The organism is Stenotrophomonas sp. YIM B06876 (genome assembly GCF_030711595.1).
Lineage (GTDB): Bacteria > Pseudomonadota > Gammaproteobacteria > Xanthomonadales > Xanthomonadaceae > Stenotrophomonas.
In genome coordinates this window covers 1-113,883 of the sequence record NZ_JAUJUJ010000002.1, presented here as the reverse complement: position 1 = coordinate 113,883, position 113,883 = coordinate 1, and the positions used below count along the sequence as shown (strand labels likewise).

98 protein-coding genes and 1 other RNA gene (1 of these 99 only partly in view) are annotated in these 113,883 nt (G+C 66.9%); 50 read left to right on the top strand and 49 right to left on the bottom strand.

The features are described 5' to 3' along the window. The 3 genes in view from QZH66_RS01650 to QZH66_RS01640 are tightly spaced (at most 20 nt apart) and all read right to left on the bottom strand, a layout consistent with a single transcriptional unit that may run on beyond the window. A protein-coding gene (locus tag QZH66_RS01650) for a methyltransferase (RefSeq protein WP_305804308.1) crosses the window boundary here: on the bottom strand, positions 1-633 show its 5' portion. 39 nt of this gene lie to the left of the window's left edge; the window shows 633 of its 672 coding nt (coding positions 1-633); it begins with the start codon at positions 631-633; the stop codon falls past the left edge of the window. Between the two features lie 20 nt (positions 634-653). Beyond that, entirely contained in the window at positions 654-1,316 is a 663-nt protein-coding gene (locus tag QZH66_RS01645) for an SGNH/GDSL hydrolase family protein (RefSeq protein WP_305804204.1), read from the bottom strand. Positions 1,317-1,322: 6 nt separating this feature from the next. Continuing rightward, on the bottom strand, positions 1,323-2,597 hold the full coding sequence (locus tag QZH66_RS01640) for a pyridoxal phosphate-dependent aminotransferase (RefSeq protein ID WP_305804203.1): 1,275 nt from the start codon (positions 2,595-2,597) through the stop codon (positions 1,323-1,325). 159 nt (positions 2,598-2,756) lie between these two features. On the opposite strand from QZH66_RS01640, the gene rsgA reads away from it, so the two are divergent. Further along, on the top strand, positions 2,757-3,854 hold the full coding sequence (gene rsgA / locus QZH66_RS01635) for a ribosome small subunit-dependent GTPase A (RefSeq protein WP_305804202.1): 1,098 nt from the start codon (positions 2,757-2,759) through the stop codon (positions 3,852-3,854). 49 nt (positions 3,855-3,903) lie between these two features. Then, positions 3,904-5,154: a flavohemoglobin expression-modulating QEGLA motif protein gene (locus QZH66_RS01630; RefSeq protein ID WP_305804201.1), complete on the top strand. Its 1,251-nt coding sequence runs from the start codon at positions 3,904-3,906 to the stop codon at positions 5,152-5,154. A gap of 55 nt (positions 5,155-5,209) precedes the next feature. Here the strand turns inward: QZH66_RS01630 and QZH66_RS01625 are convergent, their stop codons facing one another. Together QZH66_RS01625 and gltS are read right to left on the bottom strand one after the other, a co-directional pair. Next, positions 5,210-6,445 (bottom strand): FAD-dependent oxidoreductase, encoded by a 1,236-nt coding sequence (locus tag QZH66_RS01625; protein WP_305804200.1) that lies wholly within the window; start codon positions 6,443-6,445, stop codon positions 5,210-5,212. 170 nt (positions 6,446-6,615) lie between these two features. Then, positions 6,616-7,818: a sodium/glutamate symporter gene (gene gltS / locus QZH66_RS01620; RefSeq protein ID WP_305804199.1), complete on the bottom strand. Its 1,203-nt coding sequence runs from the start codon at positions 7,816-7,818 to the stop codon at positions 6,616-6,618. 389 nt (positions 7,819-8,207) lie between these two features. Here gltS and QZH66_RS01615 point away from each other — a divergent pair, with 389 nt between their 5' ends. The 5 genes from QZH66_RS01615 (at position 8,208) to QZH66_RS01595 (ending at position 13,773) form a co-directional block, all read left to right on the top strand. Further along, on the top strand, positions 8,208-10,499 hold the full coding sequence (locus QZH66_RS01615; protein ID WP_305804198.1) for an NADP-dependent malic enzyme: 2,292 nt from the start codon (positions 8,208-8,210) through the stop codon (positions 10,497-10,499). A 218-nt stretch (positions 10,500-10,717) separates the two neighbouring features. Next, on the top strand, positions 10,718-10,849 hold the full coding sequence (locus QZH66_RS01610) for a hypothetical protein (RefSeq protein ID WP_305804197.1): 132 nt from the start codon (positions 10,718-10,720) through the stop codon (positions 10,847-10,849). Between the two features lie 302 nt (positions 10,850-11,151). Next, on the top strand, positions 11,152-11,349 hold the full coding sequence (locus QZH66_RS01605; protein ID WP_305804196.1) for a zinc-finger domain-containing protein: 198 nt from the start codon (positions 11,152-11,154) through the stop codon (positions 11,347-11,349). Positions 11,350-11,357: 8 nt separating this feature from the next. Further along, complete coding sequence (locus QZH66_RS01600; RefSeq protein ID WP_305804195.1) at positions 11,358-12,470, top strand: glycosyltransferase; 1,113 nt, start codon at positions 11,358-11,360, stop codon at positions 12,468-12,470. Continuing rightward, complete coding sequence (locus tag QZH66_RS01595) at positions 12,451-13,773, top strand: O-antigen ligase family protein (protein ID WP_305804194.1); 1,323 nt, start codon at positions 12,451-12,453, stop codon at positions 13,771-13,773. The genes QZH66_RS01600 and QZH66_RS01595 overlap by 20 nt, the downstream gene beginning before the upstream one ends. Positions 13,774-13,977: 204 nt before the next feature. Here QZH66_RS01595 and QZH66_RS01590 read toward each other — a convergent pair whose 3' ends face one another. After that, entirely contained in the window at positions 13,978-14,898 is a 921-nt protein-coding gene (locus tag QZH66_RS01590) for an LpxL/LpxP family Kdo(2)-lipid IV(A) lauroyl/palmitoleoyl acyltransferase (protein WP_305804193.1), read from the bottom strand. Between the two features lie 84 nt (positions 14,899-14,982). On the opposite strand from QZH66_RS01590, the gene waaA reads away from it, so the two are divergent. Further along, positions 14,983-16,278 (top strand): lipid IV(A) 3-deoxy-D-manno-octulosonic acid transferase, encoded by a 1,296-nt coding sequence (waaA, locus tag QZH66_RS01585; RefSeq protein WP_305804192.1) that lies wholly within the window; start codon positions 14,983-14,985, stop codon positions 16,276-16,278. A 67-nt stretch (positions 16,279-16,345) separates the two neighbouring features. Here waaA and QZH66_RS01580 read toward each other — a convergent pair whose 3' ends face one another. The 3 genes from QZH66_RS01580 to QZH66_RS01570 all read right to left on the bottom strand — a co-directional run bounded on the left by QZH66_RS01580 (position 16,346) and on the right by QZH66_RS01570 (position 19,164). Next, on the bottom strand, positions 16,346-17,704 hold the full coding sequence (locus QZH66_RS01580) for a TolC family outer membrane protein (RefSeq protein ID WP_305804191.1): 1,359 nt from the start codon (positions 17,702-17,704) through the stop codon (positions 16,346-16,348). 17 nt (positions 17,705-17,721) lie between these two features. Further along, positions 17,722-18,369: a protein-L-isoaspartate O-methyltransferase gene (locus QZH66_RS01575; protein ID WP_305804190.1), complete on the bottom strand. Its 648-nt coding sequence runs from the start codon at positions 18,367-18,369 to the stop codon at positions 17,722-17,724. A gap of 135 nt (positions 18,370-18,504) precedes the next feature. Then, positions 18,505-19,164 (bottom strand): TetR/AcrR family transcriptional regulator, encoded by a 660-nt coding sequence (locus tag QZH66_RS01570; RefSeq protein WP_305804189.1) that lies wholly within the window; start codon positions 19,162-19,164, stop codon positions 18,505-18,507. 116 nt (positions 19,165-19,280) lie between these two features. On the opposite strand from QZH66_RS01570, the gene QZH66_RS01565 reads away from it, so the two are divergent. Together QZH66_RS01565 and QZH66_RS01560 are read left to right on the top strand one after the other, a co-directional pair. Beyond that, positions 19,281-20,399, top strand: coding sequence for an efflux RND transporter periplasmic adaptor subunit (locus tag QZH66_RS01565; RefSeq protein WP_305804188.1), 1,119 nt, complete (start codon positions 19,281-19,283; stop codon positions 20,397-20,399). 3 nt (positions 20,400-20,402) lie between these two features. Continuing rightward, entirely contained in the window at positions 20,403-23,576 is a 3,174-nt protein-coding gene (locus QZH66_RS01560; RefSeq protein ID WP_305804187.1) for an efflux RND transporter permease subunit, read from the top strand. Between the two features lie 159 nt (positions 23,577-23,735). Here QZH66_RS01560 and gdhA read toward each other — a convergent pair whose 3' ends face one another. The 9 genes from gdhA to ilvC all read right to left on the bottom strand — a co-directional run bounded on the left by gdhA (position 23,736) and on the right by ilvC (position 34,215). Beyond that, on the bottom strand, positions 23,736-25,079 hold the full coding sequence (gdhA, locus tag QZH66_RS01555; RefSeq protein ID WP_305804186.1) for an NADP-specific glutamate dehydrogenase: 1,344 nt from the start codon (positions 25,077-25,079) through the stop codon (positions 23,736-23,738). Between the two features lie 104 nt (positions 25,080-25,183). After that, complete coding sequence (leuB, locus tag QZH66_RS01550; protein WP_305804185.1) at positions 25,184-26,281, bottom strand: 3-isopropylmalate dehydrogenase; 1,098 nt, start codon at positions 26,279-26,281, stop codon at positions 25,184-25,186. Next, positions 26,271-26,849, bottom strand: coding sequence for a 3-isopropylmalate dehydratase small subunit (leuD, locus tag QZH66_RS01545; protein WP_305804184.1), 579 nt, complete (start codon positions 26,847-26,849; stop codon positions 26,271-26,273). Before leuD ends, leuB begins: the two co-directional genes overlap by 11 nt. Positions 26,850-27,015: 166 nt before the next feature. Continuing rightward, entirely contained in the window at positions 27,016-28,434 is a 1,419-nt protein-coding gene (leuC, locus tag QZH66_RS01540; RefSeq protein ID WP_305804183.1) for a 3-isopropylmalate dehydratase large subunit, read from the bottom strand. A 30-nt stretch (positions 28,435-28,464) separates the two neighbouring features. Next, a complete protein-coding gene (locus tag QZH66_RS01535) occupies positions 28,465-29,982 on the bottom strand; it encodes a 2-isopropylmalate synthase (protein WP_305804182.1) in 1,518 nt (505 codons plus the stop codon). Positions 29,983-30,008: 26 nt separating this feature from the next. Further along, positions 30,009-31,106 carry a threonine dehydratase gene (locus QZH66_RS01530; RefSeq protein ID WP_305804181.1) on the bottom strand — a complete coding sequence of 366 codons (1,098 nt, stop codon included), beginning with the start codon at positions 31,104-31,106 and terminating at the stop codon, positions 30,009-30,011. A gap of 138 nt (positions 31,107-31,244) precedes the next feature. After that, positions 31,245-31,496 carry an ACT domain-containing protein gene (locus QZH66_RS01525; protein ID WP_305804180.1) on the bottom strand — a complete coding sequence of 84 codons (252 nt, stop codon included), beginning with the start codon at positions 31,494-31,496 and terminating at the stop codon, positions 31,245-31,247. After that, positions 31,480-33,201 carry an acetolactate synthase 2 catalytic subunit gene (gene ilvG, locus QZH66_RS01520; RefSeq protein WP_305804179.1) on the bottom strand — a complete coding sequence of 574 codons (1,722 nt, stop codon included), beginning with the start codon at positions 33,199-33,201 and terminating at the stop codon, positions 31,480-31,482. Before ilvG ends, QZH66_RS01525 begins: the two co-directional genes overlap by 17 nt. A 39-nt stretch (positions 33,202-33,240) precedes the next feature. Beyond that, positions 33,241-34,215: a ketol-acid reductoisomerase gene (ilvC, locus tag QZH66_RS01515; RefSeq protein ID WP_305804178.1), complete on the bottom strand. Its 975-nt coding sequence runs from the start codon at positions 34,213-34,215 to the stop codon at positions 33,241-33,243. Positions 34,216-34,950: 735 nt separating this feature from the next. Between ilvC and ggt the strand changes: the two genes are divergently transcribed. After that, a complete protein-coding gene (gene ggt, locus QZH66_RS01510; RefSeq protein ID WP_305804177.1) occupies positions 34,951-36,654 on the top strand; it encodes a gamma-glutamyltransferase in 1,704 nt (567 codons plus the stop codon). Positions 36,655-36,751: 97 nt separating this feature from the next. On the opposite strand, the gene QZH66_RS01505 is transcribed toward ggt, so the two are convergent. Then, positions 36,752-38,329 (bottom strand): BCCT family transporter, encoded by a 1,578-nt coding sequence (locus tag QZH66_RS01505; protein WP_305804176.1) that lies wholly within the window; start codon positions 38,327-38,329, stop codon positions 36,752-36,754. A gap of 316 nt (positions 38,330-38,645) precedes the next feature. Here QZH66_RS01505 and QZH66_RS01500 point away from each other — a divergent pair, with 316 nt between their 5' ends. From QZH66_RS01500 to QZH66_RS01480, 5 genes are all read left to right on the top strand, one after another. Beyond that, positions 38,646-39,230, top strand: a complete 585-nt coding sequence (locus QZH66_RS01500; RefSeq protein WP_305804175.1) for a DUF4136 domain-containing protein — start codon at positions 38,646-38,648, stop codon at positions 39,228-39,230. Between the two features lie 37 nt (positions 39,231-39,267). Continuing rightward, positions 39,268-39,945 (top strand): ion channel, encoded by a 678-nt coding sequence (locus QZH66_RS01495; protein ID WP_305804174.1) that lies wholly within the window; start codon positions 39,268-39,270, stop codon positions 39,943-39,945. 252 nt (positions 39,946-40,197) lie between these two features. Next, a complete protein-coding gene (locus tag QZH66_RS01490) occupies positions 40,198-42,513 on the top strand; it encodes a winged helix-turn-helix domain-containing protein (RefSeq protein ID WP_305804173.1) in 2,316 nt (771 codons plus the stop codon). Between the two features lie 115 nt (positions 42,514-42,628). Then, complete coding sequence (locus QZH66_RS01485) at positions 42,629-43,525, top strand: helix-turn-helix transcriptional regulator (protein WP_305804171.1); 897 nt, start codon at positions 42,629-42,631, stop codon at positions 43,523-43,525. Positions 43,526-43,576: 51 nt separating this feature from the next. After that, complete coding sequence (locus QZH66_RS01480; RefSeq protein ID WP_305804170.1) at positions 43,577-46,453, top strand: TonB-dependent receptor; 2,877 nt, start codon at positions 43,577-43,579, stop codon at positions 46,451-46,453. 295 nt (positions 46,454-46,748) lie between these two features. On the opposite strand, the gene QZH66_RS01475 is transcribed toward QZH66_RS01480, so the two are convergent. From QZH66_RS01475 to QZH66_RS01465, 3 genes are all read right to left on the bottom strand, one after another. Continuing rightward, positions 46,749-47,864: an HDOD domain-containing protein gene (locus QZH66_RS01475; RefSeq protein ID WP_305804169.1), complete on the bottom strand. Its 1,116-nt coding sequence runs from the start codon at positions 47,862-47,864 to the stop codon at positions 46,749-46,751. Positions 47,865-48,026: 162 nt separating this feature from the next. After that, on the bottom strand, positions 48,027-48,563 hold the full coding sequence (gene ppa, locus QZH66_RS01470; protein WP_305804168.1) for an inorganic diphosphatase: 537 nt from the start codon (positions 48,561-48,563) through the stop codon (positions 48,027-48,029). Positions 48,564-48,792: 229 nt separating this feature from the next. Further along, complete coding sequence (locus QZH66_RS01465) at positions 48,793-50,820, bottom strand: sodium-translocating pyrophosphatase (RefSeq protein ID WP_305804167.1); 2,028 nt, start codon at positions 50,818-50,820, stop codon at positions 48,793-48,795. A gap of 296 nt (positions 50,821-51,116) precedes the next feature. Here QZH66_RS01465 and QZH66_RS01460 point away from each other — a divergent pair, with 296 nt between their 5' ends. Next, positions 51,117-51,587: a hypothetical protein gene (locus QZH66_RS01460; protein WP_305804166.1), complete on the top strand. Its 471-nt coding sequence runs from the start codon at positions 51,117-51,119 to the stop codon at positions 51,585-51,587. Between the two features lie 108 nt (positions 51,588-51,695). On the opposite strand, the gene QZH66_RS01455 is transcribed toward QZH66_RS01460, so the two are convergent. After that, positions 51,696-52,952 (bottom strand): 6-phosphofructokinase, encoded by a 1,257-nt coding sequence (locus tag QZH66_RS01455; protein WP_305804165.1) that lies wholly within the window; start codon positions 52,950-52,952, stop codon positions 51,696-51,698. A gap of 139 nt (positions 52,953-53,091) precedes the next feature. Here QZH66_RS01455 and QZH66_RS01450 point away from each other — a divergent pair, with 139 nt between their 5' ends. The 3 genes from QZH66_RS01450 (at position 53,092) to QZH66_RS01440 (ending at position 56,166) form a co-directional block, all read left to right on the top strand. Further along, a complete protein-coding gene (locus tag QZH66_RS01450; RefSeq protein WP_305804164.1) occupies positions 53,092-53,655 on the top strand; it encodes an adenylate kinase in 564 nt (187 codons plus the stop codon). 329 nt (positions 53,656-53,984) lie between these two features. Continuing rightward, complete coding sequence (gene mpl / locus QZH66_RS01445) at positions 53,985-55,421, top strand: UDP-N-acetylmuramate:L-alanyl-gamma-D-glutamyl-meso-diaminopimelate ligase (RefSeq protein WP_305804163.1); 1,437 nt, start codon at positions 53,985-53,987, stop codon at positions 55,419-55,421. Between the two features lie 151 nt (positions 55,422-55,572). Further along, positions 55,573-56,166 carry an LON peptidase substrate-binding domain-containing protein gene (locus tag QZH66_RS01440; protein WP_305804162.1) on the top strand — a complete coding sequence of 198 codons (594 nt, stop codon included), beginning with the start codon at positions 55,573-55,575 and terminating at the stop codon, positions 56,164-56,166. Positions 56,167-56,170: 4 nt separating this feature from the next. Here QZH66_RS01440 and QZH66_RS01435 read toward each other — a convergent pair whose 3' ends face one another. Next, the gene (locus QZH66_RS01435) at positions 56,171-58,186 is read right to left on the bottom strand and encodes a bifunctional DedA family/phosphatase PAP2 family protein (RefSeq protein ID WP_305804161.1); all 2,016 of its coding nucleotides are present in this window, start codon (positions 58,184-58,186) and stop codon (positions 56,171-56,173) included. Positions 58,187-58,284: 98 nt separating this feature from the next. Between QZH66_RS01435 and QZH66_RS01430 the strand changes: the two genes are divergently transcribed. After that, the gene (locus QZH66_RS01430) at positions 58,285-58,947 is read left to right on the top strand and encodes a serine/threonine protein kinase (RefSeq protein WP_305804160.1); all 663 of its coding nucleotides are present in this window, start codon (positions 58,285-58,287) and stop codon (positions 58,945-58,947) included. A gap of 81 nt (positions 58,948-59,028) precedes the next feature. Here QZH66_RS01430 and QZH66_RS01425 read toward each other — a convergent pair whose 3' ends face one another. Continuing rightward, entirely contained in the window at positions 59,029-59,490 is a 462-nt protein-coding gene (locus QZH66_RS01425) for a hypothetical protein (RefSeq protein WP_305804159.1), read from the bottom strand. Between QZH66_RS01425 and QZH66_RS01420 the strand changes: the two genes are divergently transcribed. Next, the gene (locus QZH66_RS01420; RefSeq protein WP_305804158.1) at positions 59,477-59,731 is read left to right on the top strand and encodes a hypothetical protein; all 255 of its coding nucleotides are present in this window, start codon (positions 59,477-59,479) and stop codon (positions 59,729-59,731) included. The two genes, QZH66_RS01425 and QZH66_RS01420, sit on opposite strands and share 14 nt — an antisense overlap. A gap of 136 nt (positions 59,732-59,867) precedes the next feature. Then, the gene (locus tag QZH66_RS01415; protein ID WP_305804157.1) at positions 59,868-60,686 is read left to right on the top strand and encodes an NAD(P)-dependent oxidoreductase; all 819 of its coding nucleotides are present in this window, start codon (positions 59,868-59,870) and stop codon (positions 60,684-60,686) included. Positions 60,687-60,689: 3 nt separating this feature from the next. Here QZH66_RS01415 and QZH66_RS01410 read toward each other — a convergent pair whose 3' ends face one another. Further along, positions 60,690-61,559 carry an ion transporter gene (locus QZH66_RS01410; RefSeq protein WP_305804156.1) on the bottom strand — a complete coding sequence of 290 codons (870 nt, stop codon included), beginning with the start codon at positions 61,557-61,559 and terminating at the stop codon, positions 60,690-60,692. Positions 61,560-61,626: 67 nt separating this feature from the next. Here QZH66_RS01410 and QZH66_RS01405 point away from each other — a divergent pair, with 67 nt between their 5' ends. Next, positions 61,627-62,856 carry an acetylornithine transaminase gene (locus QZH66_RS01405; protein WP_305804307.1) on the top strand — a complete coding sequence of 410 codons (1,230 nt, stop codon included), beginning with the start codon at positions 61,627-61,629 and terminating at the stop codon, positions 62,854-62,856. Continuing rightward, positions 62,856-63,278, top strand: a complete 423-nt coding sequence (locus tag QZH66_RS01400) for an HIT family protein (RefSeq protein ID WP_305804155.1) — start codon at positions 62,856-62,858, stop codon at positions 63,276-63,278. The genes QZH66_RS01405 and QZH66_RS01400 overlap by 1 nt, the downstream gene beginning before the upstream one ends. A gap of 27 nt (positions 63,279-63,305) precedes the next feature. On the opposite strand, the gene QZH66_RS01395 is transcribed toward QZH66_RS01400, so the two are convergent. Beyond that, on the bottom strand, positions 63,306-63,902 hold the full coding sequence (locus tag QZH66_RS01395; RefSeq protein ID WP_305804154.1) for an HAD-IA family hydrolase: 597 nt from the start codon (positions 63,900-63,902) through the stop codon (positions 63,306-63,308). A gap of 139 nt (positions 63,903-64,041) precedes the next feature. On the opposite strand from QZH66_RS01395, the gene azu reads away from it, so the two are divergent. After that, positions 64,042-64,494, top strand: a complete 453-nt coding sequence (gene azu, locus QZH66_RS01390; protein WP_305804153.1) for an azurin — start codon at positions 64,042-64,044, stop codon at positions 64,492-64,494. Positions 64,495-64,737: 243 nt separating this feature from the next. On the opposite strand, the gene hemL is transcribed toward azu, so the two are convergent. Further along, positions 64,738-66,030: a glutamate-1-semialdehyde 2,1-aminomutase gene (gene hemL / locus QZH66_RS01385; protein ID WP_305804152.1), complete on the bottom strand. Its 1,293-nt coding sequence runs from the start codon at positions 66,028-66,030 to the stop codon at positions 64,738-64,740. Between the two features lie 83 nt (positions 66,031-66,113). After that, entirely contained in the window at positions 66,114-66,764 is a 651-nt protein-coding gene (gene thiE, locus QZH66_RS01380) for a thiamine phosphate synthase (RefSeq protein ID WP_305804151.1), read from the bottom strand. Positions 66,765-66,833: 69 nt separating this feature from the next. On the opposite strand from thiE, the gene QZH66_RS01375 reads away from it, so the two are divergent. Next, positions 66,834-67,025 (top strand): rubredoxin, encoded by a 192-nt coding sequence (locus QZH66_RS01375; RefSeq protein WP_345783818.1) that lies wholly within the window; start codon positions 66,834-66,836, stop codon positions 67,023-67,025. A gap of 100 nt (positions 67,026-67,125) precedes the next feature. Here the strand turns inward: QZH66_RS01375 and QZH66_RS01370 are convergent, their stop codons facing one another. From QZH66_RS01370 to QZH66_RS01355, 4 genes are all read right to left on the bottom strand, one after another. Beyond that, a complete protein-coding gene (locus QZH66_RS01370) occupies positions 67,126-67,974 on the bottom strand; it encodes a SirB1 family protein (protein WP_305804149.1) in 849 nt (282 codons plus the stop codon). A 98-nt stretch (positions 67,975-68,072) separates the two neighbouring features. Beyond that, positions 68,073-68,519: a DUF192 domain-containing protein gene (locus QZH66_RS01365; protein WP_305804148.1), complete on the bottom strand. Its 447-nt coding sequence runs from the start codon at positions 68,517-68,519 to the stop codon at positions 68,073-68,075. Positions 68,520-68,574: 55 nt separating this feature from the next. Next, positions 68,575-71,547 (bottom strand): DEAD/DEAH box helicase family protein, encoded by a 2,973-nt coding sequence (locus tag QZH66_RS01360; protein ID WP_305804147.1) that lies wholly within the window; start codon positions 71,545-71,547, stop codon positions 68,575-68,577. Further along, positions 71,544-73,481, bottom strand: a complete 1,938-nt coding sequence (locus QZH66_RS01355; RefSeq protein ID WP_305804146.1) for a DNA methyltransferase — start codon at positions 73,479-73,481, stop codon at positions 71,544-71,546. Before QZH66_RS01355 ends, QZH66_RS01360 begins: the two co-directional genes overlap by 4 nt. 24 nt (positions 73,482-73,505) lie before the next feature. Here QZH66_RS01355 and QZH66_RS01350 point away from each other — a divergent pair, with 24 nt between their 5' ends. Further along, entirely contained in the window at positions 73,506-73,985 is a 480-nt protein-coding gene (locus QZH66_RS01350) for a helix-turn-helix domain-containing protein (RefSeq protein WP_305804145.1), read from the top strand. A 185-nt stretch (positions 73,986-74,170) separates the two neighbouring features. On the opposite strand, the gene rpiA is transcribed toward QZH66_RS01350, so the two are convergent. The 7 genes from rpiA to QZH66_RS01315 all read right to left on the bottom strand — a co-directional run bounded on the left by rpiA (position 74,171) and on the right by QZH66_RS01315 (position 79,193). Then, positions 74,171-74,818, bottom strand: coding sequence for a ribose-5-phosphate isomerase RpiA (rpiA, locus tag QZH66_RS01345; protein ID WP_305804144.1), 648 nt, complete (start codon positions 74,816-74,818; stop codon positions 74,171-74,173). A gap of 111 nt (positions 74,819-74,929) precedes the next feature. Then, entirely contained in the window at positions 74,930-75,415 is a 486-nt protein-coding gene (locus tag QZH66_RS01340; RefSeq protein ID WP_305804143.1) for an EVE domain-containing protein, read from the bottom strand. Next, complete coding sequence (locus QZH66_RS01335) at positions 75,412-75,999, bottom strand: 5-formyltetrahydrofolate cyclo-ligase (RefSeq protein WP_305804142.1); 588 nt, start codon at positions 75,997-75,999, stop codon at positions 75,412-75,414. Before QZH66_RS01335 ends, QZH66_RS01340 begins: the two co-directional genes overlap by 4 nt. Positions 76,000-76,126: 127 nt before the next feature. After that, positions 76,127-76,311, bottom strand: a non-coding RNA gene (gene ssrS / locus QZH66_RS01330) — 6S RNA. Between the two features lie 87 nt (positions 76,312-76,398). Next, a complete protein-coding gene (locus QZH66_RS01325; protein WP_305804141.1) occupies positions 76,399-76,698 on the bottom strand; it encodes a cell division protein ZapA in 300 nt (99 codons plus the stop codon). Beyond that, complete coding sequence (locus tag QZH66_RS01320; RefSeq protein ID WP_305804140.1) at positions 76,695-76,916, bottom strand: TIGR02449 family protein; 222 nt, start codon at positions 76,914-76,916, stop codon at positions 76,695-76,697. The genes QZH66_RS01325 and QZH66_RS01320 overlap by 4 nt, the downstream gene beginning before the upstream one ends. A gap of 33 nt (positions 76,917-76,949) precedes the next feature. Beyond that, a complete protein-coding gene (locus QZH66_RS01315; RefSeq protein WP_305804139.1) occupies positions 76,950-79,193 on the bottom strand; it encodes an EAL domain-containing protein in 2,244 nt (747 codons plus the stop codon). A 158-nt stretch (positions 79,194-79,351) separates the two neighbouring features. Between QZH66_RS01315 and QZH66_RS01310 the strand changes: the two genes are divergently transcribed. Together QZH66_RS01310 and QZH66_RS01305 are read left to right on the top strand one after the other, a co-directional pair. After that, positions 79,352-79,897, top strand: a complete 546-nt coding sequence (locus tag QZH66_RS01310; RefSeq protein ID WP_305804138.1) for a YecA family protein — start codon at positions 79,352-79,354, stop codon at positions 79,895-79,897. A gap of 10 nt (positions 79,898-79,907) precedes the next feature. Beyond that, positions 79,908-81,236, top strand: a complete 1,329-nt coding sequence (locus tag QZH66_RS01305) for an aminopeptidase P N-terminal domain-containing protein (RefSeq protein WP_305804137.1) — start codon at positions 79,908-79,910, stop codon at positions 81,234-81,236. Between the two features lie 126 nt (positions 81,237-81,362). Here the strand turns inward: QZH66_RS01305 and pepQ are convergent, their stop codons facing one another. From pepQ to rph, 7 genes are all read right to left on the bottom strand, one after another. Continuing rightward, positions 81,363-82,691 carry a Xaa-Pro dipeptidase gene (gene pepQ / locus QZH66_RS01300; RefSeq protein WP_305804136.1) on the bottom strand — a complete coding sequence of 443 codons (1,329 nt, stop codon included), beginning with the start codon at positions 82,689-82,691 and terminating at the stop codon, positions 81,363-81,365. 82 nt (positions 82,692-82,773) lie between these two features. After that, positions 82,774-83,121, bottom strand: coding sequence for a PilZ domain-containing protein (locus QZH66_RS01295; protein WP_305804135.1), 348 nt, complete (start codon positions 83,119-83,121; stop codon positions 82,774-82,776). Next, positions 83,118-85,643, bottom strand: a complete 2,526-nt coding sequence (locus QZH66_RS01290) for a DUF1631 domain-containing protein (protein WP_305804134.1) — start codon at positions 85,641-85,643, stop codon at positions 83,118-83,120. Before QZH66_RS01290 ends, QZH66_RS01295 begins: the two co-directional genes overlap by 4 nt. An 89-nt stretch (positions 85,644-85,732) precedes the next feature. Continuing rightward, positions 85,733-86,944, bottom strand: a complete 1,212-nt coding sequence (gene hemW / locus QZH66_RS01285) for a radical SAM family heme chaperone HemW (RefSeq protein WP_305804133.1) — start codon at positions 86,942-86,944, stop codon at positions 85,733-85,735. A 9-nt stretch (positions 86,945-86,953) separates the two neighbouring features. After that, positions 86,954-87,553 carry an RdgB/HAM1 family non-canonical purine NTP pyrophosphatase gene (gene rdgB / locus QZH66_RS01280; protein ID WP_305804132.1) on the bottom strand — a complete coding sequence of 200 codons (600 nt, stop codon included), beginning with the start codon at positions 87,551-87,553 and terminating at the stop codon, positions 86,954-86,956. Continuing rightward, positions 87,550-87,939, bottom strand: a complete 390-nt coding sequence (locus tag QZH66_RS01275; protein ID WP_305804131.1) for a VOC family protein — start codon at positions 87,937-87,939, stop codon at positions 87,550-87,552. Before QZH66_RS01275 ends, rdgB begins: the two co-directional genes overlap by 4 nt. Beyond that, a complete protein-coding gene (rph, locus tag QZH66_RS01270) occupies positions 87,936-88,664 on the bottom strand; it encodes a ribonuclease PH (protein ID WP_305804130.1) in 729 nt (242 codons plus the stop codon). Before rph ends, QZH66_RS01275 begins: the two co-directional genes overlap by 4 nt. Positions 88,665-88,773: 109 nt before the next feature. Here rph and QZH66_RS01265 point away from each other — a divergent pair, with 109 nt between their 5' ends. The 9 genes from QZH66_RS01265 (at position 88,774) to QZH66_RS01225 (ending at position 98,843) form a co-directional block, all read left to right on the top strand. After that, positions 88,774-89,634, top strand: coding sequence for a YicC/YloC family endoribonuclease (locus QZH66_RS01265; protein WP_305804129.1), 861 nt, complete (start codon positions 88,774-88,776; stop codon positions 89,632-89,634). 78 nt (positions 89,635-89,712) lie between these two features. After that, entirely contained in the window at positions 89,713-90,345 is a 633-nt protein-coding gene (gene gmk / locus QZH66_RS01260) for a guanylate kinase (RefSeq protein WP_305804128.1), read from the top strand. Positions 90,346-90,457: 112 nt separating this feature from the next. Continuing rightward, the gene (gene rpoZ / locus QZH66_RS01255; RefSeq protein ID WP_305804127.1) at positions 90,458-90,757 is read left to right on the top strand and encodes a DNA-directed RNA polymerase subunit omega; all 300 of its coding nucleotides are present in this window, start codon (positions 90,458-90,460) and stop codon (positions 90,755-90,757) included. Between the two features lie 106 nt (positions 90,758-90,863). After that, on the top strand, positions 90,864-93,023 hold the full coding sequence (locus QZH66_RS01250; protein ID WP_305804126.1) for a bifunctional (p)ppGpp synthetase/guanosine-3',5'-bis(diphosphate) 3'-pyrophosphohydrolase: 2,160 nt from the start codon (positions 90,864-90,866) through the stop codon (positions 93,021-93,023). A gap of 217 nt (positions 93,024-93,240) precedes the next feature. Then, positions 93,241-93,624, top strand: a complete 384-nt coding sequence (locus QZH66_RS01245) for a RidA family protein (protein ID WP_305804125.1) — start codon at positions 93,241-93,243, stop codon at positions 93,622-93,624. Positions 93,625-93,846: 222 nt separating this feature from the next. Beyond that, positions 93,847-95,952, top strand: a complete 2,106-nt coding sequence (gene recG / locus QZH66_RS01240) for an ATP-dependent DNA helicase RecG (RefSeq protein ID WP_305804124.1) — start codon at positions 93,847-93,849, stop codon at positions 95,950-95,952. A 72-nt stretch (positions 95,953-96,024) separates the two neighbouring features. Continuing rightward, positions 96,025-96,963, top strand: a complete 939-nt coding sequence (locus QZH66_RS01235; RefSeq protein WP_305804123.1) for a nucleoside hydrolase — start codon at positions 96,025-96,027, stop codon at positions 96,961-96,963. Between the two features lie 85 nt (positions 96,964-97,048). Next, complete coding sequence (locus tag QZH66_RS01230) at positions 97,049-97,291, top strand: type B 50S ribosomal protein L31 (protein ID WP_305804122.1); 243 nt, start codon at positions 97,049-97,051, stop codon at positions 97,289-97,291. A 274-nt stretch (positions 97,292-97,565) separates the two neighbouring features. Further along, positions 97,566-98,843: a citrate synthase gene (locus QZH66_RS01225; RefSeq protein WP_305804121.1), complete on the top strand. Its 1,278-nt coding sequence runs from the start codon at positions 97,566-97,568 to the stop codon at positions 98,841-98,843. Between the two features lie 236 nt (positions 98,844-99,079). Here QZH66_RS01225 and QZH66_RS01220 read toward each other — a convergent pair whose 3' ends face one another. Beyond that, complete coding sequence (locus tag QZH66_RS01220; RefSeq protein ID WP_305804120.1) at positions 99,080-99,694, bottom strand: hypothetical protein; 615 nt, start codon at positions 99,692-99,694, stop codon at positions 99,080-99,082. 102 nt (positions 99,695-99,796) lie between these two features. Beyond that, positions 99,797-102,220 (bottom strand): penicillin-binding protein 1A, encoded by a 2,424-nt coding sequence (locus tag QZH66_RS01215; RefSeq protein WP_305804119.1) that lies wholly within the window; start codon positions 102,218-102,220, stop codon positions 99,797-99,799. A gap of 217 nt (positions 102,221-102,437) precedes the next feature. Here QZH66_RS01215 and QZH66_RS01210 point away from each other — a divergent pair, with 217 nt between their 5' ends. The 11 genes from QZH66_RS01210 to QZH66_RS01160 all read left to right on the top strand — a co-directional run. Beyond that, complete coding sequence (locus tag QZH66_RS01210) at positions 102,438-103,496, top strand: pilus assembly protein PilM (protein ID WP_345783820.1); 1,059 nt, start codon at positions 102,438-102,440, stop codon at positions 103,494-103,496. Next, a complete protein-coding gene (locus tag QZH66_RS01205; protein WP_305804118.1) occupies positions 103,496-104,239 on the top strand; it encodes a PilN domain-containing protein in 744 nt (247 codons plus the stop codon). Before QZH66_RS01210 ends, QZH66_RS01205 begins: the two co-directional genes overlap by 1 nt. Continuing rightward, on the top strand, positions 104,236-104,916 hold the full coding sequence (gene pilO / locus QZH66_RS01200; protein ID WP_305804117.1) for a type 4a pilus biogenesis protein PilO: 681 nt from the start codon (positions 104,236-104,238) through the stop codon (positions 104,914-104,916). The genes QZH66_RS01205 and pilO overlap by 4 nt, the downstream gene beginning before the upstream one ends. Then, positions 104,913-105,443, top strand: a complete 531-nt coding sequence (locus QZH66_RS01195; protein ID WP_305804116.1) for a pilus assembly protein PilP — start codon at positions 104,913-104,915, stop codon at positions 105,441-105,443. The genes pilO and QZH66_RS01195 overlap by 4 nt, the downstream gene beginning before the upstream one ends. A 19-nt stretch (positions 105,444-105,462) precedes the next feature. Continuing rightward, the gene (locus QZH66_RS01190; protein WP_305804115.1) at positions 105,463-107,352 is read left to right on the top strand and encodes a type IV pilus secretin PilQ family protein; all 1,890 of its coding nucleotides are present in this window, start codon (positions 105,463-105,465) and stop codon (positions 107,350-107,352) included. A 116-nt stretch (positions 107,353-107,468) separates the two neighbouring features. Then, positions 107,469-108,488 carry a MoxR family ATPase gene (locus tag QZH66_RS01185; RefSeq protein WP_305804114.1) on the top strand — a complete coding sequence of 340 codons (1,020 nt, stop codon included), beginning with the start codon at positions 107,469-107,471 and terminating at the stop codon, positions 108,486-108,488. A gap of 95 nt (positions 108,489-108,583) precedes the next feature. Next, on the top strand, positions 108,584-109,510 hold the full coding sequence (locus QZH66_RS01180) for a DUF58 domain-containing protein (RefSeq protein ID WP_305804113.1): 927 nt from the start codon (positions 108,584-108,586) through the stop codon (positions 109,508-109,510). Continuing rightward, a complete protein-coding gene (locus QZH66_RS01175) occupies positions 109,507-109,962 on the top strand; it encodes a DUF4381 domain-containing protein (protein ID WP_305804112.1) in 456 nt (151 codons plus the stop codon). Before QZH66_RS01180 ends, QZH66_RS01175 begins: the two co-directional genes overlap by 4 nt. Next, positions 109,959-110,966, top strand: coding sequence for a VWA domain-containing protein (locus QZH66_RS01170; RefSeq protein WP_305804111.1), 1,008 nt, complete (start codon positions 109,959-109,961; stop codon positions 110,964-110,966). Before QZH66_RS01175 ends, QZH66_RS01170 begins: the two co-directional genes overlap by 4 nt. After that, positions 110,963-112,717 carry a VWA domain-containing protein gene (locus QZH66_RS01165; protein WP_305804110.1) on the top strand — a complete coding sequence of 585 codons (1,755 nt, stop codon included), beginning with the start codon at positions 110,963-110,965 and terminating at the stop codon, positions 112,715-112,717. The genes QZH66_RS01170 and QZH66_RS01165 overlap by 4 nt, the downstream gene beginning before the upstream one ends. Then, positions 112,714-113,883, top strand: a 1,170-nt coding sequence (locus QZH66_RS01160; protein WP_305804109.1) for a BatD family protein, incomplete at its 3' end; no start/stop codon positions are given. The genes QZH66_RS01165 and QZH66_RS01160, both read left to right, overlap by 4 nt.

Genomic DNA, 113,883 nt, shown 5'->3' with positions numbered 1-113,883 from the left:
GGTGTTGCCGTACAGCGGGGCGAGACCGGTGCTCAGGCCGGCGCCGTGCAGCTGTTCACGCAGTTCGGCGGCGCGTGGATAGTGCCGTGGCTGTGGGCCCATCCAGCCGACCAGGTGCGCCAGCAGATCGGTGAGGCGGGTGGTGCGGTCGCGCGCGCTGCGGTCGGCCAAGGGGGTGCGGATCACCAGCCGCCCGCCCGCCGGCAGCATCGCCATCACCCCGGCCAGCAGCTGGCGCTGGGCCTGGGCGGGCAGATAGTGCAGCACGTCCAGCAACGCGACGCTGCCGCGGTGTTCGGGCAACCCGGCGGCCAGATCATGCGCAGTGAAAGCCACGCCGTGCAGACCGGCGCGGCGGCTGGCACGGGTGGCGCTCTCCAGTTTGCCGGGGTCGATATCCACCCCGTGGTAGGGCTGTTGCTGGTTGTCGCCGCGCAAGGTGTGGGCCAGCAGCCCCAGGCCACAGCCCAGATCCAGCAGCGGGTGCAGGTCGCCGCGAAGCGCGTCCAGCACCCCCGGATACAACGGGTCACTGGCCAGCTTGCCGCGGGTATAGAAGTAGTTGCGGCGGTTGCCCAGCCGCGTTTGCGGCAGGAACGCGCGCGCGATCGCCCGGGCCTGGGCGGTGTCCAGCACGCGCGGGTTCACCGCGTTCAGGGCGCCGCCGTGGCAGCTGCCGTCAGCAAGTGCCGGGCCGGCGCCAACGCGGCCCGGGTCCAGCGCGCATACATCGCGGCAGACGGATGCAGGCCGTCCTCCACCAGCATTTCCGCTTCACTGCCGCGGTCGCGGCTGATGCCGGTGATATCGACGAAGGCGACGTGCCGCTGCTCGCAGCAGGCGCGGGCGGTGGCGTTGAACGCATCCAGCTCGCTGGCGATGGTGGCGGCAGCGCGCGCCTGCGCGGCGGCAAACGGGGTCACCCCCCAATCCGGGATCGACAGCACCAGCACCCGCCGCGGATTGCCGCCGGCCAGGGCGATCGCGCGTTGCAGCAGCAGTTCGAACTGTTCGCGGTAGTCGTCCAGTGCGCGGCCGCGGTACTGGTTGTTGACCCCGATCAGCAGGCTGACCAGATCAAACGGCCCCTGCGGTGCTCCGGCCTCGATACCGGCCAGCAGTTCGTCGGTGGTCCAGCCGGTGGTGGCGATGATCTGCGGATCGGCCAGGCCGATGCCACGGTTACGCAGGGCCGAGGCCAGTTGTACCGGCCAGCGGCCGCTGCCGGTGACGCCCTCGCCAATCGTGTAGGAATCACCCAGTGCCAGATAGCGCAGCACCGGTGGCGGAGGAAGGGCGTTGTCAGGCAGGGTCATGGGCGCTCAGGCCACCGCGCTGCGCGAGGTGATCGGCACCACTTTGGTGTTCGCCTCGGCGCGCCGGGCCAGCACCCGCTCGATGCGGCCGAACACCTCGGCCATCACTTCCGGCTCGGGCAGCAGGGTGACGCGGAAGTGGTGGCGGTAGGGCACGTTGAAGCTGGCACCGGGCACCACCAGCACCCCTTCCTCGTTCATCAGTTCCAGCGCGAAATCGTGGTCGTCGAAACCGCGGGCCGCCGCACCGACCACCGCCGGGAACGCGTACAGCGCGCCGGCCGGGGCCACCAGCGCCAGATGCTCGCTGGCGTTGCAGGCGTCGATCACTGCGCGCCGGGTTTCATACAGGCGTCCACCGGGTGCGCACAGCGGCGAGATCGTGTCCGGCCCGTTCACCGCCGCGTCGATGGCGTACTGGCCGGGCACGTTGGCGCACAGCCGCAGCGCGCTGAGCAGGTCCAGCGCCGCACGGAATTCGCCCAGCCGTCCGGCCGCGCCGGACAGCAGCGCCCAGCCCACGCGCCAGCCGCAGGCACGGTGCACCTTGCTCAGGCCGCTGAAGGTCAGGCACGGATGCGCGCCGGCCAGCGGCGCGACCGGCTGGAACACCGCATCGTCGTACAGGATCTGGTCGTAGATCTCATCGACCAGCAGCAGCAGGTTGTGCCTGGCGGCGATGGCGACGATGCGTTCAAGCAACTCGCGCGGATAGCTGGCGCCGCTGGGGTTGTTCGGATTGATCAGCACGATGGCGCGGGTGCGCGAGGACACCAGTGCCTCGATCTCGACCGGATCGGGCTGGAAGCCGTTTTCCGGGGCGCAGCGGTAATACACCGGGCGGCCGTCGTTGAGGATGGTGGCCGCCGACCACAGCGGGTAGTCGGGCGAAGGCACCAGCACTTCATCGCCGGGATTGAGCAGGGCGCGCAATGACAGATCGATCAGTTCGGACACGCCATTGCCGATGAATACCCGCTCCGGATGCGCATCCGGTGCGCCGCGCCGGGCGTAGGCGGCCGCGATCGCTTCGCGTGCCACCGGCAGGCCCTGCTGGTGGGTATAGGGATCGGTGCGGCCCATGTCGTCGGCGATCGCGCGCTGCAGGTGCTCGGGCGCGCGGAAGCCGAAGTTGCCGGGGTTGCCGATGTTGAGCTTGATCAGGCTGCGGCCCTGCGCCTCCAGCTCCCGCGCCCGCCGCGCCAGTTCGCCCCGGATCTCGTAGCGGACTTCAGACAGGCGCTCGCGGGTGGCGAGCGGCTTCAGCGGCGGAGTCGACATTGCAGGGCCATCCGGAGGCATGGAAGCTGGATGTTAGCGGAATTGCTGCGCTGCGGGGCCAGCCGGCGGCGCGAGTAAATGCAGTCACCGCAGGGCCTGCGGGGGCAGCCCGCAGCGGCCGCTGCGGACGTACGGGCCGCCACCCTCTAGAATTGGCCGATGACCGATTCCCCCGATTTCACCGCACTGCGCACCATCGGCTGGCCATGGCCCGGAACTCCCGAAGAGCCGGCGTGGCGGCAGGCCTTCGCCGACCATCCCCATGCGCGTCCGGCCCGGGTGATCGAACAGCACCGCACCGGCTACATCGTCGCCGACGCCCCCGAGGCGGCGATCAAGACCGAATCGCCGCCGGAATGGCAGCGCCCGCGGTTCCCCAGCCACGAGCGTGCGGCGGTCGGCGACTGGGTGCTGCTGGAGGGCATCAAGATCGTCGCGTTGCTGCCGCGGCGTACCGCGATCAAGCGCGGCGCGGCCGGCGAGCATTACCACCAGCAGGTGATCGCGGCCAATATCGATACGGTGTTCATCGTCTGCGGGCTGGATGCGGACTTCAATCCGCGCCGGATCGAGCGGTACCTGATGCTGGTCGGCGGCGGTGGCGCCGCGCCGGTGGTGGTGCTGACCAAGGCCGACCAGACCGAATACAGCGCCGATGCGCTGGCGGTGCTGGAAGAACTGGCGGCGCAGGACATCCCGTTGCTGGCGATCAACGGCAAGGACCCGGCCAGCGCCGCAGGCTTGCTGCCCTGGCTGGGTGCCGGGCGCACGGTGGTGCTGGTCGGCTCGTCCGGGGCTGGCAAGTCGACCTTGACCAACACCCTGCTCGGCTACGAGCGGATGAAGACGGCCGATGTCCGCGAGAATGATTCGCGTGGCCGCCACACCACCACCCACCGCGCATTGATCCCGCTGCCTGCCGGGGCCTGCCTGATCGATACCCCGGGCATGCGCGAACTCAAGCCCACCGGTGAGGAAGTGCTTGGCGAGGGCGGGTTTGCCGATGTCGAGGCGCTGGCCGCGCAGTGCCGCTTCCGCGACTGCGCGCACGAGCAGGAGCCGGGCTGCATGGTGCAGGCGGCAATCGGGCGCGGCGATCTGGAGGAAAGCCGGCTGCTGAACTATCTGAAGCTGCGCGAGGAAGTGGCGGCCGCGGCGGCCAAGCTGGCGGTGCGCCAGGCGCAGCAGGCCCAGGAACGCAAGCACGTCGGCCGCGGCGCGCAGTGGCGTCCGGGTGGCAAGGGCGGGCGCCGCTGAGGCCGGGCCTGACCATGGCCGCGCCTGTAGTGGTTGCCGGGAGCCTGCGGTGACGCGTGCCGCCGCCGGTGATCCGGCCATCGCCCACCATGCCGCGCTGGATGCGCGGCTGGTCGACGCGGTGCGCGGCCTGCGCCTGCTGACGCTGACCAGCTGGCCGGCCTCGACCCAGGCGCCGTTTCTGCGCAGCGTGGCGCGCGGCAATCCACAGCTGCCGCAGGTGGCCTATCCGAAGCATGATTTCAGCGATGCGCGGCGCGCGCTGGCGGCCATCGCCCGGGCGGCCGATCCGGCGCATCCGTTGGGCGTGTATCTGCGCGAGTCGGTGCACAGCTGGGATCTGGCGGCCGGCCTGCTGGAATCGCTGGGCACGCGCGCGGTGGATGGCTATTCGGCGCAGCTGTTCGGCAGCCCGCAACAGCCGATGCCGGGCAACGGCCCCAGTGCACGCGAGGCGGCCGGTCACTTCATCCAGATCGCGCAGGAGCTGGACCACGAATTGCTGGCGCCGGAAGAGCAGGTACCGGTGTCGGCCGCCGCCTTGCAGCTGCAGTTGCAGGGCGATCTGGACGAGTTCTTCGACGCGCGCGTGATCCGCGTGGAACTGGACCCGCAGCTGATTGCCAAGGCCGCCGCAGGCGCCACCCGTCTGCGTCTGCGCACCAGCGCCCGCTTCAGTGCCTACGATCGCGCCCAGCTGTTCCAGCACGAGGCACTGGTGCATTCGCTGACCTCGCTCAACGGCCGCGAGCAGACGCTGCTGCCCAGCCTGGCGCTGGCCTCGCCGCGCATCACCGCGACCCAGGAAGGGCTGGCGACATTTGCCGAACAGATCACCGGCAGCATCGATATCCAGCGGCTCAAGCGCATCAGCCTGCGCATCGAGGCGATTGCGATGGCGCGCGCGGGCGCCGATTTCATCGAGGTATTCAACTATTTCGACCAGGCCGGGCAGATTCCTGAAGAGAGTTTTTCCTCGGCCCAGCGCGTGTTCCGTGGGGTGCCGGTGACCGGTGGCGGCGCCTTCACCAAGGACACCGTGTATCTGCGCGGGCTGGTGTCGGTGCATACGTTCTTCCGGCAGATGTTGCGCGACGAGCAACTGCAGACCTGCCGCTGGCTGTTCGCCGGCAAGATGACGCTGGATGATGCGCAGGCGCTGGCGCCCTTGTTCGAAGCCGGCGTGCTGGCGCCACCGCGCTGGCTGCCACCGTGGGTCAGCCGCGCCAACGGCCTTGCCGGCGCCCTGGCGTTCTCGCTGTTCGCCAACCGCATCCGCATGGACCAGATATTGCGCTGACCCGCGCGTGCCGTCCTGCACGCGGGTGCGACAGGCGTGCGCGCCGGCGCGGCAGCTAGGGCGAGGCGGTCGCCAGTGCCAGGGCGCGCTCGCCGCTGCCCATCGCCAATGTCCAGCCGAGCATGCCGTGGCCGATATTGCAGACCAGGCCATCGGCCACGCGCGCGATCACCGGCGCCGACCACGGCGTCACCGGACGCAGCCCGGCCCAGCGGCTTTCGATGCGCGCGTAGTCCACCGCGTCGGGCAGGGACTGGCGCGCGGCCGCAATCAGGTTGGCCATGCGCGCCGGGTCCGGCTGCGGGTCCCAATGGTTGAGGTCGGCCAGCCCGGCCACGCGCATGCGCCCGCCCAGCCGGCAGAACACCAGCTTGCGCGAGGTGTCGGTGAGGCTGGCGCTGGGTGCATCGGTGCCGCACGGCGCGGTGAACGAATAGCCTTTCACCGCCATCAGCGGAATCCGCACGCCGAGCGGGCGCAGCAGCGCGGCGCTGTCGATGCCGGCGCACAGCACCAGCCGCCGGGTGCATACCGCTTCACCGGCACGCGGCTGCAATTGCCAGCCCTCGCCGTGGCGCTGCAACTGCTGCAGATCGAAGCCGAAACGCGCATGCACGGCATAGTCGCGGCGCAGGATGTCCAGCAGCGCGGTACTGAAGCGGAACGGATCGCCGGCTTCTTCCTGCGGCGAATACACCGCCCCGGCGAGGTCCGCCGCCTGCCCCAACGCCGGTTCCACGGCGCGCGCTTGATCGGCATCGAGCAGGCGCTGCTCCACGCCATACGGGCGCTTGAGCGCGATCATCGCCGCCGCGCCCTGCAGGCTCGCGGCGTCATGGTAGAGGTGCAGCTTGCCGCTGGCGGCGTGGTCGAACTCGATGGGATGGCGCTGCAGCAGCGCCTGCATCGCGCTGCGCGATTCCAGGGCCAGTTCCAGCGTGGCCAGGGTGTTGGCGCGCAGGCGCGGTGCGGTGGCCTGGCGCAGGAATGCCAGACCCCAGCGCCAGAACTCCGGGTCGGCCGACCAGCGGGTATTGAAGGTGCCGGCGCGGCCCAGCAGCATGCCGGGCAACTGCTTCCACAGCCCCGGTCCGGCCATGGCATCGGTGTAGGCGTAGCTGAGCTGGGCCCCGTTGGCGAAGGACGTGCCCAGCGCCGGCCCGGCGGCGCGGTCCAGCAGCAGCACCGACATGCCGCGGCGTGCGGCGGCATAGGCGGTGGCGATGCCGACGACCCCGGCGCCGAGGATGGTGAGATCGACCGGGGCGAGGGGGGCGTCGGGACAGGACATGCAGGGTCCAAAAGGGGAAAGGGCGGCGCGGGCGCCGGTGGCCGTGGCCGCCGTGGGGCGGTGACCGGCGGCCGCCGCCAGCGTGTTGCAGTGCGGAATGCTCGCGCGCGGCGGCGCCGGAGTCCATCGTGTGGGCTGCCGCGGTTCACCGCAGAACCGCGGCACCGCCTTCAGGCCGGCCAGAAATTGAGGAAGCCGGTGATGATCAGGGCGTTGATGAAGTCGATGAAGAACGCGCCCACCAGCGGCGCCACCAGGAACGCACGTGGCGCCATGCCGTAGCGCTGCACCAGCCGCCGCATCACTGCCATCGCATTGGCGGTGGTGCCGAGCATGAAGCCGATGAAGCCGCCGCCCATGACCGCCGCGTCGTAGTCGCGGCCCATGAGGTAGAAGATCGGCACCGCGAACAGCGCCACCGCCGCCACCTGGATGACCAGGTTGACCAGCAGCGGAATGCCCATGCCGGCCAATTCCCACAGCTTGAGGTCCATCAGCGCCACCGCCAGGAACAGCGCCAGGCAGATATTGCCGATCAGGTCGGTGGTGGGTACCGACAGCTTGATCAGGCCGGTGTAGTCGTCGACGTTGCGGATCACCGCGCCGACCAGCATCGCGCCGATATAGGCCGGCAGGGTCAGCCCGAGGGCGCCGAAACCCTGGCTCACCCACGCCCCCACCCACATCGCCCCCAGCAGCACCACGATGCTCTTGAGTGAATCGAATTCGCGCGCCGATTCGTTCGGAAAGCGGACGATGATCGATTCGTCCGGCGGCGCCTCGCCGTCGCCGCCACCGGCCGGCGTGCGGACCTTGAGCCGCTGCAGCAGCACGGTGATCACCGGCCCGCCAAACACGCCGCCGCAGATGATCCCTGCCATGGCCGCGGTGATGGCCAGGGTTTCGGCACCGTGCAGCCCGGCTTTTTCAAACAGCGGCGCGAACGCCATGCCCGTGGCCGGTCCGCCGGTCAGCGTGGCCGACCCGGCCAGCACGCCAAACATCGGATGCAGTCCGAACGTCTTGGCCACCCCGATGCCAATCAGGTTCTGCAATACCGCAAACAGCGAGGCGATGATCAGGAATGTCAGTACCTGCCGACCACTGATGCGCAGCAGGCGGACGCTGGCGTTGATGCCCAAAGTGGTGAAGAAGGCGATCATCAGCGGCACCTTCAGGCTGGTATCGAGCTCGAACAGGGTGGTGTCGCGGCTATGGGCCCACCACACCAGCAGCGCCACCAGCAGGCCGCCGACCACCGGTTCGGGCAGGTTGTAGCGGCGCAACACCGGAATCATCCGGCACAGCGCATAACCGGCGAACAGGGTCAGGCCACCGAACGCGACGGTCTGCACGGCATCAAGCTGGATCATCAATCTTCACCTGGAAACTTTCAGGGGCGGACTATGCCCGTTCCGGTCGGGCCAACGCAAAAGCCGATAGTCAGGAGGCTGCCTCCGTGCACAGGCGCGCGCGGCGATCGGAGCGGACCCGGGCGACAGCGGGCGCCGGGGCGGTACGGCCCCGGCGGGCCGGCCTCAAGCCGCCTCCAACCGATGCTGAACAGCAGGCGCCCGGGCAAAACGTGCCGACCATCGACGGCGACTGGCTGCGAGGCGTGGCGTGAAGGCGTTTCCGTGGATTGCTGCAAAGCAGCACCATGGCGGTTGGCCGGTGTCTCCCTCGCCGCGGCGGACAGGAAGCGGTCAATGTCCTCGCCAAGTGGCTAGAATCGACGGCTCAGTCACTGCAAGCCCCGTCGATGTCCAAAGAAGATTTCAAACAGGCCGCCCTCGATTACCACCGTCTGGCCCCGCAAGGAAAGATCCGGGTCGCGGCGACCAAGCCGATGCTGACCCAGCGCGACCTGTCGCTGGCGTACTCGCCCGGCGTGGCCCATGCCTGTGAAGCGATCGTGGCCGATCCGGCCCAGGCCAGCGAGTTGACCGCGCGCGGCAACCTGGTCGCGGTGATCAGCAACGGCACCGCGGTGCTGGGGCTGGGCAATATCGGCCCACTGGCGAGCAAGCCGGTGATGGAAGGCAAGGGCGTGCTGTTCCAGAAGTTCGCCGGCATCGATGTGTTCGATATCGAAATCGACGAGAACGATCCGGACAAGCTGATCGACATCATCGCCTCGCTGGAACCGACCTTCGGCGGCATCAACCTGGAGGACATCAAGGCGCCGGAGTGTTTCGTCATCGAGCGCAAGCTGCGCGAGCGGATGAACATCCCGGTGTTCCATGACGACCAGCACGGCACCTCGATCATTGTCGGCGCGGCGATCCTCAACGCGCTGGAAATCACCGGCAAGAAGATCGAAGAAGTGAAGCTGGCCACTACCGGCATGGGCGCGGCGGGTATTTCCTGCGTCAACATGCTGGTGCAGCTGGGGCTGAAGCCGGAGAACATCCTGGCCTTCGACCGCGACGGGGTGATCCACAGCGGCCGTACCGACCTGGATCCGGACAAGGCGCGTTACGCCCGCGATACCGACAAGCGCACGCTGGCCGAGATTGTCGAGGGGGCGGACATTTTCCTGGGGCTGTCGGCGGGCGGCATCCTCAAGCCGGAAATGGTCGCCACCATGGCGCCGGACCCGGTCATCTTCGCGCTGGCCAACCCGTATCCGGAGATCCTGCCTGAAGAAGCCCTGGCCGTGCGCCCGGACGTGATCATGGCCACCGGGCGCTCGGACTACCCGAACCAGGTCAACAACGCGCTGTGCTTCCCGTACCTGTTCCGCGGTGCGCTGGATGTGGGCGCGACCGGCATCAACGAGGAGATGAAGATCGCCTGCGTGCGCGCGATTGCCGCGCTGGCGCGCAAGGAGGCCTCCGATCTGGGCGCCGCCTATGGTGGCGAAGCGCCGAGCTTCGGCCGCGACTACCTGATTCCCCGTCCGTTCGACCGGCGCCTGCTGGTGGAACTGTCCGCCGCGGTGGCGCAGGCGGCGATGGATTCGGGCGTGGCCACGCGGCCGATCGCCGACATGTGCGCCTATCGCGAGAAGCTGGCGCAGTTCGTCTACCGCACCAGCCTGTTCATGAAGCCGGTGTACGACCAGGCCAAGGCCGACAAGCAGCGCGTGGTCTATGCCGAGGGCGAGGAAGAGGTGGTGCTGCGCGCGGTGCAGAACGTGATCGACGAGGGCGTGGCCTTCCCGATCCTGATCGGCCGCCCGGACGTGATCGAAGCGCGGATCCAGCGCCTGGGCCTGCGCATGAAAGCGGACGTGGATTTCGAAATCACCAACATCAACGACGATCCGCGTTTCAACGACTACTGGCAGTACTACCACGACAAGACCGGGCGCAAGGGCGTGACCGTGGCCGCCGCCAAGAACCTGATGCGCTCGCGGCCGACCCTGATCGCGGCGGTGATGGTGGCACGTGGCGAAGCCGACGCGATGCTGTCCGGGGTGGTTGGCCGCTTCCACAAGAAGCTGGGCTATGTGCGCAGCGTGATCCCGCTGGAACCGCGGGTCAGCTCGACCTCGGCGATGACCGGGGTGATCAACGCCCATGGCGTGTTCTTCTTCGTCGACACCCATGTGCAGGAAGACCCCAGCGCCGAGCAGATCTGCGAGGCCACGCTGCAGGCGGCATTCCGCATGAAGCTGTTCGGGATCGAGCCGAAGATCGCGCTGCTGTCCCATTCCAACTTCGGCAGCCACGAGTCCAGGGACGCGCTGAAAATGCGCCAGGTGCGCGAACTGCTGCTCAAGCGCAATCCCCGTCTGAACGTGGACGGCGAAATGCAGGGCGACACCGCCTGGGACCAGGCGCTGCGCGAGAAGCTGCTGCCCAACAGCACGCTCAAGGGCCGCGCCAACCTGTTCGTGCTGCCGAATCTGGAAGCGGCCAATATCGCCTACAACCTGGTGCGCGTGTTCACCGACGGCGTGGCGATCGGCCCGATCCTGATGGGCACCTCCAAGCCGGTGCACATCCTCACCAGCAGCGCCAGCTCGCGCCGGGTGCTGAACATGACCGCGATCGCCGCGGTCGATGCACAGATCCGCAAGCAGATGGAGGCCGAGCGCAACGGCTGAGCGTGATCCGCACGCTGCCCATTGTGTGAAAGGAAGCCGGCGCCGCGCCGGCTTCCGTGTTTCCGGGCAGCTGCAGGCCGGCGCTCGCGCGGCGGGGGCATTGTCGAGCACGCCCGGCGGTTGCCGCGGGCCGGGGGAACCGCGGCCGGGGTGCCGGTGCACCGCCGTGCGGCAGTGCTGTGCAGGCGCTTGCGCAAGGTCGGGCCGGCTGGCGGTCGGTGCTTCTCCAGTTCGAGATCGACCGCGATGCCGCTTACCAGGCCTTGACCGCGGCGCAGGTCAACGCGGCGATCCGCAAATACCTCAAGCCAAAAGGCCTGCGTGTGTTCGTGGCGGGCGACTTCAAGTAACGGGCCACGGGGCGGCCGGCTGCCGCTCCTGCCGTCCAACCCTGGCGCCCGGTCATGGGTCGGGGGATCATTCCCTGCGCTGCCGGCCGCTGCGAGGGGCACCACACATCGGCATTCCCGGCCCGCCGCAGGGCCGGGAGCGGGCGGTAGCGCTGCGCGCAAAGGCCGTCGTGCTTCCGGGCTGCCAGCTGCCGTGTGCTTCCATTCCCGAATCCCTGTTTCTGCGCTCCGGGACACGGCGACGCTTCATAGGGCCGGCGCTGCTAGAATTGCCGCCTCGCAATCTTGTGTCGTCCAAAGCCATGAGCCATACCGCCACCGCACCCGCCAGCGCCGAGAAGCGTTACACCGTGCACCGCAGCGAGCTGCCGCTGAGCTGCCCGACGCCGGAAATGGCGCTGTGGAACTCGCATCCGCGCGTATACCTGCCGATCGAAGACGAGCCCAACGGCGAGGCCGCGTGCCCGTATTGCGGTTCGGTATTCGTGCTGGCCGACTGATCACGACGATGCGCCGCCTGACCGTGGTGCAGTTGCTGCCGGCGCTGCACTCCGGCGGAGTTGAACGGTCGACCCTGGAGATCGCCCAGGCGCTGGTCGCGGCCGGGCATCGCGCGATCGTGGTGTCCGCCGGCGGGCGTCTGGTCGAACCGCTGCTGGACAGTGGCGCCGAACATCTCACCCTGGATATCGGCCGCAAATCGCCGCTGACGCTGCGTCATGCCGGCGGTCTGCGCCGGCTGTTCGCCGAGGTCGGTGCCGATATCGTGCATGCGCGTTCGCGCTTGCCGGCCTGGCTGGGCTGGTATGCGCTGCGCGGTCTGCCGGCCGCGGGCCGCCCGCGCTGGGTGACCACGATGCACGGGCTCAATTCGCCCGGCCGCTACAGCGCGATCATGGCCAGTGGCGAGCGCGTGATCTGTGTATCGCAGACGGTGCGCGACTACCTGTTGGCGAACTATCCCGGCACCGATCCGGCGCTGCTGCGGGTGATCCCGCGCGGCGTGGATGTCGCCCAGTTCCCGCGGGTTGCGCGCAACGACCGGCGCCCGCGGCTGGCGCTGGCCGCCCAGCATCCGCAACTGGGCGGCGAGGGTCCGCTGCTGCTGCTGCCGGGCCGCGGCACCCGTCTGAAAGGCCACCACCGCTCCCTGCGGCTGCTGGCGGCGCTGCGTGCACGCGGCATTCCGGCGACGCTGTGGATGCCGGGCACCCGCGAGCCGGGTCGCGAAAGCTATGCCGGTGAACTGGAGCGGTTGGCGGCCTCGCTGCAGGTGGCCGATGCGCTGGTGATGAGCCCGCCGACCTCGCGCATCGCCCAGGCCTACGCCGCCAGCGATCTGGTGCTGCAGCTGTCGGAACAGCCCGAGGCGTTCGGACGCACGGTGCTGGAAGCCTTGGCGGTGGGCCGCCCGGTGCTGGGCTGGAACCATGGCGGGGTTGGCGAGCTGCTGGCCCAGCTGCAGCCTGGCGGCGCGGTGGCGCGGTTCGACGAGCCGGCGCTGCTGGCGCGCGCACTCGAGCTGCTTGCCACGCCGCCGGCGTTGCCGGCACGAATTCCGTTCACCCTGCAGGCCATGCAGCGCGACACCTTGAAAATCTATGACGAACTCGTCGGCTGACGTCGTTGCCGCTGCGCCGCCCCGGGGGCCGGGGCGCTGGGCGCCGCTGTGGGTCATCGCCTTCGTGGCGTTGTGGCCGGCGCCGGGTCTCGCCGAAACGGTACTGGCACTGGGCGCGCTGTTGACGGTGGCGCGGCTGCTGCAGCTGCGCTTGCGCGGCGGCATCGCGCCGCTGCTGAGCATTCCGGCATGGGCGCTGACCACGGTGCTGTTTCTGGCGTACTGGCTGCCGCAACTGTTCTCTGCCGTGGACGCGATCGATGCCGACGCCGCCTGGTTCAAGGTGGCGGCGGGGCTGCGCTATCTGCCTTTCATGTGGCTGGTGGCAATCGCGGTGGCCACCGGGCCGCGGCGTCGGCTCACGTTTGCCGGCCTGGCGGTCATCGCCGCGGTGTGGGTGGTCGATGGCCTGGTGCAGGCCGTGGCCGGCACCAGTGCGCTGTTCTGGTCGCTGGACCAGCTCAAATGGCTGATCAACGGCCACGCCCTGTGCACACCGGACGAGGTGGCGGCGGTGGACCGTCTCAGTGGCGTGTTCGGGCCGTGCAATCTGAAATTCGGCCAGGTGCTGGCCAGCCTGTCGCCATTCCTGCTGTTCGCGCTGGCGCGGCGCTGGGGGATGCCGGGCTGGCTGCTCGGTGCGGTGGCCACGGGCGTGGTGATGGTGCTGGCCGGTTCGCGCGCGGCGTGGATCACCTACGCGCTGGTGCTGCTGTTTTCCGGATGGCGCCTGCTCGGTGGCCGGCGCCTGTTGCTGGTGATGGCCATCGGGCTGGCGGGCGCCGTGGCGCTGGGCCTGGGTTCGGCGCAGGTGCGTGAGCGGCTGGCGCGGACCACGCTGGCCTTCAGCGGGGAGGCGGCCGGGGTCGATGCGGCGTTGTCCGGGCGCAGCCAGATCTGGAGCGCGGCGCTGTGCATGGTGCGCCAGCACCCGGTCAATGGTGTCGGCACGCGCGGCTTCCGCGAGGCCTACCCGGCCTGCGATCCGGACCCGGCGCGCACCGCGGCCTGGGGCGAGGGTCCGGCGCTGCATGCGCACCAGATCGTGCTGGAAATCCTTGCGGAAACCGGCGTGCTCGGCCTGCTGTTGTGGCTGGCCGGGGCGGCATTGGCCTGGCGCGCGTGGCGCTATGCGCCGGCCGATGCGCGGGCACGGGCACGTCCGGCGGCGCTGGCGCTGGCGGTGACGGTATTCCCGTTCAATACCCATTTGGCGTTCTATTCCGCGTTCTGGGGCGGGCTGACGCTGATGCTGGCCGCGCTGTATGCCGGCAGCCTGCTGGCGCGCGATGACGGGTGCTAGCCGGACGCCCCTGCACGGCCGCGCACCGGTGCGGCGCTATCCGCGCCCGGCTTGCCGCTTGCGCCGCCCGGGAACAGATGCAGGGGTGCGGACAGGGGGCGATAACCTGCAGCGAGAGAAGAGCGGCCGCGCAGTCGAGCGCAGCCGGCCGTTACCGGTTGCCGGCCATGGGCGCCCGGGAGGGGGCGCCGCGGACCGGCAAGGTCATTGGTAATAGGTGCTGCGTCCGCCGGGTTGGCGTTTGAAGCGGCGATGGATCCACAGGTACTGGCCGGGCGCCTCGCGCACCATGTCTTCGATGGCGGCGTTGACCGCGGCGGTGTCGGCGGCCACGTCATCGGAGGGGAAGTCCGGCAACGGCGGGGCGATCTTCAGCAGGTAGCGGCCGCCTTCGCGGCGATGGAAGAAGGGCACCACCGCACAGCCGGTGAGCCGCGCCAGCTGATGGGTGGCGGTGATGGTGGCGGCGGCGTGGCCGAAGAACGGCACGAACACCGTGTCCTTGCCGCGCATGTCCTGGTCCGGCGCGTACCAGAGGAATCCACCCTTCTTCAGATGGCGCACCGTGGCGCGGAGGTCCTCGTTGGCGAACATCGCCGTGGCGTAACGCAATCGGCCACGTTTGACCGCCCACTCGAACACCGGGTTGCGATGCTTGCGGTACATGCCGGCCAGCGGCACGTGGTCGCACAGCAGGCGCCCGCATATTTCCAGGGTCATGAAGTGGCCGGACACCAGCAGCACGCCGCGGCCTTCGGCCTGCAACCGGGTCAGGTGTTCCAGGCCCTCGATCCGGGTCTGCGGGCGGATCGTGTCGATGCTGCCCCACCAGGCGCGGGCGAATTCAAACAGTCCTATGCCAAGTGCATCGAAGCTGTCGCGCAGCAGTCGCGCACGCCAGGCGGCGTCTTGTTCCGGGAAGCACAATTCCAGATTCACTTCGGCGGCGCGGCGGCGGGTGCCGGCCAAATGCAGTGCGAGCCAGCCAACGCCACGGCCCAGCGCGCGTTGCAGCATCCATGGCAGACGGGCGATCAATACCGCGATCGCCATCGCCGCGAACATCGGCCAATGCCGGGGTTGCCGCAGTGAGGGACGGGTGGCATGGCTGGGGGATTCGGACATGCCCCGATTCTAAGGGATGCACGCCGGCTGCTGTTTGCGTGCGCACGGCATGCGTTCGCCGGGCGGCTCCCGTATCCTTCGCCGATGCGGAAAGATCCTGTTGAGATGCTCCTGCGCGGGCTGTATTCGCTCGTGCTCTACCTGTTGTTGCCGGTGACCGTCTATCACCTGATCTGGCGCGGTTTCCGGGTGCGTGAATATTTCAAGCGCTGGGATGAGCGCTATGCCTCCTACCCGGGAAGCGGTGGCCATCCGCGGGTGTGGCTGCACGCGGTGTCGGTGGGCGAGGTCAATGCCGCCGCGCCGCTGGTCAACGCCTTGCGCGCGCAGCGCCCGGATATCCGCTGGATCATCACCACCATCACCCCGACCGGCTCCGAGCGTGTCCGCGCGCTGTGGGGCGAGGCGATCGACCACGTCTATCTGCCTTACGACGTTCCTGGCAGCGTCGGCCGTTTTCTTGAACATTTCCGTCCCAGCCTGGCGCTGATCCTGGAAACCGAGCTGTGGCCGAACATGCTGTTCGGTTGCCGTGATCGCCGGATTCCGGTGTACATCCTCAATGCGCGCCTGTCGGCGCGTTCATTGCGCGGCTATCGCGTGCTGCGGCCGCTGATCGGCCGCGCATTGCGCACGGTCACCTGTGTGGCGGCGCAGTCGCAGGACGACGCTGCGCGCTTCATCCAGCTGGGCGCGCGTGCGGAGCAGGTGCGGGCCCTGGGCAACCTGAAATTCGACATCACCCCGCCCGATACCACACAGCTGCTGCAGGCCTTCCGCGCCCATGTGCCGGCGACGCGCCCGGTATGGATTGCCGCCAGCACCCACGACGGCGAGGAAGCGGCGGTGGTCGAGATCCACCGGCAAGTGCGCCGGGAGCATCCCGATGCGTTGTTGCTGTGGGCACCGCGCCATCCCGAGCGCTTCCTCAAGGTGGAAGCGCTGGCGCGCGAGCAGGGCTGGACGGTGGCGACGCGCCGTGAACAGCAGTGGCCGGCCGATGCCAGTGAAGTGTTTGTCATCGATACCCTGGGCGAGCTGATGGCGTTCTACGCCTGCGCCCAGGTCGCCTTCGTCGGCGGCAGTCTGCAGCCGATCGGCGGCCACAACCTGCTGGAGCCGGCGGCGATGGGCACGGCGACGGTCACCGGGCCCCACCTGCACAACTTCGCCGAAATTTCGCGGCGGATGGACGAGGCCGGGGCGCTGGCGATCTGCGCCGACGCCGTCGCGGTGGCGACTGAAGTCAGGCGCCTGCTGGGCGATCCGCACGCGCGGGCGCAGCGGGTGGACGCCGGGCGCGCGCTGGTAACCGATGGCCGCGGTGCGCTGCTGCGGACGCTGGCGTTGATCGGTCCGCAGCTGCCGCCTTCGCGCTAGTGTCCGTAAACGAAAAAGGCGGGCATCAAGCCCGCCTTTTCAGTACCCGTGATGGCAGACGCCGCAGTCAGCGGAAGCTGCCCGGCTGCAGCTTGGCTTCCGCATCCTCGGTCAGCAGGCGGTTGATGTCCTGGACCTCGGCGATATCCAGCGCGCCGATCGCCTGGCTCAGCTGCAGGCGGCTCTGCAGGAAGCTGTAGCGCGCCTGGGCGTAGTTGAGCTTGGCGGCGAACAGGGTCTTCTGGTTCTGCACCAGATCCAGCACCGTGCGCGTACCCACTTCCAGGCCGACCAGCGACGCGTCATAGGCACTCTGCGCCGAGGTCACCGCCGAGCGCCGCGCTTCCACTTCGCTGATGCCGGCCACCAGGCCCTGGTAGGCGTTGCGGGTATTGCGGTCCAGGGCGCGCTTCTGCTGCTCGTAGCTGTCCTGGCTGATGTCGCGCTGGGCCAGTGCCTGGCGCACGCCGGACTGGGTGGCGCCGCCGGAAAAGATCGGCACGTTCAGGGTCAGACCGATCGAATTGGAGGTGGCATCAGGGGTCTGCGAGCCGGCACCGATGCTGTTGCCCCAGGTCGCGCTCTTGCCGACGCTGGCACCCAGCGACAAGGTCGGGTAGTGGCCGCCGCGGGCGGCGGAGACGCCGGCCTCGGCCGCGCTGACCTGCAGTTGCTGCGCCTTCAATGCCGGATTCTGGGTGATGGCATCGGCCACCAGCTGGTCCACGTTGCTGCGGTTGGCCGGCAGTTCGGGGCGGAAATCCTCCGGCAGCGACCGCAGGTTGCGCACCGGCTGGCCGGTCAGTTCGGTCAAGGCCTGGTAGGCGTCCTCGAGCGTGTTGCGGGCCAGGATGGTGTCGGCGCGGGCCTGGTCGTACTGGGCACGGGCTTCATAGACGTCGGTGATCGGGGCCAGGCCGACTTCCAGGCGCTTGTCGGCGTAGTCGAACTGCTTCTTGGCCGCCGCTTCATTGGTCTGCGCCGCGCTCAGCGATTCGATCGCCACCAGCACGTTGAAATAGGTGGCCGAACTGCGCACGACCAGGTCGTCGTTGGCCGAGTCCAGGGTGAAGTCGGCCGCCTTGCTGATATCGCGCTGCGCGCGCAGATTGGCGAACTGGCTCCAGTTGAACAGGGTCTGCCCGGCGGAGACACCAAGCTGGCGGCTGGTGCTGGTGGAGGAGCCGCTGATGCCGTCGATATCGAGGCGCGAACGGGTCAGGGTGGCCTGGCCGTTCACCTGCGGCAGCAGGGCCGCCCGTGCCTGCACCTGCCCTTCCTTGTTGAACAGCCGGCTGGATTCGGCTGCGGCCAACTGCGGATCGCCGTTGCGGGCCATTTCGTACACCTGCAGCAGATCGGCTGCGTGGACGGTCATGGGCGAAAGGGCGGCGGCCAGCGCAAGAGCGAGGGATCGGCGGATCATTGCGGCTTCCTTGGACTTTAGAGTTGGAAATGCGGTGCCGGCGCGGCACCTTGCAGGTAATCGATATCGGTTTCAAACAGCGACTCGGTGCTGCCATCGGCCTTGACCAGCAACGCCTGCATCACCGGCGAGGTGCCCTGGATGACGAACAGGCGTCCGCCCGGGCGCAGCCACTGCAGGAACTGGTTGGGCACCGTATCCACGGCGGCGGTGACGCAGACGGCGTCGAAGTGGCGCTGGGTCTGCCAGTTCAGGGCATCGGCCACTTCAATGCGGATATTGCTGCCGAGCTTGGCCGCTTCCAGTCGGGCGCGGGCGGCATCGGCCAGCTCCGGCTGGATTTCCAGGCTCAGCACGTCGCGCGCCAGATCTCCCAGGCAAGCGCTGATGAAGCCGCTGCCGGTGCCGATTTCCAGCACTTCGTCGCTGGGCTGCAGGTCCAGCGCCTGCAACATGCGGCCTTCCACCACCGGCTTCATCATCTTCTGCCCATGACCCAGCGGCAGTTCCATATCGGCGTAGGCCAGCGCACGGTGCGCCTGGGCGACAAACGCCTCGCGCGGCATCCGCGCCAGCACATCCAGCACGCGCAGATCGAGCACGTCCCACGGACGTACCTGCTGTTCAACCATCAATTCGCGGGCTTGGGAGTAATCAATCGTCATGGGGTGCTCGTTCCGGCGCGGTGGGCCGGGCATTTTACCGTTAAGCGGAGCCGGCGGTGCGGGGGCAAGCATCGCTGCCGTCGCGCCGCGGCCGCAGTGCCGGAAGTCACCTCGACCTCCGGTCTGTTCAGGTTGTCAGCGGGGGGCATAGGCCCGCAGGAAAAAATCGACCGTGGCATTGATATGGGCATCGGTATGCGGGGCGTCGGGCGCCACGCACAACCCGCACAACATGTGCGCGTGCAGTTCGCCCTTGATCAGGCAGAAGAACTGCCGCGCCGCAAGGTTGAGGTCCTCGATCACCAGCTCGCCGCGGGCGACGCGCGCGCGCAGGAACTCGGCCAGCGCCGCCTGGGTACGCGCCGGGCCGGCCTGCCAGAACATCTCGCGCACGTGATCGTCGGTCTCGGCGGTCAGCATCATGCGCTGGGTGGCGATGGCGGCATCGCTGCCGACCAGGCCGAAAAAGGCATGGCCGATGCCCCGCAGCTGGTCGCGCAGCGGGCCGTCCGCATCGGTCACGAACAGCTCGTCGGGCATCATTTCCACGCATTTGGTGCGGATCGCCTCGGCGAACAGCGTGTCCTTGTCGCCGAAATGGCTGTACACGGTGAGCTTGGAGACCCCGGCCTTGGCGGCGATGCCATCCATGCTGACCCGGTTGAAGCCCAGCTCGATGAACATCTCCTTGGCCGCTTCCAGGATCGCCGCGCGCTTGCCCAGATCCTTGGGACGACCGGGACCGGTGCTGCGGACAGCGCTCTTTGCGACGAGGGCGGAGGACTTGCAGGACATATCGGCAATACTAGACCAGGCGGTTCGATATTTATACTATACCGGCAGTTCACTAATTGCGGCAGGCCGGCATGCCCGACCGGCGCCCTTCCCATACCTTTCTTCCCTGGCATCCCATGAAAAACGTTCGATGGATTGGTAGCAGTCTGCTTCTGGCCGTGCTGGCCGCCTGCGGCAAACCGGAGGCGGTCCCGGCCGCGGCGGTGCCGGTGCTGGTGGTGCATCCCGCCAGTACCGACGGCCAGGCCGTGGTCGCCTATCCGGGGGAGGTGCGGGCACGCGAGGAAAGCGCGCTGTCGTTCCGGGTGGGCGGCAACCTGCTGCGGCGCGAGGTCGATGCCGGCCAGCGGGTCAAGCAGGGCCAGGTGCTGGCCGAGCTGGATGTGGCCGATTACGAGCTGCAGGCGCGTGCGGCGCAGGCCCAGTACGCGGCGGCCGAGGCCGATCTGGTACGTGCCCGCGACGAGCAGAAGCGCTACGCCACGCTGGCCGCGCAGCAACTGGTCAGCCGTTCGGCGCTGGATGCGCAGACCGCCGCCTACAAGGCCGCGCAGGGCCAGGCCAATGCCGCCCGTTCCAATCTCGAGGTGGCCCGCAACCAGGCGGCATACGCCAAGCTGAAGGCGCCGCGGGACGGGGTGATCGCCAGCCGCCAGGCCGAGGCCGGGCAGGTGGTCGCCGCCGGACAGACGATCTACACCCTGGCCGCCGACGGCGCGCGCGAAGTCGCCATCGCGCTGCCCGAACGCACCCTCCGCGATTTCAGTGTGGGCCAGCCGGTGCAGGTGGAAGTGTGGAGCCGGCCGGGCCAGCGGCTGGCCGGCACCATCCGCGAGATCGCCCCGGCCGCCGATGCGCAGACGCGCACCTATGCCGCGCGCGTGAGCCTGGCGGCGGAGGCGATGGATGCGGTCGAGCTGGGACAGAGCGCGCGGGTGTTTGCCGCCAGCGGGAAAACCGGCGCGCTGCGCCTGCCGCTGGCCGCGATCCAGCCGGGCAAGGACGGGCAGGCCAGTGTCTGGGTGGTGAATCCGGACACGCGCACGCTGCAGGCGCGCGCGGTGACGCTGGGCGCCTATGGCGCCGAGTCGGTGCCGGTGCTGTCCGGCGTGGCGGCCGGTGACTGGGTGGTCGCCGCCGGCGGCCATCTGCTGCGTGAAGGCCAGCCGGTGGTTGCGGTGGACCGCAAGAACCAGCCGGTGCTGCCCGCGCCTGCTGCTGAAAAGGGAGTGTGAGGCGTGCGTCGCTTCAATCTTTCCGAGTGGGCCCTCAACAACCGGCCGCTGGTGCTGTTCGTGATGATCGCGATGGCGGTGATCGGCGCCTGGTCCTACAAGCACCTGGGCCAGTCCGAGGACCCGCCGTTCACCTTCAAGGCGATGGTGGTGCAGGCGCGCTGGCCCGGGGCTACCGCCGAGCAGGTCTCGCGCCAGCTCACCGAGCCGCTGGAAAAAGCGCTGATGAACACCGGCCAGTACGAGTTCATCCGGTCGTATTCGCGGCCGGGCGAATCGCAGGTGATCTTCATGGCGCGCGATTCGATGCGTTCCAAGGATGTGCCGGAACTGTTCTACCAGGTGCGCAAGAAGGTGGGCGATATCCGCTCCTCGCTGCCGGCCGAAGTGATCGGGCCGTTCTTCAATGACGAGTTCGGCGACACCTTCGGCAATATCTATGCGCTCACCGGGCCGGGGTTCGATTACGCGGTGATGCGCGACTACGCCGACCGTATCCAGCTGGAGCTGCAGCGGGTGGCCGATGTCGGCAAGGTCGACCTGCTTGGCCTGCAGGACGAAAAAATCTGGATCGAGCTGTCCAACACCAAGCTGGCCACCCTCGGCGTGTCGCTGCAACAGGTGCAGCAGGCGCTGGCCGACCAGAACGCGGTGAGCGCGAGCAGTTTCTTCGAGACCCCGACCGACCGCGTGCAGCTGCGCGTCAGCGGCCAGTTGCAGAGCGTGGACGATATCCGCCAGTTCCCGATCCGCGCCGGTGACCGCACCCTCCATCTGGGCGACATCGCCGAGGTCACCCGCGGGTTTGCCGATCCGGCAGCGCCGCAGATGCGCTTCATGGGGCAGGATGCGATCGGCCTGGCGGTGGCGATGAAGGACGGTGGCGACATCCTCAAGCTGGGCAAGGCGCTGGACGCGCAGTTCGCGCAACTGCAGAAAACCCTGCCGGCCGGCATGGCGCTGCGCAAGGTGTCCGACCAGCCGCACGCGGTGGAGGAGTCGGTGGGCGAGTTCGTGCACGTGCTGGCCGAGGCGGTGATCATCGTGTTGCTGGTCAGCTTCTTCTCGCTGGGGCTGCGCACCGGCCTGGTGGTCGGGGTGACGATTCCGCTGGTGCTGGCGATGACGTTCTTCGTCATGCATTACTTCAACATCGGCCTGCACAAGATCTCGCTCGGCGCGCTGGTGCTGGCGCTGGGGCTGATGGTGGACGATGCGATCATTGCGGTGGAAATGATGGCCACCAAGATGGAGCAGGGCTTCGACCGCCTGCGCGCGGCCAGTTTCGCCTGGGAGTCGACCGCGTTCCCGATGCTGACCGGCACCCTGATCACCGCGGCCGGCTTCCTGCCGATCGCCACGGCCGCCTCCAGCACCGGCGAATACACCCGCTCGCTGTTCCAGGTCGTGACCATCGCGCTGGTGGTGTCGTGGATCGCCGCGGTGCTGTTCATCCCGTATCTGGGCGACAAGATGTTGCCGGACCTGTTCAACCGCACGCTGCCCGGACCGCGCAGCCTGGCCGGACGCTGGCGCGCGTGGCGGCTGCGCTGGGCCGACCGCCAGCCGGCGCTGGCCAACCTGATCGCGCCGAAGGAACTGGCGCATGACCACGATCCTTACAAGAGCGCGTTCTACCAGCGCTTCCGGCGTTTCCTCGATTCCTGCCTGCGCCACCGCTGGTGGGTGATCTTCGCCACCATCGCGCTGTTCGTGTTCTCGCTGCTGATGTTCCGCTTCGTGCCGCAGCAGTTCTTCCCTGATTCGACCCGGCCGGAACTGATGGTGGATATCGAACTGGCCGAGGGCGCCTCGCTGAAGGCGACGCAGGCGCAGGCGGCCAAGCTGGAGAAGCTGCTGAAGGGGCGCGAGGGCATCCGCAACTACGTGGCCTATGTGGGCACCGGCTCGCCGCGCTTCTACCTGCCGTTGGACCAGCAGCTGCCGGCAACCAACTTCACCCAGTTCGTGGTGCTGACCGAGGACCTGCAGGCGCGCGAGCGCACCCGCGAGTGGTTGCTGCGAGACGTGGTCAAGCAGTTCCCGGATGTGCAGATGCGCGTGACCCGGCTGGAGAACGGACCGCCGGTTGGCTACCCGGTGCAGTTCCGCGTGTCCGGCGAGGACATTCCCACGGTGCAGGCGCTGGCGCGGCAGGTGGCGGACAAGGTGCGGCAGAATCCGCACGTCACCAACGTCAACCTGGACTGGAGCGAGCCGAGCAAGGTGGTGCGGCTGGTCATCGACCAGGACCGTGCCCGTGCGCTGGGCGTGAGCAGCGCCCAGGTCAGCCAGTTCCTGACCAGTTCGTTGTCGGGCATGCGCGTGAGCACCTACCGTGAGGGCAATCGCCAGATCGAGATGCTGCTGCGCGGACCCGACAACGAGCGCGCGCATCTGGACATGCTCGCCAGCCTGTCGATTCCCACCCCCAGCGGCATCGCGGTGCCGCTGTCGCAGGTGGCCACGCTGGAGTACGCCTTCGAAGACGGCATCATCTGGCACCGCAACCGGCTGCCGACGGTCACGGTGCGTGCCGATATCGGCGATGGCACCCAGCCGGTCGGCGTGGTCGAGCAGATCGTGCCGACCCTGGCCGCGATCCGTGATGGGCTGCCGGCCGGCTATCTGCTGGAAACCGGCGGCACGGTGGAGGATTCGGCGCGCGGGCAGAACTCGATCAAGGCCGGCATGCCGCTGTTCCTGATCGTGGTGGCGACCTTGCTGATGCTGCAGCTGCGCAGCTTCTCGCGCGCGGCGATGGTGCTGGTCACCGCGCCGCTGGGCATCATCGGCGCCACCCTGTTCCTGTTGCTGTTCCGGGTGCCGTTCGGTTTCGTGGCGCTGCTGGGCACGATCGCATTGGCCGGGATGATCATGCGCAACTCGGTGATCCTGGTGGACCAGATCCAGCAGGACATCGATGCCGGCCATGACCGCTGGCACGCGATCATCGACGCCACCGTGCGCCGCTTCCGCCCGATCGTGCTGACCGCGCTGGCCGCGGTGCTGGCGATGATTCCGCTGTCGCGCAGCGCGTTCTACGGCTCGATGGCGGTGGCGATCATGGGCGGGCTGATTGTCGGTACGGTGCTGACCCTGGTGTTCCTGCCGGCGCTGTATGCGGCCTGGTTCCGGGTGCAGCCGGAAGAGTCGGGCAGCCAGACGCTGCCCTGAAGCACGTGTATGTCGCCGGTCGGGCAAGCCCCGGCCGGCCGCATCGGCCGGGTGTCCGGCTGCGGCGCGATTGCATGGATCCGTGCGCCGGTCACATATGAGGCGCCGGTAAAAGGCGTCACGACGCTGCGGCGGTGCCGCGCGCGGGCTGACGCCCGCTCAATACAGCCCCTGCGCCAGCATGGCGTCGGCGACCTTGACGAAACCGCTGATATTGGCGCCGTCGACATAGTTGACGCTGCCGTCGGCGCGTTTGCCATGCTGCACGCAGTTGGCATGGATCTCTTTGATGATCACGTGCAGGCGTTCGTCGACATCGGCGTGACGCCAGGACAGTCGCAGCGCGTTCTGTGACATCTCCAGCCCCGAAGTGGCCACGCCGCCGGCATTGCTGGCCTTGCCCGGTGCGTACAGCGTGCCGGCCTGCAGGAACACGTCCACCGCTTCCAGCGTGGAGGGCATGTTGGCGCCTTCGGCCACGCACAGCACGCCGTTGTGGACCAGCGTGCGCGCGTCGGTCTCATCCAGCTCGTTCTGGGTCGCACAGGGCAGGGCGATGTCGGCCGGAATGTGCCAGGGGCGGCGATCGCGCAGGAACTCGAAACGCGGATCGTCGGCCAGTTCGGCCAGGCGGCCACGGCGCTCGTTCTTCAGCGTCATCACGTCCTGCAGCCCCTGTTCGTCGAAGCCGTCGCGCGCGTACAGCGTGCCGCCCGAATCGGAAAACGTCAGCACCCGTGCGCCCAGTTCGTGGGCCTTGAGCGCGGCGTACTGGGCGACATTGCCCGAGCCCGACACCAGCACCCGTGCACCGTGGGTCTGGCGGCGGGCGTGGTGCAGCATCTGTTCGACGAAATAGACAGTGCCGTAGCCGGTGGCTTCCGGGCGCATCAGGCTGCCGCCGTAGGCCAGGCCCTTGCCGGTAAATACGCAGGCGGCCTGGTTGCTGAGCTTCTTCATCATCCCGGCCATGTAGCCGACCTCGCGCGCGCCGACGCCGATGTCACCGGCCGGCACATCGGTATCCGGGCCCAGATGGCGGTGCAGCTCCAGCATCAGCGCCTGGCAGAAGCGCATCACTTCACCGTCGCTCTTGCCCTTGGGGTCGAAGTCCGCGCCGCCCTTGCCGCCGCCCATCGGCAGCGTGGTCAACGCGTTCTTGAAGGTCTGTTCGAACGCCAGGAATTTCAGGATCGACAGGTTCACCGACGGGTGGAAGCGCATGCCGCCCTTGAACGGGCCGATCGCCGAATTGTGCTGCACGCGCCAGGCGCGATTGACGTGGGTGCGGCCGTGGTCGTCGGCCCAGGCGACGCGGAACTGGATGACCCGTTCCGGTTCGACCAGCCGCTCCAGCAGGCCCTGTTCTGTGTAATGCGGGTACTGCTGCAGGAACGGCCACAGGCTGAGGAAGACCTCTTTGACCGCCTGCAGGAATTCGGGCTGATACGGATCGCGCTTGGCCACGTGGGCAAGGAAATCATCGGAATTGCGGTAGGTCACGTGCAGTCCTCCGGCGTGGGGCCGTTCCAGGGAGGTGGCGGTGTCGCTGCCAGCGTCCGGTGATGTAGACAAAGACGCGGCCAGGAGGCCGCGTCGGAACAGGATTACGGCAGTCGGGCAAGTACCGCCTGCGCCGCCTGCGCGGTGCCGACGGCGTGGCCGGCGGCGGCCAGGTCGGCGGTGAAGATGTGGGCATCCAGGGCGGCGGCCACCGCAGTTTCGATGCAGGCCGCTTCGGCTTCCAGTCCCAGCGAATGCCGCAGCAGCATCGCCGCACTGAGGATGGTGGCGTAGGGATTGGCGATGCCCTTGCCGGCGATGTCCGGGGCCGAGCCGTGGATCGGCTCGTACACGCCGATTCGACGGATCGGCGCTGCCGATCCGTCAGAGCCGACCTTGCCTTCCTCGCCGAGCGAGGCCGACGGCAGCAGGCCCAGCGAGCCGGCCAGCATCGAGGCCTCGTCGGTGAGGATGTCGCCGAACATGTTCTCGGTGACGATCACATCGTAGACGCGCGGCTTGACGATCAGGTGCATCGCCATCGAATCGACCAGCTGGTGTTCCAGCTCCACATCCGGGAACTCCTCGCGGCCGAGGCGCGCGGCGATGTCACGCCACAGCCGCGAGGTCTCCAGCACGTTGGCCTTGTCCACCGAGGTCAGCTTGCCGCGGCGCTGCTGCGCCAGGCGGAAGGCGCTGCGCAGCACGCGCTCGATCTCCACCACGCTGTAGCGGCACAGGTCGCTGGCGCTGTCGGCATCGCGGGTCTTGTCGCCGAAGTAGATGCCGCCGGTCAGCTCGCGCACCACCACGAAGTCCACGTCCTTGAGCAGTTCGGCCTTGATCGGCGAGGCATGCAACGCGGCCGGGTGGGTGCGTACCGGGCGCAGGTTGGCGAACAGCCCCAGCGCCTTGCGGATCGCCAGCAGGCCCTGTTCGGGGCGCACCTTGGCATTCGGATCGGACCACTTCGGGCCACCGACTGCGCCGAGCAGCACCGCATCGGCGTTGCGGCAGGCGTGCAGCGTGCTTGCCGGCAACGGTTCGCCATGGCGGTCGATGGCGATGCCGCCGATGTCGTGTTCGACAAAGTTGAAGCTGTGGCCGAAGCCGGTGGCAATGGCTTTGAGCACATCGACCGCAGCGGCGGTGATTTCAGGGCCGATGCCGTCACCGGGCAATACGACGATTTCAGCGTGCATGTTCAGTCTCGTAATGTTCGATATCGGTGGTACGGCCCAGCAGCCAGCCCAGCTGGTCCACACCTTCGAGCAGGCAGGTCTGCGAGAAGCCATCCAGCGGGAACGGATAGGTCTTGCCACTGGAGGTACGCAGCTCGCGCGCGGCTACATCCACGGTCAGCTCATCGTCCGGGTTGCGCATCAGCTCCTGCACGTCGGCTTCGTCCAGCACGATCGGCAGCAGGCCGTTTTTCAGCGCGTTGCCACGGAAGATATCGGCGATCTCGCTGCTGACAATCGCCTGCAGTCCCAGGTCGGTCAATGCCCATGGCGCATGTTCGCGCGAGGAACCACAGCCAAAGTTGCGTCCGGCCAGCAGGATCCTGCGGCCGGCGTTGTGCGGCTGGTTGAAGGCGAATTCCGGATTCGGCGCGCCATCGGCTTGCCAGCGCCAGTCGTTGAAAGCGTATTTGCCCAGTCCGACACGCTCGATGGTGGACAGGAAGCGCGCCGGAATGATCTGGTCGGTGTCGATATTGGTCTGGCGCAGCACCACGCTGCGCGAAACGATGCGGGTCAGGGCAGCCATCAGTACAGCTCCAGTACTTCGCCCTTCTCCGCCCGGGAGAAGGGGGCACGCGGCGCCGGATGAGGGTGCGCCTGCGCGGGGTGTTTGCCGGAATGAGCCGCGGTCGCCCTCATCCGCCCCTTCGGGGCACCTTCTCCCGGAGGGAGAAGGGCAAAAACGGCGGTCATCACGCCACCTCCCTGGCAAACAGATCACGGGTATCGGCAACGCAGCCGTTCACCGCCGCCCACGCCGCGCTCATCGGCGAAGCCAGCAGCGTGCGCGAACCGGGACCCTGGCGGCCCTCGAAGTTGCGGTTGCTGGTGCTCACTGCCAGCTGGCCGGGAGCGACCAGGTCGCCGTTCATGGCGATACACATCGAGCAGCCCGGTTCGCGCCATTCGGCGCCGGCGGCGCGCACGATCTCATCGATGCCTTCGGCCTCGGCATCGCGCTTGACGATCTCCGAGCCCGGCACCACCAGCATGCGCACGCCCTCGGCGATGCGGCGGCCGCGCAGCACCTGCGCCACTTCGCGCATGTCGCCCAGCCGGCCATTGGTGCAGGAGCCGACGAACACCACGTCCACCGGCGTGCCGGCCAGCGTGTGGCCGGCTTCGAACTTCATGTAGTCCAGGCCCTTCTGCGCGGCGGCATCGTTGGCGGCCGGGATCGGCGCATCCACGGCGATCGCGGTGCCCGGGTGCGTGCCCCAGGTCAGGGTCGGGCGGATGTCGGCGGCATCGATCTGCACCTCCACATCGAAGCGCGCGCCTTCGTCGCTGGCCAGCGTTTTCCAGTGGGCGACGGCGGTGTCGAACTCGGCGCCCTTGGGCCCGCGCGGGGTCCTGGCAACCCAGTCGAAGGTGATCTGGTCCGGCGCCACCATGCCGGCACGGGCGCCGGCTTCGATCGACATGTTGCACAGGGTCATGCGCTGCTCCATGTCCATCGCGCGGATCGCCGCGCCGCGGAATTCCAGCACATGGCCGGTGCCGCCGTTGACGCCGATCACGCCGATGATGTGCAGCACCACGTCCTTGGCGCCCACGCCCGGGGCCAGTTCGCCATTGACGGTGATCGCCATGGTCCGGGCTTTGCGCTGCAGCAGGCACTGGGTGGCCAGCACGTGGCCGACTTCGCTGGTACCGATGCCGAAGGCCAGCGAGCCGAACGCGCCATGGGTCGAGGTGTGGCTGTCACCACAGACAATGGTCATGCCGGGCTGGGTGAAACCCTGTTCCGGAGCGATCACGTGGACGATGCCGCGGCTGGGCGAGGCCAGATCGAACAGCTCGATGCCGTACTCGGCGCAGTTGCGCGCCAGCATCTCCACCTGCGCCTCGGAAGCCTGGCTGGCGTACGGCAGCTTGCCGTCGGGGCCGGCCGGCAGGGTCGGCGTGGAGTGGTCCATCGTCGCCTTGGTGCGATCCGGGCGGCGCGGCTTCAGGCCGCGCTCGCGCAGCTCGGTGAACGCCTGCGGCGAGGTGACTTCGTGGATCAGGTGCAGGTCGATATACAGCACGGCCGGGGCGCTGTCGTTTTCAGGCACGACCACGTGGGCATCCCACAGCTTGTCGTACAGGGTTTTTGCATTGGAGCTCATCGGGTTCTTCCGTGGTTCTGGCGGCCGCACTCAGGCGGTGGCGACGTGTTCGTTTTCGATGTTGCCGCGCTGGCGCAGCAGGCGGTTGGCCACATCGAGCCAGGCCAGGGCACTGGCTTCGATGATGTCCTTGCTGGTGCCGGTGCCTTCATAGGCGCTGTCCTCGTAACGCACGCCCAGGTTGGCCTCGCCGCGCGCATCGGCGCCGACGCCGACGCTGTGCACGTGGTAGCTGTCCAGTGTCAGCTGTACCCCGGTGGCGGCGGCCAGCGCGGCGAACAGCGCATCGACTGGACCGTCACCCTGTGCGGTTTCGGCGACGCGGTTGCCCTCCGGGTCGGACAGCTCCACCAGCGCGTTGGCGCGGCTGCCGATATCGCTGATGGTCATCGACGCCAGGCGGTAGCCGTCGCTGGCCGGGCTTCCCAGCATCAGTGTCTGCAGGTCGGCATCGGTGATCACCCGCATCTCTTCGCACAGCGCCTTGAACTGCTTGAACACCAGCCTCAGTTCTTCCTCTTCCAGCCAGTAGCCCAGTGCCCGCAGGCGCGCATCGACCGCGGCGCGCCCGCTGTGGCGGCCCAGTACCATCTGCGAGGACTCCCAGCCCACGTCTTCCGGACGCATGATTTCGTAGGTGCCACGATGGCGCAGCATGCCGTGCTGGTGGATGCCCGACTCATGGGCGAAGGCGTTGGCGCCGACGATCGCCTTGTTGCGCTGCACCGGCATGCCGACCAGGCGCTGCAGCAGCTGCGAGGTCGGCACGATGCGGCGGGTGTCCAAGCCGCTGTCGAAGTTGTAGAAGGCATTGCGTACCTTCAGCACCATCGCGATTTCTTCCAGCGCGCAATTGCCGGCGCGCTCGCCGATGCCGTTGATCGAGCCTTCCACCTGGCGCGCGCCGCCCTCGATGGCGGCCAGCGAGTTGGCCACGGCCAGGCCCAGGTCGTTGTGGCAGTGGGCGCTGAAGATCACCGTGTCGGCGCCGGCGGCATTGCCGATCACGTGCTGGAACATCGCGCGGATCTCGTCGGGCGTGGTGAAGCCGACCGTGTCCGGCAAATTGATGGTGGTGGCACCGGCGGCGATGGCGACCTGAGTGACCTCAGTCAGGAAATCCAGTTCGGTGCGGGTGGCGTCTTCGGCCGAGAACTCGATGTCGTCCAGATAGCCGCGCGCCATCGTCACGTGCCTGTGCACGGACTCCAGTACCTGCTCCCTGTCCATGCGCAGCTTGTGCTCGCGATGCAGCGGGCTGGTGGACAGGAACACGTGCAGGCGCGGGCGTGCGGCCGCGTCCAGCGCCCTGACCGAGGTTTCGATATCGGCGGCCAGGCAGCGCGACAGCACCGCCAGCACCGGGTCACGCACCTCGCGGCCGATCAGCGCCATCGCTTCGCGGTCGGACTGCGAGCTGGCGGGGAAGCCGGTTTCGATCACGTCCACCCCCAGTTCGGCCAGGGCGCGGGCCATCACCAGCTTCTGTGGCGGGCTCATGCTGCAGCCGGGGGATTGCTCGCCGTCACGCAGGGTGGTGTCAAACATTCTGATTCGGGGGCAAACGGCAGTGGTCACCAGAGGATCTCCTCAACAACGGTAGCGGTGGCGGACAAGGGGGCGAGGGAAGCGGCGCGGAGCAGGGGGGCGGCCAGTTGGCTGCGAAGTCGTTCGGTGCTGCGGCGGCGCGGTTTGCGTGGGGCGCGCGGCCGCACTTCGGACAACAGCGTGGCCAGCACCGCGGCATCGATATTGCCGCCGGATACGACCGCGCATTTGCGCTTGCCGGCCACGCGGCGGCCCGCGGCCAGCGCCAGCGCACCGGCGCCCTCGGCGATGACGTGTTCTTCCAGCGCCAGTCGCACCAGGGTTTCGCGCAGTTCGGCTTCGCGCACGATGACCACGTCGTCGAGCAGGCTGGCGCACAGGCGGCGGGTGATGAAGCCGGGAATCTTGACCTTGACGCCGTCGGCCAAGGTGGGCAGCGGGTCGATGGCGCGGATGTCACCGCGGATCGCGCGGGCCATCGAATCCACACCCTCGACCTGGGCGCCGATGATGCGCACGCCCTGCGACTTCAGCGCAAGCGCCACACCGGAGGCCAGGCCGCCACCGCCGATCGGCACGATCACCACATCCGGCGCGTGCGGGGCGATCTCGATGCCCAGCGTGCCCTGGCCGGCGATCACGTCCGGATCATCGAAGGCGGACAGGAAGCGGTAGCCGTTCTGTCCTGCCAGCTCGCGGGCGAAGGCGTAGGCTTCGTCGTAGCTGGCGCCGTGCTGGCGCACGGTGGCGCCCCAGTGCTGGACACCGGCGATCTTGGTGGCCGGGGCGCCATGCGGCATCACCGTGATGGCCTGCACACCCAGGCGGTGCGAGGCCCAGGCCACGCCCTGGGCGTGGTTGCCGGCCGAAGCGCAGATCACCGGGCGTTCGTCACCACGCTCCAGCGCCGCCAGCATCGCGTTCAAGGCGCCGCGAACCTTGTAGGAACCGGTGCGCTGCAGGTTTTCCAGCTTCAGCCAGACCCCGAAACGCTCGGCATAGTGCAGCGGGGTAGGGATCAGGTAGCGGCGCAGCCGCGCCTGGGCCGCCAGTACATCGGCGACGCTGACGACTACGTCGCCTGGGTCCGGGTTCTGCGAGGTGGCGCGGCCGGAATCAGGCATCGGCGTGGCACGGTACGCCGCGGCGCGTGGCAAGGGCGAGCGCAGCGACAGCGCCGGCACCATGGCAGGCGCAGCGAAGAAGACGCCTCCGTGCCGGCACCTTGGCGGTGCGGGTCGAAACGGCCGCCATGACCGGGCTCATACGCACGCTCCGGCGCTGGCGGTGATGCGCACCGACTCGCAGTCGTAGACTTTTTCCAGCTGCCGGCACAGGGTTTCCGGTGGCCGATCGCCGTTGACCAGCAGCTGCAGGTGCCAGCGGCCGTCGTCATCGGCATTGGGCGCGCCGTGGATGGCGCACGGCGCGAAGCCACGGCGCTCGACCATGCCGATCACGCGCAGCAGTACGCCTTCCACGGGCTTCAGCACCAGCTCAAGCCGGTATTGCATGGGGGGTCTCCTGCGTGGGGTGGGCCGGGTTGCTGTCGAGCATGGTGCTGTTGGCGTTGTTGGGCGGCACCAGTGGCCAGACGTTGGCGCGGGCGTCGATGGCCACGTGCAGCAGTGCCGGACCGGACTGGTCGAGCAGCGCGGCCAGGCCGTCTTCGACCTCGCTGCGGCGGCTGATGCGCTGCGCCGGAATCCCGAACACCCGGGTCAGCGCGGCGAAATCCGGGTTGTCGGACAGGTCGATTTCGCTGTAGCGCTCGGCGAAGAACAGCTCCTGCCACTGCCGCACCATGCCCAGCGAGCTGTTGTCCAGCAGGATGATCTTCACCGGCAGCCGGCAGCGGGCGATGGTGGCCAGCTCCTGCACGTTCATCATGAAACTGCCGTCGCCGGACACCAGCACCACGGTGCGCTGCGGGCAGGCGAACTGCGCGCCCATCGCCGCCGGCAGGCCGAACCCCATCGTGCCCAGCGCACCGCTGGTCAGATGGTTGCGTGGATGGTTGAAGCGGCAATGCTGGGCGACCCACATCTGGTGCTGGCCGACGTCGCAGGCGATCACCGTGTCGGCCGGGGCCACCTCGCTCAAACGCTTGAGCAGCGCCGGGGCATACACGTGGTCGCCGGGCGCATCGTAGCGGGCGCTGAATTTCTCGCGGTTGGCCGCGCAGCGGGCGCGCCAGGCGTTGCAGTTGCCGCGGATCCCGGTGAGCTGTTGCAGGCCGGTGGCGACATTGCCGGGAATGGCGATATCGGCGCTGCGCAGTTTGGAGATCTCATAGGCGTCGGCATCCAGGTGGATGACGCGCGCGAACGGGGCGAACTCGGCCAGCTTGCCGGTGGCGCGGTCATCGAAGCGGGCGCCGACCACGATCAGCAGGTCGCTTTCCTGCACCGCCATGTTGGCCGCGCGGGTGCCGTGCATGCCGAGCATGCCCAGATACTGCGGATGGTTGGGTGGCAGTGCGCCCAGCCCGCGCAGGGTCAGCACGGTGGGAATGCCGGAGGTTTCGACAAAGCGGCGGAAATCCTCCACCGCCTCGGCCAGACCGATGCCGCCGCCGCCGTAGATGACGGGTTTCCCGGCGGCGGCGATCAATTCGATCGCTGCCGTCAGGCGTTCGGCCTCCGGTGCGGGCACCGGTTCGACCACCGCCGGCACATGGTCGGGCAGATGCGAGGCATCGGCCTGCTGCACATCCTTGGGCAGGTCGATCAGCACCGGCCCGGGCCGTCCTTCGCGGGCGATCCGGAACGCCTCGGCGACCACCTGCGGCAGGTCGTCCACGCTGCGCACCAGCCAGCTGTGTTTGACGATCGGCAGGGTCATGCCGAACACATCCAGCTCCTGGAACGCATCGGTACCCAGCAGCGGGGTAGCGACCTGGCCGGTCAGGCACACCATCGGGACCGAGTCGAGCATCGCATCGGCGATGCCGGTCACCAGGTTGGACGCACCGGGGCCGGAGGTGGCGACACAGACGCCGACCTTGCCACTGGCGCGGGCATAGCCGTTGGCGGCCAGCGCCGCGCCCTGCTCGTGGCGGACCAGGATGTGTTTGAGGGTGGAATCCACCAATGCGTCATAGAACGGCATGATGGTGCCGCCCGGGTAGCCGAACAGCGTTTCCACGCCTTCGGCCTCCAGGGCCTGCGTCAACCAGCGTGCGCCGTTGCGGGGCGCGCCGTGGGCGGAGGTGTTCATGCTGCGACCTTTGCGATAGCGGGTGGGGGAGCCGCGCGGTTACGCGTTCTGGGTTTGCAGCCAGACCATCTTGGCGCGCAGTTCCTTGCCCACCTTCTCGATCGGATGCTCCAGGTCGGCCTGCTTGAACTTGTTGTAGTTCGGCAGGCCGGCTTCGTATTCAGCCACCCAGTTCCTGGTGAAGGTGCCGTTCTGGATGTCGGTCAGCACATCCTTCATGCGCGCCTTGGTGCCGGCGTCGATCACCCGCGGACCGCTGACGTAGTCGCCGTACTGCGCGGTCTCCGAGACGAACTCGAGCATGCGGGTGATGCCGCCCTCGTAGAACAGGTCCACGATCAGCTTCAGTTCGTGCAGCACTTCGTAGTAGGCGATTTCCGGCTGGTAGCCGGCTTCGACCAGCGTCTCGAAACCGGCCTGCACCAGCGCCGAGGCACCACCGCACAGCACCGCCTGCTCGCCGAACAGATCGGTCTCGGTCTCTTCCTTGAACGTGGTCTTGATCAGGTTGGCGCGGGCGCCGCCCAGGCCGGCCGCGTAGGCCAGCGCGTAGTGCTCCGCCTTGCCGCTGCGGTCCTGGTGCACCGCCCAGATGCAGGGCACGCCGCGGCCGATCTCGTATTCGCGGCGCACCAGCGCGCCCGGCCCCTTCGGCGCGACCAGCACCACGTCCAGATCGTCGCGCGGGGCGATCATGCCGAAGTGCACGTTCAGGCCGTGCGCGAACAGCAGGCAGGCGCCGGGCTTCATGTTCGGCGCCAGCACGTCCTCGTACAGCTTCTTCTGCACCATGTCCGGGGTCAGCACGGCCACCAGGTCGGCGTCCTTGACCGCGTCGGCCGGCGGCTTGACGGTGAAGCCGTCGGCCTTGGCCTTGATCCCGGTCGGGCCGCCGGCACGCAGGCCGACGGTGACATCGAAGCCGGATTCGCGCAGGTTCAGCGCATGCGCGCGGCCCTGGCTGCCGTAACCGACAACGGCGACTTTGATCTGGGGCAGGTCGTGGGTGCTCATGGTGCGAAGTTCCTTGGCTGGGGAATAAAAAAACGGCCGACGGGTCAGGAACGCGTCGGCCGGATCGGAGGTGGGCACGGGCAAGCGCCGCCGCAGGGGTGGGCCGCGGGCGGTTGTGCGGGGTTTTCTTGCGGGTGGACGAAGGTGGGCATGGTTTCAGTTGAAATTGAGGCCTTAAACGAAAAACCCCGCGCCGGGGCCGGTGCGGGGTTTCTGTTCGAATCTGGCTGCTTTTTTCCTACGCGCCAACTCGCCCCACCCCTGGTGGTTCGGTAATAAGGACGAGTACGAGCAGCGCCGTCGCGGCGTTGGCCGGGGCCGGGTGCAGGTGTTCGGCGGTGGTGTGGCGGTGCAACATGGGTTGGAGATAAGCATCCGGCGGGCGCGGATGTCAACGCCTGCAGGTCCGGTCGGCGGCAGGCCGGCCGCAACCCCCGCCACCGCGGCATGGTTGCCGCTGCAACCTAATTGCAGATGGGCGACGTGGCGCTTCTATCGCCACGACTGCGCGGATGCCGGTGGATGGAAACCGCGTTGGTCACGGTGCCCCGCATGCGGTGACTGGATGCATTCGAGTGGACTCCACAGGCAGCCGGACAGCTGCGGCCACGGCCGGCCTGCCGGCTGTTTGCAAGGGGCTGTCGGCAGCAGCAACCGACCCGGGCCATCCGGCACTGCTGGCAAGCACGGCAACCGGCTATCGTGGCGCCGGTTTCCCTTCCCACCGGATGCACCATGTCACGTCTGCTGTTGCTCGCCTTGTCTTGTCTGACGGTTATGCCGGCCGCCGCCGCCGACCGCATCACCGGCCCCGGCTTTGCCACCCGCTCCGAGGTGATCGCCCCGCATGCGATGGCCGCGACCTCGCAGCCGCTGGCGACCCAGATCGCGCTGGAAGTAATGCAATCGGGGGGCTCGGCGATGGATGCGGCCATCGCCGCCAACGCCGCACTGGGCCTGATGGAGCCGACCGGCAATGGCGTTGGCGGTGATCTGTTCGCGATCGTGTGGGACCCGAAGACGCACAAGCTGTATGGCTACAACGGCTCGGGCCGTTCGCCGAAGTCACTGACCCTGGCCGAGTTCCAGCGTCGCGGGTTGAAGGAAATTCCCGCCACCGGCCCGTTGCCGGTGTCGGTGCCGGGGACGGTCGATGGCTGGTTCGCCCTGCACGAGCGCTTCGGCCGCAAGCCGATGGCCGACAACCTGGCACCGGCGATCCGCTATGCGCGCGAGGGCCATCCGGTGGCCGAGGTGATCGCGTATTACTGGGACCGCTCGGTGCCGAGGCTGTCGCCGTACCCGGGCTTCAAGGAACAGTTCACGATCGAGGGGCGTGCACCGCGCAAGGGCGAGATGTGGCGCAACCCGGGCCTGGCCGACACCCTGCAGAAGATTGCCGACGGCGGCCGCGATGCGTTCTACAAGGGCGATATCGCCCGCACCATCGACCGCTATTTCAAGGCCAATGGCGGGTATCTGAGTTACGAGGACATGGCCAGCCATCGCGGCGAGTGGGTGGAGCCGGTGAGCAGCAACTACCGTGGCTATGACGTGTGGGAGCTGCCGCCCAACAGCCAGGGCATCGCCGCGCTGCAGATCCTCAACATTCTGGAAGGCTACGATTTCTCCAAGATCCCGTTCGGTTCGCCCGAGCACGTGCACCTGTTTGTCGAAGCCAAGAAGCTGGCGTTTGCCGACCGCGCCCGGTTCTATGCCGACCCGGCGTTTTCACCGGCGCCGGTGCAGCGGCTGATCTCCAAAAGCTACGCCGCGCAGCGCCGCCAGCTGATCGCGATGGACAAGGCGTTGAAGCAGGTGCAGCCGGGTACGCCGAAACAGCTGCAGGAGGGCGACACGATCTATATGACCGTGGCCGATGCCGACGGCATGATGGTGTCGCTGATCCAGTCCAACTACCGCGGCATGGGCAGCGGCATGGCACCGCCGGGACTGGGCTTCATCCTGCAGGACCGCGGCGAGATGTTCGTGCTGCAGAAAAACCACCCCAACGGTTATGCCCCGGGCAAGCGCCCGTTCCAGACCATCATCCCGGCCTTCGTCACCAAGGACGGCAAGCCGTGGCTGAGCTTCGGGGTGATGGGCGGGGCGATGCAGCCGCAGGGTCACGCGCAGATCGTGATGAACCTGGTCGATTTCGGCATGAACCTGCAGGAAGCCGGAGACGCGCCGCGGATCCAGCACGACGGCTCGACCGAACCGACCGGGCAGGCCACGGCGATGAGCGATGGGGGCGAGCTCAACCTGGAAACCGGATTCCCCTACGAAACGGTGCGCGCGCTGATGCGCAAGGGCCACCGCGTGGTGTTTGCCGATGGCCCGTACGGTGGCTACCAGGCGATCCTGCGCGACCCGGACACCGGCGTGTATTACGGCGCCTCGGAAAGCCGCAAGGACGGCCAGGCCGCCGGGTATTGAGCCCATCGGGCAGAGCGTCCGGCGCGATGCTGGTCCCGTGGGAACCGGCGCATTGGCGGTGGCAGCATCCCGCCGCCGATGCGCCCGGCCGTCGCGCTCAGTCGCCGCGTGGCGACAGGGGGGCCGCGCCGGTGCTCTGCTCCTGCGCGGCCAGATCGCGCGCGATCCACTGGTCGATCAGGTGCCGCGCGCGTGCCGCTTTCCGCCGCTGCTTGTGGTATTCCACGTCCAGCACCCGGTACAGCGACACGATCACCAGCAGCATCAGCATCGCGAATGGCAGTGCGGCGATGGTGATCACTCCCTGCAGCGGATCCAGTCCGCCGGCCACGAGCAGGGTGCCGGCGATCAACGCCACCGCCACGCCCCAGACCACGCGCCGTGACAGCGGCGGATCGCCGGCCTCGTCGGTGGACATGCTGGCCAGTACCAGCACCGCCGAGTCGGCCGAGGTGACGAAGAAGATGATCAGCAGCACCAGCGCCATCACCGACAGCAGCATCGGCATCGGCAGACTGTCGAACATGGTGAACAGCACGGTTTCATAGCCGTTGCCCAGCGCGCTGACCAGATCGACATGGCCGAAAATCTGCGACCACAGTGCGGTGCCGCCAAATACCGAGAACCACAGGAAGCCCAGCACACTGGGCGCGATCACCACGCCCAGCACGAACTCGCGGATGCTGCGGCCGCGCGACACCCGGGCGATGAACGAACCCACGAACGGCGCCCAGGCAATCCACCACGCCCAGTAGAAGATGGTCCAGTCGGCCACCCAGGTGCTGCCCGAAAATGGCGACATGCGCAGGCTCATCGTGACCAGCTGGTTGAGATACGAGCCCAACGTGGTGGTGAACGTATCGAAGATGAAGCCGGTCGGGCCGAGCACCAGGATCAGCGCCAGCAGCACTGCGGCCAGACCCAGGTTGAAGTTGGACAGCCATTTGATGCCGCGGTGCACGCCGCTGGTGGTGGAGGCCATGTACAGCACGAACGCGCCGGCGATGATCGCCAGCTGCAACGTGAGCGACGAGCGCAGGCCGAAGATCCGCTCGATGCCGGCGGCGATCTGGATAGTGCCAAATCCGAGCGTGGTGGCCACGCCAATCGCGGTGGCCACCACGGCGGCGACATTGACCACCGCGCCGATCCAGCCGCGATGGTGGCGGCCGATTACCGGTTGCAGCAGGTCGCTGATCAGCCCGCGGCCGTTGCGGTTGAACTGGAACCACGCCATCGCCAGGCCGATCAACGCATAGATCGCCCACGGATGCAGGCCCCAGTGGAAGAACGCATAGCGCATCGAGGCACGCGCCGCTTCCATGCTTTGTGGGGGCAGGCCTTCAGGTGGGGTGACGAAATGCGAGATCGGTTCCGCCGCGCCCCAGAACACCAGGCCGATCCCCATGCCGGCGGCGAACAGCATCGACATCCAGCTGGTATTGGAGAACTCCGGCTCGGCATCCTCGCCGCCGATGCGCAGCGTGGCGAAGCGGCCGAACGCCAGGTACATGAGGAACGACAAGGTGATGAACACCACCAGCAGATAGATCCAGCCGGTGTTCTTGATGACCTGCGCCAGCCCGCTCTGGACCACGTTGTTGAAGGGACCCGGCGCAAGGCCGGCTGCCAGCACCAGCAGGGCGAGCAGTGCGATGGAAATTCGGAACACCATGCTGGAGTTTCTCCGATCGGATGAAGGAAAAGAGGGGGGTGATCTCCAGCGGTAAAACGGCAACTGGCACAGATCAATCCGGTAGGCACCGGGTGGCGCGGATTCACGGCCAATACAGGCGGCAGAAGAGTAAGCGGTGCGATGTATTCGCCCCGTCATGGGGGCGCGGATTGACGCGTGGGGTTGCCACACTCCCTTCGGGTGCGGTTACTGCCGGCGCAGCGGCGTTTCGCAACGGGTGAAAGCGCGCGCATTGACGCGATGATCCACAGCGGCATGTTAGCGTTTTGCCCTCCCTGTGCTGCGGAGAGTTGTCATGAAGACCGGCAGATTGCTGTTCCGCCTGGCGTCGCTTTCACTGCTGTGCCTGCTGGCGGCCTGCGCGAGCACGCCGCAGGTCCGCGTCCAGGCCGATCCGGCCGCAGAGTTCAACCGTTACCGCAGCTTCGCGTTCTATTCGCCGCTGGCGGTCGAGCATCATGGTTACAGCACCATCACCAGCAACCGGATCAAAGCGGCGGTGCGCGCCCAGATGGAGTCGCGCGGCTACGTGTTCGCGGCGGCCGATCCGGACCTGTGGGTGAATCTCAACGCCTACCTGCAGGAGGTGACCCGCGTCATCAATCTGCCGGAAGTGGATTACGACTATTACTACAGCTATCGCGCCCGCTCCTATGTGGCACTGCCATATTGGCGAGACCGTACCGATGTGCGGCAGTACACCGAGGGCACCTTGAACGTGGATCTGGTGGATGTGCGGCAGAACCGGCTGGTGTGGGAGGGCGTTGCGGTGGGCAGCGTGGCGCGGATGGATCCGGAGCAGCGGGGGCGCAAAATCGACGAGGCGGTGGCCGCGATTTTCGCCAGGTTTCCCTACCGCGCCGGGCAGACCGCGCCTTGACCAGAGGCGTCATGCCTAGCCCGCTGCCGCCATCTGCATGAGCCGGCGGCCGCTGCTCAAGGGGCTGGCCCTGGCCCGCCGCCATCCTTCCGCCTGGCTGCTGGCCGTACAGCTGCTGGGGGTGTTGCTGTATCCGGCAATGGAGGAAGCCGCTGCGGGGCGCGCCCTGTTCGGCGCGTTCGGCATTGTGGTGCTGGCACTGGCCGTGTGGGTGGTGCGCCGGAGCCCTTCGGTGATGTGGCTGGCACTGCTGCTGGCCGTTCCGGCGGTGGCGCTGTCGGTGGCCGGTGCGGTGTGGACCCTGCCCGCGGTGACCACCACCGGGCAGTTGCTGGAAAGCCTGCTGTACTTCTATACCGCCGGCAGCCTGATCGCCTACATGCTGCAGGACCATACCGTGACCCGTGACGAGTTGTTCGCCGCCGGCGCCACCTTCACCTTGCTGGCATGGGCGTTCGCGTTCGCCTATTCGGTTTGCCAGCAGTGGTTTCCGGGGAGTTTCCTGGCCGCCAGTGAAGGCGATTTCCGCAGCTGGGTCGAGCTGCTTTATCTCAGCTTCAGTTTGTTGTCGGGGGTTGGACTCAGCGATGTGCTTCCGGTGCATCCGCAAGCGCGCGGATTGGTGATGATCGAGCAGTTTTCAGGCGTCATGTATGTGGCGCTGGTGGTATCGCGACTGGTCGGGATGACCATCTACAAGGCTCAAAAAACCTGAACGCCAGATAAAAAAATCGCGCCCGAAGGCGCGAATCATGCAGCAATTTATATAATTTCGTCGGCGAGAGAGAGCCTGATGTCGCACCACGCGGCAGCGCGGTTAACAATGCATAGGCTAATATCCGCCGCCATTGGAACTTTTACTTTTTGTGCTGACGCCTTTTGCGGATTCTGGCGGTTGGTCTGCGGCAACCCCGCAAACGAATGAAGACACAGGCAGTGTCCCTCGGCATTCAGTCTTCTGAGTGGCATGATCGATAACGATAACGAAGCGCCGACACCCGACAGGATAATGATCGGCGACTGCACCGTGGTGCTGTCTTCCCGTGAGGTATATGCCCCAGGTGCGCGTCGCCCCCGCCGGCTCACGCCCAAGGCCGCCGGCGTGTTGCAGGTGCTGGCCCGCAATGCGGGCAGCGTGGTCACCCGCGACGAACTGCTCGATGAAGTCTGGCCCGACACGCTGCCCACCAACGATGTGCTGACCCAGGCGATCACCCAGCTGCGCAAGGCGTTTTCGTCCGGAGCGGACGATCAGGCAGGCATGGCCTACATCGAGACCATCGCCAAAACCGGCTATCGGCTGCTGGTGCCGGTCAGTGGCGAACCGGCCTCGCTGGGCGCCGGGCCGCTGCCGGAAGACATTGCTGTGGCTGAAACGGCCGGGCGGGAAGCGGCCCCTGCACCGCGGCAACCCGCTGCCAGCCGCTCGCGGTGGCGGCGCCAGCTGCGCCGCCATGTGCTGCTGGCGATCGGCCTGCTGTTGCTGGCCAGCTGCACGGTGATGGCGTTCCTGCTGTGGCAGCGTCCAGCCGCCTCGCCGGTGGATGCGGTGATCGAGGGGGGAACGCGGGTCATCGGCAGTCCGGAGCGGCCGTACCGGCTGATCACCGCCAGCGAAGGCTTCGAAACCTATCCGGCGGTGTCGCCCGATGGCGCACTGGTGGCCTATGCCAGCGAGTCGGATGGCCACTCCACCTTGATGCTGCAGGCGGCGGGCAACTCCTCGCCGCGCGCGCTGCTGCCCACGCCGGCCGGATACTCCGACCGGTTTGCCGCCTGGTCGCCGGACGGGCGCGAGATCGCCTTCGCCCGCTTCGGTCCACAGGGCAGTTGCGAAGTCCTGATCATCGGCGCCACCGGTGGCAATACCCGTCGCGCGACCGGATGCGAGGGCGCGGACATGCTCAGTTTCGACTGGACACCCGACGGCCGCGGCCTGCTGTTCGGTTCGATGGGCGGTACCGCGGCCAGCCGTGGCATCCGCCGTCTGGATCTGCAGTCGGGGCGCTGGCAGGACATCGCCTACGAGATTGGCAGCGATGATTTCGACTACGCGCCCCGCTATTCGCCCGACGGCCGCTGGATCGCGTTTGTGCGCAACCCGCAGGTCGGCGATCTGTGGGTGATGCCCGCCGCCGGCGGTGCCGCCCGCCGGCTGACCGACGATGCCGCCGAGATCCGCGGCTGGAGCTGGCTTTCCGACAGCCGTCGCATCGTCTTCGGCCGGCGCATCGACAGCGAAGCGCGTCTGTACCGGGTGGATGTGCGTACCCGCACCCTGCATGACCTGGGGCTGGATGATGCGCAGAGTCCGTCGGTGGCACGCAAGGGCAACACGCTGGCCTTCATGCACCGGCGGCCGCAGTTCGGCCTGTTCAAGATTCCACTGGGCGCCGCGGCCGGTCCCCCGCAGCGGCTGTATCCGTCCTCCGGCCGCGACGGACAGCCGATGGTGTCCCCGGATGGGCGGCAGCTGGCCTTCACTTCCGACCGGTCCGGAATCCATGCGCTGTGGTGGGCGGAGCTGGATCAGCCGCATACGCTGCGGCTGATCGAGGGGCTGCGCCCGGAAGCCCGGCAGCCGCCGGACTGGTCGGGGGACAGCCGTCGATTGCTGGTGACCGGACGCGACGAGTCGGGGCTGGCCGGCATCTACGAGGTCGTTCCCGAGCAGGGCCACTGGACCCGACTGCCGGTGCCGCTCGGCCAGCCGCTGCAGGCGTTGTATGGCGATGACCCGCAGCGGATCTATCTGATCGAACGCGATGGCAGTGAGGACGGTCGCATGTGGTTGTCGCTGTTCGACCGTTCCACCACGCCGTGGCGGCGCCTGGGCCAGATTGAAGGGGTTTCGCAGGCGCACTACGACCATGCCGGCAAGCGCCTGCTGTTCACCCGGCTGGCCGAGGGCGGCTTGTGGGAGGTCGATGCCGCGCTGTCCCGCACCAGCATCCGGCACGTCAGCGTGGAACTGCCGACCCGCTGGCGCTATCGCACCTGGACGGTGACTGCGCGCGGGGCGGTGGAATATCTGCACATCGGCTCGGGCTGCGCGACGATGCTGAGCCGGATCGAAGGCCCCGCCGAGAGCCGCTGCCTGGCCTCCACGCAGTACGGTTCCAGCAACGGCTTCAGCGCAGCGCCCGATGGCCAGGCGGTCTATGCGGCCCTGCCGGTGGCCGACGGCACCGATATCGGCCTGATGGAGCTGCCCGAGAGCGCGCCGGGCCCGCTGCTGGGCGTGGCCAAGTGGTTGCCGCTGTTGAAAAAAAGACCATCGTGATTCTTTCGGATCAGCCTCGTGGCGAATTCGGATGTTTGTCGTGAAGCCGTCCTGACACCAGCGGCCACAGTTGGCAAAACCATCGGCCATTGATGGCAAACAGATGGTGTGCGGTATGCAGCAGGTGTCATGGGTCGACCGGGGTCAGGCGGTTTCTTTCGACAAACAGGTCGATGACGTGCCGCGTCCCCGCTGCGTCGGCGTGGCCCGGTTGGGCAGTCTGCAGTCGTCGGGGACCTCGTTCACGGTGTGGATGCAGTTGCGTGGCAGTGCATGGGTGGAGGCCAAGGAGGGCAAGTTCCGCCTGCGCCAGCTCGAGTGGATCGCCTTCGAGAAGGAATCGCGGCCGCTGATCCAGGCCGGCCGCGATGGCCTGTGCATCGCCGTGAGCCTGGATGCCGAAGCGCTGCGGGCACTCGGCGCGCTGGCCGATTGCAGCCTGTATGCCGGCCGTGGACGCATGACCCGCCACGAAGCGCGTCTGGCGTTGCGGCTGTGGCGCGAGGCCAAAGCCGGCCAGGCGGGCGTGTTCGCATTGCGGCCGCTGCTGCTGCATCTGGCTTCGCTGCAGCGCGAGCTGTCGGACGGCATCCAGCGCTGTCCGGGGCGTTCGCGCAGCCGCAAGCGCCAGGTGTTCGGGCGGATGCAGCGGGCGCGCATGTACCTGGAGGGAAACAGCCACCGCGTGGTGCGCATTGGCGAGCTGGCCGAGCTGACCAACTTCTCCAGCTGGTACCTGTCCAAGACCTTCCAGACCCTGTACCAAGAAAGCCCGCAGTCGTTGTCGGCGCGCCTGCGGCTGGAGCGCGCGGCGATGCTGCTGCGCGATACCGGCATGATGATCGGCGAAGTGGCCTCGGCCAGCGGGTTCGACAATTGCTGCAGTTTCGCCCGTGCCTTCCGCGCCCGTTTCGGCACCTCGGCCACGCGCTATCGCCATGCCGTCGAAACCCTGCCGCCAGATTCGGCAAAGTCTACGAACCCATCGCGCAAATCAATCGCCTCAGTGTGAACGTAACGTTCAGTGGTGTTTAACACGCCACTAACGTAACTGGAGAGATTGATGAATTTTCGTACTCCCGCAGTGCGGTTGGGCTTGCTGCCCGCCGGTATCGCAATTGCGCTGACGCCGGCTGTCGCTTTCGCACAGGCCGCCCCGGCGTCCGGTGCGACCGAACTGGACCGCATCCAGGTTACCGGCTCGCGTATCCGCGGCGCCGACATGGAAACCCAGCAGCCGGTCATCACCCTGACCCGCGAAGCGCTGGAGAAGCAGGGCTTCACCAGTGTTGCCGACGTGCTGCAGAACCTGACCTCGGCCGGCTCGCCGGCCATCTCGCGTTCCGAGCCGCTGGCCTCGGGCGAGAACGTGGGTGGCTACTACGTCGATATCCGCAACCTCGGCGCGCAGCGCACGCTGGTACTGATGAATGGCAAGCGCCTGGGCGCCACCACCGCCGGCCTGCAGGATCTGAGCCAGATCCCGATGGGCGCGGTTGAGCGCATCGAGATCCTGAAGGACGGCGCGTCGGCCATCTACGGTTCGGACGCCATTGCCGCCGTGGTCAACGTGATCACCCGCAAGCGTTTCGACGGGGCCGAAGCCAGCGTCTATGTCGGCCAGTACGGCGAAGGCGACGGCGACATCAACCAGTATTCCTTCACCCTGGGCTCGGAAGGCGAGCGCGGCGGCATCACCATGTCGGCCGAGTACTACAAGGCCAACCCGGTGTGGGCGAAGGATCGCAGCTTCAGCGCCTCCGGCAGCGCCGGCCCGAACTATCCGGGCGCCGGTTTCAGCACCATCAATGAAAAGGGTTCGTTCTGCGACCCGTGCAGCACGCCGGGCATCAAGGAAGGCCAGCCGGGCTATGTCGCTCCGGCCGATGTGAAGTGGTACACGCTGAAGGACGGTGGGAATCCGGCCAACCGCGCCGACTACCGCCTGCAGACCGGCGCCGACTCCGTCAATGCCAACGAGCAGATGATGGTGTCCACCGGTATCGAGCGCAAGTCGCTGTACGTCAACGGCAACTACGACTTCACCGACGCGATCACCCTGAACACGGATGTGATCTACAACGAGCGCACCACCAACCAGCAGATCGCCGGCTATCCGTACCAGTCGGCTTCCTTTGGAACGCCGATGGCGGGTGACAGCGCGTTCAACCCGAATCCCGGCCAGGAGACCACGTTCCGTCGTCGTCTGTGGGAAATGCCGCGCACCACCGAAAGCAAGCTGAAGACCCTGCGCTTTGCGCCGAGCCTGGAAGGCTACTTCGACTTCGCCGGCAAGACCTGGGATTGGGACGTCGGCGCGCTGTGGAACCGCAACGAAATCACCAAGACCGGCCGTGGCGACATAAGCCTGATTGCCGCCGAGCAGGCCCTGGGGACTTCGTTCATCAACGCCAATGGCGTGGCCCAGTGCGGTACCGCGGCCAAGCCGGTTGCGCTGTCCGATTGCCGTCCGTGGAACCCGTTGCTGCCGTATGGCGTGGCTGGCCCGGGCTCGCTGGCGGATGCGGCGACGCAGGAATTCCTGTTCCCGACCTTCACCAACACCGGCACCACCAAGACCACCAGCTTCACCGCCAACATCGCAGGTTCGATCGTGACCCTGCCGGCCGGTGATCTGGGCGTGGCGATGGGCGTGGAGCACCGTGAAGAGCAGGGCCGCTATGTTCCCGATGCGTTCGCGCAGTCGGGCCAGAGCACCGGCCTGGGGTCCACCACCACGTCCGGCAAGTACGACCTGGACGAGGTCTACCTGGAGCTGAACGTTCCGGTGCTGGCCGACATGCCGTTCGCCAAGGAACTGAGCTTCAACGTTGCCAGCCGTTACTCGGACTACAGCAATTTCGGTGACACGCTGAACTCCAAGTTCGGTTTCGTATGGCGCCCGATGGGTGAACTGCTGGTTCGCGGTACCTACGCCCAGGGCTTCCGTGCGCCGACGATCGACGATCTGTACGGCGGCATCAACAGCAGCTTCGAGCGTTACACCGATCCCTGCGGCATCGATGCCACCAACAGCGTCAACGGCAATGCCGCCTGTACCGCTGCCGGCGTTGCGCCGGGTTACGTGCAGCTGGGCCAGGGCCTGATTCCGTGCGACTCCTACCCGTGCGCCACGCCGGACCAGTTCATCTCCGGTTCCAACCCGAACCTGAAGCCGGAAACCTCCACCAGCAAGACCGTGGGTATGGTGTGGAGCCCGCGTTGGGTGCAGGGTCTGGACATCTCGCTGGATTGGTACCGTTACGAGATCAAGGACATGATCATCGGTGACAGTGTCGACCGCATCCTGCGTGACTGCTATGTGCTGGGCGACGCAAGCCGCTGCGCCGGCATCACCCGCGCCTCGGATGGCCACATCAGCAGCATGACCTACGGCCTGGCCAATCTCGGTCAGATGGAAACCGAAGGTTACGACCTGGGCATCAAGTACCGTCTGCCGGAAATGGCGATCGGCAACTTCGCCATCGACTGGCAGACCAGCTACCTGGCCAGCTACGACGAGCAGGGCCAGAACAGCGCCGGTGACAACATCACCATCGGTCGCGTCGGCGAGGCCGGCCTGTTCCGCGTTCGCTCGAACATGGGCGTCACCTGGGCAATGGGCGACTTCGGTGTTTCCTACATGGCCCGTTACTACTCGGGTATGAAGGAAAGCTGCATCGCCGGTCGTCCCTGCACGCAGCCGGACCACATCGCCAATGGCGAGCGTGATGCCCTGCGCAAGGTCGGGTCCAACACGTTCCATGATCTGCAGGTCAACTGGCAGGCCCCGTGGGATGCGACGATCGCGGTGGGTGCGAACAACGTGTTCAACCACCAGGGTCCGATCATGTTCACCCAGCCGAACTCGAACTTCCCGTACTACGGTGGTTTCGACATCGGTCGTTTCATCTACATGAAGTACACCCAGCGCTTCTGATCCACTGAAGCACGCTGACGCAAGCCAAGAGGGCGGACCGCAAGGTCCGCCCTTTTCTGTGGTGGCGACGAACAGGTGCGCCACTTCACATCGCGCCGATGGCGCGGCGCGATCACGCACGCCGCGTACCCCACAGCACGGCAGCGGCTATGCCGGATGTGGCACTACCCAAGGCGGCAGAAGGGGCGGGCGCATGCAGCCGCGCCCGGACACACTGACACTGGGCGCACTGTGCGGCCCGGCTTGTGGCGGTTTCGAAAGGCAGCCGCCGGAGCCGGCAGCTACACGGGCAGGCTTACGCGTCTGCGGGCAGCGTGATCAGGTCATTGGCGCTGTTGCGCCAGCCGTCGAGCTTGGCGGCGACGCCGACGCGCGCCAGGTACTGCTCGTCGACCGGCAGGCCGCTGGCCAGCGCGGTGGCCACGTGGACCGCGCCGGTGACCCAGAAACTGCGGATGTTGGAGCGCTGCGGCTGCAGGTGGAACGCGACGGCTTCGATGATCGGCATCGGCAGCCCCCACAGGCCCAGCAGATAGGCGCCGGCCTCGGCGTGTCCGGGACGGTCGTCGCCTTCCTCGGCAGGATCATGCTCGTTGCGCACCCCCGGCAGCAGCAGGCCGATATCGGCCAGCAGGGCGGCGGTGGCACCGAGCTGCGCGCTGGATTCGGGCAGCATCTTCGCGGCCAGGCGCGAGGCGGTCAGCGCCCGCGCCTGCAGCGCGTTGCGCTCGGTAGTGGACAGCGACTGGGCCGAAAACACTTCGCTGGCCAATACCAGGTCGCGCAGCGTGGCCAGGCCCAGGCGGGTGACGGCGCCGCGCAGATCGGAGATGGCGCGGCCGTTGTTGAAAAAGGCCGAGTTGGACAGCTGCAGTACCTTGGCGGCGATCGCCGGGTCGGCAGCGACCAGCTTGGCGATATCCTCGGTGCTGCTGTCGTCATCCTCTTCCAGCGCATGCATCAGGCTCAGATACAGGTGCGGCGGCGAGGGCAGCTTTTCGATACGCCCGATCGACGAGCGCAGGCGTGGGCTGTCGAGCAGCTCGCGCAGTTCTTCCAGGCTGGTCAGCGCTTCCAGCAGCACTTCCGGCGCCAGCGGCAGCGGCAGGAAACGGTGGGCCATGCCGATGATGCGTGCCGACGGCGGACGATGGCTGGCGTTGGCATCGATCAGCGCGATGCGGATGGTTTCCGGGCGCAGCGTGCGCATCTGCCCGAGCAGGGTAGCCGCGGTCAGGTCCGGCAACACCGGGGCCACGATCACCGCGTCGATACTGGATGTGGCCACGGCTGAGATGGCGGCGTTGCCGTCGGGCACGGTCTGCACCTGCCATTCCTCGCCAAGATCACCAATGTAATCACTCAGTTCAGCCGGCAGGCTGGCCTCGTCACCGACAAGCAGAATACGCAAGACACTTCCCCAAAAAGAACGCGCGGCCTGAACCGGTCAGCCCGGATAACCGACCGCTTAATGTAGCGAAACCGCAGTGCAGGGTCATGCCTGCCGGAAGTAAAACGTGACGCCGGTCGCTGGCGACAGCTCCCGTGGGGGCTGCCGCTGCGTCGCTGGCACTCAGGCCAGTGTGGCCAGATAGGCCTGGTTGGCGTCGACCAGGATGCGCTTGGCTTCCGCCGCGCCGCCCCAGCCTTCCAGCTTGACCCACTTGCCCTTCTCCAGATCCTTGTAGTGCTCGAAGAAGTGGCCGATACGCTCGAGCCAGTGGCTGGACACCTGGTCGATATCCTCGACATGGGCATAGCCACTGAAGATCTTGGCCACCGGCACGGCGAGGATCTTCTCGTCGCTGCCCGCCTCGTCACTCATCTTCAGCACGCCCACCGGCCGGCACCGGACCACGCAACCGGGAATCAGCGGCAGCGGCAGCACCACCAGCACGTCGGCCGGATCGCCATCGCCGCACAGGGTGTTGGGCACATAGCCGTAGTTGCAGGGGTAGCGCATCGGGGTGGAAAGGATGCGGTCGACGAAGATCGCGCCACTGTCCTTGTCCACTTCGTACTTCACCGGCTCGGAATCCTTGGGGATCTCGATGATGACGTTGATTTCTTCCGGCGGGTTCTTGCCGGGAGAGACGAGTTCCAGACCCATGCGCTGCTCCGAATAATGATGCGGGAAAGGGCACCATTCTACGCGCAGGAGTATTGCGGCGCACCAAAGCGGGGCCGCGGGTCAAGCCCTGTGCTGTCCCGCCATGGCCCGCCCGCCTCGCCGAGGGCGGGAGCGTCCGTGGGGGCGCGGCGGTCCGGGGTGGGGCTGCCGCGCCGCATGCCGCAGCCTTCCCCCGCAGGCGGGGGGAAGGGCGCAAGAACGGTTCGACTCAGAGCAACGGCACCAGCAGCAGCGCGACGATATTGATGATCTTGATCAGCGGGTTGATCGCCGGGCCGGCGGTGTCCTTGTACGGATCGCCGACCGTGTCACCGGTGACCGCGGCCTTGTGCGCCTCGCTGCCCTTGCCGCCATGATGGCCATCCTCGATGTACTTCTTGGCGTTGTCCCAGGCGCCGCCGCCGGTGGTCATCGAGATCGCCACGAACAGCCCGGTGACGATGGTGCCGATCAACAGGCCGCCCAGTGCCTTGGGGCCGAGCAGCAGGCCCACCACGATCGGCACCGCCACCGGCAGCAGCGAGGGCACGATCATTTCGCGGATCGCCGAGCGGGTCAGCATGTCCACCGCGCGCGAGTAGTCGGGCTTGCCGGTGCCCTGCATGATCCCGGGGATTTCGCGGAACTGGCGGCGGACCTCCTCCACCACCGCGCCGGCGGCACGGCCCACGGCCTCCATCGCCATCGCCCCGAACAGATACGGGATCAGCCCGCCGATCAGCAGGCCGATGATCACCGTGTGGTCGGACAGGTCGAAGGTGAACACCGCCCCGGGGTTGGCCAGTTGCAGGTTGTGGGTGTAGTCGGCGAACAGCACCAGCGCGGCCAGCGCCGCCGAACCGATCGCATAGCCCTTGGTCACCGCCTTGGTGGTGTTGCCGACCGCATCGAGCGGGTCGGTGATGGCGCGGATTTCCGCGGGCAGCTCGGCCATTTCGGCGATGCCCCCGGCGTTGTCGGTGATCGGGCCGTAGGCATCCAGTGCCACGATCATCCCGGCCATCGACAGCATCGCGGTGGCAGCGATGGCGATGCCGTAAAGGCCGCCATGCAGGTAGGAAAACCAGATCGCCACGCATATCGCCACCACCGGCAGCGCAGTGGATTTCATCGATACCCCGAGCCCGGCAATGATGTTGGTGCCATGGCCGGTGGTCGAGGCCTGCGCGATGTGCTGCACCGGTTTGAACTGGGTGCCGGTGTAGTACTCGGTGATCCACACGATCAGGCCGGTCAGCACCAGCCCGATCAACGCGCAGATGTACAAATTGGTTGCGCCGTAAGGCGAGTCGGCCATCAGCCGGGTGGTGACCGGCCAGAACGCGATCGCGGCCAATACCGCCGAGACGATCACGCCCTTGTACAGCGCGCCCATGATCGAGCCGCCGGGCTTCACCTTGACGAAGAAGGTGCCGATGATCGAGGCGATGATCGACACCCCGCCCAGCACCAGCGGGAACAGCACCGCGTTGCGGCCGACCTCGGCCAGCATCATGCCGCCCAGCAGCATGGTGGCGATCACCGTCACCGCATAGGTCTCGAACAGATCCGCGGCCATGCCCGCGCAGTCGCCGACGTTGTCGCCGACGTTGTCGGCAATCACTGCCGGGTTGCGCGGGTCATCCTCCGGAATGCCGGCTTCGACCTTGCCGACCAGGTCGGCGCCCACGTCCGCGCCCTTGGTGAAAATGCCGCCGCCCAGTCGCGCGAAGATCGAGATCAGCGAGCTACCGAACGCCAGCCCGACCAGCGCGTGCAGGTTGTCGGCCTGGCTCAGTCCCAGCCGCTGCAGCACCAGGTAGTAGCCGGCCACGCCCAGCAGGCCCAGGCCGACCACCAGCATGCCGGTGATCGCACCGCCGCGGAACGCGACATCCATCGCCGCGCCCAGCCCATGGCGGGCGGCCTCGGCCGTGCGCACATTGGCGCGCACCGAGACGTTCATGCCGATGTAGCCGGCCGCGCCGGACAGCACCGCGCCGATCGCAAAACCGATCGCGGTGTACCAGTTCAGGAACACGCCCACCAGTACGAACAGCACTCCGCCGGCCACGGCGATGGTCAGGTACTGGCGGTTGAGGTAGGCGCGTGCGCCTTCCTGGATCGCGGCGGCGATCTCCTGCATGCGGGCGTTGCCGGCCGGTTGCCGGAGTATCCAGCGGGCCGAAATGATGCCGTAAAGGATGGCGACTGCCGCGCAGACCAGCGCAAGCCCAAGACCGTAGTGTTCGAGCATGACCCCTCCAACGTTGGTGGATGCGATCCAGCAAATGGACGAACACAGGAGCACACGCCGGGCACACGGAAGCAACGGAACAGACCCGGAGCCGCGTCGGCGGCTGTGGTACGTGTCGCGGTGTTCAACAATCCCTGGAGCGGCCCGAGTATGACTGGCAGCTGTCTGCGCCGCCAGCGCCGATGCATTTTGTTTCCGGGTTCAGCACGGCACCGGCAGCCTTGCCAGCTTCAACGTGCTGGAGAGGTGGAATGTCACGACGTACGTTTCTGTTGCTGGTCCTTGTGCTGCCTGGCGTGCACGCCCTTGCCGCACCGCCCCGGGCGGAAATCGAACGGCCGGCCGCAACGGCTCAGGAGGACGGCACGGCGCACACGGTGCGGCAGATTCCCGAAGCCTGTACCCGCATCGAAGGACGCTTCACCGGCGAGGCGGCCAAGCCTTATGCCATCGCGCTGGTGCGCACCCATCCACAATGCCAGCCGCGCGCGGTCTTCCTGGACGCTGACAAGGTCACGCCCTCCACAGCCGCGGGCTGGGTGCTCAACGAAGTGGTGCGGATTCCCTCGGCACGCTGTCCGTCCCGGCAGGCGATGATCGAGATCTGGCGCAAACCGGCCGGCCAGACGCTGTCGCTGGACGGACAAGGGCAGAGCCGGGTCTATCTGCAGGACGCCAAGGCGCAGGCTGCCGCAGGTCGGTTGGCGGCGTTGCCAGCGTACTCGGCTACTCTCGGCGTCACCGGGAAAACCTGCAGAGAGCGATAACCGTGGCGGTCGCCATGAACGCAAAAGGGCTTCATTCGCGGCCCTTTTGCGGTTTGCAGCGCAGCGGTGCCGGCAGCTGCACCGATACCATCTTTGCCGCGGCAGGCCTCAGCCTTCCCATGCGACCAGCTTCTTCGCCACCGCCACGTTCTTCAGCGTGACGTATTTGGGCAGGCCGTCGCGGCCGTACGGCAGCGGCGCTTCGCCGCGGATCAGCGGTTGCAGGTAAATGCGGGCTCTTTCGGTGATGCCGAAGCCGTCGCGGCGGATGAACCCGGCCGGCAACTTCTTCTCGCGGTTGGCGATTTTGCTCAGGGGCGCCGCTTCGATCTTCCAGCGATACGGTGCGTCGGAGGTGCGCACGATCACCGGCATCACCGAGTTCTGCCCCTTCAGTGCGAACTGCACCGCGGCCTTGCCGACGGCCTGGGCCTGTTCCCAGTCGGTCCTGGAGGCGATATGCCGGGCCGAGCGCTGCAGGTAGTCCGGTACGGTCCAGTGGACCTTGTAACCGAGCTGATCCTTGACCCGCGCGGCCAGGTGCGAGGCGACGCCGCCCAGCTGGGTGTGGCCGAACGAATCGGTGCCGCTGCCGGCATCGGCGACAAAGCGGCCATCGGCGGTGTGGATGCCTTCGCTGGCGACCACCACACAGAAACCGACCTTCTCCACCACCTGTTTCACCTTGGCCAGGAACGCGGCTTGGTCATAGGCGCGCTCGGGCAGCAGGATGATCTGCGGGGCGTCATCGGCGGTTTCGCCGGCCAGCCCCGCCGCGGCGGCCAGCCAGCCGGCGTGGCGGCCCATCGCCTCGTAGATGAACACGCGGGTCGAGGTTTCGGCCATGGCGGCCACGTCCAGCGCCGCTTCACGCACCGACACCGCGGTGTATTTGGCCGCCGAGCCAAAGCCCGGGCAGGTGTCGGTGACGGCCAGGTCGTTGTCGATGGTCTTGGGCACGCCGATGCAGGCCAGCGGATAGCCGAAGGTCCTGGCCAGCTGCGAGACCTTCAAGGCGGTATCGGCCGAATCGTTGCCGCCGTTGTAGAGGAAATACCGCACGTCATGGGCCTTGAATACCTGCAGCAGGCGCTCGTATCGGGCACGGTCGGCGTCGAGCGATTTGAGCTTGTAGCGGCATGAGCCGAACGCGCCGCCGGGGGTGTGGGCCAGCGCGGCGATGGCGGCGGCCGATTCCCGGGTGGTGTCGATCAGGTCTTCGCGCAGCGCGCCGAGAATGCCGTTGCGGGCGGCCAACACCTTGACTTTGCTGGCCCTGGCTTCGCCGATAACGGCCGCGGCGGTGGCGTTGATGACGGCGGTGACACCACCGGACTGGGCGTAGAGCAAGGTGCCTTGGGACATGGGGGACGGACTCCTGCAGGGGACATTTCCGGGACAATATCCGGATGCGGTAAGCTGCGCTTATTGCGGTGCAGCGTGAATCGGCCCTCGAGTCTAACGCCGCTGTCCGTCCCGATTTTTCTACATATGGGAGTCAGGAATGCGATTGGTTCTGTTGGGACCGCCCGGTTCGGGCAAAGGCACACAGGCGAGCCGCCTGAAGGAAGAGCTGCAGATTCCGCACATTTCCACCGGTGACCTGTTGCGCGCCGAAGTGGCCGCCGGCACCCCGCTGGGTGTACAGGCCAAGGAAGTGATGGCGCGGGGCGATCTGGTGTCCGACGACATCCTGCTGGGCATGCTGGAAAGCCGCCTGGGGCGCGCCGACGTCGCCAACGGTTTCATCCTGGACGGTTATCCGCGCAACGTGGCCCAGGCCAATGCGCTGGATGGCCTGCTGGCCAAGATCGGCCAGCCGCTCGATGCGGTGGTGCAGTTGGATGTGGCGACCGAGCTGCTGGTCGAGCGCATTGCCGGTCGCGCCCAGGCCGAAGGCCGCGAGGACGACAATCCCGAATCGGTACGCAAGCGCCTGCAGGTCTACAACGATTCCACCGCGCCGGTGATCGGCTTCTACGCAGGTCGCGGCACACTGGCCAAGGTCGATGGCGTGGGTTCGCTGGAAGCCGTGCTGGCACGGATTCTGGCCGCGCTGAAGCGCTGACAGCATCGCGGGTCGTCCAGTGGCGGCGGCCCGCGGTTCGGCATGGCAGGGGCTGGCCGTTGCGGCAGATCGATACGAAAACGCCCGGACCCACGAGGTGGATCCGGGCGTTTGCGTTGTAGATGCCAGCAGGAGGGCGTGCTCAATGCCCCGCAGCGTGAGCTCCCTGGGGATGGCCTCTTGGGGAGTAGGACCGGAGGGATACTGCGGCTGGCTGCGGGCATTGTGGACAGTCCGCCGGTTTGCCGGTATCGGGATTTTCCCTACAGCGGCGGACGTGCCGCCGCAGATGGTTCCCGCCCCCGCGCCCATCGGCGACAATCGGCGGCATGAGCAAGATCCATATTCTCGGCATTGCCGGTACTTTCATGGGCGGCGTGGCCGCTTTGGCACGCGAACTGGGGTACCAGGTCGAAGGCAGTGACCAGGCGGTGTATCCGCCGATGTCGACCCAGCTGGAAATGCTGGGGATCCGCCTGTCGCAAGGGTATCTGCCACAGAATATCTCCGCCGATTGCGAGGAGATCGTGGTCGGCAATGCGCTCTCGCGCGGCAATGCCGCGGTGGAAGCGGTGCTCGATGCCGGCCGGCGCTATACCTCCGGGGCGCAATGGCTGTCCGAACGGGTGTTGCCCGGGCGCGACACGCTGGCGGTGGCCGGTACCCACGGCAAGACCACGACCACGACGATCCTGGCCTTCCTGCTGCAGGCGGCCGGGCGCGAGCCGGGGTTCCTGATTGGCGGCGTGGCCGAGGATTTCGGGGTGTCGGCGCGATTGGGGCGGCCGCTGCGCGCGAGCGCGGCCGGTGAAGCGCCCGCCAGTGGAGAAACACGCAACCTGGCGGGCGTCGCCGAGCGGCCGCTGTTCGTGGTGGAGGCCGACGAATACGACACCGCGTTCTTCGACAAGCGCAGCAAGTTCGTGCATTACCGGCCGCGGGTGGCCATCCTCAACAACCTCGAATACGACCACGCCGACATCTTCCCGGACGTGGCCGCGATCCAGCGCCAGTTCCACCATCTGGTGCGCACGGTGCCGGGCCACGGCCGGCTGATCGTCAACGGTGACGACCGCTACCTGGACGAGGTGCTGGCGATGGGCTGCTGGACGCCGGTGGAGCGCTTCGGATTCGATCCGGCGCTGGAATGGAGCGCGCAGCTGGTCCGCGACGACGGTAGTGCCTTTGACGTATTGCATCGCGGCCAGCGGCTGGCCACCGTGGAATGGCCGCTGCTCGGACGCCACAACGTGCTCAACGGCCTGGCCGCGCTGGCGGCGGCGCATGCGGTGGGGGTGGACGTGGCGGCGGTGGTGCCCGCGCTGGCGCGTTTCCAGAGCGTCAAGCGTCGTCTGGAGGTGATCGGCGCAGCGGCGGGGGTCACCCTCTACGACGATTTCGCCCACCATCCCACCGCCATCCACACCACGTTGCAGGGGTTGCGGGCCAGGGTCGGGGCGGCGCGGATCGTGGTGGCGATGGAGCCGCGCAGCAATTCGATGCGGCTGGGCGCGCATGCCGATGCGCTGGCGCCGTCGCTGGATATCGCCGATGCGGTGGTGTTCCTGCAGCGTGCCGAGCTGCCATGGGATGCCGGTGCGGTGATCGCGGCGGTGCGCGGCCAGGCCCAGGCGGTGCCGAATACCGACGCCCTGCTGGGGCAACTGGGCGCGCTGGTGCGGCCCGGCGACCACGTGGTGTTCATGTCCAATGGTGGTTTTGACGACGCCCCGCGCCGCTTCCTGGCGCAGTTGCAGCGCGGCTGACACGCGGCCGCTTCAACCCCCGGCAATGGGCGCCTGGCAGCCGTGATGGCCACGGTTGGCGCTTGCAGGTGCTGGCCGGATACGGCCCGGTGCCGGGCCCGGGGTTACCATCGGCCGGTACTCCCGTGCCGGGCAAGTCCCGTTTCAAGCCATGACGATCGACGAACAAACCCTGCCCCTGTTCCCGCTGCATGCGGTGTTGTTGCCCGGTGCCGCCTTGGGCCTGCGGGTGTTCGAGCGCCGCTATCTGGACATGGTCCGCGAGTGCGGGCGCCAGGGCACCGGCTTTGGGGTGTGCCTGATCGAGGACGGGGAAGAGGTCGGCGCCCCGGCCACGCCGGCGGCATGGGGGGTGGAGGCGCGGATCGAGGATTTCGACGTCGGTGCCGATGGCGTGCTGGTCCTGCGTCTGCGCGGCGCGCGCCGGTTCCAGGTGCTGCGCACGCACCTGCAGGACAACGGCCAGGTGATCGCCGATGTGCAGTGGTGCGAGCCGGACAGCGATGACGAGCTGCGGCCCGAGCACGCGCTGTTGGGGACCCTGCTGGAGCGGATACTGGAGCAGGCCGGGGGCGAGTTTGCCGGCGCCGGCCCGGCGCTGATGGACCAGACCGCCTGGGTCGGCTGGCGACTGGCCGAGCTGTTGCCGCTGGCCGATGCACAGCGCCTGCAGCTGTTGCAGCAGCACGATCCGCACCGGCGCCTGGATCAGTTGCTGGCGTGGATCCCCGCCACGGCGGTGTAGCAGGTTACGGCGCCGCGCCCGCGGTGACCGTATCGCTGCGGATCAGCAGCATCTGCATGTCCGTTTCCGGATGCAGATCATCGCGGCGGGGCAGCGGTCCCAGCGCCTGCTTGAGCGCATGGAGGGCCGGATCGACCCCGCGCAGCGGCAGCCACAGGCCGAACAGCCGGAAGTAGCGCTGGAAGTGCAACGTCTGGGCGCTGCCCAGCCACAACGGCGTGTTGCCGGGTTGCAGGCGCGCCGGCGCCGGCCACAGCCGCAGCGCATACATTTCCCCGGGCTGGTCGCCCGGGCGCAGCATCAGCAGCGATTCGACGTGGGTATCGAGCGTGGCCGGCAACACCGGCACGTCGCGTGCAGCGGTTTTCACGTCGAGCATCAGCAACGCCTGCTCCCAGCCGGCCTGTGCCTGCAGATGCCAGCCCTGGCTTTCCAGCTGCTGTTGCAGCGGCGCCAGCGGGCCGGCGACCTGCACGTCCAATGGCCAGCGCTGGTCGTCATCGAATTCGTTGCGGCGCGCGGGCAGCTCACGCCACGCCTGGATCCACCACTGGCGGGCATCCAGTTCGTGCAGGGCCTCGGGGGCGGGTTCGAACTTGGCCAGCTTGGTGGCGATATCGCGTGGCGCATACCAGAACGCGGCAAGCAGGAAGCTGCCGTAGAACAGCCACGCCGCCGGCTTGACCCAGAACGAGCGGTTGAAGCGGCGACGGTAGGCGATGCCCAGCACCAGCAGCCAGAAGATGCCGAACAGCATTCCGCCGATGACATCACTGAGCCAGTGCGCGCCCAGATACAGCCGCGCGAATCCGATGATGGTGACCACCGCGCCGGACAGCAGGTACGGCCAAACGCGGGTACGGCCGGGCAGCTCGCGCGCGATCAGCACCGCGAAGAAACCGAAGGTGATGGTGGCCATCGTCACCGACACCGAGGGAAAACCGAAACCGCTGCTGGCCGCCGGCGGCCGCACCACATGCATGGTCGCGCCCAGCAGTTTGGTCAGCGCCAGACCGAAGGCCAGCGCAGCCAGCCAATGGGCAGCCGCCATCCAGCGCCGGCGCCACAGCAGATACCCCATGCCCACCCCGATCGCCGGCAGCAGCACCTGCCAGTCGCCCAGCGAAGCCAGTGCCGCCATCGGGTAATCGGCCAGCGGATTGCGCAAGGCCAGCATCACCTGGTGCACGGCCAGATCCAGCGCCAGCGGTTCGCCATGGGCCATCACCGCCATCAACAGCGCGAACCAGCCCCACCCCAGCAGCAACAGCATCAATGCCAGCACGGCCAGCGGCACCGACTCGCGCCGGTGCGGATCGAACACGGCCACCGAGTAGCGCCCCAGCCACGGATGCCGCTGCGACCAGCCGAGCAGCCGCGCCAGCCAGATATCCACACGCGCGGCCCACCAGCGGTAGCTGTACAGCACGATCGCCCACACCAGCCCGAGGATCACACCGAGCAGCGCCACCACCAGGAACAGTCGCCCGGCCACCGCCGCCACCGCATCGTAGGCCTGGCCGAGCATCCATCCGGGCAGCAGGAACAGTACCGCCCAGGACAGGCAGGCGATCGTGCTGGCCTTGGCGTAACGGGCGAACGGCATGTTCGCCATGCCGGCGATGGCCGGCACGAACGGCCGGATCGCCCCGACGTAACGCGCCACCAGAATGCTCTTGAAGGCGTTGCGGCGGAACATCACTTCGCCGCGGTCCAGCAGCTGCGGATACCGGCTGAACGGCCAGAACCCGCGCATGCGATCCCCCCAGCGGCGGCCAACCCAGTAACTGAGGCCATCGCCGGCAAACGCCCCCAGGGTGGCGCAGGCCACCGCATAGGGACCGGAGATCTGGTCCAGGCCGATCAGCACGCCCACGGCGATCATCAATGGCAGTGCCGGCACGATCGCGCCCAGCACGATCACCGCATCACTGAAGGCGATGGCGAAGATGACGGCACCGGCAAGCAGCGGGTGGGAGGCGATCCACGCAAGCGTGGCGTCAATCCAGGAGGAATTCATCGGCCGATTATAGGAGGGCGGCCCGATCAGACCAGCACCCGCGTGCCGGGTTCCGTCGGGTCTGCAAACCGGTGCTCCCGCCCGCCTAGAATAGGGGCATGCATTCTTCTCCCGCCGGCCGTACCGAGGCCCTCAAATCCGACAGCTTCGGCCGCATCCTGCTGGTGCACGAAGCCGGTCGCAGTTTCGTGCGGCGTGACCTGACCGCGACGCCGCTGTGGCTGCGGCTGCCGGCGTGGTGGCTGGCGCGGCGCGAAGCGCGTGCGCTGCAACGGCTCGACGGCATGCCGGCCACGCCGCGGCTGCTGGCCTGGGACGGGCGCTGGCTGGACCGCAGCTTCATGGCCGGCGCGGCGATGTACCAGCGCCCGCCGCACGATGATCCGGCCTATTTCCGCGCCGCGCGCAAACTGCTGCAGCGGGTGCACCGCCGCGGCATCGCCCACAACGATCTGGCCAAGGAAGCCAACTGGCTGGTGCTGGAGGACGGCTCGCCGGCGCTGATCGATTTCCAGCTGGCAGTGATCGGCGCGCCGCGTTCGCGCTGGATGCGGCTGCTGGCGCGCGAAGACCTGCGCCACCTGCTCAAACACAAACGCATGTATTGCCGCGCCGCGCTGACGCCGGTGGAGTTGCGGCTGCTCAAGCGCCATTCGTGGGTGCGGGATGTGTGGTTCGCCACCGGCAAGCCGCTCTATCGCTTCGTCACCCGCCGCCTGCTGCACTGGGAAGACAACGAAGGCCAGGGCCCCAAACCCTGAGGCAGCTGCCGCTCTGCCGGACGGAAAATCCTCGACTGCCGCAGTGCGCCAACGCCACCAGGGCGTTGGCATGGACCGGACTCAGCGCAGTTCGAGCACTTCTGTGCCGATAAAGCGGCGCTGGGCATCGAAGTCGTAGCCGACCGTGAGCGTGCCTTCATCGGCGCAGGCGTGGCAGGTGCGCATCGGGGTGGAAAACAGCAGACGGATGCCCCCATCGGCCAGCGCGGCCGTGCCGGCCGCCTGCGCCCCGGCGAAGGGCAAGGCATCCGGGTGCGCGGCCAGAAAGGTTTTCACGTTGTCGCGTTGACGGGCAGCGTCCGGCAGCACGTCGGCATCGACATCCACCGTCCTGCCATCACTGGCGATCAGCCAGGTGCCCTGGTTGGGGTTGGCGCGGAACGGATATTCCAGGGTGGCCACACCCACACCGTCCTGTTCGTGCCAGGCACTGAGGTAGCCCGGGTTGCCGTTGGCAATCAGCCGCTGCGCCACCACCACCGCCTCGGTGCTGGCGTGATCGGCGCGCATGCTGTTGATCATGCAGATTTCCAACGGTGATGAGGCGCCTTCGCGGCACGCTTCCAGCGACCCGTTCCAGACGGCTGCTTTGCCGGGGATCACCGCGTGGCTGAGCGCAGTGGAAGGGCTGTCCGAGGGCGTGGCTTCTGCCAGCGCCGGTGGCGGCGCCGTTGCGGTTTGCTGGCAGGCACCCAGCGACAGGGAAAGCAGTAGCGTGCCGAGGCAGACGGTGGTTTTCATCGGTAAAGAGCCTTGTGTCTGATCCATGCGCAATTGTCGCAGTGGCGGATGAACGTGCAGTGTTCCGGGGCACCCGGCACCGCAGCGGGCGCCGTGCCCTGCCTGCTTCGTGGCGCGGGCATAATGCGCTCACCGCTTTACTGCTTACCGGAGTGCGTATGAGTGCCCTGCAAGGCAAGACCCTGTTCATTACCGGTGCCTCGCGTGGCATCGGCCTGGCGATCGCCCTGCGCGCCGCCCGCGATGGCGCCAATGTCGCCATTGCCGCCAAGTCGGCGGTGGCCAACCCCAAGCTGCCGGGCACGATCCACAGCGCGGCCGCGGCGGTCAACGCCGCCGGTGGACAGGGATTGGCGTTGAAGTGCGATATCCGCGAGGAAGACCAGGTGCGCGCGGCGGTCGCGGCCACGGTCGACACCTTTGGCGGCATCGACATCCTGGTCAACAACGCCTCGGCGATCTGGTTGCGCGGCACGCTGGACACGCCGATGAAGCGCTTCGACCTGATGCAGCAGGTCAACGCGCGCGGCAGTTTCCTGTGCGCGCAGGCCTGTCTGCCGCACCTGCTGCAGGCACCCAATCCGCACATCCTCACCCTGGCGCCACCGCCCAGCCTCGACCCGAAATGGTGGGCCCCGCATACCGGTTACACGCTGGCCAAGATGGGCATGAGCTTCGTCACCCTGGGACTGGCCGCCGAGTTCGGCCCACAGGGCGTGGCGGTCAATGCGCTGTGGCCACGGACGGTGATCGCCACCGATGCGATCAACATGATTCCCGGGGTGGACGCGGCCCAGTGCCGCCGTCCGGAAATCATGGCCGATGCCGCCCATGCGGTGCTGACCCGTCCGGCCGCCGGTTTCAGCGGCCACTTCCTGATCGATGACGAGGTGCTGGCGCAGGCCGGCGTGAGTGATCTTTCCGGCTACGCGATGGACCCGTCGCGTTCCTTGCTGCCGGATCTGTTCCTGGACTGATGCTCACACATCCATGTGCTCCGGCAACGCTTCGCCACAGCGGCGGCAATGCCGGGCATCGACTTCGTGGCCTTCCAGCCCGCACTTCGGGCAGCCGCGCAGATCGCGTTTGGCCGCTTCGGCCTGGCGCATGCTGGTGGCCAGTTCAGCGGTGTAGATGCCGGTGGGCACGGCAATGATGCTGTAGCCGATCAGGATCAGCACCGAGGTGACGAAGCGCCCCAGCGTGGTCTGCGGCACCATGTCGCCGAAGCCCACGGTGGCCATGGTCACCACGGCCCAGTACATGCTGGCCGGGATGTTGCTGAAGCCGTGGGTGGGGCCTTCGATCACATACATCATCGCCCCGGCGATCAGGGCGATGGTGATCACCATGAACAGGAACAGCAGCACCTTGCGCCGGCTGCGCCACAGCGACTGCATCAGGATGCCGCTTTCCTCGATGTAGCGGGTCAGCTTGAGGATGCGGAATACCCGCAGGATGCGCAGCGCACGCACCACCAGCAGGCTCTGTGCGCCGGGAATGAACAGCGACAGGTAGGTGGGCAGGATCGCGGCCAGGTCGATCACCCCCCAGATGCTCACCGCATAGCGCAGCGGCCGCCGCACCACCAGCAGCCGCAGCAGGTATTCGGCGGTGAACAGGAGGGTGAAGATCCATTCCACCACGTAGAACGTTGCGGCCCACTGCACGTGCAGGTGCTGCACGCTGTCGAACATCACCACCATCACGCTGGCGAGGATGGCGTACACCAGCAGCAGGTCGAAGTTGCGCGAGGGCCGGGTGTCGTGCCGGTAGATGATGTCGAACCAGTGGCGACGCCAGCCCGATTCGGTGGCGGGATTGAGTTGGGGAGCAGAGAGCGGTCGCATGCCCGATATTGTGCCGCACGCGTTGCAATGGGGGAGAATGGGCGACTTTCCCGCCACCGATGCCGTCATGACCGCTGCCAATACCGATGCGCTGTTGTCCCTGTCCCATTACTACCTGCCGGTCTACCGTCCGCGCCAGCTGGTGCTGGACCGCGGCCAGGGTGCACGGGTGTGGGATATCGAGGGGCGCGAGTTCATCGACCTGGCCGCGGGCATCGCCGTGTGCAGCCTGGGCCACAACGACCCGGACCTGAAGGCGGCGCTGTTCGCGCAGGCCGACAAGCTCTGGCACACCTCCAATGTGTTCTACAGCGAACCGCCGCTGCACCTGGCGCAGGAACTGGTCACCGCTTCGCGTTTTGCCGAGCGCGTGTTCCTGTGCAACTCCGGCGCCGAGGCCAACGAGGTGGCGATCAAGCTGGTGCGCAAGTGGGCCGCGGCGCAGGATCGCGCCGCTGGAAAGCGCGTGATCGTCACCTTCCGCGGCAGCTTCCATGGCCGCACCCTGGCGACGGTCACCGCGACCGCGCAGCCCAAATACCAGGAAGGTTACGAGCCGTTGCCCGGTGGCTTCCGTTACGTCGATTTCAATGACGTGGCGCAGTTGGAAGCGGCGATGGCCGGTGGCGACGTCGCCGCGGTGATGTTCGAGCCGGTGCAGGGCGAGGGCGGGGTGATGCCGGCCAGTGCCGCGTTCATGCGTCGTGCCCGCGAACTGTGCGACCAGCACGACGCGTTGCTGGTGCTGGACGAGATCCAGGTCGGCATGGGTCGCACCGGTGAGCTGTTCGCGCACTGGAACTGGGGCGTGACCCCGGACATCGTCACCCTGGCCAAGGCGCTGGGCTGTGGCTTCCCGATTGGCGCGATGCTGGCCGGCCCCAAGGTGGCCGACATCATGGGTGTCGGCGCGCACGGCAGCACCTTCGGCGGCAATCCGCTGGCCGCGGCGGTGGCGCGGGTGGCGTTGCGCAAGCTGGGCTCGGATGAAATCAGGGCGAACGTGCAGCGCCAGTCGGCCGCATTGAAGGCCGGGCTGGAAGCCATCGGCGAAGAGTTCGGCGTGTTCGAGCAGGTGCGCGGCATGGGCCTGATGCTCGGCGCGGTGCTCAAGCCCGAATACGCCAACGATGCCGGCACCCTGCTGGATCTGGCCGCCGAGCAGCAGGTGCTGATCCTGCAGGCCGGTACCCATGTACTGCGCTTCGTGCCGGCACTGAACATCACCGACGAAGAACTGGCCGAAGGGTTGAAGCGGGTGCGCGCGGCGATTGCCGCGTTCGTCGCCTCGCGCTGATGGACGACTGCGTTTTCTGCGGCATCGTCGCCGGCCGCGTGGCCGCCAGCGTGGTGTGGGAAGACGCGCAGGCGATCGCCTTCATGGACCTGCGCCAGGTGGTGCCCGGGCATGTGCTGGTGGTGCCGCGCCGTCACGTTGAAACCCTGTACGAGCTGGACGAGGACAGCGCCGCCCACACGATGCGGGTGGCGCATCGGGTCGCCCTCGCTGTGCGCCAGGTCTATCAGCCGGATGGATTGAACCTGTGGCAGTCCAACGGCGAGGCCGGCGGCCAGGAAGTGCCGCACTTCCACCTGCATGTGCATCCGCGCCAGCCTGGCGACGGCGTTTTGCGTTTCTATCGACACGGCCTGCCGGTGCCGGCGGCGCGTGCGGACCTGGAGGCGCTGGCGGCCACGTTGCGGACCGCACTGGCGTAGCCGTATTCCGTTTGCGGCCGCTCGCGCTTACATCAGGTGGTAGCGCTTCAACAGCCGCCGCAACGACTGCGTGTGATGGGCGGTATCGGCGTGCAGGCCGGCGCTGCGCGCGCCCTGCACGTTGCGGAACAGGTGGTCGATGAACAGCGTGCGTGCAGGCGCGCAGGCCAGCGCCGCGGTGGCGGCGCGATAGGCGGCCGGATCGGGTTTGCGCACGCCCAGCGCGGCACTGCACAGAACCGTCAGGCCGGGCAGCAGCTGTTCGATCACCGGCAGCGTCAAGCGGCCGTTGTTGGTCAGCACGGCAATCGTGACGCCGGGGCGTATGCGGGCCAGCAACCCGCAGCTGTCGCTGCGCAGGCGGGTTGCGGCGTGCCGCGCCGCGGTCCAGTCCGCCGCCTGCAATTGCGTCCCCAACTGCCGGTTCAGCGCCTGCAGCAGGGCATCGCCGTCGAGCTCGCCGCGGGCATGGGCCAACTCCAGGCCGTCGCCGCGCAGTGCCGTATCCAGCTCGGCCGGCGTACAGCCCGCGGCGTTGGCCAGGTGCTGCAGATGAAGGCGGTGATCGTAATCGGCGAGCAGGCCGTCGAAGTCGAGCAGCAGTGCATGCAGGGGCAGGTTCAACGATGTATCCGTGGCCAGAAGGCCGGCAGTATCGGTGCAGTGCGCCGCCGCGGGTACAGGTCTGCGACAGACGGTCGCAGGGGATACGCGCAGCGGTTGCCTAGAATCGTGATTGTTGCCCGATCCCGAGGAGTCGCATTTGAAACATCGTGCCTTGCTGCTGTGTGCGGTCGCCGGCGCCGTGTCCGCCGGTCCCGCCTTCGCCCGCACCTGCGCGGTCACCATCGAAAGCAACGACCGCATGCAGTTTTCGGCCCCGCAGATCAGCGTGGCGGCCGACTGCACCCAGGTCGAACTCACCCTCAGGCACACCGGCAAGCTGCCCGCCACGGCGATGGGCCACAACTGGGTGCTGACCCGCACCGCGGATTTCCAGCCGGTGGCCATGGCCGGCATGCGCTCGACCCTGGCCGACAGCTACCTGCCGAAGAGCGATGCGCGGGTGATCGCGTCCACGCCGGTGATCGGCGGTGGCCAGAGCACCCGGGTGCGCTTTTCCACCGCCAAGCTGAGCCGCGGCGGGGATTACACGTTCTTCTGCTCGTTCCCCGGGCATTGGGGAATGATGAAGGGGAAGTTGGTATTTGGTTGAACGAGCGCACTTGGTGTTGTGCGGGTGGACGCGGCTTTTGAAAACGAACGCTGCCCTCACCCCAACCCTCTCCCGTGGAACGGAGCGGGGCTGAAGCGGTGCGATCTACATGAGCTGCCTGCCTTCTCCGGTATACGGGGAGAAGGTGCCCGAAGGGCGGATGAGGGGAAGCTCTGCGCAAACGCCAAACAGAAAAAGGCCGGCATCATGCCGGCCTTTTTGCATGCCCGGGGCCGTGCTGCCTCAACCCGCTGCCACCACCTGGAACGCCTCGCGCGCCGCGGCCAGCGTGGCCTCGATCACCGCGTCGTCATGCGCGCTGGACATGAAGCCGGCCTCGTAGGCCGATGGTGCCAGGAACACGCCGCGCTCGAGCATGGCGTGGAAGAAGCGGTTGAACGCACCGGTATCGCAGGCCGTGGCCTGGGCGTAGGTTTCCACCTTCTGGTCGGTGAAGAACAGGCCGAACATCGCGCCGACCCGGGTGGTGGTGACGGCCACGCCTGCGTCGCACGCCGCCTGTTCCAGGCCTTCGCAGAGCCGCTGCGTGGTGGCCGCCAGACGATCGTGGAAACCGGGCTGCTGGACCAGTTCCAGCATCGCCAGACCGGCCGCCATCGCCACCGGATTGCCGCTGAGCGTGCCGGCCTGGTAGATCGGGCCGGCCGGGGCGATCTGCGACAGCAGGTCACGCCGGCCACCGTAGGCGCCCACCGGCATGCCGCCGCCGATGATCTTGCCGAAGGTGGTCAAATCCGGGGTGATGCCGTAATGCGCCTGTGCCCCGCCCAGCGCCACGCGGAACCCGGTCATCACTTCATCGAAGATCAGCAGCGTGCCGTATTGCGTGCACAGCGCACGCAGATGCTGCAGATAGCCCTCGCGCGGCGGGATGCAGTTGGCGTTGCCGACCACCGGTTCGATGATCAGGCCGGCGATGTCCGCGCCCTGTTCGGCAAACAGCGCGGTGGCGGCGTCGAAGTCGTTGTACGGCAGGGTCAGGGTCAATTCGCTCAGGCCGGCGGGGACGCCGGGCGAGGTCGGCACGCCCAGGGTGAGCATGCCGCTGCCGGCCTTGACCAGGAACGAGTCGCCGTGGCCGTGGTAGCAGCCTTCGAACTTGACGATCTTGTTGCGGCCGGTGGCACCGCGCGCCAGGCGGATCGCCGACAATGTGGCTTCGGTGCCGGAGTTGACCATGCGCACCATCTCGCACGACGGCACCAGCCGGGTGATGGTTTCGGCCATGGTCACTTCGGCCGCGCACGGCGCGCCGAACGACAGCCCATGGTGGATCGCGGTTGCCACCGCCTCACGCACCGCCGGGTGGTTGTGGCCGACGATCATCGGGCCCCATGAACCGACATAGTCGATGTAGCGGTTGCCATCGACGTCATACAGATACGGGCCATCGGCGCGCTGCACGAAAAACGGTTCGCCACCGACCGACTTGAACGCGCGTACCGGCGAATTGACGCCGCCGGGCAGCAGCTTCTGCGCGCGTTCGAACAGGGCGTGGGAATGGTCGTGATTCATGTGGGAACTCCTTGGAACGATGGATACGGCGTAGGAGCGACCTCGGTCGCGACCACGGATTCTTGGCAGGCCCTGTCGCGACCTTATACCTGCAGGGGCGGGTCGAAACAGCCGCGGTAGGCGTGCATGGCGGCCACCGGATCGGCCGCTGAAAAGACGCCGCTGACCATCGCGATCAGATCCGCGCCTGCGCCCACCAGGGGAGCGGCATTGTCCGGCGTCAACCCACCGATGGCCACCCGTGGCACACCGAGTGCGGCACTTTGTCGCAGCAATTCAGGCTGCGCCCGGCGGGTGGTGAGCTTGGTGCGGCTGGGGAAGAACGCACCGAACGCGACATAGCTGGCGCCAGCGGCCACCGCGCGCTGGGCCAGTATCAGCTGCTCGTAGCAGGAGGCGCCAATGATCGCATCGGGTCCGAGCAGGGTGCGGGCGGCGGCGATATCGCCATCGTCTTCACCCAGGTGCACGCCGGCCGCGCCCACGGCATGGGCCAGCGCCGCATCGCTGTTGATCAGCAACGGCACTCCCGCCTGCGCGCACAGCGCCTGCAGCGCGGTGGCCTGTGCCAGCCGCAGCGGGGCATCGGCGCGCTTGTTGCGGTACTGCAGCCAGCTGGCGCCGGCGGCGAGCAGTGGCTGCACCCGCGCCAGCAGGCGGCCGCTGTCCGCTTCGTCGGGAGTGACCAGATAGACGCCGCGCGCGCTGCGCCAGGCGGATGGAGCGATATGCATCGATGGCTACCAGTGCGGCGGCGGGGGTGGGACAATCGGTGGCCAGACTTGGCCTGCCGTGATTATCCGATGACCGACGCCACCACCACCACCTTGCGCACCTGGATGTGCGTTGTCTGCGGCTTCATCTACAGGGAAGTCGATGGCCTGCCCGAAGAAGGCATCGCCCCGGGGACGCGTTGGGAAGACGTGCCAGAGACCTGGACCTGCCCGGATTGCGGTGTCACCAAGGACGACTTCGAGATGGTCGAGCTGGACTGAAGCCCGGCGCTAGCTTGCGCAAGCCGTAGCGGCGATGCCCGTCGCGACGGCGCTTGCCAGAGAGCGGGCGCAGGTGCGGAGCTTGCGGTGTAGGCGTGGCTCAGTGCAGACGGGGGCGGGCGCCCCCCAGCTCGATCAGCCGTTCGCGGATCAGCGGCGCGTCGGCCGCGCCGGGTTCCATCTTCAGGTAGCGCGCCAGATCGTGGCGGGCACCGGCCAGATGGTCCAGCTGCAGATAGGCCAGGCCGCGGTCGCGCATGGCGTCGCTCTGTTCCGGGGCCAGCTTGAGGATGCGGTCGGCGCTGCGGGCCGCGCGGTCCCATTCGGTGCGCTCCACATAGACCCCATGCAGGTTGCGCAGCATCCGCATCAGGATGGCGCGATGCGGGGCCGGGTCGAGGATCTGCGCCAGCACCTCGTCATCCAGCGTGTCGCCGCCCAGGTTGGTGCGGGCGCGCTCGCGCAGTTCATCCACTCCCAGCGGGCGGCCGCCATTGAACGGGTCCATCACCAGCACGCCATCGTCCACCGGCAGCCGGACCAGGAAATGGCCGGGGAAGGAAACCCCGTCCAGCGCGATGCCGAGCCGGCGCGAGACCTCCATCTGCACCAGCGCCAGCGAGATCGGGTTGCCCAGCCGGCGCTCGAACACTTCGTTGAGGTAGCTGTTGCGCGGGTCGTAGTACTCGTCGTGATTGCCGCTGTAGCCCAGTTCGTCGAACAGGTGGCGGTTGATCGCGGCCACCTTCAGCGGCCATTCGTCGATCGTGGCGACCTCGATGCGCAGGTGGTCGGCATGGCTTTGCAGCAGCGCGTCGTACTGGTCCGGGTCCAGCGCCGGGTATTCGTCGCGCGCGATCAGCAGCGCGGTGGAAAGCAACGGCAACACGTCATCGCCGAGTCCGGCAAGTTCGTCCCAGCGCGGCAATGTGATTCGGGTTTCAGGCATACCGGCAAGACTGGCGACAAAGCGCCTGCGGTTCAAGGGTAGTGCCGGCCGTTGGCCGGCAGCTGCGGATCTGCGAGGTTGCCGGCCGGCGGCCGGCACTACCTTGCTTCGATCCCCGGGCCAAAGCCGAGTTCGGCACCGTCTTCCAGCTTCAGTTTCGCCGCCTGGCCGGCGTTGAGCTCCAGCACATAGCGCGCCGGCCTGTGGCTGGGATAGGGCGGACAGGCGTTGCCGGCCGAGCACGGCGGCACGTCGCGCTGCTGCGACACCAGCTTGCGCTGGTTGTCGAAGTACAGGATGTCCAGCGCGATCCTGGTGTTTTTCATCCAGTACGCCTGCGGTTCCTGGCGCTCGTGGATGAACAGCATGCCGTGGTCGGCGGGCATCTGGTCGCGGAACATCAGTCCGCGCGCGCGGGTGGCGTCGTCCTGCGCCAGTTCCACCTGGTAGCGGGCACCGGCCAGCTCCACCCAGTGGCCGCCGGTGCTGGCGCAACCGGCAAGGATGAGCAGGGAGCAGGTGAGGAGCGTACGCATCAAAGGCATGTGCGTGGATATGAGAGAAGACAGTGACGCACCTTCGGTCAACTTCAGGAGGCCGTCAAGCCGGGTGGGGCTTCACCGGGCCTAGAGTCAGGGCATGTTGCAAGGTGGCATCGAGCGTCGGGCGGATGCGACTGAATTCCAGCAGTTCCTCCAGCCGTGCGCCCTTCTGCCGCCAGTCCCAGAACAGCGATTCGCCGAGCAGGGCGTAATGCCAGGGGAGGCCATTGCGGTGTTCGGCCGGCAATGCGTTGATCCGCTGGCACCACGCAGTGGCGGCTTTTAATTTGCGCTGCACATTCGGATGCAGGGTCTGCTGCTGGGCTTTGGTTTCCACCAGGAACACGGCATTGCCCGTGCGCACGAAGAAATCGGGGATGTAGAACCCGGGCAGACCGTCATCGCGCACGTAGCGCAGGCGGGCGAAGTCGTGGCGATGTTCGCTGATCTTGCAGAACGCCTGGATGCCGCTGTCGGTCTGCGCCCATTCAATGAAGGCCCGTTCCAGTCCTCCATTGCGCGCTGGCCAGCCTTGGCGGCTGTAGATGCACTTGTCCACCTCCATCGAGCTGTTCTCACGAACCGGTATGCGCTCGACTTCGGAAAGGCGGCGATGGCGCACTTCGACCGGGCCGCTGTTGCCATGTTCCTCCGCATTGACCATGGCCAAGCCGAACACACGCACGATGTGCTCGATCACCGGTTGCAGCATCAGCATCCGCCAGCCCTCGTGCTCGAACGGCTCGAAAGTCTCACCGAACAGATGCTCGCGGATGTAGTCGTCCAGCGCCGAGGCCAGTGCCACGGTTCCGATCTGCAGATAGGGCATGGGCATGCGTTCGGCTACACGGTTGCCCTTGGGCATCGGCGCACTGAGCGCCTGGCCGATGCGCCGGGTCAGGCGCGACAGCAGTTCGTTGTAGCCGCCGACCTGCATCGGCACGCCATCCACGCGGTAGTCGCCAAACAGGGTGCTGCTCTGCAGGTCCTGGGAGACGAAGGTGTCACCCTTGCTCAGCAGTGTCGCCAACTGGGCACGGCTCATGTGGGTGAATGGCGGCAGCGCGGCGACCTCGATCGCTGCGTGCTCCAGCGTCTCTTCGGACTCGCGCAGGATGAACGGAATAGCGAAGTCGAAGGGCGCGTAGTCGTCACGCAATTCGGCCTGCAGAAGGTCGCCGGTGCTGGAGCCGTCGTTTTCCTCGTCAGTGGCACCGGCCAGGCCTTCGGCGATCAGGTCCTCGTAGAACTGCTGGAAGGCGGGATGTTCGACGATGGACAGGATGTCGATGAGGCTGCCGGGTGCCTGCCCGCTGTTGATCTGCTCGCGGTTCTCGCGCTTGAGTTCGGTGAATTCGCTCTCGCGCCACATCAGGCGCAGACCACGGCCGATGGTCTGCTCCAGCAGGATCTGTGCCTGGCTGGAACGTAGCGGCACGATCACGCAGATGTTGTTGACGTCAAAGCCCTCGCGCAGCATCAGCACGCTGACAACAACCCGTGGCCGGGCATGCCGGTCCACATCGAACAGGCGCTGGCGCACCGGTGCCCATTCCTTCTCGCCCAGCTCGGCCTTCTTGCCCGAATCCACGGTCAGTACATCGTCTTCGAGCAGGCCTTCGTCCTGCAGGAATTGGGCCACCAGCGGGGTGACCGAGGTGTCCTCGCACACCACCAGCATCTTGGGATAACGCGTCGGGTCGATCTTGGCGAAGTCCGCCTCCAGCGTACGCAGCTTCTGCAGGCCAGCGCGCAACATCACCCGCTGTCCCTCGGACAGCATGGGTTGGCCGGATTCGTCACGTTCGGCCTTGAACTCCAATGGCAGCGCGCCGATTTCCTTGCGCTTGTCCAGCACCAGCGATTTGACCAGGCCCAGGCGCATGGCCTGTTTGAGGTCGAAGTCGACCACGATATGCGGGAACCAGACTTTGCTCTTGGCCTTGCCACGGCCACCCCCACGCTCGTTGTACGGCGTGGCGGAAAAGTCCACCTGGACGAAACCGCGGCCCTTGCCTTCGGCAATCCGGCTCAGGCTCTTCTGCCATTCCACCTCGTCGGCCTGTCCGTTGCGCTTGAGTTCGTGGATGTGGTGTGCCTCGTCGTTTAGCACCATCAGGTCCGGCAGGCCGGCCAGGAACGCGAGCACGTTGCCACGACTCCAGCGGCGGTCCAGTACATCCAGTGCGTTGCCAGTGGCTTTGCCGGGCAGCAATGGAAGTACCTGTTTGGCAACGATGTGCTCTTCGGCACGACTGCCTGGCGCTTCCAGCGCGTCTTCTGTTTCCAGCAGCTCGGCTTCGTCACCCGCGTCGGCCAGCAGGTGCCAGTTGGTGATCGCGATCATGCCGTTGCCGGTGGCCTTCAGGCCGATCTCGCTCTTGGTGCAGACATTGCTGCGCACGAACTGGGTGTATCGCTCACGCCAGACCGGCGGAACGAACAGTTCGATGCAGGCAGCCACGTCGGAGCTGGCGAAGTCCCGGCTGCCATCTGCTTGTTGCTTGCCGAGGAAAGCGTCAAGCAGGCGCTCGTACACGATCAAGCCCGGCGCCACCACCAGGAAGCGACGGGTGAAGCGCGGGTCCTGAAGGCCTTCCTCCTGCATCACGGTTCGGTTGAGCATCTGCCAGACCAGCAAAGCCTGCAGCACCCAGGTCTTGCCGGTGCCGGTGGCCATCTTCAGGCAGTACTTCGGGTGGGCGTGCTTGTCCTGCGACAGTTGCAGCAGGTTGCCTTCCAGCAATGCATCGGCACACACCTGCTGGTACAGGTCGGTCAGGTCGGGGCTGTCCAGCACTTCGTGGGCGAGGATGGTGTTGAGGATCGCCTGGCGCTGGCCGACGTGGAAATTGAAGTTGCGGCTGGCGCAGGCATCCTCGCCGAACCACCAGCGCAGCAGCGCGGCGGTGGTCGGCGTGACCAGCTCCAGTATCTCCGCCTCGCCGTGCTCCAGGCCCAGACACAGCTGTTGCGCCTTGTGGCTGAGGGCGCTGGCCAGCGGCAGCGGATCGGTTGCCACGGTCTTCATCGTGATGTCTCCACCACGTCCTGCACCACTTCGGACTCGAAGCCGAACACATCCACCGCACGCACGCAGACCCGGCGTGGACCGTTGCGTGCGGGCACGGTGAGGCGTGCCTGCCTGACCACCCGCAACGGATCGCCATCGCTGCCGGCATTGCCGCGATAGTCCTGCCACACCGAGCGGAACACCTGGCCGTCGTAGTCCGGGTCCACCGCCCAGTATTCGACCAGTGCTAATGGTTCGGCGGACAGCACCCGTTGCAACTTGGCGCGGTTGTCCTCGTCCAGGTTGACCATCTCCGGCGACAGCAGCACGTAGTTGTCCAGCGTCACCGACAGTTCTTCGTCCTCGCCGGCACGTTCGCGGCGGATCGGCTTGAGCGTCAGGTATTGCAGGCTGGAGAAACGTACCTGTCCACGCAGCTTTTCGATCCCGCCCTTCTTGCGCAGGCGGTCGAGCAGGTCCGGTGGAATCACCAGAACCTGCAGATTGGGGTCATTGAGTGCGGCCAGGCTCTGGCCGATCGACGGATCGAAATTCCAGCCCAGCACCACGACCCGGTCCCAGCCACCCATCAGGTTGTCGCGCTGGGCGATGGCACGGCGCAGGGTTGCATCGCCGGTCAGCTTGTTCGGCGAATCAGCCAATACCAGCGTCTTCTTTCCGCCGAACCCGATCTGGCCCAGATTCCGCAGCGGGTTTTCCTCGGCGGGCAGCGGCAGCGCGCCGTACAGCGACAGCACGATTTCCGACAGGTCACCGATACGGAAGGCGCGCCCCATATGCGACTTCGCCGTTTCAACCTGGTAGTCGCCGATGGCCTGGTACAGGAAAGGCTTCGCGCCCTGGTCGATCAGACGCTTGCGCATGATCATGCAGGCGGGCTTGCCCAAGTCGGAGGTGATCCAGCGACGCCCGAGCTTCTCGGCGACAGCGGCGGTGGTGCCGGAACCTCCGAATATGTCCATCACGAGCCCGCCTTCCGGACATGATGATGAAATGATCCGATCGAGAAGCTTTTCCGGCTTCTGGGTAGAGTAGTCGACCCGCTCCTTGGCAATGGGATTTACAGGTGGGAGGTCGTCCCAGACCGAGTCGACGATGTCACCCTCTACTTCGTCGAGATAGATTTTTCGACTTCCACCCCCAGTCGGGTTCACATCCGAACGGCAAAGTCGACCGGTTTCGTCTGGGCGGAAGCGTTTCAGGTACTCGGCATCATGTGGTTTGTATTGGGTTTTCCAGAAGTAGCCATCCGATCTCACATAAGAGAAAAGAAGGTCATGTTTCTGCGGGAATTTTCTCGCCGTGGATCGCTTAAAGCCGAAGTAGCTCCATACGATTTCGTTGCGGAAGTTCGATTTCCCGAAGATTTCGTCTAGGGCAATCTTCACGTAGTGACTGACATGCCAATCCAGATGCACATAGATCGATCCGGTGTCGCTTAGCAGCTCCCGCATCAGCACCAGTCGCGGCACGATCATCCGCAGATAGGAGGCGGTGCCGTCGGCCCAGGTATCGGAATAGGCGAACTGCTCGATCACCGTCGGCCGCTGTTCCAGCTCCACGCCCGGCAGGGTGACCTTGGTGCGGTAGTCGGCCTTGGAGTCGAACGGTGGATCGATGTAGATCAGGTCCACTTTGCCGCGCAGGCTGGGCGTGTTCTCGTCACCGGCCAGCAGCGCCGCCATCGCCAGCAGGTTGTCGCCGTAGATCAGGCGGTTGTGCCAGTCGGCATCCACTGCTTCGGAAAGATGTGTGCGGCGGCCGGCCTGCGCGATCCAGTCGGTGGCCATGGCGTCTTTCGATGGCAGCACCCATTCGCGCGTCTGCAACCGCACCCGATGACGGCTTTCCAGCCCCTCAAGGATGCGCTCAGCCTCCTTGCGACCTTCCCGGACGATACCGGGCAGCTCTTCCAGCAGCGATTTGGACATTGCTCTCTTTCCAGACACTTGATCTTGAATGAAAGCAAATATTTCATTTTATTGAAAGCAATCATTGCGGATATGGATGTTGGTGGTCCTAACGTCCGCTGCATGAAAAGCGAACAGGCGGCCTTCGGGGAAAGATTGCGGATGCTGCTCAAGCGGGCGCAGCTCAGCGACAGTCCTGCCGAACTGGTCAAGTTGCTTGCGCGCTATCACAGCGTGCCGGTGTCACCACAGGCGATATCAGGCTGGCTCAACGGGAAAAGCATGCCGCGGCAGGCAAATTTGCGTGCGCTGGCGAAGCTGTTGCGCATGGCGCCGCATGAACTGCAGTACGGTGCTGCCGGTGCCGGGCGTACCGTGCGTGAACCGGTGATCGACTGGGACAGCCGCAATGCGCTGGACCAGCACGCGATTGAAGAGTTTCTGGCCTTGCCCGAGGTGCAGCGCAAACTTGTGCGCGCGTTGATAGATGAACTGGCGCGCGGCAGCAAGCGGAAGGGCAGCTGAGCCGGCGTATCGTGGAAACGACACGAGGCATCAGCGGATCGCGGTAAGCCGGGCCGCGCCACAAGGTGGCGCGTCACATCACCACCCAGCAATCGGCCGATTCTGGGCACGGCTTGCACCGGCGCGATGCGGCCTTCGTTACGTCGGCCGCTTGCTTGAATTGCTTTACTTGTTGGCGATGGCGCTTACAGCACCTGCGGCGGTTCGCCGCCGACGATCACCACATCGGCCGGACGTCGTGCGAACAGGCCGACGCAGACCACGCCTGGAATCTGGTTGAGTTCGCATTCCAGCTTCACCGGATCGGTGATGTGCAGGTTGTGGACGTCCAGCACCACGTTGCCGTTGTCGGTGACCACGCCATCGCGCCACACCGGCTGGCCGCCGGTGCGGGCGAGGATCTCGCGGGCGACCAGGCTGCGCGCCATCGGAATCACTTCCACCGGCAGCGGAAACCTGCCCAGCACCTTGACCTGCTTGCTCGGATCGATGATGCAGACGAACTTCCTGCTGGCCTCGGCGATGATCTTCTCGCGGGTCAGCGCGGCGCCGCCGCCCTTGATCAGGCACTTGTTGCCGTCGCACTCGTCGGCGCCGTCCACGTACAGCGACAGGCCGCCGGTGTGGTTCAGGTCCAGCACTTCGATGCCGTGCGACCTGAGCAACGCGCTGCTCTGCTCCGAGCTGGAGACGGCGCCCTCGATGCGATCCTTGATCCTGGCCAGCGCGTCGATGAAATAGGCCACGGTGGAACCGGTACCGACCCCGACGATCATTCCGTTTTCGACGTACTCGATGGCTTTTTCGGCGGCCAGGCGCTTGGCTTCGGACATGGTGGACTCGGTGGATGGGGAAAGGGAGGGGAGGAGCGAGGTCGGTCGCGACCGGCGCTTTGCGGGGAAAGCCCCATCGCGACTGACCTCGCCCCTACGGGCAATCGGGCGTCAGGCCGGCTTCTTCTTTTCCAGCGCCAGCAGCAGCTTCCACTGCGCGGCGGTCACCGGGAACACCGACAGCCGGTTGCCCTTGGCGGTCAATGGAAAGCCTTCGCCCAATGCCTCGGCGTGTTTTTTGATTTCTTCCAGGGAGACCACCTGCGCCAGTTTGCGCTCGAAGGCCACGTCCACCAGCATCCAGCGCGGCTGCTCGCGGGTGCTCTTGGGATCGTGGTAATCGGACGTCGGATCGAACTGGGTGTCGTCCGGATAGGCTTCGCTGGCCACCGTGGCGATGCCGACGATGCCGGGCACCTTGGTGTTGGAGTGGTAGAACAGGATGCCGTCGCCGACCTTCATGCCGTCGCGCATGAAATTGCGTGCCTGGTAGTTGCGCACGCCGTTCCAGGGCTCGGTACCCACACGCTGCAGGTCGTCGATGGAAAAGGCGTCCGGTTCGGACTTCATCAGCCAGTAGCGCTTGCGTGCGGTCATGCGATCAACGGTTCCGGGAAAAAAGTGGCCTGCTCGGTGCAGATCGCATCCACCGTCACGTCCCAGTCCTCGACCGGCAGCGCCGGCACCTGCTGGGTGGCAAAGCCGGCGCCCACCAGCCACGGCGGTGCGGCCTGGCGCTGGCGGAATGCGAAGCTGCGATCATACCAGCCGCCTCCCATGCCCAGTCGCCGGCCGAGGCTGTCGAAGCCGACCAGCGGCGCGACCACCAGCGCCATCGCCTCGGCGGGCAGCGCGTCATCGGCATGGACGTCCGGTTCGGGAATGCCGTAGCGGTTGCTGGTCAGGGCCTGGCCCGGGCGCCACGGCGCAAAGCGCAGCACGTCCCCATGCAGGATCGGCAGGCAATAGGTCTGCGTGGCAGGCAGCCGCATCTGCCAGCGGTGCAGGGCGATTTCGCCATCCAGCGCCCAGTAGCCGGCGACGGGGCCGGTGATCCCGGCAAACGGCAACGCCAGCAGGCGCGTGGCCAGCGCTTCGGCGGCGGCAATACGACCGGCGGCGGGAATGTCACGGCGCAGCTGCCGCAGTTGCCGGCGCAGGTCCTGGCGGGGATCCGTCATCGCGGGAAGTACCTGGGGAAAATGCAACGGTGGCATGTCGCAACGCGACGTGGAAGCGGCAGGTATCTGCCGGCGGCGCCACAAAAAGCAAGAGCGGCATCCGGAGACGCCGCTCTTGCAGGATATTGCATTCTCCGCCATGACGATGCGTGCGAAACGACCTTGAACCCGGGGTTCAAGTGGGAACGCTGGGGAACCATCGGGCTTTCCGCTACAAGGCGGACTTGCACACCCGGCGCCGTCGCATCCCCGTGGTCGTAATTAAGGGACAAGGCGAATGTTTGCACACGCCGTCGTTCACGGCAGAGAACGCAGTTGCATTATAGCGGCGTTGCATGCGCTGGAAAGCCCGTTCGTCGGCTGCGCGCGGATTCATCTGCATCGCCAGCATGCGGCGGTTCAGCGCGTGCTGTCGATGGCGCTGTCGAGACGACGATTGAGCTCGTTCAAGGTGCGCTGCAGCTGGCCCTGCTGGCGCGCCTGCTCGTCGCGCAGCTGCTGCAGTTCGTGGGCGAGGTTCAGCGCTGCCAGGACCGCTACCCGGTCCACCGCGGCCATGCGGTTGTTGCCGCGGATCTCGCGCATCCTGGCGTCGAGCACGCGCGCGGCGGCGGTGAGGCTGTCCCGTTCGTCCGGCTCCACGCCCACGGTGTATTCGCGGTCGAGGACACGCACACTGACCGGCTCGTTATGGCTCACGTGTGCTGCTCCAGCGATTTCAGGCGGGTGATCATCGCTTCCACGCGCGAGCGTGCCTGCTCGTTCTTGGTCAACAGTTGTGCGCGCTCAACTATCAGTTGCTCCTGCTGGTGGCGCAGGCTGCGGTTTTCATCGGCCAGCCGCTGGTTGCGTTCGAGCAATGACTCGATACGGGCGGCGAGCGCCTGCAACTGGGCGACGGGGTCGAAGGAGTCCATGGCGGGCACGATAGGCATGGGGGCTGGTGCCGGTCAAGACACATGGTGCGCCGGGGGTGTGCGCGGCAGCACGGCCTGTTGCAGAAAGCGCAGGCAGGCCTCCGGCTCCAGTGCCGGGGCAACCAGGTGGCCCTGGATTTCATCGCACCCGTTTTGATGCAAAAAGGCCAGCTGGCCCTGGTTTTCCACGCCCTCGGCCACGACAGTGAGGGACAGCGAATGACCCATGGCGATGATGGCGCTGGTGATCGCCTCGTCGTCCGGGTCCACGGTCAAATCGCGGATGAATTCGCGGTCGATCTTCAGCGTCGTCAATGGCAGGCGCTTGAGATAGGCCAGTGACGAATAGCCGGTGCCGAAGTCGTCAATGGCCAGGCGGATGCCCAGGTTGCGGCAGGCACGCAGCACTGCGGCGTTGCTGCTGACATCGCTCATGATCGCGCTTTCGGTCAGCTCCAGTTCCAGCTGCCCGGGGCGGATGCCGGTTTCGGCCAGCACCCGCGCCAGCACCCCGGGCAGGTTGCCGCGCTGCAACTGGATGGCCGATACGTTCACCGCAATGCACAGGTTTTCCATGCCGTGCTCGCGCCATGAGCGCAGCGTCAGGCAGGCCTGGCGCAATACCCATTCGCCGATTTGCAGGATCAACCCGGTTTCCTCGGCCAGCGGAATGAACTCGGCCGGGTCGATCGGCCCGAATTCGGCACTGTCCCAGCGCAACAGCGCTTCCACGCCAATGACGCGGTGGTCGATCAGCGAATAACGCGGCTGGTAGACCAGCTTCAGTTCCTCGTCGAAGGAGATTTTGCGCAGCGTGTTGGCCAGGGTGGCGCGGTGCCGGGTCTGCTCGTCCATCTGCGCCGAATACACCTGGTAGGTGCGGCGGCCGGCGGCCTTGGCCTGGTACATCGCGGTGTCGGCATGCTTGAGCAGTTCGGTCGGCAGCAGCGCATGGTGTGGATACAGGCTGATGCCGATCGACGGCGAGATCGCCACTTCGCGGCGCTCGTCCAGCCGCAGGGGCAGATCGAAGGCGGTCAGCACTTCGCGCGCGACCTGTTCGGCGGCCTCGACCGAGGGCACATCCTCCAGGATCACGGTGAATTCGTCACCGCTGAGCCGGGCTACCGTGTGTTGCGGGCCGACGGCCTGCTGCACGCGTTCGGCGGTGGCGCGCAGCACGCGATCGCCGGCCGGGTGGCCGAGCGAGTCATTGATGTTCTTGAACCGGTCCAGGTCCAGGAACAGGACCGCCACCTGCAGGTTCTGGCTGCGCGCGCGGACGATGGCACGGGCCAGGCGCTCGGAGGCGAGGGCGCGGTTGGGCAGGCTGGTCAGGGTGTCGTAATTGGCCAGATAACGCAGTTCCTGTTCGGCGCGCTTCTGTTCAGTGATGTCCTCCAGCACCTCGACGTGGAAACTGCGGCGGCCGTCGAGGTCGCGTACCACGTTGTGGCGGACGTGGCAGAGGATCTCCTGGCCGTCCTTGCGACGCTTCCACAGCTCCCCGCGCCAGTGGTTGCCGGTACGCAGCGCCTGCAGCATCTGCGGCGGCTGCTCGTTTGCCTGCGGGTCGCGCTCGAGCATCTGCAGCGGTTTGCCCAGCACTTCCTGCTCGTCATACCCGGTGATGCGGCTGAAGGCCGGGTTGACCGAGATGAAGCGGAAGTTGCGGTCCAGCACCGCCACCGCCTCGCTCATGCTGTGCAGCACTTCGATGGCGATGCGGCGTTCGGCGTCGGCGCGGCGGTGGGCGGAAATGTCACGGGCGGTACCGGCCACGCGCAGCGGGCGACCGTCGGCGTCACGTTCGACCACCCGCCCGCGCACCCGTACCCAGAGCCATTTGTGGTCACCGTACAGATCCATGCGGTGCTCGGACACGAACACCGCGGTGCGCCCTTCGACATGGTCGTGCAGGCTGCGCACCACCTGTGACAGGTCGCTGCGGTGGATCCGGGGGTCGATGTTGTCGTGCGCGACGATGGTGATCTCGGCCGTGGCCGGTGCCAGTTCATCCACGTGCATCCAGTGCAATTTGCGCCGGCGCAGGTCGTAGTCCCAGAAGTGCTCGCCGGAAGCCCACAGGGCCAGCTTCAGATGTTCATCGCGGTTGTGCAGCTGTTCGGTGCTCTGGCGCAACCCGGACAGCGCGCGCCGCGCGCGCCGCAGGCGCCTCAGCAGGCCTTGTGCGAGCGCGGCCAATACCAGTGCGGCGACCCATCCCGCTGCCTGGATGGCGCTTGCAACGCCCGCGGCAAACATGGCGGTCGGCATGACGGGTACGGGCACCGGACGGCGGAATGGGTGCGCCGAGTGTAGGCGCGGGCATCGCGCCTTCACAAGCGGCGGCAGCCGGCCGGTTGCTACACTGTGGCGCTGGCTGCAGCGCTTCTTGCGAGGTGGCCGATTCCACTTTTTTACCGGGCCGTGACATGACCGATCTTCCCGACGTCAACGACGTAGCACAGGCCAGCCAGATGCTGGGGCTGGGCGCTTCTCCCGCCGAACTGCATGGGGGGCTGTGCGGTTGGCTGGCCGCCGGTGGCGACAGCGTGGCCGCATGGCCGGCCAGGGTGCTGGCCGATGACGGGCTCCCCGCGCCGGCGCCTGACAGTGCGCTCGACCGCCTGCGTCTGGCCAGCGTGGAACAGCTGGAAGACCGCGACTTCGCCTTTGAACTGCTGCTGGCTGAAGCCGGCGCACCACTGCAGCAGCGCACCGACGCCTTGTTCGAATGGTGCCGTGCGTTCCTTGGCGGATTCGGGCTGGCGGCCGGCTCGCGTCCGGCGCTGAGCGAGGAGGGCGATGAAGCGCTGCAGGATCTGGCCAAGCTGGCCCAGGCCTCCAGCGACGAGTTTGACAGTGGCGACGAAGACGAGGACGCGCTGGCTGAAATCGAGGAGTTCGTGCGGGTGGCGGTATTGCTGTTGCACGGCGACTGCGTGATGGGGCCGCGCCACCGCCAGCGCCTGAACTGAGGTGCCCGGCATGATGCAGTTCACCGGCATTGCCGCGGCCGAATATGCCGGCCGCCGTCGCCAGTTGATGGAAATGGCCGGCGACGACGCCATCCTGGTGCTGCCCGCCGCCCCCGAGCGCGTGCGCAGCCTCGACACCCATTACCCGTACCGGCAGGACTCGGACTTCTGGTACCTGTGCGGCTTTCCGGAACCGGAAGCGGTGCTGGTGCTGATTCCGGGGCGGCGCCATGGCGAGACGATCCTGTTCTGCCGCGAGCGCGATCCCGACCGCGAGGCCTGGGATGGCCCGCGGGCCGGGCAGGAGGGCGCGGTATCGGGCTACGGCATGGATGACGCCTATCCGATCGAGGATCTGGACGAGATCCTGCCCGGGCTGCTGGAGGGGCGCTCGCGGGTGTATTACCACTTCGGCCGGGATGCGGATTTCGACTTGAAGCTGATCGGTTGGGTCAACCGGGTGCGGGCGCAGGTGCGGCATGGCGCGCAGCCGCCGCATGAATTCCTCGAGCTGGGACACCTGCTGCACGAACAGCGCCTGTTCAAATCCGCCGGCGAGATCGGGCTGATGCAACATGCGGCCGATATCAGCGTGCGCGCGCATCGCGCGGCGATGCGGGTCGCCCGCCCGGGGATCCACGAATACGAGCTGCAGGCCGAGCTTGAACGCGAGTTCCGCGCCCATGACGCCTGGCCGGCGTACACCAGCATCGTCGGTGCCGGCGCCAACGCCTGCATCCTGCATTACCGCGACAACCGCGCCGGCAGCCGTGACGGTGATCTGGTGCTGATCGACGCCGGTGCCGAATATCGCGGCTATGCCAGCGATATCACCCGCACGTTCCCGCTCAATGGCCATTTCAGCAAGGAACAGCGCGCCCTGCATGACCTGGTCGGCGCCGCCCAGCGCGCGGCGCTGGAGCAGGCGCAGCCGGGAATCGCCTACGAGGAAGGGCACCTGGCGGCGGTCGAGGTACTGACCGAAGGGCTGCTGCAACTGGGGCTGCTCAGCGGCTCGCTGGAGGAAAACATCATCGAGCGCCATTACCAGCGTTTCTACCGGCACAAGACCGGCCATTGGCTGGGGCTGGATGTGCATGACGTCGGCGATTACCGGCTGGCGGGCGAGTCGCGGCTGCTCGAGCCGGGCATGGTGTTCACGATCGAGCCCGGGCTGTACGTGTCGCCGGACGATCCCACGGTGGAACCGCGCTGGCGTGGCATCGGCATCCGCACCGAGGATGACGTGCTGATCACCGGCGACGGCCATCGCGTGCTGACCGCGGCGCTGCCGCGCAGTGCCGATGAGATCGAAGCCGAGATGGCGCAACACCGCTAGCGGCGGAGCGAGGCTGGCGCTGACGTGGCCGTCGCGGGCCGACGCGGAGGCGGTGGGCGGCAACCGGGGGCTTCATAAAAAAGCGCGGCCTTGGCCGCGCTTTTTTGTGCCGGCGCGACCCGGCGTTCAGTCCAGCGCGGCGAATGGCGGGCGGGTCAGGTTGTCGGCCTCGCCCGTGGTGCACAGCACCTCGTCTTCGATGCGGATGCCGCCGTAGGGGCGGAAGAAGTCCACCCGGTCCCAGTTGATGCTGGCACCGTGCCCGGCCTGTTTCACCTCTTCCAGCAGCATGTCGATGAAGTACACCCCCGGCTCGATGGTGACCGTCATGCCCGGTTCCAGCACCCGGGTCAGGCGCAGGTAGGGGTGGCCGTGCGGACGCTCGATACGGCCGCCGCGGTCGCTGGCGGCGAAGCCGGCGACATCGTGCACCTGCAATCCGATCAGGTGGCCGATGCCGTGCGGGAAAAAGGCGGCGCTGACGCCGGTGGCCAGCGCCGCTTCCGGCGAGACGGTGATCACCCCGAAGTCCCGGAGCACTTCCATCAGTGACAGGTGCGCGTCGATGTGCAGCTGCTTGTAGTCGAAGCCGGCGCGCACCGCCGCGCACATCTTCTGCTGCGCGGCATCGACCGCGCCGATCATTGCCTGGAATTCGTCATGGCCGGTGGCGGCATAGGTGCGGGTGATGTCGCTGGCGTAGCCACAGGCGCTGGCGCCGGCATCGATCAGGAAGCTGCGCAGCGGGGTCGGCGCGCTGCGTCCCAGTTCGGTGTAGTGCAACACCGCGCCGTGTTCGTTGAGCGCGATGATGTTGCCGTAAGGCAGGTCGTTGGCGTCCTGGCCGACCGCGCTGCAGTAGGCCATGTGGATTTCGAACTCGCTGGCGCCCGCGCGGAAGGCGGCTTCGGCGGCGCGGTGGCCACGCACGCCCAGCCGCTGCGCCTGGCGCATCAGCGCGATTTCGTAGGGCGTCTTGTAGCCGCGGTGCCAATCCAGGTAATGGATGACCGGTTCCGGGTTGTTCGGCGCAAACGGGCCCAGCGTGCTCTGCGGCTCGCCCAGGATCGCGCAGCGCGCCGGGTCCTTCGGCAGCAGCGCGAGGGCGTCCTCGGGTTTGCGGATGATCTCGATGTCGACATGCTCGACCCACCAGCCGCTGGGCGCGTCGGGCACCACGTGCCAGTAGTCGAACGGCTGGTGGAAGAGCACCTTCGGTCGTTTGCCCGGGGTGTAGACCAGCCAGCTGTTGGGCAGCCGGGTCAGCGGCAGCCAGGCCTTGAAATGCGGGTTGACCGCATACGGGTAATCGCGGTCATCGAACGCCTGGTAATGCAGGGTGCCGCTGGGAATGAGCAGGTGATCGAACCCCCCGCGGGCCAGCGCTTGGTCCGCGCGCTGCTTGAGAACGCTCAGATGGTGGGAATACAGGGCGCCGGGATCTGGCTGGTTCATCACGTGGGCTCGTTCGACAGGGCGGATTGCACCGGTCGATTTTGCCGCATTCCGGCGCCTGCCGCTGTGCCGGAATCGGCGCTCAGGCCGGGGTGAGGCCACCTTCTATCCAGTGCCGCAGCAGCGCGCGGTGTTCGCTGCTCAGGGTCAGGAAGCGCACACCGGCCCACGACTGGCCCGGGGCGTGCGCCGGTTCATTCCACAGCAGATGGGCACCGACGTGGATCTGCACCGTGCGGCCGTTGCGGTCGGAGACGGGAAACGACAGCTGGTAGAGCGCATCGTCGGTGAGCGGCGCCGAGGCGATCAGCAGCATGCCGCTTTCGGACACATTGCCGAGCCGGCCGATGCTGGTTTCGGTCATCTGGTCCATCACCGGCACCAGTTCGGCGATCTGGCGGCGCGGTGCGCGACGGGTTTCGTTAATCATGCGGACTCCGTCCGGGAGACGCTGCCGGAGAGCGAGCGCAGGGTGCGGATGGTGGCTTGCCAGGCGCGGTCGATCAGCCGGCCCTTGTCTTCGGTGACGATATGGACCTGGCCCTGTGCCATCAGCCGCGCCAGCGCATCGAGCGACTGCTCGGACACTTTCTGCCCGCGCTGGTTGACGAACAGGGCGTTGTCGGTGATCAGGCTGTACCAGGACAGGCGCTGGCGGCGGGTATCGCCCTGCTGGTTGGTGACGAATTCGAACCAGGTTCCGAACGGCAGCGTGCGCAGCTGCCGGTAGTAGCCTTCCTCATTCTCGTTGCGGCCCGGCCTGGCGACCACCGGCGGGGTGTCGGGACTGTCTTTGCCGCCCTGTTCGCCGAGCCGGCTGCGCGCTTTGAGCTTGGCGGCCAGCTCGGTCTTGGAGCTGACATCGTCCTCGCCGCCCGGGGTCGCCAGGCGACGGGCGATCGCCCCGGCTTCGTCGCGGTGGTAGCCCACCTGCAACAGCGACTCTTCGAGCTGGTTGCCCAGCGCCACATCGGTAGCCCCGCCTGCGGCGGCGCAGGTGATGCGGGCGATCTGCGCGGTGGCCTGCTGCTGTTTGCGCCACTCGTCGGAGTGCTCGCCCTGGCGCAGCAGGGTCAGCGTGAGCACATCGCTCCAAGCCTGGCGCAGCAGGGTCTGCACGAATTTCGGCGGAGCCGACTGTTCGCACAACTGGTCGATGGTGCGTGTGGCCAACTGCTTGGCCGCTTCCAGGCGCTCCTTGCCGCGCACCGCTTCCACGTGCCGGCGTTCGGTCACTTCGGCCTTGCGCGCGGCGGTGCGCAGGTGGCCCTGGATTTCCTGGTTGGCTTCGGTGAACACCGACTCGTCGCCGTCGTAGTCCGAAACCACGCGATTGACGGCATCGCCGAGCTTCTGCAGCAGCACCGGATCGGTGTCCTCGTCGCTCAGCCAGGTGGCGCCGGATTCGGCCACGGCATTGAGCAGTTCACGCGCCGGATGCTGGTCGCGGACGAAGAAGGCCTGGTCGCCGATGGCCGCGCGCACCACCGGCACCTGCAGCTGCACCAGCAGGTCGGCGGCCGGGGCTTCGAGACGGACTTCGCGCTGGATCTGGCTGTACAGCATGCCCAGCAGATCGAGGGTGTCGGTGTCCTGCGCGGTGAGCGAGGCGTTGGGGCCATGCTCGGCCTGCATCTGCGTCAACAGCGCTTTGTGGATGTCGCCGATCGTGCGGCGTACGCCGGTGGCGCCCTGTGCGGCGGCCTGGGTCTGCAGTTTCCCCAGCACCTCCATGATCGCGCCGCTGGGTACCGGTTGCGATGCGGCGGTGGCCGGCAGGTCCGACAACCGCGGCGCCGCCGCGTCGGTGGCGATGCCACCGCCGGCATTCCCATTGGCGCCGCTACCGTCGCCACCGCCATGGCTGCCGCTTGCGCTGTGGCTTCCGCCCACCGCGCTCTGCTGCATCGAGACCCGGGCGGCATCGAGCATGTCATGCAGGGTGGACAGCGAAGGGCTGGTTGCCGTTGCCGCGCCAGCGGAGCCGCTGCCGCCCATGCCGCCCGAACCGTTCATACCGCCCGAACCGCCCGAACCGCCCGAACCGCCCGAACCGCCTGCGTTGCCTGCGTTGCCACCGGCCCCGCCCTGGGGGGGCGCTGGATCCCGCAGGTCGGTCATTGCCGACGCCCACGACGCTGCCGGTGCCTGGCCCTGCCAGCTGGTCAGTGGCCGCTGGCTGGCGCGCTGCGACCCGCTGTCGCTGCCGGTGGCCGCACCGGCGCCACGCCGCGCGGCGCCGCTCTTGGGCAGGTAGGGCTGGTACACCAGGCCCGGCAATACGCCTTCATGGGCCAGCAGGATGTTGATGCGATCGACCAGCTCGCCGTAGCGCTCCATCGCCTGCCGTTCAAAGGCCTGGTACAGCGACATCTGTGCGTCCAGCCCCAGCTGCAGCTTCTCGCCACATTCGCGCAGGATCCGGCACAGCGCATACGGTCCGATCGGCAACCCCTCCAGCTCGAACGCCGGTTGTGCGGCCAGCACCCCGAACCGCTGCGAAAGCAGTTGCAGCGCGGTTGCGCCCCGGATGGCTTCGCGGCGGGCGATCTCGCGCAGGATGATGTCGCGGTCGATATCGTTGTCCGCCACCAGGGTCATGGTCCTGAACACCGGAACGGCGGCGCTGGGCGCGTCTTTGCGCGTCTCCTTGAGTGCTGCCAGCGAGCGTGCCAGTGCATCCAGCAGTTGCGGGGCGAACTGTCCGCTGCGTTCGCGCAGTTGCCGCATCTCGGCATACAGATCGCCCTGCAGCTGCGAGTTGCGCGCGCTCTCGGCCTGTTTGAACAGGTCGCGCTCCAGCTCCACCAGGGTCAGTTGCAGCGGCGCGGAAAGCATCTGCACCGCCAGTGCATGGATGGCTTGAAGCAGGTCGCGGACCCGGGCCGGCGCTGGCGTGGCGGCGATACTGGCCAGCGCTTGGCTGGACGAAGATGGTGCAGGCGCTGACATCCGGTGTGCTTTCCGACTCCCCTTGATGGGGACGTGTTTACCATTTTTGCCGGTAGGCCCGCCACTTGCCCCGTTGCCGGCGTGCCGGCTCAGTCCAGGAACAGCTCCACCACATCGTTGGTGAAACGCCGTCCCAGCGCGGTGGGGCGGACCCGGCCGGCATCGATTTCCAACCAGCCGCGGCGGCACGCCAGCTCCAGGGCCGGCTGCAACACGCTGCGGTGCAGGCCGGTGCGGACCTCGAAGTCGGCCAGCGCGAACCCTTCGTGCAAACGCAGCAGGTTGAGCATGTACTCGAATGGCAGCCGCGCCGCCGTCAGGATCTCGTCGCCGCCCAGGGCGTTCTCGCCGCCGGCATTGGCCATGTAGGTCTGCGGGTGCTTGTGCTTCCAGCGGCGCAGGATGTGCTGCCCGGCCCCGGAACTGATCTTGCCATGGGCTCCGGCACCGATGCCCAGGTAGTCGCCAAAGCGCCAGTAGTTGAGGTTGTGCGCGCTCTGGCGGCCGGGCCGGGCATAGGCGCTGACTTCGTACTGTCCGTAACCGGCCTCGGCCAGCAGCGCCTGGCAGTGCTCCTGCATGTCCCAGGCGTGGTCGTCGTCGGGGATGCCCTGCGGCGGCCGCGCGAAGAACACGGTGTTGGGTTCCAGCGTGAGCTGGTAGTGCGAGATATGCGTCGGCTGCAGCGCGAAGGCGCGTTCCAGGTCGGTCTCGGCCTGGGCCAGCGTCTGCTCGGGCAGCGCGTACATCAGATCGATATTGAAGTTGTCATAGCCGGCATCCTGCGCCAGCTTGACCGCGCGCTCGGCCTCGCCGCTGTCGTGGATGCGGCCCAGGCGCTTGAGCGCCGCGTCGTTGAAACTCTGGATGCCGAAGCTGATGCGGTTGACCCCGGCGGCGCGATAGCGGTCGAAGCGGCCGTGCTCGGCGGTACCGGGGTTGGTCTCCAGCGTCACTTCCAGGTTCGGGGCGAAGCGCAGCCGTGCGCTGGCCGCCTGCAGGAAGCGGTCGATCGCTTCAGGGGGGAACAGGCTGGGGGTGCCGCCGCCGAAGAACACGCTGTTGACCACCCGGCCCCAGACCAGGGGCAGGTCGAAGTCGAGGTCGCGGATCAGCGCGTCCACATAGGCCTCGAACGGCAGTTCGCCCTTGGCCGCATGCGAATTGAAATCGCAATACGGGCATTTGCGCACGCACCAGGGCAGGTGCACGTACAGGGAAAGCGGCGGTGGAACCAGCTGCACCTGGGACGGCCCGGAGCAGCCGCAGGCGTCGCCGTGGAGGTGGGAATGCGCGGTCATCGGTGTTCCTCAGCGCGTCGGCAGGTGGGACAGCTTCTGCACCAGCAGCTGCAATGCCTTGGCGCGGTGGCTGCGGCGGTTTTTCTGCGCCGGCTCCATCTGCGCCGCGGTCAGGCCCAGTTCCTCGTCCAGGAACACCGGGTTGTAGCCGAACCCGTTGCTGCCGCGCAGTTCGTCGATGATGCGGCCCTCCCAGCTGCCTTCGCAGATCAGCGGCTGCGGGTCATGGGCGTGGCGCAGCAGCACGATCACCGCATAGAAGCGCGCGGTGCGGCGCTCGCCGGGCACGTCCCGCAAGGCGTCGAGCAGCTTGGCGTTGTTGGCCGCATCGTCGGTGGGGCTGCCGGCATAGCGCGCGCTGTACAGCCCCGGCGCGCCATCGAGCGCATCGACAATCAGCCCCGAGTCGTCGGCCAGTGCCGGCAGGCCGGTGTGTTGGCAGGCGTGGCGGGCCTTGATCAGCGCGTTCTCGACGAAGGTCAGGCCGGTCTCGGCCACCTCGCCCACGCCCAGCGCGTGCTGCGGCACGATCTGCAATGGCAGCGCGGCCAGCATGGCCTGCAGTTCTTCCAGTTTGCCGGCGTTGCCGCTGGCCAGCACCAGTTTCATGGTTTGGGCTCCAGCAGGTCCCAGGTGTTGCCGTACAGGTCGCGGAACACCGCGACCGTTGCATAGCTTTCTTCGCGCGGGGTTTCGAGGAATTCGACGCCGAAGGCGCGCATCGCGGCGTAATCGCGCCAGAAGTCGTCGCTGTTCAGGAAAAACCCGACGCGGCCACCGGTCTGGTTGCCGATATGCGCGCGCTGCTGGTCATTGCTGGCACGCGCCAGCAGCAGGGCCGCCGCGCTGCCATTGGCTGGGCCGACCACCACCCAGCGCTTGTCGCCCTGGTCGATATCCTGCAGCAGTGCGAAGCCGAGCGCCTCGGTGTACCAGGCGATGGCCGCGTCATAATCGGCCACCACCACGGTGACCAGGGCCAGGTGCCGGCTCATGCCTGCGCCAGAGCCGCCTGCTGCGCATCGAACAGCTGGCGGATGCCGTTTTCGCCCAAGGCCAGCAGCGTATCCAGTTCGTCACGGCGGAACGCATGGCCCTCGGCGGTGCCCTGCAGTTCAATGAAACCGCCGCCATCATTCATCACGATGTTCATGTCGGTATCGCAGTCGCTGTCTTCAGCGTAATCCAGATCCAGTACCGGCACGCCCTTGTAGATGCCGACCGACACCGCGGCTACCGCGCCGAAGATCGGGTTGCGCTTGATGTCGCCGCGCTTGAGCAGCAGGTTCACCGCATCCACCAACGCCACGTACGCCCCGGTGATCGCCGCGGTACGGGTGCCGCCATCGGCCTGCAGCACGTCGCAGTCCAGGGTGATGGTGCGCTCGCCCAGCGCGTTGCGGTCGATGCAGGCGCGCAGGGTGCGGCCGATCAGGCGCTGGATTTCCAGCGTGCGACCGCCCTGCTTGCCGCGCGCGGCCTCACGGTCGTTGCGGGTGTGGGTGGAGCGCGGCAGCATGCCGTATTCAGCCGTCACCCAGCCTTCGCCCTTGCCACGCAGGAAGCCGGGCGCGCGATTCTCGACACTGGCGGTGCACAGCACGCGGGTTTCGCCAAAGCTCACCAGCACCGAGCCTTCGGCGTGGCGGGTGAAAGCGCGTTCGATGCGCACCGGGCGCAGCTGGTCGGCCTGGCGGCCGCTGGGACGGGAGAAGGTCATGGGTAGTCCGGATTGCGAAGAGCGGAATAGGGCGCCCGGGTGGTCGAAACACCGGCGTCCGGGGTGGGCTAGGGTACCATTCGCCCTTTGAAGCGCATCGGAAATCCACATGATTCGAAGCATGACCGCCTATGCCGGCGGCGAACGCGTGACCCCCTGGGGCACCCTGGGATGCGAGCTGCGTTCGGTCAATCACCGCTTCCTCGAAGTGGGCGTGCGCCTGCCCGAGGACCTGCGCGCGCTGGAACCGCAGTTGCGCGAGCGGATGGCGGCGCGGGTCAGCCGCGGCAAGCTGGATCTGGTGATGCGTCTGCGCGCCCCGGAAGCGGCGACGTCGCTGGCGGTCAACGAAGCGCTGGTTGAACAGCTGGGCGAACTGGCACTGCGGCTGCAGCCGCGCTTTCCCGGCATGCGGATCGGCTTCACCGACCTGCTGCAATACCCCGGCGTGCTGCGCGCCGAATCCCCCGATACCACCGCGTTGCAGGCCGAGGCACTGGCGCTGCTGGAGGCCACCATCGACAGCTTCGTACAGTCGCGCGAGCGCGAAGGCGAGCAACTGGCCCGGGCGATCAGCGAGCGGGTGGATGCGGTCGAGGGCATCGCCGTCGAGGTGCGGACCCTGATTCCGGTGATCCGTGAAGGACAGCGCGCCAAGCTGGCGGCCCGTCTGGCCGACCTGCCGCATCCGGTGGATCCCGGCCGCGCCGAGCAGGAGCTGGTGCTGTGGCTGCAGAAGCTGGATGTGGACGAGGAACTGGACCGGCTGGTCAGCCACATCGCCGAGATCCGCCGCGTGCTGCACCAGCGCGAGCCGGTTGGCCGGCGTCTGGATTTCCTGCTGCAGGAATTCAACCGCGAGGCCAACACGCTGGGCTCCAAGTCGGTGGACAGCCGCACCTCCAATGCCGCGGTCGAGCTGAAAGTGCTGATCGACCAGATCCGCGAGCAGGTGCAGAACATCGAGTGACCGCTTGCGGGCAGTTGCCTTGACCGTACCGGTTGCCTGCAGCCGTTGCGTTTTTCCTTACAACCAAAGAAAAAAGCCATGCGCGGCACTCTCTATATCGTCGCCGCCCCTTCCGGGGCCGGCAAAAGCAGCATCGTCAACGCCACTCTGGCGCGCGATCCGCAGATCGCGCTGTCGATCTCGTTCACCTCGCGGGCGATGCGCCCGGGTGAGGAGAACGGCAGGCACTACCACTTCGTCAGCGCCGGCGAATTCGAGCGGATGATCGACCAGGGCGAATTCTTCGAACATGCGCTGGTCCATGGCGACTGGAAGGGCACGGCGCGCCAGTCGGTGGAGCCGCAACTGGCCGCGGGCAAGGACGTGCTGCTGGAAATCGACTGGCAGGGCGCGCGGCAGGTGCGGGAGAAAGTGCCTGGCGCGGTCAGCGTGTTCATCCTGCCGCCATCACGCCAGGCGCTGGACGAGCGCATGCGCAAACGCGGACAGGACAGCGAGGCGGTGATGGCCCGGCGCCTGGCCGCCGCGCGCGAGGAAATGCTGCATTACGACGAATTCGACTACGTCATCGTCAACGAGGATTTCGCCACCGCGGTGTCGGAGATGTGCGCCATCTTCACTGCCAGCCGCTTGCGGCGCGCCTGCCAGCAACAGCGTCATCGCGAACTGATTGCCGCCCTGCTGGACCCGGAAATTGCGGCAAATGCTTGATTCAAAAGGACCGGTTCAGGTATTTGCTTGATTTCCGGCGACCCCGGGGCGTACAATCCGCCCCCTTTCCCACATTCAATCGAGCGGCCGTTGCTGGTCGCCGGGAGCCCGCATGGCCCGCATTACCGTAGAAGATTGCCTGGAAGTCGTCGACAACCGTTTTGACCTGGTCATCATGGCGTCCAAGCGTGCCCGCCAGTTGGCAAATGGGGTCCAGGCCACGATCGACAACAGCGAGACCGACGACAAGCCGACCGTGCTGGCGCTGCGTGAAATCGCCGCCCGCAAGATCGACAACGCGCTGATCGACGAAGTCGAAAAAGCCGAGCGTGAGCGTGCCGAACGCGAAGCGCTGGAGTGGGCTGCCGCCGAAGTGGTCGCCGACGAAGACATGTCCAAGAACGACGACTGATCGCGGCCTCCGCGACGATCGCCGTTTCCAGCAGACAGCCCGCCAACGCGGGCTGTTTTGCATTGTGGCGTTTGCCGTTATTCCGCTGCTGGCATAGTCTTCTGGCATGAACCCAGGCCCCTCTGCCCAGGTAGCCGCGCCGGTGGGCGTGGTGGTACCTGACTATGTCCTTCAACTCGAACGTGCAGCCGCTTATCTGCCTGCCGAGCAGTTGCCGTTGCTGCGCCGTGCGTGGGAAGTGGGGGCGTCGGCGCACGCGGGCCAGACCCGCAAGTCCGGTGAACCCTACATCACCCATCCGGTGGCGGTGGCCAGGATCCTGGCCGAGTTGGGGCTGGATGCCGAGGCGCTGATCGCCGCGATCCTGCACGACACCATCGAGGACACGCCGCTTACCCGCGACGCCCTCGCGGCTGAATTCGGCGAGGCCGTGGCCGAGCTGGTGGAAGGCGTCACCAAGCTGGACAAGCTCAAGTTCCGTGACCGCCAGGAAGCGGCCGCCGAGAGCTTCCGCAAGATGCTGCTGGCGATGTCGCGCGATCTGCGCGTGATCATGATCAAGCTCGCCGACCGCCTGCACAACATGCGCACACTGGGCGCGCAGAGCGCCGAGGCGCGCGAGCGCATCGCGCGCGAGACACTGGAGATCTACGCGCCGATCGCGCAGCGGCTGGGCATGAGCCTGATCAAGTCCGAGCTGCAGAACCTGGGTTTCCGCGCGCTGTATCCGTGGCGTCACGCGATCATTGAAAAGCACATCCGCAGCCAGCCGGTGGTGCGGCGCGAGGCGATGGCGCAGGTGGAGGTGCAGCTGTCGCAGCGACTGGCGCGCGAGGGGCTGGAGCATCGCCTCGTCAGCCGCATCAAGACGCCGTGGAGCATCTACAACAAGATGCATGACGAGAACAAAAGCTTCGACCAGGTGATGGACGTGTTCGGCTTCCGCCTGGTGATGCGCAGCGTGCCGAATTGCTACCACGCCCTCGGCGCGGTGCATGCCACGTTCAAGCCGCTGGACGGGCGCTTCCGCGATTTCATCGCCATTCCCAAGGCCAATGGCTACCAGTCGTTGCACACGGTGCTGTTCGGGCCTTATGGCTCGCCGATCGAGGTGCAGATCCGCACCGAGGAGATGGACCTGATCGCCGAGCGCGGCGTGGCGGCGCACTGGACCTACAAGTTCGGTGGCGACACCCCGAACAGTGCGCAGAGCCGGGCCCATGCGTGGATCGTGGAACTGATCGAATCGCAGCGCGCTGCCGGCTCGTCGCTGGAGTTCCTGGACAACGTCAAGGTCGACCTGTTCCCGGACGAGGTCTACCTGTTCACCCCCAAGGGCAAGATCCTGGCGTTGCCGCGCAATTCGACCGCGCTGGACTTCGCCTACGCGGTGCATACCGACGTCGGCAACAGTGCGGTGGCCTCGCGGGTGGACAAGAAACTGGTGCCTCTGCGCACGCGCCTGACCAGCGGGCAGACGGTGGAGGTGATCACCGCACGCTCGGCCACCCCCAAGCCGCAATGGCTGGAGTTCGTGGTCAGCAGCAAGGCGCGTACCGCCATCCGTCACCAGCTCAAGCAGCTTGAGCATGAGGACGCGGTGCAGCTGGGCCATCGCATGCTCGACCGCTCGCTTGAAGCGATGGACAGCTCGCTCGAACGCCTGCCCAAGGGCCGCCTGGATGCGTTTCTGGCCGAACACCGCTACCCGCGCCTGGAGGCGTTGCTGGCCGATGTGGCGTTGGGCAACTGGATGCCGACCCAGGCCGCGCAGGCCCTGATGGCGTATGCCGAACTGCGCACAGCCGGGCAGCCGCCGCGTGCGCAGGAGAAGATCCTGATCAACGGCAGCGAGCGTGGCGTGGTCAGTTTTGCCAACTGCTGCCAGCCGATTCCGGGCGACGACATCATGGGTTACCACACCGCCGGCAAGGGCATCGTGGTCCACCGCATGGACTGCCCGAACCTGGCCGAATTGCGCAAGTCGCCCGAACGCTGGGTGCCGATCGGCTGGGACAGCAGTGTGGCCGGTGACTACGACACGTCGCTGATCGTGGAAGTCGAGAACGGTACCGGCGTGCTGGCGCAGCTGGCGGCGGCGATCGCCCAGAGCCAGTCCAATATCGAACGGGTCGACTATCTGGATCGCGACTTCAACGCGGCGGTGCTGTGCTTCAACATCCAGGTGCGTGACCGCAACCATCTGGCCGAAGTGATGCGGCGCCTGCGACGTCTGAATGTGGTGCAGTCGGTGCGTCGCCAGTAAGCGCCGGGCGCTTCTCCACAGCGGGTGTGCAGCAACCCCCTGACAAGCTGTGGATAAACTTCTTTGGCCCTGGTGGGGCGGACGTTTGCGGGTGATGGTGAGAAATTGTCCAGGCACGGTGTTCCGCGTGCGGCTGCGTTGATGCAAGCGACGGCTGGCCTGCGGCAGGGAAGGGGTGGACGTTACAATGGCCGGCCTTGTCCCGTGTGGAGCTGCCATGTCCCGTCAGATCATCAACACCGCCAATGCCCCGGCCGCGATCGGTCCGTATTCGCAAGCCGTGCGCGCCGGCAACACCGTGTATTTCTCCGGCCAGATCCCGCTGGACCCGGCCACCGGCGAGATCGTTGCCGGTGACGTCGCGGTGCAGGCGCGTCGCTGTTTCGACAACCTCAAGGCCGTGGCCGAGGAAGCCGGTGGCTCGCTTGACAGGATGGTGCGGCTGGGACTGTACCTGACCGATCTGGGCGAGTTCGCCAAGGTCAATGCGGTGATGCAGGAATACTTCCAGGCCCCGTTCCCGGCCCGCTCCACCATCGAAGTCTCGGCGCTGCCCAAGGGTGCCAATTTCGAAGTCGACGCGGTGATGATTCTCGACTGATAGCGCCGCCCGTCCGGATGACGCCGGGTCTTGCACGGCGTCTGCCTGGTCCGGCGTCTGAGGGCGATGCCAATAGTCGCGATCGGCGACTATCCGCGCCTGCCATGCAGGGCGCGGATGCCGGTCGGAACCGCCGCTTGCGATGGACGGCATTGGACGCCACCGCAGGATCGCGCCGGTGCCGGGGTTTCTGTTTGGCGGTGATCCCGGCATCCTTGTGCGATGTCTGCCCTTCGCCGCTCCTTTTCCGTGGATCTGTCCTGCGAGCCGCTCAGCTGCCTTGCCGGGGTCGGCCCGCGGGTGGCCGCCAAGCTGGAGGCGCGCGGTCTGCTGACGCTGCAGGATCTGTGGCTGCACCTGCCGCTGCGCTACGAGGACCGCACCACGCTGGTCCCGATCCGGGCGCTGAAGCCGGGCCTGTCCGCGCAGGTGGAAGGGCGGGTGGAGGCGGTCGAGCGCGGCTTCCGCTACCGGCCGGTGTTGCGCGTGGCGGTAGGCGATGCTTCCGGCAGCACGCTGGTATTGCGCTTTTTCCATTTCCGCGCCGCCCAGGTGGCGCAGCTGGCGGTGGGCACGCGCCTGCGCTGTTACGGCACCCCGCGTCCCGGCCAGCATGGGCTGGAGATCGTGCACCCCAGTTACCGGGTGCTTGGCGACCACGAGGACGCCGGGTTGGGCGAGGCGCTGGATCCGGTCTACCCGGCAGTGGAGGGCATCGGCCCGGTCTCGCTGCGCAAGCTGATCGGCCAGGCCTTGGACCGGCTGCCGGAGGCGCCGGCGCTGGAGCTGCTGCCGGCGTCTTTCCTGGGCGGATTGGGTCTGCCGTCATTGCGACAGGCGCTGCTGACCATGCATCGGCCGCCGCGTGATGCGGACGTGGCCGCACTGGCGGCGGGCACCCATCCGGCGCAACAGCGGCTGGCGATGGAGGAACTGCTGGCCCACCATCTGAGCCTGCGCCGGCAACGCATCGCGCTGCAGCAGCATCACGCGCCGTCGTTGAAAGGGCGCGATGGACTGGTAAAAGCGCTGCGGCAGTCGCTGCCATTCCAGCTCACCGGCGCGCAGGCGCGGGTGTTCGAACAGATCCGCAAGGATCTGGCCAAGGCCAGCCCGATGCTGCGGCTGGTGCAGGGTGATGTCGGGTCGGGCAAGACGGTGGTGGCGGCGTTGGCCGCGATGCTGGCGGTCGAACGCGGCAAACAGGTGGCGCTGGCCGCGCCCACCGAGCTGTTGGCCGAGCAGCATCTGTTCAATCTGCGCGGATGGCTGGAACCGTTGGGCGTGCGCATCGGCTGGTTGGCGGGCAAGGTCACCGGCAAGGCGCGCGCCGCGGTCCTGGCCGATGTCGCCTCCGGCCAGGCGCAGGTGGTGGTGGGCACGCATGCGCTGATGCAGCAGAACGTGGTGTTCCATGACCTGGCGTTGGCGATCATCGATGAGCAGCACCGGTTCGGGGTGCACCAGCGCCTGGCCCTGCGCGACAAGGGCGCGGCCGGGCGCAGTGTGCCGCATCAGCTGGTGATGACCGCCACGCCGATTCCACGCACGCTGGCGATGGCCGCGTATTCGGACCTGGATGTTTCGGCCATCGACGAGCTGCCGCCGGGGCGCACCCCGGTGCAGACCATCGTCATCAGTGCCGAGCGCCGTCCCGAGCTGGTCGAGCGCATCCGCGTGGCCTGCGCGCAGGGGCGGCAGGCGTACTGGGTCTGTACGTTGATCGACGAGAGCGACGAGGTGGTCGCCACCGCCGCACAGAATACGTTCGACGCCCTGTCGGCGCAGTTGCCCGAGTTGAAGGTCGGGCTGGTGCACGGGCGGATGAAGGCCGCCGAGAAGCAGGCGGCGATGCGTGGCTTCAAGGCCGGCGAGATCGACCTGCTGGTGGCCACGACGGTGATCGAGGTCGGCGTGGACGTGCCCAATGCCTCGCTGATGCTCATCGAGAATGCCGAGCGCCTCGGGCTGGCCCAGTTGCACCAGTTGCGTGGCCGCGTCGGGCGCGGCGCGGCCGCATCCAGTTGCGTGCTGATGTACCAGTCGCCGCTGTCGTCGATGGCGCGCGAACGGCTGGAAACCATGCGCCAGACCAATGATGGCTTCCTGATCGCCGAGAAGGACCTGGAGCTGCGTGGCCCCGGCGAATTGCTGGGCACGCGGCAGACCGGGCTGGCGGCGTTCCGCGTGGCCGATCTGGCCCGCGACGCCGGATTGCTGCCGGATATCCATGCGCTCGGGGAGCGGCTGCTGCAGGAGTCGCCCGAATTGGCCGATCGCATTGTCGCCCGCTGGATCGGCGGTGCGGTGCGGTACGCCTCAGCCTGAATGCCGGGGCCGCGCTTCCGTTGTCAGGTCCGGGGTGCGAGACTCCATGGCCAACCAGAAGTGAAACAAGAGATGAGCAAAAAAATTCCGTTGCTGATTGATACCGATCCGGGCGTGGACGACGCGCTGGCCCTGTTGATGGCGTTTGCAGACGTCCATCATGAGGTGGTGGGACTCACAGTGGCGGCAGGCAATGTCGGTCTGCAACACACCGTGCGCAATGCGTTGAAGCTGTGCGAGATTGCTGGCCGCGAGGATGTGCCGGTGTTCGCCGGCGCCGCCGACCCGCTGGTGTATCCGGCCGAAGATGCCGCGCACGTGCATGGCGTTGACGGTTTCGGCGATGTGAACCTGCCGGCCGCTGCGCGCCAGGCCGAAGCCGAACATGCGGCGCTGGCCATCCTGCGCCTGTCGCACCAGTACGCGGGCGAGTTGTTCCTCGTCGCGCTGGGGCCGCTGACCAACATCGCGCTGGCACTGAAACTTGACCCGACGCTGCCGCAGCGGGTGAAGCGTTTTCTGGTGATGGGCGGGGCGATCAACGGCCACGGCAACATCACCCCGGTGGCCGAATTCAATATCGCCTTCGATCCGGAAGCGGCGCATATCGTGTTCTCGCTGTTCCCGCATGTCGAAGTGGCCGACTGGGAAGCCACGGTGGCCCATGGGCTGCTGCACCGCGATGTCGAGCAATGGCTGGCTGCGGACAGCGACCAGGCGCGTTTCTACGAGCTGATTTCGCGCCAGACCCGGCTCTGGTCGGAAGACGGTCGCGGCGAGCGCTGGTTTGCCGCCGATGCCTTGGCGATGGCGTGGGCGTTGCAGCCGGAGGGCGCCACACAGCTGGAGCAGCGTCCGCTGTGCGTGGAGCTCGCCGGTACCCATACCCGCGGCGCGACCGTAGTGGACTGGAACCGCCAGACCGGGCGCGCGGACAACACCACGCTGCTGATCGGCTACGACCAGGAGCGCTTCGAAGCGCAGGTGCGAGTGGCACTGGGCGTGGCCTGAAGCAGGGGTCAATCGCCGTTTGCTAATTTTTGGCGCGGCGGACTATAATGCCCGTCTTGACCACCAGCCATACGGTGAGAGCCCCATGAAGGCCGACATTCATCCTGCTTACAACAACGTCGTTTTCCACGACGTGACTTCCGATTTCAAGATCCTTACCCGTTCGACCATGTCCTCCAAGGAGACGGTCAAGTGGGAAGATGGCGAAGAATACCCGCTGATCAAGGTTGAAATTTCCTCGGCTTCGCATCCGTTCTACACGGGCAAGCACAAGGTCATCGACACCAGCGGTCGCATCGACAAGTTCCAGAAGCGCTACGCGCGCTAAGCTGGCGGCTGTGGGTGCCTACAGCGGTCGTGCCTTGTGCGCGGCCGCTGTTTTGTTTTGTCTGCGATATGGCCGGAGTCTCGCGGCGACGCGGTATCTGCGGCTGTGACGCTATGTTGCAGCGGAAGTGGCGGTTGCGACTTCCGTCGTAGCGACGAGCAAAATGTTGCTATGCGATAATGGCGCGATCCGTGGTGCAAGCCGCGGTCTTCATTCACGCGTCTGCCCGCTACCTCTCCGCAGGACAGGCGCCTTCCACCGAGGAGCGCACACTGTGTCCGATCTTGATCAGGTCACGCTCAACGCCGGCGACAAGTCGGTTGTTCTGCCTGTACTCAAACCCACCTTGGGCAATGACTGCGTCGATATTTCGAAGCTGACCAAGGAAACCGGTCTCTTCACCTACGACTCCGGTTACACCGCTACCGCCAGCTGCAAGTCGGCCATCACCTTCATCGACGGTGATGAGGGCGTGCTGCTGTATCGCGGCTACCCGATCGAGCAGTTGTCGGAAAAATCCAGCTTCGTCGAAGTGGCCTATCTGCTGGTCAACGGCGAGCTGCCCGATGCCGCGCAGCTGAAGGCGTTCGAAGCCGAATTGACGGCCGAATCCACCGTCGATGCGTCCATCAACACGCTGATCGGCAGCTTCGCCAAGGATGCCCATCCGATGGCGATCCTGGCTGCCTCGATCGCGCAGTTGTCGGCCAAGTACCACGCGTCGCTGGATCTGGCCGATGAGGTCCAGCGCCGCCAGGCCGCGCTGCGCCTGATCGCCAAGGTGCCGACCCTTTCGGCGCTGATCTACCGCCATTCGCAGGGTCTGCCGGCCAACCAGCCGGATGCCTCGCTGGACTACGTCAGCCGCTTCCTGAAGCAGACCTTCGAATCGGCCGATGGCCAGTACGAGATCAGCCCGGCCGTGGTCAAGGCGCTGGATCTGCTGTTCATCCTGCATGCCGATCACGAGCAGAACGCCTCGACCTCGACCGTGCGCCTGGTGGGTTCCACCGGTGCCAACCCGTATGCCTCGGTCGCCGCCGGCGTCACCGCGCTGTGGGGTCCGGCTCATGGCGGCGCCAATGAAGCCGTGCTGAAGATGCTGGAAGAGATCGGCTCGGCCGACAACGTCGAGTCCGCCGTGCTCAAGGCCAAGGACAAGGCTTCGGGCTTCCGTCTGATGGGCTTCGGCCATCGCGTGTACAAGAACTTCGACCCGCGCGCCAAGATCATCGGGGTGATGACCAAGCAGGTGCTGGAAGAGCTGGGTGTGCAGGATCCGCTGCTGGATGTGGCCGTCAAGCTGGAGCAGGCCGCGCTGCAGGACGAGTATTTCGTCGCCCGCAAGCTGTACCCGAACGTGGATTTCTACAGCGGCATCATCTACAAGGCGCTGCAGATTCCGACCGAGATGTTCACCGTCATGTTCGCCCTCGGCCGTACCGCCGGCTGGGTGGCGCATTGGCTGGAACAGCAGGTGGATCCGGAAATGAAGATCGGCCGTCCGCGCCAGGTCTACACCGGCTACGACGTGCGCAACTACAGCAAGTGAGGTTCGGCGCCGACCGGCGTCGGCGTCACCTGAGGCGAGAAGGCCCCGCGATTGCGGGGCTTTTTTGTGGCACCGCGGGACAGCGGCGGCCGGCGAAGGCCGGTGCTTGCAAGGGCAGGCAGGAACCGGCCAGTGGCAGGGTATTCATCCGGGGCACTGCGAACGATCGGCGTTGCCAGCCCTGTCCCCAAGGGCGCGGGGCGGGGTGAAGCGGCCGGCGGTTCCGCGTGCCGGCCTCATCCGGGTGCCGTTTCGGCGGCAATGCGCTGCTGCAGTTGTGTCAGCGAGGCGCGTGGCATCGGGGTATCGTCCAGCGGCTGCAGCGGCGGCTGGCGCAGCGCCGAGTGCGGCAGCACCAGCAGTTCAAACGCGATGCCGTCGGCGTCGAATTGCCAGCACGGAAGGGCGGTGGCGCGGCCGCGCTGCAGGCGCAGCTGGCGGGTGCCCAGGTGTGCCGGGATCCGCTGGTTTTCGAGGAAGTGCTGTACCGCTTCCGGCTCGTCGCTGTGCAGGTGCATTTGCACCGGACTGTAGCGGTCGGCGCTGCCGTCGAGCACCGCGCCCACCAGTCGCGGCGAAAAGTCCTGGAGAAACTGCAGTGCCTGCCGGGCGGCTTCGCGCCGCGCCTTCAGCGCATCCAGACGTGAGGCTGGCGCAAACAGTCGCAGGTGCTCGTGCAGGGCTTCGGTCACCTGGGCCTGGTCCGGAAGCTGCGCCGGCGAGCGCAGGCCGAGTTCATGTGCGGCCTTGTGCACCGCCTGGCGGGTGTCGCGTGAGCCGCTCTGGGCCATCTGTCGTGCGGCCAGCTGGGCGATCCGCTGGCGGTCGCGGACGAGGGTGCGAGAGGACATGCCGGGGCTCTCCTCGGGAAAACACGATCGAACTGTAGCCTACACCCGGGAAAACGGCAGCAACCGGCCGTTGCCGCCGTTCCCGATCCCGCTGCGCGAGCGTCAGAAGATGTCGAACGCGGCGTCGTCCGCCTTCTGGTCGTGCTGGTCGAAATCGAATTCCTGCAGGCGATCCAGGTCTTCGCTCTTGACCCATTCGGTGGCGCCATTGAGCGTGGCTTCGACCATGCCGGCGGGTGGGTCATTGCGGGCAATCGGCGCGTCCTTCAGTGCCACGCGCATGTAGTCGATCCAGATCGGCAATGCGGCCTTGCCGCCGTATTCGCGGTACCCCAGCGAGCGGAAATCATCGCGGCCGACCCAGACGGTAGTGGCCAACGGGCCGCCAAAGCCGGAGAACCAGGCATCGCGGTGGTCGTTGGTCGACCCGGTTTTGCCGCCGACGTCCTCACGCCCGAGCACCTTGGCCGCGATGCCGGTGCCCCGCTGGACCACGTCGCGCATCATCGACACCATCTGGTAGGCGGTGCGCTCATCGATGGCGCGCGGGGCGATGCGGGCGTCGGGGTTGGCCGCGGGCGCCGGGGCGACCTCGGTGCTTGCTGGTGCGGGTTTTTCAGTGGCGGGTGAGGGGGCGGCGCCGAAATTGAAGCCGTCCACGACCTGGCTGACGGGTGTGTTCAGGCCGCCTTGGCCCCCACAGCCGCGGCAGGCCATGGCCGGGTTCTCCTTGAAAACAACCGCGCCGTCGCGGTCACTGATCGAATCGATGATCCACGTGTCCACCCGTGAGCCGCCATTGGCGAAGACCGCATAGCCGCGTGCCACCGACAGCGGCGTGAGCGAGGCGGTGCCCAGTGACATCGACAGATTCGGCGGCAGTTCGGCCTCCTGGAAACCGAACTGGCTGATGTACTTGCGCGCGAATTCGACGCCGATGCTGTCCAGCAGGCGCACCGATACCAGGTTGCGCGACTGCACCAGGGCTTCGCGCAGGCGCATCGGGCCGCGGAAGCCGCCGCCATCGTTCTGCGGCTGCCAGGTTTTGCCGCGGCGGTCGCGGAACACCACCGGCGCGTCGAGCACGATCGAGGCCGGATTGAAGCCCTTGTCGAAGGCGGCCGCATACAGGAACGGCTTGAAGCTGGAGCCGGGCTGGCGCCGGGCCTGGGTGGCGCGGTTGAACTTGTTGCCGGCAAAGCTGAATCCGCCCACCAGCGCCCGCAGCGCGCCGCTGTCGGCGTCCACAGAGACCAGCGCCGCTTGCCCGCGCGGGATCTGGTCGATCAGCCATTGGCCGTCCTTGTCGCCGGCGCGAACACGGATCACATCTCCGCGGGTCAACAGCTTGGCCGGCGTCTTGTTGGTCCAGCGGCTGGCCGCCACCGGCAACACCAGGGTGGACTTGTTGGCCAGCACCACGGTGGCGCTGCCGTCGGCATGGGTGGCGGAAACGATCGCCGGCAACAGCCCGGATTGCGGCGCGATGCTTGCCAGGTGGCTGGCCAGCGACGCCGCATCGGCGTCGGCGCCCACGTCCAGATGCTGCTCCACGCCATGCCAGCCATGGCGATGGTCATACAGCAGCAGTCCATCGCGGATGGCGCTGGTGGCCGCCGACTGCAGCTCGGCGTTGATCGTGGTGGTGACGCGATAGCCCTTGTTGAGCACATCGCCGCCGTAGCGCTCGATCATCTCCTGCCGGATCAGTTCCGCCACGTAGGGCGCGTAGACCTCCACCGGCGGCTCATGCGGCACGGCATGCATCGGCACCGCCTTGGCCGCCTCGGCCTGCGCGCGGGTGATGAAGCCCAGCTCGGCCATGCGCTCCAATACGTAGTAGTCGCGACGTTCACGCGCGCGTTCGGGATTGCTGATCGGGTTGCCGCTGGAGGGAAATTTGGGGATGCCGGCCAGCGAGGCCATCTCGTCCAGACTCAACTGGTCCAGTTTCTTGCCGTAGTAGTACTCGGCCGCAGCGCCGACGCCATAGGCGCGATTGCCGAAGAAACTCTTGTTGAGATAGAGCTCGAAAATCTCGTCCTTGCTGAGTTCCGACTCGATCTTGCGGGCCAGCAGGATCTCGGCCAGCTTGCGAGTATAGCTGACTTCCGAGCTCAGGAAAAACTGGCGGGCCACCTGCTGGGTGATGGTGGAGCCGCCGGGGACGCGCTTGTTGCGGGTTTTGACCGTCAGCCAGACCGCCCGCCCGAGGCCTTTGTAGTCCACGCCGCCATGCTGGTAGAACTGCGCGTCTTCGGTGGCCAGGAACGCTTGTTTCAGCTGTTCGGGCACGTCCTTCATCTGGATCGGGTACCGGCGGGTCTCGCCGAATACCGCCATCAACTTGCCATTGCTGGCATAGACGTACATGGGCTCCTGCAGTTCGACGTCTTTGAGCGCCTGGACGTCGGGCAATTTCGAGGAGATCGAGTAATAAAGCGCAGCGGCGGCCATACCGCCCAGCAACAGGAGGATGACGGAAATAGCCAGCATCCAGCGCAACCAACGGCGAAAACGTGGCATCTAGACAGATTCCGATTGCAGATTTCGTGGCCGCAGAGTATAGATTACGCAAGGGATCGGCTGGGGCCGCGTCCTGGGGGAGAGTGGTTGGGGACCATCCATGCGGCGTGACGTGCTTCTCGGCTTGCACGCGGGATAGTTGCCAATTGCAAAAAAGTCGTTATTAATGCGCGGACGCAACAATTGCGTCCAAGTGCCCGTCGGCAGGGGAGAATCCGTGGGGCTTATCCCAAAGAGTCAGGCGCCGCTCATAGGCGTCGATATCAGTTCGACTGCGGTAAAGCTGTTGCAGCTTTCCCGTAGCGGCAATCGCTTTCGCGTGGAACATTACGCTGTGGAACCGCTGCCGCCGAATGCGGTGGTGGAAAAGAATATTGTGGAAGTCGAGGCCGTGGGGGAGGCGATCCGTCGCGCGGTGGCCCGTTCCGGCACCCGTGCCAAGAATGCCTCGGCAGCGGTGGCCGGCTCGGCGGTGATCACCAAGGTGATTCCGATGCCGTCGGACCTGGACGACAGCGACATGGAAGCCCAGGTCGAGCTGGAGGCGGTCAATTACATCCCGTACCCGATCGAAGAAGTGAACCTCGATTTCGAGGTGCTCGGCCCCGTGCCGAACAACCCGGAAATGGTGCAGGTGCTGCTCGCCGCCTCGCGTTCGGAGAATGTCGAGCTGCGCCAGTCCGCACTTGAGCTGGGTGGGTTGACGGCGAAGGTGATGGATGTGGAGGCTTTCGCGATCGAGAACGCCTTTGCGCTGGTTGCCAGTGAGTTGCCCGTTGCCAGCGATGGCGTGGTGGCGCTGGTGGATATCGGCGCGACCATGACGACCTTGAACGTGTTGCGCGGTGGTCGCAGCCTGTACAGCCGTGAGCAGGTGTTCGGCGGCAAGCAGCTGACCGACGAGGTGATGCGCCGTTACGGGCTGACCTACGAGGAAGCTGGGCTGGCCAAGCGTCAGGGCGGGTTGCCGGAAAGCTATGAGGTCGAGGTCCTTGAACCGTTCAAGGAAGCGACCGTGCAGCAGATCAGCCGCTTGCTGCAGTTTTTCTACGCGGGCAGCGAGTTCAACCGGGTCGACCATATCGTGCTTGCCGGCGGTTGCGCGGCGCTGGTGGGCTTGCCGGAGATGGTGGAAGAGCAGCTCGGGGTGGCAACGACAGTGGCCAATCCGTTGGCGCAGATGACGCTGGGGCCGAAGGTCCAGGCACACGCGCTGGCACAGGATGCACCGGCGCTGATGATCGCCACCGGTCTGGCCATGAGGAGTTTCGACTGATGGCACGGATCAATCTATTGCCGTGGCGGGCGGAACGCCGCAAGCAACGCCAACGCGAGTTCTACGGAATGCTGGGCTTTGCCGCCCTGGCCGGCGTGCTGCTGTCGATGCTGCTGTGGTTCTACTACGACCGCCAGATCAGTGGGCAGAATGAGCGCAACAGCTATCTGCAGGCCGAGATCGACAAGGTCAAGGAGCAGAACACCGAGATCGACCGCCTCGATCGGCAGAAGGATCGTCTGCTTGCGCGCAAGAAGGTGATTGAAGAACTGCAGGCCAAGCGCTCGCAGATGGTGCATCTGTTCGACTCGCTGGTGCGCACGATTCCGGATGGGGTGGTGCTGACCACGCTGAAGCAGGAAGGCGACATCCTGACGTTGGAAGGGCGGACCCAGTCCAATGCCCGGGTCAGTGCCTATATGCGCAATCTGGAAAGCTCCGGCTGGATGAGCAATCCGGAACTGTCGATCATCGAAGCCAAAGCCCAGGAAAAGAGTGGGGCGGGTGCGGGAGCATTGCTCGACATCAAGGCATTGCCTTATGTGTTCATGTTGAAGGTGAAGTTGCCGGCGCCGGGGGAAAATCCGTTGGCGGAGGCGGCTGCCGCGGAGGCTGAGGCCAGGCAGGCGGCAACCGCGACTGGCGCTACGGTGGAGTCCGCGATGGCGGCCGAGGCCGGGAGTGCCACGACTCCGGCGGTTGCACCTGCTATTGAGGCGCAGCACAAGGAGGGCGCGAAATGAGCAAGAAGAAAATCAAGCTCAACGAGCTCGACTTCAACAATATCGGCAACTGGCCGCAGCGGGCGAAAGTGGTGTTCTGTGCGTTGTTGGCACTTTTCATCGTGGTCATGGCCTACTTCGTCCTGATCAAGGGCGAACGCGAGGAGCTGGAGGGGCTTGAGTCCCGCGAGACCAGCCTGCGCGCGGAGTTCGAAAAGGAACAGGGTCGTGCGGTGAACCTGGAACCGCTGAAGCAGCAACTGGCCCAGATGGAGCAGGTGCTGCAGCAGATGTTGCGCCAGCTTCCCAGCAAGACCGAGATGCCGGATCTGATCATCGATATCTCACAGACAGCGCTGTCCAGCGGGCTGAACAACGAGCTGTTCCAGCCAGGTGCGGAATCTCCGAAAGAGTTCTATGCGGAAAAGCCGATCGCATTGCGCATGGTCGGCAGCTATCACCAGTTTGGTGCGTTTGTCAGTGGCGTGGCTTCGTTGCCGCGGGTGGTGATCCTGACCATGCATGACATCAATCTCAAGCCCAAGGATCCCAAGACCGGGATCACCGCGCGCAGCGGTGCGCTTGAATTGTCGGGCACGGTGAAAACCTATCGATATCTGGACGATGCCGAGATGGATCTCCAGGACAAGGCTGCGCAGGCTGCAGCCAAGGACCAGAAAAAGGGTGGTGGGGCATGAGGTCGCCAACCGCTAGAATCACGGGCCTGGTGCTGATTGCGCTGCTGGCCGGTTGTGCCCGCGGGGTGACCAGTACCCCGGGCGATGCGCCCAATCTGCAGAAGTGGGTCGCCGACGTGCGCGCACGCCCGGCACCCCCGCTGGATCCGTTGCCGGTGATGCAGCAGTTCGAGACATTCGAATATGCGGCCCAGGGGATGCGTGATCCGTTTACCGATGCGTGGGCCAATCCGGACGGCGGTAGTGGCCTGCGGCCGGATCCGAACCGCCGCAAGGAACCGCTGGAAGCCTTCCCGCTCGACAGCCTCGACATGGTTGGCACGATCGGCAAGGGTGCCGGTATCGTGGCGCTGGTCATGGCTCCGGACAAGGTGACGTACCGCATCCGTCCCGGGGTTTACCTGGGGCAGAGCGATGGCCGTGTCACCAGTGTCCGCGAAGACGGTATTGAATTGATTGAACTGGTGCCGGATGGCGCTGGCGGTTGGCTGGAACGTCCAGCTTCGCTTGCGCTTGACGATCAATGATTGATTAGGGGATAGCACGATGACTTTTTACAAAGCCCTGAGCCTGCGTCCCGCCCGGCGCCATGCGATGGTACGTGTATGCGCACTGGGGATTGCGCTTGCACTGGCCAATGGCTCTTTGATGGCGGCAACGCCCGGCGTTCCGGCGCCGGATGGGCAGAATGCGGCTCACTCGCTTGCAACGCCGATCGCAGTGACCAAGATCGACTTCAAGCGTGGAGACGATGGCGCTGGCCGCCTGATCCTGCAGTTTGATGGTCAGGGCGCGAGCCCGGACCTGCGTACGCAGGGCAACAATGTGGTGATCGATGTCGGCAATGCGACCTTGCCGGTCGAGCTGCAGCGTCCGCTCAATGTGGTCGACTTCGCCACGCCGGTGCAGCGCATCGATGCCAAGCCATCCGGCAGCGGCTCGCAGCTGGTGCTGAGTACCAACGTGGCGTTCCAGTCCCTGGCTTACCAGACCGGCAACGAATACGTGGTGGAGATCACCCCGCGCCCGGTCGAAGTGGCCACCGGGGCGGTGACCTCCAGTACGGTGGCACAGGCGGCCGCCTCGGTAGCCGCGCGTGGTTACGGCGGGCGTCCGGTGACATTCAACTTCCAGGACGTGCCGGTGCGCACCGTTCTGCAGTTGATTGCCGAAGAGTCCAATTTGAACGTGGTGGCGTCCGACACCGTGCAGGGCAACGTGACGCTGCGCCTGATCAACGTGCCGTGGGACCAGGCGCTGGACATCGTGCTGCGCGCCAAAGGCCTGGACAAGCGTCGCGATGGCGGCGTGATCTGGGTGGCCCCGCAGCCGGAACTGGCCAAGTTCGAGCAGGAAAAGGAAGACGCCCGCATCGCCCTGGACAACCGCCAGGACATGATCACCGACTACATCCAGATCAATTACCACAACGCCGGCGCGATCTTCAAAGCGCTGACCGAGGCCAAGGGAATCGGTGGCAACGGCGGCAGCGGAGGTGGCGGTAGCGGGGACAGCCAAGGTGAAAATGGCTTCCTGTCGCCGCGCGGCCGTATCGTCGCCGATGACCGCACCAACACCTTGATGGTCAGCGACATCCCGAAGAAGGTCGCGCGGATGCGCGAGCTGATCGACGTGATCGATCGCCCGGTCGACCAGGTGCTGATCGAAGGCCGCATCGTCATCGCCACCGACACGTTCGCGCGCGATCTGGGCGCCAAGTTCGGTGTTGGCGGCAGGCGCAGCTACAACAACGGTGACAATAACGCGACCGTTGGCAGTGGTGTGTCTGGCAATGCCGACGCAACCCGCGGCCTGAACGTGAACCTGCCTGTGGGCGCAGGCATATTCACCAATGGTGGTGCGCCGAGCCTTGCCTATACCTTGCTGGGTGCGAACTTCAATCTCGACATGGAGCTGTCCGCACTGCAGGAAGAGGGTCGGGGCGAGGTCATTTCCAACCCGCGCATCGTCACCGCCAACCAGCGAGAGGGCGTGATCAAGCAGGGCAAGGAAATCGGCTACGTCACCATCACCGGCGGTACTGCCGGTACCGCGGCGACGCCGAACGTGCAGTTCAAGGAAGTGTTGCTGGAGCTGAAGGTCACCCCGACCATCACCAGTGACAACCGCGTGTTCCTGAACATGAATGTCAAGAAGGACGAGGTTGATCAGCTGATCGTGCTGGAAGGTTACGGCACCGTGCCGTCGATCAACCGCCGCGAGATCAACACCGCGGTGCTGGTGGAAGACGGGCAGACGGTGGTGATCGGCGGCGTGTACGAGTTCAGCGATCGCAGCAGCGTGTCCAAGGTGCCGTTCCTGGGCGATGTGCCGTTCCTCGGCAACCTGTTCAAGAAGCGCGGTCGTGGCAAGGACAAGGCCGAGCTGCTGGTGTTCGTGACACCGAAGATCCTGCGCGTGGCCAAGACGCGCTGATCCAGCCCACAGGTTGAAAACGAGGGGCCGCTGACTGCGGCCCCTTTTTTTGACGTCGGCCTGAATCGGTTGCGCCAAAGGGAACGATTTCACTGCCGATAGGTCAAACTGCACCTATGGACAATCCACCCCTGCTGGCCGCCGAAAACATTCCCGCCGTCGCAAATGACAGCTTGCACGATAGCTTCATGGCGCTGCGCGCAGCGCTGACAGCGACGATTGTCGGCCAGTCGGCGCTGATCGAGCGGTTGCTGATTGCGCTGCTTGCCGATGGCCATCTGCTGGTCGAAGGTGCCCCCGGATTGGCCAAGACCACCGCGATCCGGGCGCTGGCGTCGCGTCTGGAGGCGAATTTCTCGCGGGTGCAGTTCACCCCCGACCTGCTGCCGGCGGATCTGACCGGCACCGATATCTGGCGCGCGCAGGAAGGACGCTTCGAGTTCCAGCCGGGTCCGATCTTCCATCCGATCCTGCTGGCCGACGAGATCAACCGGGCGCCCGCCAAGGTGCAGTCGGCGCTGCTGGAGGCCATGGGGGAGCGTCAGGTGACCGTGGGCCGGCATACCTATCCGTTGCCGAAACTGTTCCTGGTCATGGCCACGCAGAATCCGATCGAGCAGGAAGGCACTTTCCCGTTGCCGGAAGCGCAGTTGGACCGGTTCCTGATGCATGTGCGGATCGGCTATCCCGATGCGGGCGCCGAAGCGCAGATCCTGCGGCTGGCGCGGGAGAAGGCGATGCAGCAGTTCGATCCCGCCCCCGAGGTCGTCCGCAAGATTTCGCTGCACTCGATTGAACAGGCGCGCAAGGCGGTGCTGGAGCTGCATATGGCGCCGCAGCTGGAGCGCTACCTGATCGAGCTGGTGCTGGCTTCGCGTGATGCCGGCAGCTATGACCCGGGGTTGGCGCGGCGCATCGCGTGGGGCGCCAGTCCGCGCGGTTCGATCGCGCTGGAACGTTGCGCGCGGGCACGGGCGTGGCTGGCCGGTCGCGACTTTGTGACCCCGGATGATATCCGCGCCATTGCCCCCGACGTGTTGCGTCACCGCATCCTGCCCAGCTATGAAGCCACGGCCGAAGGCTGGGACGGAGAACGTCTGGTGGCCGAGTTGCTGGAGCGGGTACCGCTCCCCTGAGGCGATGACGGTGTCGATGCCCGTGGTTTCCATGCTCCTGCGCCTGCGGGGAAAAAGCAGGCGCACCCTGGCTGTCGTGCCGGAAGGCGGCTTGCATGCGTGAGGAACATTCCGCCGTCCAGCAATCTGGTGCACTGGACGGTGTGCGGCCGAGCCTGCAGGAATTGGTGGCGCTGCGGCAATCGGTGGCGCGCCGGCATGCGGTGCGGCGCGGCCAGCACGGAGCGGTCGGGATCGCGCCGTCGGCGGTCCGCGGGCGCGGCATGGAATACGCCGAATCGCGTGAATACGTGGCGGGTGACGATGCCCGACATATCGACTGGAAGCTGAGCGCGCGTACCGGACACACCCATACGAAGCTGTTCCAGGCCGAACGCGAGCGGGTCACGCTGATTGTCGCCGACACCAGCCCGCGCCTGTACTTCGGCACCCGGGTGCGCTTCAAATCGGTCCAGGCTGCCCGCGCCGGCGCGGTGGCGGCCTGGATGGCGCAGCGCCAGGGCGACCGTGTGGGCGCATTGCGCGGCAGTGGCAGCGAGACTCCGGTTGCCCCGGCAGGCGGTTCGCGTGGGGTGCTCAAGGTGCTGGATGCGTTGAGCCGCTGGTATGCGCAGGTTCCCGCCGAAGATGGCGGGCTGGACGCCGCGCTGCAGCGCAGTGCGCGGCTGTTGCGCCCCGGCTCACGGCTGGTGGTGTTGGCCGACCCCGCCAGCGTGGCGCAGATTCCGCTGCCGCGCTGGTCGGGTCTGGCACAGCATCTGGAAGTGGTGTTGCTGCTGCAGGTCGATCCACTGGAGCTTGCGCCACCGCACGGGGTGCTGCCTTTTCTGGCGCAGGGCCAGCGGGTCGAGCTGGATCTTGATTCGGAAAGCGCGCGGCTCCGCTGGCATCAGGCATTTGTCGCGCCCTTGCAGCAACTGCTCGCCACCTTGCCCGGCCGTCGCATCCAGGTGCATGTGCTGGCCTGCGATGACGCCAGCGATGCCTGGTTGGCGCCGGTTCCCGTGGGGGAGATGCGATGAGCGCGCGCCAATTGCCGTTGCGCGATGTGCATCTGCCGCCGGCGCCGGACTGGTGGCCGCCGGCGCCGGGCTGGTGGCTGCTGTTCGCCGCGCTTCTGGTGGGGCTGGCCGTGCGGGTGTTTTTCAGCTGGCGGCGGCGCCGCCGGCAGCGCCGCTGGCAAGGCTTGTTCGACGCCGCGTTGCATGACGCCGAGACACCTGCGGCCCGATTGGCTGCCGCATCAGGCATGCTGCGGCGGGCGGCGAAGCGGATCGATGCTGCCGCGGCGAATCTGCAAGGTGACGCGTGGCTGCAGTTTCTGGACGGGACAAAACGGCAGGATTTTTCTCGCGGTGACGGGCGCCTGTTATTGGAGGGTGGCTACCGCCGCCAGGTGGATGCTGACATCGCACGCGCGGCGTGCGAGCTGGCACGGACGCGGTTTGTCGAACTGATGGCGGGACGTCGATGAGCCTGTTGAGCACGACGACGCTGGCCGGTCTGATCCAGGTATTCGCCTGGCCGTGGCTATGGCTGGCGCTGCCGCTGCCGTTGCTGATGCGCTGGTGGCCGACGCGGTCGGGCGCCACGCCGGCGTTGCAGGTGCCATACGCGTTGCAACAATTGCGGACCGTCGCCGCGGCCCGGCCGGGAAGCGGACCGCGGTTGCGTTCGCTGCTGCTGTGGTTGGCGTGGTTCTGCCTGTGCATGGCTGCCGCCCGGCCGCAGCAGCTGGGCGAGGCGGTGGAGCCGCCACAACAGGCGCGGCAGATGATGCTGGCGGTGGACCTGTCCGGCAGCATGAGTGAGCCGGACATGCAGCTGGGCGGGCGCGTGGTGGACCGGCTGACCGCAGCCAAGGCGGTGTTGGCCGACTTCCTCGAACGGCGCCAGGGTGACCGTATCGGGCTGCTGGTGTTCGGCCAGCGGGCTTACCCGTTGACGCCGTTGACCGCCGACCACGCCAGCGTGCGCGAGCAGTTGCGCGATGCGGTGGTCGGGCTTGCCGGCCGCGAAACCGCGCTCGGCGATGCTATCGCGTTGTCGGTCAAGCGCCTGCGCGAGCAGCCGCAAGGACAGCGGGTATTGATCCTGCTGACCGATGGGGTCAATACGGCCGGTGTACTGGAGCCGCTCAAGGCGGCCGAGCTGGCCAAAGCCGAAGGTGTGCGGGTGTACACGATCGCCTTTGGCGGCAGCAATGACTTTTCGCTGTTCGGGGTGCAGATCGCGGCCGATGAAGATCCGATCGACGAACAGACGCTGACGCGTATTGCCGCGGAAACCGGCGGGCGCTTTTTCCGTGCCCAGGATACGCAGCAGTTGGCGGGGATCTATGCCGAGCTGGATCGGCTGGAACCGGTGCAGCAGGCCGGCCCCGCGCTGCGGCCACGGATTGAACGCTACGCCTGGCCGTTGGCCCTGGCGTTGCTGCTGGGGGCCGGCGCATGGCTGTTGCCGGACCGCCGCGCATGAGCATGCCCGTGATCCTGGATTCGCTGCATTTCCTGCGCCCGCACGCGCTGTGGCTGCTGTTGCTGGTACCGCTGGGGGTGCTGTACGCCGTCCATCGGCGGCGCCGTCACACAATCTGGCGGCAAGCCGTGGATCCGCATCTGCTGCGCCATCTGCTGGCTGGCACCGCGCGGCGCTCGGGGTGGGGACGGGCTGCGCTGGTGCTGGGGGGCATCCTGTCGGTAGTGGCCCTGGCCGGCCCGAGCTGGCGCCAGCTGGAGCAGCCGTTGTGGCAAACCCGGGCGCCGCTGGTGGCAGTGCTGGACCTGTCGGGAAGCATTGCCGCAACCGACATGCAACCGTCGCGGTTGCTGCAGGCGCGGGCCAAGCTGGCCACCTTGCTGCGCGAACGCCAGGGCGGCGAGATGGCGCTGGTGGTCTACGCCGGTGAAGCGTTCACGGTGGCGCCGCTGACGGCCGATGCGGCGAATGTGGCGCTGTTTCTGGATGCGCTGGGCCCGGAGGTGATGCCGGTTGATGGCCAGCGTGCGGACCTGGCCCTGGCATGGGCCAGCAGGCTGCTGCAGCAGGCCGGCATGCACCAGGGCGACATCCTGCTGCTCAGCGACCACGCGGATGCCGCCGTGCGCAATGCGGCAGCGCAGGCTGCCGGGTCGGGGTATCGGGTTTCCGTACTCGGGCTGGGTACGCCGGCCGGGGCCGCCTATCGCGACCGTAGCGGGCGGATCGAACAGGCCCGCCTTGATGAACCGTCATTACGAGCGCTGGCTGCGGCCGGCAATGGCCGCTATGTCCGTCTCGGCGCGGGTGATGCGGACCTGCAGGCACTGGGCGTGCTGCAACCGCGGATCCAGGAAAGCGGCGAGGGCAGCGGGCCGACGGGGCGGACCTGGCGCGATGAAGGATATTGGCTGCTGCCCCCGTTGCTGGTGTTGGCACTGCTGGCGTTCCGCCGTCGCGGCGGACTGGCGGCGATGCTGGTGATGGCCTGTCTGTTGCCGCTGTCAGTGCCGGCGCAGGCCGCTGAAAGCGCGATGTGGCAGCGCCCCGACCAGGTCCGTCACCGGCAATTGGCCGAGGGCGTGGCGGCGTATCGCAGAGGCGATTTCGCGGCCGCGCAGCAGCGCTTTGAAGGCATCGACAGCGACCAGGGCTGGTACAACCTGGGCAACGCGCTGGCCCGGCAGGCAAAGTACGACGAGGCGATCAACGCCTATGACCGGGCCCTGCGCCATCAGCCCGGAATGGCCGACGCCATCGCCAATCGCGCTGCGGTGGAGGCCGCGCGCCGGCGCACGCAGCAGGACCGGAAGCCGGATCAGCAGGGCGGTAAACAGGACGGCAAGCAGGGCCCGTCGAAATCGCCGCAGGACGCTGGGCAGCCCTCTTCCGGTTCGTCCTCGCCGGGCAAAGAGGGCCAACAGCCGCCTGCGCAAAGCCCGGCGCAAAAACCGGCAACGGAATCGGCGTCGAAAAAACCGGCGCCGTCGGCGGACACGCCGCAGGCCGAGGATGCCAAAGCGCAGCAACAGGCCGACCAGGCGCAGCGTGAACGCATGCAACAGGCGATGCAGCAGCAGCCGGCCGCGGAAGCGGAGGGAAAACAGGCGCCGCCGGCGCAGAGCGCCGAAGAGCGCGAGCGCCGCCAGGCGATCGAGGCGTGGATGCGCCGGGTACCGGATGAACCGGGCAATCTGCTGAAAACCAAGTTCCAGCTCGAGTACGAGCGACGCAAGCGGGAAGGGCGATGAAACAACGGATATCTGCCAGCGTGGCCGCTGCGCTGCTGACCCTGCTCGTTTTGGTGCTGCTCCCGGCCGCGCATGCCACCACCCGTGCCTGGCTGGACCGCAGCACGATCCGTGAAGGCGAAAGCGTCACCCTCAACATTGAAAGCGACCAGTTGCGCAGCCCGCCGGACTACGCACCGTTGCGGGCCGACTTCGCGCTCAGTGGGCAGACCAGCAGCCAGCAGGTGCAGTTGATCAACGGTGTGGCCTCGGCCAAAGCCCTGTTCGGGCTGGCGCTGACCCCGACGCGCAGCGGAGTGCTGGAGGTGCCGGCATTGCGGGTGGGCAGTGAACTGACCGCGCCCCTGCAATTGCAGGTGCTGGCCGCGGACGTTGCCACGGTCGCGCCGCGTGGCGATGAGCGTGCGTTCATTGAAACCGATGTCGATGACCCCACGCCCTATGTGCAGCAAAGTGTCGGCGTGGTCGTGCGGCTGTATTTCGCCACCCAGCTCGCGTCCGGCGAACTGGTGCTGGACACCCCGGCGTCGGCGTCGCTGCAACGGGTGGGCGAGGATCGCACCCTGGTGCGTGAGGTGAACGGTCGTCGCTACAACGTGGTCGAACGCCGCTTCCTGCTGGTGCCCGAACGCAGCGGCCCGTTGCAGTTGCCCGGTGCGCGTTTCACCGGGCGCGGCGTCGGTGGCCTGTTCAGCGATTTCTTCGGCGGTGGCGACACCCAGCTCAGTGCCCGTGCGCCGGAGCAGACCTTGCAGGTGCGGGCCCAGCCCATCAACGCCCCGCAGCCGTGGCTGCCATTGCGGGACCTGCGCCTGCGCTACACCGCCGCGCCGCAGATGGCCAGGGTGGGTGAGGCGATGACTGTCGAGGTGGAGGCGACCGCGGTGGGCGCCACCCGTGCGCAGTTTCCCGACCTGCCGGTCCCCTCGCTCGGCGATGCGGCGCAGGTGTTCGCCGAGCCGGCGCAGTACGACGAGACCTTCAGCGGGCCCAGCCCGCAACTGAGGATGACACGCCGCTATTCCATCGTGCCGCAGCAGGCCGGCGCCTTGTCATTGCAGGGCATTTCGATTCCCTGGTGGGATGTGGGTGCCGGCCGCGCGCGCAGCGCCTCGGTGCCGGATCTGCAGCTGACAGTGGCCCCCGGCCGGCCCGGTCTGGCCGCG

What these genes read in the sequence shown, in the direction of transcription:
- QZH66_RS01220 (WP_305804120.1), bottom strand. Translation starts at nt 99,694, where the DNA reads ATGTCCTCTCGCACCCTCGTCCGCGACCGCCAGCGGATCGCCCAGCTG.
- QZH66_RS01430 (WP_305804160.1), top strand. Translation starts at nt 58,285, where the DNA reads ATGCATTCTTCTCCCGCCGGCCGTACCGAGGCCCTCAAATCCGACAGC.
- gmk (WP_305804128.1), top strand. Translation starts at nt 89,713, where the DNA reads ATGCGCGGCACTCTCTATATCGTCGCCGCCCCTTCCGGGGCCGGCAAA.
- QZH66_RS01530 (WP_305804181.1), bottom strand. Translation starts at nt 31,106, where the DNA reads ATGCCTGATTCCGGCCGCGCCACCTCGCAGAACCCGGACCCAGGCGAC.
- QZH66_RS01310 (WP_305804138.1), top strand. Translation starts at nt 79,352, where the DNA reads ATGACCGATCTTCCCGACGTCAACGACGTAGCACAGGCCAGCCAGATG.
- QZH66_RS01590 (WP_305804193.1), bottom strand. Translation starts at nt 14,898, where the DNA reads ATGTCCGAATCCCCCAGCCATGCCACCCGTCCCTCACTGCGGCAACCC.
- QZH66_RS01400 (WP_305804155.1), top strand. Translation starts at nt 62,856, where the DNA reads ATGGACGACTGCGTTTTCTGCGGCATCGTCGCCGGCCGCGTGGCCGCC.
- QZH66_RS01235 (WP_305804123.1), top strand. Translation starts at nt 96,025, where the DNA reads ATGAGCAAAAAAATTCCGTTGCTGATTGATACCGATCCGGGCGTGGAC.
- QZH66_RS01595 (WP_305804194.1), top strand. Translation starts at nt 12,451, where the DNA reads ATGACGAACTCGTCGGCTGACGTCGTTGCCGCTGCGCCGCCCCGGGGG.
- ilvC (WP_305804178.1), bottom strand. Translation starts at nt 34,215, where the DNA reads ATGAGCACCCACGACCTGCCCCAGATCAAAGTCGCCGTTGTCGGTTAC.
- QZH66_RS01290 (WP_305804134.1), bottom strand. Translation starts at nt 85,643, where the DNA reads ATGTCAGCGCCTGCACCATCTTCGTCCAGCCAAGCGCTGGCCAGTATC.
- QZH66_RS01165 (WP_305804110.1), top strand. Translation starts at nt 110,963, where the DNA reads ATGAGCATGCCCGTGATCCTGGATTCGCTGCATTTCCTGCGCCCGCAC.
- QZH66_RS01525 (WP_305804180.1), bottom strand. Translation starts at nt 31,496, where the DNA reads ATGCAATACCGGCTTGAGCTGGTGCTGAAGCCCGTGGAAGGCGTACTG.
- QZH66_RS01420 (WP_305804158.1), top strand. Translation starts at nt 59,477, where the DNA reads ATGCTGTTGATCATGCAGATTTCCAACGGTGATGAGGCGCCTTCGCGG.
- QZH66_RS01335 (WP_305804142.1), bottom strand. Translation starts at nt 75,999, where the DNA reads ATGACGGATCCCCGCCAGGACCTGCGCCGGCAACTGCGGCAGCTGCGC.
- QZH66_RS01195 (WP_305804116.1), top strand. Translation starts at nt 104,913, where the DNA reads ATGAGGTCGCCAACCGCTAGAATCACGGGCCTGGTGCTGATTGCGCTG.
- ilvG (WP_305804179.1), bottom strand. Translation starts at nt 33,201, where the DNA reads ATGAACACCTCCGCCCACGGCGCGCCCCGCAACGGCGCACGCTGGTTG.
- QZH66_RS01365 (WP_305804148.1), bottom strand. Translation starts at nt 68,519, where the DNA reads ATGCCTTTGATGCGTACGCTCCTCACCTGCTCCCTGCTCATCCTTGCC.
- QZH66_RS01275 (WP_305804131.1), bottom strand. Translation starts at nt 87,939, where the DNA reads ATGAGCCGGCACCTGGCCCTGGTCACCGTGGTGGTGGCCGATTATGAC.
- waaA (WP_305804192.1), top strand. Translation starts at nt 14,983, where the DNA reads ATGCGGAAAGATCCTGTTGAGATGCTCCTGCGCGGGCTGTATTCGCTC.
- gltS (WP_305804199.1), bottom strand. Translation starts at nt 7,818, where the DNA reads ATGATCCAGCTTGATGCCGTGCAGACCGTCGCGTTCGGTGGCCTGACC.
- QZH66_RS01340 (WP_305804143.1), bottom strand. Translation starts at nt 75,415, where the DNA reads ATGACCGCACGCAAGCGCTACTGGCTGATGAAGTCCGAACCGGACGCC.
- QZH66_RS01600 (WP_305804195.1), top strand. Translation starts at nt 11,358, where the DNA reads ATGCGCCGCCTGACCGTGGTGCAGTTGCTGCCGGCGCTGCACTCCGGC.
- QZH66_RS01435 (WP_305804161.1), bottom strand. Translation starts at nt 58,186, where the DNA reads ATGAATTCCTCCTGGATTGACGCCACGCTTGCGTGGATCGCCTCCCAC.
- QZH66_RS01375 (WP_345783818.1), top strand. Translation starts at nt 66,834, where the DNA reads ATGACCGACGCCACCACCACCACCTTGCGCACCTGGATGTGCGTTGTC.
- rph (WP_305804130.1), bottom strand. Translation starts at nt 88,664, where the DNA reads ATGACCTTCTCCCGTCCCAGCGGCCGCCAGGCCGACCAGCTGCGCCCG.
- QZH66_RS01305 (WP_305804137.1), top strand. Translation starts at nt 79,908, where the DNA reads ATGATGCAGTTCACCGGCATTGCCGCGGCCGAATATGCCGGCCGCCGT.
- QZH66_RS01625 (WP_305804200.1), bottom strand. Translation starts at nt 6,445, where the DNA reads ATGTCCTGTCCCGACGCCCCCCTCGCCCCGGTCGATCTCACCATCCTC.
- QZH66_RS01615 (WP_305804198.1), top strand. Translation starts at nt 8,208, where the DNA reads ATGTCCAAAGAAGATTTCAAACAGGCCGCCCTCGATTACCACCGTCTG.
- QZH66_RS01490 (WP_305804173.1), top strand. Translation starts at nt 40,198, where the DNA reads ATGATCGATAACGATAACGAAGCGCCGACACCCGACAGGATAATGATC.
- ggt (WP_305804177.1), top strand. Translation starts at nt 34,951, where the DNA reads ATGTCACGTCTGCTGTTGCTCGCCTTGTCTTGTCTGACGGTTATGCCG.
- hemL (WP_305804152.1), bottom strand. Translation starts at nt 66,030, where the DNA reads ATGAATCACGACCATTCCCACGCCCTGTTCGAACGCGCGCAGAAGCTG.
- QZH66_RS01190 (WP_305804115.1), top strand. Translation starts at nt 105,463, where the DNA reads ATGACTTTTTACAAAGCCCTGAGCCTGCGTCCCGCCCGGCGCCATGCG.
- QZH66_RS01360 (WP_305804147.1), bottom strand. Translation starts at nt 71,547, where the DNA reads ATGAAGACCGTGGCAACCGATCCGCTGCCGCTGGCCAGCGCCCTCAGC.
- pepQ (WP_305804136.1), bottom strand. Translation starts at nt 82,691, where the DNA reads ATGAACCAGCCAGATCCCGGCGCCCTGTATTCCCACCATCTGAGCGTT.
- QZH66_RS01250 (WP_305804126.1), top strand. Translation starts at nt 90,864, where the DNA reads ATGAACCCAGGCCCCTCTGCCCAGGTAGCCGCGCCGGTGGGCGTGGTG.
- leuC (WP_305804183.1), bottom strand. Translation starts at nt 28,434, where the DNA reads ATGAGCTCCAATGCAAAAACCCTGTACGACAAGCTGTGGGATGCCCAC.
- QZH66_RS01495 (WP_305804174.1), top strand. Translation starts at nt 39,268, where the DNA reads ATGAGCCGGCGGCCGCTGCTCAAGGGGCTGGCCCTGGCCCGCCGCCAT.
- rsgA (WP_305804202.1), top strand. Translation starts at nt 2,757, where the DNA reads ATGACCGATTCCCCCGATTTCACCGCACTGCGCACCATCGGCTGGCCA.
- QZH66_RS01440 (WP_305804162.1), top strand. Translation starts at nt 55,573, where the DNA reads ATGACGATCGACGAACAAACCCTGCCCCTGTTCCCGCTGCATGCGGTG.
- QZH66_RS01245 (WP_305804125.1), top strand. Translation starts at nt 93,241, where the DNA reads ATGTCCCGTCAGATCATCAACACCGCCAATGCCCCGGCCGCGATCGGT.
- QZH66_RS01480 (WP_305804170.1), top strand. Translation starts at nt 43,577, where the DNA reads ATGAATTTTCGTACTCCCGCAGTGCGGTTGGGCTTGCTGCCCGCCGGT.
- QZH66_RS01645 (WP_305804204.1), bottom strand. Translation starts at nt 1,316, where the DNA reads ATGACCCTGCCTGACAACGCCCTTCCTCCGCCACCGGTGCTGCGCTAT.
- QZH66_RS01185 (WP_305804114.1), top strand. Translation starts at nt 107,469, where the DNA reads ATGGACAATCCACCCCTGCTGGCCGCCGAAAACATTCCCGCCGTCGCA.
- mpl (WP_305804163.1), top strand. Translation starts at nt 53,985, where the DNA reads ATGAGCAAGATCCATATTCTCGGCATTGCCGGTACTTTCATGGGCGGC.
- QZH66_RS01465 (WP_305804167.1), bottom strand. Translation starts at nt 50,820, where the DNA reads ATGCTCGAACACTACGGTCTTGGGCTTGCGCTGGTCTGCGCGGCAGTC.
- hemW (WP_305804133.1), bottom strand. Translation starts at nt 86,944, where the DNA reads ATGACCGCGCATTCCCACCTCCACGGCGACGCCTGCGGCTGCTCCGGG.
- QZH66_RS01505 (WP_305804176.1), bottom strand. Translation starts at nt 38,329, where the DNA reads ATGGTGTTCCGAATTTCCATCGCACTGCTCGCCCTGCTGGTGCTGGCA.
- ppa (WP_305804168.1), bottom strand. Translation starts at nt 48,563, where the DNA reads ATGGGTCTGGAACTCGTCTCTCCCGGCAAGAACCCGCCGGAAGAAATC.
- QZH66_RS01265 (WP_305804129.1), top strand. Translation starts at nt 88,774, where the DNA reads ATGATTCGAAGCATGACCGCCTATGCCGGCGGCGAACGCGTGACCCCC.
- recG (WP_305804124.1), top strand. Translation starts at nt 93,847, where the DNA reads ATGTCTGCCCTTCGCCGCTCCTTTTCCGTGGATCTGTCCTGCGAGCCG.
- leuB (WP_305804185.1), bottom strand. Translation starts at nt 26,281, where the DNA reads ATGCACGCTGAAATCGTCGTATTGCCCGGTGACGGCATCGGCCCTGAA.
- rdgB (WP_305804132.1), bottom strand. Translation starts at nt 87,553, where the DNA reads ATGAAACTGGTGCTGGCCAGCGGCAACGCCGGCAAACTGGAAGAACTG.
- QZH66_RS01405 (WP_305804307.1), top strand. Translation starts at nt 61,627, where the DNA reads ATGACCGCTGCCAATACCGATGCGCTGTTGTCCCTGTCCCATTACTAC.
- QZH66_RS01605 (WP_305804196.1), top strand. Translation starts at nt 11,152, where the DNA reads ATGAGCCATACCGCCACCGCACCCGCCAGCGCCGAGAAGCGTTACACC.
- QZH66_RS01175 (WP_305804112.1), top strand. Translation starts at nt 109,507, where the DNA reads ATGAGCGCGCGCCAATTGCCGTTGCGCGATGTGCATCTGCCGCCGGCG.
- QZH66_RS01170 (WP_305804111.1), top strand. Translation starts at nt 109,959, where the DNA reads ATGAGCCTGTTGAGCACGACGACGCTGGCCGGTCTGATCCAGGTATTC.
- QZH66_RS01565 (WP_305804188.1), top strand. Translation starts at nt 19,281, where the DNA reads ATGAAAAACGTTCGATGGATTGGTAGCAGTCTGCTTCTGGCCGTGCTG.
- pilO (WP_305804117.1), top strand. Translation starts at nt 104,236, where the DNA reads ATGAGCAAGAAGAAAATCAAGCTCAACGAGCTCGACTTCAACAATATC.
- QZH66_RS01580 (WP_305804191.1), bottom strand. Translation starts at nt 17,704, where the DNA reads ATGATCCGCCGATCCCTCGCTCTTGCGCTGGCCGCCGCCCTTTCGCCC.
- rpiA (WP_305804144.1), bottom strand. Translation starts at nt 74,818, where the DNA reads ATGTCCGAAGCCAAGCGCCTGGCCGCCGAAAAAGCCATCGAGTACGTC.
- QZH66_RS01535 (WP_305804182.1), bottom strand. Translation starts at nt 29,982, where the DNA reads ATGTTTGACACCACCCTGCGTGACGGCGAGCAATCCCCCGGCTGCAGC.
- QZH66_RS01570 (WP_305804189.1), bottom strand. Translation starts at nt 19,164, where the DNA reads ATGTCCTGCAAGTCCTCCGCCCTCGTCGCAAAGAGCGCTGTCCGCAGC.
- thiE (WP_305804151.1), bottom strand. Translation starts at nt 66,764, where the DNA reads ATGCATATCGCTCCATCCGCCTGGCGCAGCGCGCGCGGCGTCTATCTG.
- QZH66_RS01415 (WP_305804157.1), top strand. Translation starts at nt 59,868, where the DNA reads ATGAGTGCCCTGCAAGGCAAGACCCTGTTCATTACCGGTGCCTCGCGT.
- leuD (WP_305804184.1), bottom strand. Translation starts at nt 26,849, where the DNA reads ATGGCTGCCCTGACCCGCATCGTTTCGCGCAGCGTGGTGCTGCGCCAG.
- QZH66_RS01370 (WP_305804149.1), bottom strand. Translation starts at nt 67,974, where the DNA reads ATGCCTGAAACCCGAATCACATTGCCGCGCTGGGACGAACTTGCCGGA.
- QZH66_RS01315 (WP_305804139.1), bottom strand. Translation starts at nt 79,193, where the DNA reads ATGCCGACCGCCATGTTTGCCGCGGGCGTTGCAAGCGCCATCCAGGCA.
- QZH66_RS01500 (WP_305804175.1), top strand. Translation starts at nt 38,646, where the DNA reads ATGAAGACCGGCAGATTGCTGTTCCGCCTGGCGTCGCTTTCACTGCTG.
- QZH66_RS01205 (WP_305804118.1), top strand. Translation starts at nt 103,496, where the DNA reads ATGGCACGGATCAATCTATTGCCGTGGCGGGCGGAACGCCGCAAGCAA.
- QZH66_RS01455 (WP_305804165.1), bottom strand. Translation starts at nt 52,952, where the DNA reads ATGTCCCAAGGCACCTTGCTCTACGCCCAGTCCGGTGGTGTCACCGCC.
- QZH66_RS01230 (WP_305804122.1), top strand. Translation starts at nt 97,049, where the DNA reads ATGAAGGCCGACATTCATCCTGCTTACAACAACGTCGTTTTCCACGAC.
- QZH66_RS01180 (WP_305804113.1), top strand. Translation starts at nt 108,584, where the DNA reads ATGCGTGAGGAACATTCCGCCGTCCAGCAATCTGGTGCACTGGACGGT.
- QZH66_RS01215 (WP_305804119.1), bottom strand. Translation starts at nt 102,220, where the DNA reads ATGCCACGTTTTCGCCGTTGGTTGCGCTGGATGCTGGCTATTTCCGTC.
- QZH66_RS01295 (WP_305804135.1), bottom strand. Translation starts at nt 83,121, where the DNA reads ATGATTAACGAAACCCGTCGCGCACCGCGCCGCCAGATCGCCGAACTG.
- QZH66_RS01485 (WP_305804171.1), top strand. Translation starts at nt 42,629, where the DNA reads ATGCAGCAGGTGTCATGGGTCGACCGGGGTCAGGCGGTTTCTTTCGAC.
- QZH66_RS01450 (WP_305804164.1), top strand. Translation starts at nt 53,092, where the DNA reads ATGCGATTGGTTCTGTTGGGACCGCCCGGTTCGGGCAAAGGCACACAG.
- QZH66_RS01410 (WP_305804156.1), bottom strand. Translation starts at nt 61,559, where the DNA reads ATGCGACCGCTCTCTGCTCCCCAACTCAATCCCGCCACCGAATCGGGC.
- QZH66_RS01320 (WP_305804140.1), bottom strand. Translation starts at nt 76,916, where the DNA reads ATGGACTCCTTCGACCCCGTCGCCCAGTTGCAGGCGCTCGCCGCCCGT.
- QZH66_RS01640 (WP_305804203.1), bottom strand. Translation starts at nt 2,597, where the DNA reads ATGTCGACTCCGCCGCTGAAGCCGCTCGCCACCCGCGAGCGCCTGTCT.
- QZH66_RS01425 (WP_305804159.1), bottom strand. Translation starts at nt 59,490, where the DNA reads ATGATCAACAGCATGCGCGCCGATCACGCCAGCACCGAGGCGGTGGTG.
- QZH66_RS01575 (WP_305804190.1), bottom strand. Translation starts at nt 18,369, where the DNA reads ATGACGATTGATTACTCCCAAGCCCGCGAATTGATGGTTGAACAGCAG.
- rpoZ (WP_305804127.1), top strand. Translation starts at nt 90,458, where the DNA reads ATGGCCCGCATTACCGTAGAAGATTGCCTGGAAGTCGTCGACAACCGT.
- QZH66_RS01355 (WP_305804146.1), bottom strand. Translation starts at nt 73,481, where the DNA reads ATGTCCAAATCGCTGCTGGAAGAGCTGCCCGGTATCGTCCGGGAAGGT.